Below are 89,480 nucleotides of genomic sequence, written 5' to 3' on the forward strand. Positions count from 1 at the left end.
AGTCGTTTGACTGATCAGCTGCGCTAGGTTCTTCGGTTTGTGCCGTTTGGCCGCACGCTGCGCGAGCGGCCACACGTCCAAGCCCCGTTGATCGGCTGCGCCGATCAGGCCGCTGCGCGGCCCAACCTGGCGCAGCCGGTCGCCGTCATTCGACGGTGACCGACTTCGCCAAGTTGCGGGGCTTGTCCACATCCGTCCCTCTGGCGCAGGCGGTGTGATACGCCAGCAGCTGCAGCGGCACCACGTGCAGGATGGGCGAGAGCGCGCCGTAGTGCTCGGGCATGCGGATCACGTGCAGGCCTTCGCCGCTTTCGATGTGCGAGTCGGCATCCGCAAACACGAAGAGTTCGCCGCCGCGCGCGCGCACTTCCTGCAGATTGCTCTTGAGCTTTTCCAGCAAGGCGTCGTTGGGCGCCACAGTGACCACCGGCATCTCGGCCGTCACCAGGGCCAGCGGGCCGTGCTTCAGTTCACCGGCCGGGTAGGCCTCGGCGTGGATGTAGCTGATTTCCTTGAGCTTGAGCGCGCCTTCGAGCGCGATCGGGTAGTGCAGGCCACGGCCGAGGAAGAGCGCGTTCTCCTTGCGGGCGAAGGCCTCGCTCCAGGCCACCACTTGGGGTTCGAGCGCCAGCACGGCCTGCACGGCCACGGGCAGGTGGCGCAGGGCTTTCAGGTGCTCCGCCTCCTGCGTCTCGCTCAGATGGCCGCGCACCTTGGCAAGCGTCAGCGTCAGCAGGAACAGGCCGACCAGCTGGGTGGTGAAGGCCTTGGTGGAGGCCACGCCGATCTCGGCGCCGGCGCGGGTGATGTAGTTCAGCGCGCACTCGCGCACCATCGCGCTGGTGCCAACGTTGCAGATCGTCAGCGTGTGCTGCATGCCCAGGGAACGCGCATGCTTCAGCGCAGCCAGGGTGTCGGCGGTTTCGCCGCTCTGGCTGATGGTGACGACGAGCTGGCGCGGGTTGGGCACCGAGTCGCGATAGCGGTACTCGCTGGCGATCTCGACGCTGGTGGGGATCTTGGCGATCGATTCGAGCCAGTACTTGGCGGTACTGCCGCTGTAGTAGCTGGTGCCGCAGGCCAAGATGAGCACCGAATCGATGTCCTTGAAGCGCGCCGCGGCGCCGGCACCGAAGAGCTCGGGGCCGATGGTCTCGACGGCGTCCAGCGTGTCGGCGATCGCCTTGGGTTGCTCGAAGATTTCCTTCTGCATGTAGTGGCGGTAGGGGCCGAGCTCGGCCGCGCCGCTGTGCGCGTGCACGGTCTTGACCTCGCGCTCGACCGCCGCGAAGCGGCCGGCCTGGGCGTGGCTGATCCAGTGCTTGCCCAGCTGCAGGTCCACCACATCGCCCTCTTCCAGGTAGACGATCTGGTCCGTCACGCCGGCCAGGGCCATGGCGTCGGAAGCCAGGAAGCGTTCGCCCTCCCCCACGCCCAGCACCAGCGGCGAGCCCTCGCGGGCACCGACGACGCGCTGCGGCTCGTCGCGGTGGAATACGGCGATGGCGTAGGCGCCCTTGAGGCGCTGCACGGCCTGTTGCACGGCTTCCAGCAGGTCGCCGTTGTAGAGCTGATCGACGAGGTGGCAGATCACCTCGGTGTCGGTCTGGCTGTGGAACACATAGCCGCGCGCCTGCAGCTCGGCGCGCAGCTCATCGTGGTTTTCGATGATGCCGTTGTGCACCAGGGCCACGCGACCCGCCGCGCCTTCAGTGGCGTTCGGCCCGGGGCTGAAATGCGGGTGGGCGTTGCGCACCGCCGGCACGCCATGCGTGGCCCAACGCGTGTGGGCGATGCCGGTGCCGGAAGCGATGCCGTCCTCGGCCGCCTGGGTCTGCAGCTCGGCCACGCGGCTGGTGGAGCGGGCGCGGCGCAGGGCGCCGTCCTGGTGCACGGCCACGCCGCAGCTGTCATAGCCGCGATATTCCAGGCGCTTCAGGCCTTCGATCAGGATCGGGGTGATGTTTCTGCTGCTTACCGCGCCAACGATGCCGCACATGGTGTTGTCTGCCCAGGTTTGAGAAGGTGGCGGATGCTAGGCAGTCGGCAACGGCATGTGCTTTCAAAATTCACAGTTATTTGAAATACTCATGCACAACGCCAGTTGGCCACACTTTTATTTCAAATGACAGAACTATTTGCAGTTTTCATCCACTCAGATGGATGCCATTGACCTGCGCCTGCTGGAACTGCTGCAGCGCGACGCCAGCCTGACCAACCAGACCCTGGCCGAGCGCGCCGGCGTCTCGCCCGCCACCGCGCTGCGGCGCGTCAAGGCCTTGCAGGAGCGAGGCGTCATCGAAGCCCAGGTGGCGCTGCTGAACCCGGCCGCCTTCGCCTCCCTGCTCACGGCCCTGGTGGAGATCACGCTGGACCGCCAGGGCGCCGAGCACCTGGAAGCCTTCGAGCGCCGCGCCGTGGCCTTCGACGCCGTGCAGCAGTGCTATCGCACCTCGCCGGGGCCAGACTTCCTGCTCGTCATCCAGGTACCCGACATGGACGCCTACGCCGCCCTGGCCCAGCAGCTCTTCACGCAAGACGCCAATGTGCGCAATGTGAAGGCCTTCTTCGCGGTCAAGCGGGCCAAGTTCCGACCCAGCCTGCCGCTACCACCAGCGCGCTGAGCAGAAAGAAAAACGGGCCCGAAGGCCCGTTTTGCTGCTTGGCACCACCAGCCCCGAGAGGCTGGCAAGTCGTCAAGCCTGCTGGCGGCGGCGGCGCAGTGCACCCATCGCGAGCAGCGCCATCGGCACCATGGCCAGCGTGGCAGGTTCAGGAACGGCGGTGGCCTGAATCCAGGCAGCATGGCTGAACACGGCGGTGGACCCGCTCAGATCGCCCCAGCTCGAGCTGTTGGCCTTGCTGACGTCGCAACCCCAGGAGGTCGGGCAGATCTGCCAGCCCCAGCTGTGCACGCCGCTGAGCAGCCATTCAGAGCCGTTCCAAACGAAGTCGCCGCCGCCGGAGTCGCCGCCAGCGATCAGGGCTTCATTCATGCCCAAGCCTTCGCCGCTGGACCAGCTGCCACCCGCGTAGTCAGACAGGATCTGCAGGGTGTTGTGCTTGGTGCCGTTGGCGTACGAGTCGTAATCGGCGATGTATTCCATGCCGTACTTGTCGTCACCCTCGTACTCGCCGAACAGCGCGGTATTGAAGGTCTTGCCATCCACATCAGCGGTGTTGTAGCCGTAGTGGCCCCAGCCCCATTCATTCCAGTTCGTACCGGCGTTGGCATTGCCCACTTGCGTGGTGCCGTAGCCCATGATCAGGAAGTCCTTGCCCAGATCATTGGTGGTGCTGATGTTGAAGCCCTGGATGCTGGTGACTTGCTTGTCCAGACGCAGGATGGCAATGTCAGAGCCCGTGCCCAGAGCACCGGTCCAGCCCGAGTGCACGATGGCCTGGGTGACCTTGCGGGTCTCCTTGGCGACATCACCGTAGAGACCGAACTCGGCGGTCATGCTGGTGAAGTCGTCCGCGCAGTGGGCAGCCGTCACCGCAAAGTAGCCACCAGGCAACAGGGTGGTGGAGCACACATAGCCGCCCTGGCTGGTGTTGAACAGCAGGCGTCCCACGCCATCAAACGAGCGGCCATTGAAAGTCATGCCGTCTTGCAGGCGCCAGTCGGCAGGGCTGGTGTTGTTGCCCGTCAGTGCAACGCGGTCGTCACGCGACAGGTTCACGCTGGCAGCCAGCGCCACCTGAGACGCCGCCAGTGCCACAACCACGGCGGCAATTTTGGTCAGATTCTTCATGGGGATTCAGTCCGAAAGGAGATGCGAAGAGGTGCCAGGCATGAGATCGATGCCTCGGCGCAGCGGCACTGCAAGAAGCCGGAGCACCGGACTCTGCCAAATCCACACGCTGGCACACCCCACACATCCAGGGGGTTTCCATGGAAAACCCGACCCCCCTTGGAAGGCCTGTGCGGCGCGCCCACAACAGCCCTCCAGAACCCCTAAGGGTCAGCACCCATGCTCAACGCCGCATCACCAGCAGTCCCTTCAGGTATTCCCCTTCCGGGAACACCAGGGTCTGCGGGTGGTCGGGCGCGGCACCGACGCGGTCGACGATGTAGGCGTCGATGCCCGCATCCATGCCTGCGCCGGCAATGATCTTGTGGAACAGCTCCGGCCCCACGCCGCCCGAGCAGCTGTAGGTGCACAGCAGACCGCCCGGCGCGAGCAGGCGCAGGCCCAGGCGGTTGATGTCCTTGTAGGCGCGGCTGGCACGTTCGGCATGCGCGGCCGAGGGCGCGAACTTGGGTGGATCGAGCACGATGGCGTCGAACTGCCGGCCTTCCTTGATGAAGCCGCGCAGGGTGGCGTTCACATCGGCATCCAGCGCCTGGTGGTGGGCGGGGTTGAAGCCGTTGAGCGTGACGTGCTCGGTGGCGCGCGCCAGCGCGGGGCCGGAGGAATCGACGCTGGTCACGTCCGTCGCACCACCGGCCAGCGCCGCCACCGAAAAGCCGCCGGTGTAGGAATAGCAGTTCAGCACCCGCTGCGCACCCAGCTGGCGCACCCAGCGCGCGAACTCGCGGCGGTTGTCGCGCTGGTCCAGGTAGTAGCCGGTCTTGTGGCCCTCGGCCACGTCGAGCTTGAGCTTCCAGCTCGATTCATGCAGCTCCACCTCGGTGGCCCCCTCACCGCGCACCCAACCCTTCACGGGCGTCAGGCCTTCGAGTTGGCGCACGCCCGAGTCGCTGCGCTCGAAGAGCCGGGTCAGGCCCGTGGCGGCCAGCAGGGCGTCGGCGATCGCCCCCTTCCAGGCTTCAGTGCCGGCGGCCAGAAACTGCGCCACCAGGGTGTCGGCGTAGCGGTCGACGATCAGGCCGGGCAGGCCATCGGCCTCGCCGTGGATCAGGCGCTGGCCATTGCTGTCGATCGCCAGCCGCGCGCGGTAGGCCAGCGCGGCGGCGATACGCCGTTCGAAGAAGGCGGCGTCGATGCGCTCAGCCTCATCGAAGCTCCAGGCGCGCAGCTTGATGGAGGAGCTGGGGCTGTAGGCGGCCCAGCAAAGGAAATCGCCGCCGGCCGACTCGACCCGCACGGTCTCGCCGAAATCGGCCTTGCCTTTGGCGATCGAGCCCTCGAAGACCCAGGGGTGGCGGCGCAGCAGCGAGCGCTCTTTGCCCTCGCGGAGTTTGATGACTTTCATGGCGCCATTGTCCCGCCCGGGCCAGGCGCTCAGGGCAGACGCGGCAGCTTCAGCAGCTTGGCGTCCCATTCGGCCTTCGCGCTCTGACGCTGCGCCAGGTCCTTGTAGAAGGTGCCAGAGAGCCGCAGGCCGATCAGGTAGCCCCCACGGTCGTAGGACACATCGGGGAAGGTCGGCACATCGGGCGCGTGCTGCACGATGACGGCGCGATCGGGGTCGCCGGCCACGGACTGGAAGCGCGTCTTCCCCGGGTTCATCATCTTGCGCATCATGTCCGGCGGGCCACCGGCGGACGTGATGTGCAGGAACAGCGAAACCTCGGTACCCGCCTTCATCGAACCGCCGCTGGCCTTGTAGGTGCAGCCCGTGCCCATGCCGCCCGCGTCCTCTGGCTTGCCCTCGGCAAAGCTCACGCCCAGCACACGGGCCAGGTCTGCAGGCTTCAGGGCGCAGGCCGGTGGCGCGGCCTGCGCCTGCAAGGCACCAGCCGCCAAGGTGGCCGCGAACAGCAGCGAGCGGCCACGCAGGGCCTTCGATCCAATCCTCATGCTCAAGCTCCAGGCAAAGCGCAGGGGGCGTCGAGCCTTGCGCATCAAGGCCGCCCCGGGCGGGTTGAAAGCGCCGCATTTTGCGGGCCCGGGCGGGCCGGAGCACGGCCCGGGATCAGGGCTTGGCCTTGGGCTTTGCGCGTGGGTGTGCGGCGTCGTAGGTCTTGGCCAGGTGCTGCCAGTCCAGGCGCGTGTAGACCTGCGTGGTGCGGATGTTGGCGTGGCCCAGCAGCTCCTGCACGGCGCGCAGGTCGCCGCTGGATTGCAGCAGGTGCGAGGCATAGCTGTGGCGCAGCATGTGCGGGTGCACATGGGTGGGCAGCCCCGCCTGCTGCGCGGCCTGGGCCAGGCGCACGCGCGCATGGCTGGCGCTCAGGCGGCGGCCGCGCTCGCCCACCAGCAGGGCGGGCTCATCCGGCTTGGCCAGCTGCGCGCGCACGGCCAGCCAGGCTTGCACGGCAGCAATCGCCGCCTGGCCCAGCGGCACACTGCGAACCTTGCCGCCCTTGCCCAACACCAGGGCCTCGGCGGCTTGCAGATCCAGGTAACCGGCGCCGCCGGGCGCCACATCCAGGCCCAGCACTTCGCTGATGCGCAGGCCGGCGCCGTAGAGCAGCTCGATCAGGCAGTGGTCGCGCAGCGCCAGCGGCTCGTCACCGGCCTGGTGCGCGGCCAGGGCCACGGCATCGTCCACGCCCAAGGCCTTGGGCAGCGGCCGGCCGGCCTTGGGGGCGCGCAAGCCCACCAAGGGGTCGTGATCCAACAAGCGCTGAGCGGCCAGCCAGCGGTAGTAGCCGCGCCAGGCCGAGAGCGTCAGCGCCAGGCTGCGCGGCGCCAGGCCGCCGGCATGCAGGCGCGCGAGCAATTCGCGCGCCGCGGCGGGGCGCAGACCCAGGGGCGCGGTGCCCAGGGCCGCGCAGCCGGCTTGCAGGCGCTGCAGCGCCGCCTCGTAGAGCAGCAGCGAGCGCTCGGCCAGGCGCCGCTCCACCCGCAGATGCTGCAGATAGGGCTGGCTGTGTTCAGGCAGCAGGCTCATCCGCCGGCAGCAAGCGCGCCAGTGCGGCGCTGCTGACCTCGCCCACGCTGACCAGGAACTCCACGCCCATGTCGGCCTGGTAGCGCGTGGCATCGGGCGAGCCCAGCAGCAGCAGGCCGAAGGCCTGCTGCTGGCCCGGGCGGCGCAGCGGAATGAGCGCCAGCGAGGCCACGGGGCCGGCCTCGGCCGCCACCCATTGCGCGGCCTCGAAGCCGTTGTTCATGCCGCAATAGGGCTCGCTCAGGCTGCCGGCGAAGCGCTGCAGGTCTTCGCTGACGGGCGCGGCCCATGGGGCCTCAGCAAAGGCCGGTGCCGCTTGGAAAAGCCGCAGCGCGGTCTGCGGGATCAGGAAGCGCTCTTGCAGCTCGCGCAGCAGCAGCTCGGGCAGGGCGGCGGGGTCGTGCTCGCGCATCAGCGCGAGGGTCCAGCGCTGCAGCTTCTCGAAGTGACCGAGGTTCTCGGTGCCGGCGCGGATCATGTCGATGATCTTGCGCTCCAGGCCCTTGATGCGCTCGCGCAGCATCTCGGCCTGGCGCTCCTGCAGGCTCACCGTGCGGTGGCCCAGCGGGTGGCTGAGCTGCACATGCAGCAGCAGCTCGGCGTGGCGCTCGAAGAAGGCCGGGTTGGCGGCCAGGTAGTTGGCGATGTCGGCCTCGGTGATGCCTTCGATGCGCGGGTCGTGGTTCATGCTCACAGTTCGATCGATCCTTCAAACACGGTGCTCGCCGGCCCGGTCATGAAGACCGAGCCCTGGCCGTCCCATTCAATGCGCAGCTGGCCGCCGCGCGCCTGCACTTCCACGGCCGCATCCAGCAGCCCGGCGCGAATGCCGGCCACCACGGCCGCGCAGGTGCCGGTGCCGCAGGCCAGGGTTTCGCCGGCCCCGCGCTCGTAGACGCGGATGCGCGCACGGTCGCGTGCCTGGATCTGCAGGAAGCCCACGTTCACCCCTTGGGGGAAGCGAGACAGCGCCTGCACCTGCGGGCCGAGCAGAGCGACGGGCGCGGCGTCCACGTCGTCCACCAGCAACACCGCATGCGGGTTGCCCATCGACACCAGCGCCGCCTGCACGGCCACGCCGTCGGCCAGGCTCAGGGGCCAGAAGCCGCGCGCATCGGGCTGCAGCCCTTGGGCATCGAAGGGCAGGCTGACCGGGTCCATGCGCGGCGAGCCCATGTCCACGCGCACGCGGCCGTCGTCGGCCTGCACCAATTCCAGCAAAGCGTTGACGGTGCGCACGCGCACGCGCGATTGCTTGGTGAGGCCCTTGTCGAGCGCATAGCGCAGGAAGCAGCGCGAGCCATTGCCACACTGTTCGACCTCACTGCCGTCGGCGCCATTGAAGATGCGGTAGCGGAAGTCCGCCCCGTCGCCCGGCAAGGCCGGCTCGACCACCAGGATCTGATCGCAGCCCACGCCGAAGCGGCGGTCGCCCAGGGCGCGCAGCTGGGCCGGCGTCAGATCGAAGGGGCGGCGCGTGGCGTCGATGACGACGAAGTCATTGCCCGCGCCGTGCATCTTGGTGAAGTCGAGTCGCATGGGGTCGATTGTCGGCTTCAGTAGAAGGAGGCCTCGCCCGCCGGCCGCGTCTTGAACCGCTTGTGCACCCACAGGTACTGCGCCGGCTGCTCGCGGATGCGCGCCTCCAGCCAGGCGTTGAAGGTGTGGGCGTCGGCCAGGGCATCGCCGCTCGGGTAGTTCGGCAGCGGCGGCGGCGCGTGCACGCGGTAGCCCTGGCCACCCGGCAGCATCGTCGTCACCAGCGGCAGCACCACCATGTCCAGGCTGGCTGCCATCTTGGCCGGGGCCAGCAGGGTAGCGGCGGGCACGCCGAAGAAGGGCACGAACTCCGAGTCCTTGGGGCCGAAGTCCATGTCCGGCGCATTGACGAAGCCAAAACCCTGGCGGATGTACTTGATGACGGGGCGGATGCCGTCGTGGCGGTCCACGAAGGCATTGCGGCCGAAGCGGCCGCGGCCTTTCATCAGCTGGGCGTCGAACACGGCATTGCTCTGGCGCTGGTAGACATCCACGCCGGGCCGGCTCTGGCCCAGCATCAGCGCCGGTGCCGCCCATTCCAGGCCGGCGAAGTGCGGCAGCAGCCACATCACCGGCTTGTCGCTGCGTTCGGCCTGCAGGATGTCACCCTCGATATGCAGGTACTTGAGCAGCCGCTCACGCGGCGCGAACCACAGCAGGCCGCGCTCCAGGATCGACCGGCCCATCCAGCCGAAATGCTCGCGCGCCAGCTGTTCGCGCTCGATCGCGCTCTTCTCGGGGAAGCAGAGTTCCAGGTTGCGCAGCGCAATGCGGCGGCGCGAGCGCGCCAGCTTCCACAGCAGCGCGCCCAGACCCTGGCCCATTGCGGCCAGCACCGGCAGAGGCAGCCAGTGCAGCAGCCAGAGCAGACCGATGGCCAGCCGGGCGCCCATGCGTCCCGCCCAAGGCTTCATGGCGCGGCCCCCAGATCCAGCGGGCGCGGGTTTTTGTAACGGTTGTAGCCCCACAGGTACTGCTGCGGGGCCTCCAGGATCAGGGCTTCCATCGCACGGTTCACATGGGCCGTCAGGCCCTCCAGGTCGGTGTTGGGCGGGGGCAGCGGGAAGTCGCGCACATGCACGACGAAGCCGCGCCCCCAGCTCAGGCGCTCGCACCAGAGCAGCACCACGGCGGCGCCGGTCTGCCGCATCAGGCGCGCGGCCAGGGTCATGGTGTAGGCCGGGCGGGCGAAGAACGGCACCCAGACGCCCAGGCCCTCGGGCGGCACTTGATCGGGCAGCAGGCCCACGGTTTCGCCCTGGCGCAGGGCGCGCAGCATTTGGCGCACCCCGGCCAGGGTGGCGGGGGCGGCCTTCAGGCCGGGGCGATCCCGCCCGGCGGCTACCAGTTCGCGCAGCCAGGGCTTGCGGGCCGGGCGGTACAGCGCCGTCATGGGCGCCGCGGCGCCGAAGCGTTCGGCATAGGCTTGAGCCGCCACCTCAAAGCAACCCAGGTGCGGCGTCATCATCAGCAGGCCACGGCGCTGCTCCAAGAGAGCCTGCAGCCGCTCGGCACCGTCCCATTCGACCCAGCCGCCCAGCAGCCGCTGCTGCGGGCGCAACCACAGCCAGGGGATCTCAAACAGCATGCGCCCGGCTGCGGCCACCGCGCCACGGGCTTGCGCTGCGCTGGCCCCGGCGGCCCGCGCCTGCGCCCAGAGCCGGCGCCGGTAGGCGCTGGACAGGGCGAACGCCAGCCACCCCGCCCAGGCGCCTAAAGCGTGCAACAGCCACAAAGGCCAGCGGGACATCCAGCGAAGCAAAAACATGAACAGGTGCAGAATCTCGGGGTCGCCGAGTTAACAGGACAACTTGCGGGGCGGCAGTTCCGGGCCACCGGAGCGAAAAAATGCCGCTAAAGCGTTCGCCGCGACTCCCTCGAAGAATCCGGCAACGCCCGTTGCAACATCTCGAAGGAGTTTAAGAAGTGGCCCAAAGCGATTTCCTCTTTACCTCGGAATCGGTTTCCGAGGGGCATCCGGACAAGGTCGCCGACCAGATCTCGGACGCCATTCTCGACGCGATCTTCAAGCAGGATCCGCTCAGCCGCGTGGCCGCCGAAACCCTGTGCAACACCGGCTTGGTGGTGCTGGCGGGTGAGATCACGACCAACGCGCATGTCGACTACATCCAGGTGGCGCGCGACACCATCAAGCGCATCGGCTACGACAACACCGAGTACGGCATCGACTACAAGGGTTGCGCGGTGCTGGTGGCCTACGACAAGCAGAGCAACGACATCGCCCAAGGCGTGAACCACGCCAGCGACGACTACCTGAACACCGGCGCTGGTGACCAGGGCCTGATGTTCGGCTACGCCTGCGACGAGACGCCCGAGCTGATGCCGGCGCCGATCTATTACTCGCACCGCCTGGTGGAGCGCCAGGCGCAGCTGCGCAAGGACGGCCGCCTGCCCTTCCTGCGCCCGGACGCCAAGAGCCAGGTGACGATGCGCTACGTGGACGGCAAGCCGCACTCGATCGACACCGTGGTGCTCAGCACCCAGCACGACCCCGAGATGAGCCTGGGCGACAAGATGAAGCCCGAGTTCTACGAGGCCGTCATCGAGGAAATCATCAAGCCCGTGCTGCCCAAGGAGTGGCTGCAGGACACCAAGTACCTGATCAACCCGACCGGCCGCTTCGTCATCGGCGGCCCGCAGGGGGATTGCGGCCTCACGGGGCGCAAGATCATCGTCGACACCTATGGCGGCGCCTGCCCGCACGGTGGCGGCGCCTTCTCGGGCAAGGATCCGACCAAGGTGGACCGCTCGGCCGCCTATGCGGCGCGCTACGTGGCCAAGAACATCGTCGCTGCCGGCCTGGCGCGCCAGTGCCAGATTCAGGTGGCCTATGCCATCGGCGTGGCGCACCCGATGAACATCACGGTCTACACCGAGGGCACGGGCAAGATCCCGGACGACAAGATCGCCGAACTGGTGAAGGCCCATTTCGACCTGCGCCCGCGCGGCATCATCGAGATGCTGGACCTGCGCCGCCCGATCTACGAGAAGACCGCCGCCTACGGCCACTTCGGCCGCGAGGAGCCGGAGTTCACGTGGGAGCGCACTGATAAGGCAGCGGCACTGCGCGCCGCAGCCGGGCTGTAAGCCCCGGAGGCGAGCCGCTTTGGACAGCGAGGCACTCGCTGGCACAAGGTCTCGAACTGCAGACAGGGCGCCTACGGGCGCCCTGTCTCATTCAGGCCGTATCCAGCACCTCGTCGCCCACGCGCCGGGCCAGGCCGCGACCCAGCAGCTCGCCCAGCACCTGCTCGCACCAACTGGCCGGGCTGGCCACGCCGACCGGGGCAAAGCGCTCCCACATGCGGCGCAGCAGCGGCACCCCGGCGGCCCAGATCAAGGTGGCCGCCAGCGGTTCGCGCCCCACCTCCATCAGGTGGTACTTGACGAGCACGCGCAGCGCGTGGCGGGCATGCATGAAGGGGTCGCGCTGCCAGCGGATCAGGCATTCACGCGCATGACGCAGCGAAGTGGCCACATCCGCGAAGGCCCGACCATGACCGGGCACGACGCAGCGCACCGGCAGGTGCTCGATGGTCTCCAGCGTCCACAGGGCTTCTTCGAAGCCGGACTCGCCGACCAGTTCGGGGAAGACCACCGCGTGGCCACGCTCCCACAGCGCGTCGCCGCTGATCAGAAGACCCCGCTCGCGCTCGAAGAGCATCAGCGCGTGCGGGTCGTGCCCTGGGGCGGCCAGAAGTTCCCACACCAGGCCGCCGGCCTCGACGATCTCGCCCGCCGCGACGCTGCGCTGCACCTTGAAGCGCGGCAGGTACTGGCCGCTCAGCGCGTGGCTGAGTGCCGCCTCTTCCCAGTGGCGCGCCAAGGCGGCCTCGCCCTCGGGCACCCAGACCTCGGCACCGAAGGCGCGCTGCAGGCGCGCGTTGCCGCCGCAGTGGTCGGAATGCAGATGGGTGTTGAGGACCGCGCGCAGGCCCTGGCCCTGCAGTTCCGCGCGCAACAAAGAGACGGTCTGCTCGGAGTGCAAACCATGTCCACTATCAATCAGCAAGGCCCCACTCTCACCTGCTGCGGCGGGGATCAGGACCTGGTTGGATGACAGCCAACCCCTCTCGAAAACCCTGATCCCTTCCAGCGAAGGAAATTCCATCCACCCATTGTGAGGGTGGACCGCGGGAACCGCTGCTCTATTCTGTGCCGCCCCGCAGAATGATCGCGATGTTGAGCATCCAGGAATCCTTGACCGTGCTGGTGGTTGACGACCAGGCCGTGCCGCGTCTGCTGGCGCGTGCGGCGCTGGAGTCGCTCGGTCACCGCGTGCTGGAAAGCGCCGACCCCGAGGGCGCCGTGCGCCTGTTCATGCAGTCGCGCCCGGACTTGATCCTGCTCGACGTCGAAATGCCCGGCCACGACGGCTACTGGGTGGCGCGCCAGATCCGCGCCGCCGAGCAGGGCGGCTGGACGCCCATCCTGTTCCTCTCGGGCCGCAATGGCGACGAAGAAGTCTGGCGCGGCATCGAGGCCGGGGGCGACGACTTCCTCAGCAAGCCCATCACCACCACCCTGCTCAGCGCCAAGCTGCGCGCCATGCAGCGCCTGCTGGTGATGCGCGCCAAGCTGCTGGAGCGCTCGGAAGAACTGCGCGCCGCCAACGCCCAGTTGCGCGAACTCAGCACCCATGACGCCCTGACCGGCCTGTGCAACCGCCGCGCCATCGACGAGCGACTGCACCAGGAGATCGCCGCCTGCCGGCGCGAGGGCCAGCCGCTCAGCCTGGCCCTGCTGGACATCGACCACTTCAAGCGCTTCAACGACAGCGCCGGCCACGTGGCCGGCGATGCCTGCCTAAAGCAGGTCTCACAGTTGCTGACCGACGCCTGCCTGCGCCCGCGCGACCTGGCCGGCCGCTACGGCGGCGAGGAGTTCGCGCTGATCCTGCCGCTCACGCCGCGCTCCGGCGCCATGACCTACGCGCGCGCCCTGCTGCGCACGCTGGCGCGCGCCGCCATCCCGCACCCCGACTCCCCGGTGGCGCCCAACGTCACGCTCTCCGGCGGGCTGACCACCTGCGTGCCCGACGAAACCACCACCGCCGAGGGCCTGCTGCTGCGCGCCGATGACGCGCTCTACCAGGCCAAGGCCAAGGGCCGCAACCGCTTCTTCAGCTACGAGATGCAGCTGGACACCGAGGAACAGCTGCATCAGAACAGCCGCTTTTGAGCGCCGGCTGGCGCAGCGGCCAGGCCTGCGCCACGCCAAACAAGGCCTCGAAGAAGGCAAAGCCCAAGAGCAGCGGGCTCAGGCCCTGGGCCGCCGCCCACAGCTCCCAACTCAGGAAGGCCACGCGCGTCAGCAGGTCCAGTCGCCCCAGCAGCACCGAGGGCCGCCAGACCCGCAGGCCCGCCCACACTAGCACCAGGCTGCCCAGCAGCGAACCCAACAACAGGTGCAGCGCATCGGGCACGGGTAGCTGACCGGGCAGGCCCAACTGCTGGTGCAGCGCGGCCATCTGCGCCAGCAGCAGGCTCAGCGTCCAGGGCGTGGCCAGCGGCCAGGTCACGATCAGGTCGTACAGCGCACTGGCACGCACCCAGCGCAGGTAATGAACTTCGGTCAAAACGGATCCTCGAAACCACAATGGCCGCCCAGTCTCAGCTTCAAGCCAAGTTGAATGTCAAGCCCGACCCTGTCCGATCTGCGCCGCTACGCCGTGGCGCGCAGCCTGTTCGCACCCACCACGCTGATGGAGGCCGTGCGACGCCTGGGCGGCTTCGTGCAGGCCGACCCGCTGCGCGCCCCGGCGCGTGCGCAGGACCTGACGCTGCGCCATCGCGTCAAAGCCTACCGGGCCGGTGATCTGGAGCGCCGCTACCCCCGGCTGCCGCTGCAGGAAGACTTCTTCATCAACTACGGCTTCCTCACCCCCGAGCTGCGCGCGCACATGCATCCGCGCACGGCCCGGCGCGTGTGGGACAAGGCGCGCTGGAAGCTGGCCGACTCCGTGCTCGCCGAAGTGGCGCGCCTGGGCGAGGCCCACCCCGCCGACGTGGACGCCGCCCTGAACCATGGCAGCGTGAAGAACTGGTTCGGCGGCAACAGCCGGCTCAGCACCGAGCTGCTCGACGGCCTGCACTACCGCAGCCGGCTCGACGTGGTGCGGCGCGACAACGGCACCCGCTGCTACGCGCTGGCGGCTCCTTGGCCCGAAACGCCCGACCCGCAGGCCGCCATGGACGCCATGGCCGACGCCCTGGTGCAGAAGTACGCCCCGTTGCCGGCCGGCAGCCTCTCCACGTTGATCAGCATGCTGACGGCCGCCGCCCCGCAGTGGCAGGCGCTGCGCGCCACCACGCTGGCACGCGCCAAGGCGCGCCTTGCGCGGGCCAAGGTCGAAGGCACGGACTGGTACTGGCCGGCCGACGAAGACCCGGCACGCGGCTGGCGCATCCCGGCCAAGGTGCGCCTGCTTGCGCCCTTCGACCCGGTCGTCTGGGACCGCCGCCGCTTCGAGCGCCTGTGGGGCTGGGCCTACCGCTTCGAGGCCTACACCCCGGCGGCGAAGCGGGTGCGCGGCCACTTCGCCCTGCCCCTGCTGTGGCGCGACGCGGTGATCGGCTGGGCCAATCTGAAGGTCGTCAAGGGGCGGCTGCAGCACGAACTCGGCTTTGTGGAGCGGCGCCCGAAGGAAGCGGCCTTCGGGCCTGCGCTCGAAGCCGAACTGGCGGCGATGCGCGAATTCCTCGACCTTCCCCAGTGAGCCGCCATGCTGCTTGACATCGGCCCGCTGCGCCGCGACCGCGCCTTCGCCCTGCTCTTCTTCAGCCAGCTGGTGTCCGGCCTGGGCACCATGGTCAGCTATGTGGCCGTGCCCTGGCAGCTCTACGAGCTGACGCATTCGAACGCCCAGGTCGGCCTGCTCGGCCTGGTGCAGCTGATTCCGGTGCTGGGCTGTGGCCTGCTGGGCGGCGCGGTGGCCGACCGCGTCGATCGCAAGCGCCTGCTGATGGTCTGCGAGGCCCTGATGGGCCTGTGCCTGGCCGGCCTGCTGGCCAACACCCTGGCGGCCGAACCGAGCGTGTGGATGATCTACGCCCTGGTGGCCGTGTTGCAGGGGGCCAGCGGCTTCCACCGCCCGGCGCTGGAAGCCCTGACGCAGAAGCTGGCGCAGCGCGAGGACTACGCCGCCGTGGCCACGCTCAGCTCGGTGCGCGGCACCCTCACGATGGTGGCGGGGCCGGCGCTGGCGGGCCTGATGCTGGCCGGCTGGGGCGCGCAGGGCGCCTATCTGTTCGATCTGCTGAGTTTCGTGCTGGCGCTGGCCTTCATCGCCTTCATCCCCCGCGCCCGCATTGCCATGCCCGAGCCGGATGGCGAGCGCCCGCATCTGCTCGCCGATCTGGCCGCCGGCCTGCGCTTCGCCTGGGCCCGGCCCGAGCTGATGGGCACCTACATCGTCGACATCGTCGCCATGGCCTTCGCGTTTCCGGTCGCGCTGTTCCCGGCCATGGCGACGGCCAGCGGCCGGCCCGATGCAGTCGGCTGGCTGCTGTCCGCCATGGCGGTGGGTGCCTTGCTGATCGGTCTGTTCAGCGCCTGGACCGGCCGGGTGCGCCGCCATGGCCGCGCCGTCGTGCTGGCCGCCGGGGTCTGGGCGCTCGGCATCGTCGCCCTGGGCTTCGCCCCGGGCCTGCTGGCCGCCCTGCTCTGCCTGGCCCTGGCCGGCGCCGCCGACATGGTCAGCGGCGTGTTCCGCAACACGATCTGGAACGAGACCATTCCGAACGAGATGCGCGGGCGCCTGGCCGGCATCGAGATGATCAGCTACCTCACCGGCCCGCTGATCGGCAATGCCCGCGCCGGCTTCATGGCCGACGCCTGGGACGTGCCGATCGCGATCTGGAGCGGCGGCTTGGTGTGCCTGGTGGCCGTCATCGTCACCGGCCTGTGCCTGCCGCGCTTCTGGGTCTACCGCAGCGTGGCCAAGCCCTTGTAAGCCGCCGGCACGATCAGGTCCGCGCGTAAGCGGTTGAGAGGCCTCAACCCAACCGGGCGAGGAACTCATCGCGCTCGCGCGATAGCGCCACCCCTTCGCCGCCGCTGGTGGCGCTGGCCGCATAGGCGTGCGCCCAGCGCACCGCCGCTTCACGGGCGCTGGCGGCGGCTGCGGCTTCGCCGCGGGCCAGGCAGCGCCCCATCTCGCGCCGGTACATCTCGGCCACCGAGATCAGCACCCCCAGGTAGGGGCAGCTGTCCAGCATCAGGCGCTCGGCCTCGGCCAGGCGGCCCTGGGCTTCCAGGGCTTCGGCCTGGCGGGCCCATTCGGGGCGCTCGTCGTGCACCGGGGTTTCGGGTTCGGCCAGCTCGCTGACGAACTGCAGGCTGTGCAGCAGGGCCTCGGCCAAGTCGCCGGCCTGGGATGCCGCCGCGGGCGTGGCGGTGACGCGGGCGCGCACGGCGAAACCTTCCTCCGCAGGCAGCAGCAGATGCATCTGTTCCAGGGCCTGGTCACCATCGGCAATGCCGCGCACGGCCAGGCCCTGCACGGGGCCGCATTGCAGGCGCAGGAACTGCGGGGCGGGGTAGTCGGCGCGGGTCTGGGCCTCGATCTGATCCAGCAGGGCGGCCAGGCCCTCGGGCGCGGCCAGGCGCTGCAGGCTGATCTGCACCGAGTTGTCGGGGTGCAGCAGCAGCAGGCGGCGGCTGTCGTCCAGCGCATGCCAGCCGGTGGGCAGGGCCAGCACGGCCTGCAAGGCCATGCTGGCCACCCAGGCACGGCCGCCCGCTTCGTCGGCCGCGCGGATGGGCGGGGCAAAGCCCTGGCCCTGGCTGAGCCAAGCCTGCTGCAGGGGGTGATCCTGCTGCAGCGTGGCCAGGCCGCCGGGCAGGGCGAACTGGCCGACATCGGCCACCGGTGCGTCGGCCGGGGCCTGGTGCACCGCGGGTGCCGGGGCCAGCGGCACGCTCGGGCCTTGCGGGGCGGCGAGGCGGAAGCTGCGCAGCACCTGCTGCCAGGCCTGCCAGGTCTGGGCCTGCAGTTCCTCGGGGCCGGTGAGGCTGAGGTGGATCAGCCGGCCGCCGTCTTCGGCGAAGGCGAAATGCGTCTGCATGGGGCCCATGTCGGATTCGGGCGCGCACTGGCCCAGGATGGCAGGCAGGCTGCCGAGCTGGCCGGGCCCGAGCGTGCGCAGGTCCACGCCATGCTGCTCGATCAGCCAGCGCGCCCAGTCCTGCACCGTGCCGTCGTCGAAGGCCGGGCGGGCGGCGGCGGTGAACACCAATGCGGCATAGGGGGCGTGGGCGGCGGCCAGGCCGAAGAGCTTGCGGGCATCGGAAAAGTCCGGCTCCTCGTCAGGGAGCTCCAGCGGCTGCCAGTTCTGCGGCAGCGCCACGAAGAAGCCCAGGTTGGCGATGCGGGACGGGAACTCGCGCTCAACGAACAGGGGGGTGGTCATGGCGGGGCAGGGGGAGTGATTGGCGCCATGATGCGCGGCCCGGGTTTCAGCCGCACTTCGCGCGCCAGGCCCGGCCGCAACGATTGAAACCTGCCTGCCCGCCCGCCATGCCCGCTGTTGACCCCCTGGACTGGGCCCGCCCCGCCCCCGACGCCTTTGCCAGCGGCCAGGCCGCCGCACCGGGGCGGCGCAGCGACGGCCAGCTCGCGGCGGAACAGCTGGTGGAAGAAGCGCCCGTCACCCTGGTCTTCAACGACGAGGTGGCGCTGACCCTGATGGCCACGCCGCTCGATGCCGAGGCCCTGGCGCTGGGCTTTTGCCTGAGCGAGGGCCTGGTGGAGCACGCCGCTGAGATCCTTGACCTGCAGGCCTTGCCGGCTGGCGCCGGGCTGTCGGTGTTGATCCAACTGCCCGAGCCGCGCCTGCAGACCCTGCGCGCCCGCCGCCGCTTGGGCGCGGTGCCGGGCGGCTGCGGGCTGTGCGGCATCGAAGACCAGCGCACGCTGCTCGCCCTGCCCGCGCGGGCGCTGGCGCCGCTGCAGCTGGCCGAGGGCGCCATCGAAAGCGCGCTGGTTGCCCTGCCCGGCCGGCAGGCGCTGAACAGTGCCACCGGCGGCGCGCACGCCGCCGCCTTTGCCGACCCGCAGGGCGAGCTGCTGGAGCTGGCCGAGGACGTGAGCCGCCATTGCGCGCTGGACAAACTGATCGGCCGGCTGGCGCAGCGCCCGCTCGACCCGGCCGGCGGCTTTGCCCTGCTCACCAGCCGCGCCAGCTTCGAGCTGGTGCACAAGGCCGCGCGCGTGGGCCTGCCCTGCCTGGTGACGATGAGCGCCCCCACGGCGCTGGCGCTGCGCGCCGCCCAAGCGACCGGCCTGCAGCTCTTCGCCTTTGCCCGCCCGGGGCGCTGGACGCGCTACCACCCCTGATCCGCAGCTCGGCTCAGGGCCTTGCCGGCGCCCGCAGGCAGCTCGGGGTGGAGCCGATCAGGCGGTTCAGCTCCCGCATGCCGGCCCAGTCCTCGCGGTAACGCGCCGGGCGCAGGCTGTCGCCCTCCTGCAGACCCTTGGGCCCGCCCGGAAAGCTGAGCAGGGCGGCGCGCAAGGCCTGCACGCGCTGCGGATGCAGGCGGTGGCTGACGCCCCAGGGCGGCTTGGGCAGGACCTGCGAGGCGTAGATGACGCGCAGGCTGTCGCGCGTCACCAGGCCCTCGCGTTCCAGGCGCCGGCGGATGCTGCCGGCCACCGCCGCGGCCTGCGCCAGGCCGCCGGACACGGCGAGGATCGAGCCGTCGTGCCGGCCGGAGAACTCGGCACGGTAGTCGCGCCCCAGCTCCAGCCCGGCTTCGCGGCGCAGCAGGGCCACGGGCAGCTTGTAGCCGCTGGCGGAGCTCTCGTCGACGAAAGTCAGCGTCAGCCCGCGCAGCTGTGCCAGTTCGCGCACCGGCGAGGCCGCGGGCACGACGATCTCCATGCGGTAGCCCGAGAGCTCGCCGTCCGCCCCCACCGGTTGCGCCAGCGGCAGCAAGCCGCCACAGGCCACCTCTTCCTCCACCGCCCCGGTGTGCATCAGCACCAGATGGGCCTGCTGGGCGCGGAAGGCCCGGCTGAGGTCGCGCGTGTCGCGGGCGAGCAGGAACACCGTCTTGCGCCCGAGCTGGCGCTCGATGTGCGCGCGCAGCGGCTCCAGGTTCGCGCGCACCGCCACCAGGCCCGGGCCGGAGCCGCTCAGGGCCACCACGCCGATCACCAGCGTGGGCGGGTCCAGCCACTCGCGCGCCTGGCGGGGCGGGTCGGCCACGCCATCGACGTCGGCGTCACACAGGCCCGGGCCCAGGCTGGGCGCTTGGCAGCCCCCTGCCAGCGCCGTGCCGGCCGCCAGCGCGAGCAGCAGGCCCAGGGCCAGGCCGTGCCACCGCCCCTTCGCCGTCGCTTCCGCAAACTCCGCCATCCCTGTGCTCCTTGTGCGGCTGGCCATGATGGCAGGACTTGATCTAAGCGGTGGTGGCCGCGGCGCGCGCCCCGGACAATCCCGCCCATGAATGAAGCCCTGACCTGGACCGACGCCCTGGCCCTGCAACAGCCGCAGATCGACCGCACCCACCAGGAGTTCGTCGAACTGCTGAACACCCTGGCCGCGGCCGTGCTGCCGCAGGCCGGTGCCGGCGCCCTGCCCGCCTTCGACGCCCTGCTGGCCCATACCGAGCAGCACTTCGCGATGGAAGAGGGCTGGATGGCCGCCACCGGCTTCACGCCCGAGAACTGCCACAGCCGCCAGCACCAGATGGTGCTGGAGCTGATGCGCGAGGTGCGCAGCTGCGCGCTCGACAAGGGCGAGTGGGAGCCGCTGGCCCGCCTGGTGCCGGCACTGGCCGAATGGTTCCCCCAGCATGCTGAGATGATGGACGCGGCCCTCGTGTTCACCATGCAGCAGCTGGGCTTCGACCCCGCCCAGCCGCACGCCGTGGCTGCGCCCAGCGGCGCTGCGGCTGGCTGCGGCAGCTGCGCAACTTAGGGTTTTCCCGTTTTTTGGATCGGCGCCAGGGTTGGCCCTGGGGCCGGTTCGAGCGTCCTACCTTCGGGGGGCCTGTTGCGGGCGGCGCGCATGGGCTAGCGTGCGCCCCCATGTCCCTGTACCCCGCAACGCACGGCCCGGCCGCCGGCAGTGGCCTCAGCCCCAGTCCCGCCACGCGCCTGGCCCACAAGGCCTGGCGCCTGCTGCACACCGATGCCGGCGCGGCCTACGAGCTGATCGAAGAGGCCCACGTGCGCGCCGAGGACAGCCAGGACGCGCTCGGCCAGGCCTGGGCGCAGCTGGTGCGTGGCTTTCACCGCCTCTCCTTCGCCAGTCCGTCCGCCGCCGCAACCGAGCTGAGCGCCGCACGCACCCGCTTCGCGCAGCTGCAGGAACGTGGTGCCGAGCTGCTGGCCGTGGCCGGCCTGGCCCGCGCGCTGTGGCGCCAGGGCCAGGTGCAGCGCGCCGCCGACCTCCTGCACCCGCTGCGCGATGAAGCCCTGCGCACCCTGCGCCGCGAGCAGCTCGCCATTTACCTGAATGCGCTGGCGGGCTGCCATTCGGCGCGCGGCGAATCAGAACAGGCCATGGCCTGCATGGCCCAAGCCCTGCGCGAGGCCGGCCCCAAGCGCGGCCTGGGCTACGACGTGGCCCTGCACGCCAATCTTTCGCACGAGCTGCTGGAGCTGGGTGACCTGCACGAGGCCCTGCGCCAGATCGAGCGCGGGCTGGAGCGCATCCATCAATGCAGCCATGGCCGCGCCCACACCGTGTTGCTGGTAAACCGCGTGGTGGCGCTGACCGGCCTGGGCCGTGCCCGCGAAGCCCTGCCCAATGTGCACGCCATTGCCAACGCCCAGCCCGATGGCAGCGGCCGTGGCCTGCTGCCCATGCACTTCGAGGCCCTGGCCCTGTGCGCACTGCGCGCCGGCACGCCGGAGCTGGCGCAGGACTTGATGGCGCGGGTGAACCCCACCACCCAGCTGCCGGACGACCGCCTGGAGCTGGGCATGGCGCAGGCGCTGGCCACCCATCTGCGCGGCGACACCGCCGGCGCCCTGGTGCGCCTGCAGGTGCTGCAGGACGCCTGCGAGCGCGCGCTGGGCGATGCACGCCCTGGCATGCGCCTGCGCTGTGACCTGGCCGAGCTGCGCGCCGAGCTGCTGGAAGCCAGCGGCGACGCCCCCGCCGCACTGGCCGCGCTGCACAGCGCGCGCGCGCTGCAGGCCGAGCGTGCGGCGCGGGCCTCGGCCGCGCGTCAGCAGGCCGCGCTGCTGCAGACCGAGCTGATGCAGCTGCGCCTGCGCCTGGAAGAACAGGAGCGCCGCCACGCCGAGGCCGAGCGCGCCCGCGCCGTGCTGGCCGAGGTGAACCAGCACCTGCAGCGCAAGATTTCCGAGGTCGAGGCCCTGCAGGTGCAGCTGCGCCAGCAGGCCACGCAGGATGCGCTCACGGGCCTGGCCAACCGCCGCCAGCTCAACGAGACCCTGCCTGCGCAGCTGGCCCTGGCCCTGCGCGAGCAGCGCCCGCTGGCCGTGGCCATCCTGGACCTGGACCATTTCAAGCAGGTCAACGACACCCACGGCCACCCGGTGGGCGACCAGCTGCTCGCCGCGCTGGGCGCCCTGCTGCGCCAGCGCCTGCGCCGCAGCGACCTGGCCTTCCGCTACGGCGGCGAGGAGTTCTGCCTGCTGCTGCCCAACACCCCCGCGCTGGACGCCCAGCGCATGGTGGCCGAGCTGCTGGAGGCCTGGCGCACCCAGGTGTTCGAGCTGGAAGGGGGCGGGCAGCTCGGCAGCCTGAGCTTCTCGGCCGGGGTGACGGACAGCCTGCAGGCGCCGCCCTCCCCCGCCGGCCTGCTGCGCGCGGCCGACCAGCTGCTGCTGCTGGCCAAGCGCTCGCGCCGCGGCAGCGTGCTGCTGCCGGGCGCAGCGGAGGCCTTGAACGCCGTGTAGCGCCCGGGAAGCCCCGCCCCTCAGGGCGCGGGCAGGATCACCGTGTCCAGGGTGTGGATCACGCCGTTCAGCACCAAGGTGTCGGTGGCGGTGATGCCGGCCTGGCGGTTGCGCGCGTCGGTGATGCGCAGATTCGCATCCACCACGAAGCGCTGGCCCTGCAGGGTGGTGATGGGGCTGCCCACCGGCACGCCCGCCTTGAACACCCGGCCCGGCACCACGTGGTAGGTCAGCACCTGGGTCAGCAGCGGCTTGTTGGCCAGCAGCTGCGCCTTGCTGACCCCCAGCTCGGCCAGCAGCTTGGCAAAGGCGTCATTGGTGGGTGCGAACACGGTGAAGGGGCCCGCGCCGCTGAGGGCGCCTGTCAGGTCGGCCGCCACCACGGCTTCGGCCAGGATGCTGAACTGCGGCGTGGCCAGCGCGGCCTCCACCACGGTCGGGATCTTGGGCAGGATCACGCGGTCCAGCACATGGATGACGCCGTTGCTGGCCAGCACGTCGGTGCCGGTGATGCGCGCTTTGCGACCGTTGCGGTCCGTCACCTCCAGATTGGCGGCAATGCTCAGGCTCTCGCCTTGGGCGGTGGCAATGGCCGCGCCGATGGGCACCTCGGCCTTGAGCACGCGCCCGGGCACCACGTGGTAGCGCAGCACCTGGCTGAGCAGAGCCTTGTTGGCGAACAACTGCTCCTTCGTCATGCCCAGCTCGGTGAGCAGGGCCGCGAACGCCGCATTGGTGGGCGCGAACACGGTGAAGGGGCCTGTGCCGCTGAGGGTGTTGCCCAGGTCGGCGGCCACCACGGCTTCCACCAGCAGGCTGAAGTCGGCGCGGGACTGGGCGGTCTGCACCAGGTTGCGGTTGGCCGGCAGCATCACGCGCTCGATTTTGTGGACCACGCCGTTCGGCGCCAGCAGGTCGGTGCTCTGGATGAAGCCCGTGCGGTTGCGGCCATCGGTGAACTGCAGGAAGTTGCCGCTGGTCTCGATCTTGAACACGCCGCCCGCCAGCGGGCTGATGGCCTTGCCGAGCGGCACCTCGGCGCGCAGCACGCGACCGCTGAGCACGTGGTAGCGCAGCACGGCTTCCAGCAAGGGTTTGTCGGCCAGCAGCTGGGCCTTGCTGACGCCCAGTTCCGCCAGCAGCGCGGTGAAGGCTGCGTCATTGGGGGCGAACACGGTGAAGGGACCGGTGCCGCTGAGCGCGCCGTCCAGGCCGGCGGCGGCCACGGCTTCGGCCAGCACCTGGGTCTCGGGGTCCTTCTTCAAGCGCTCCACCAGGGTCTGGGGTTCATCACTGCCGCCGCCGCAAGCGGCCAGCAAACCCAACGCCGTTCCAGCGGCCCACAGCCGCAGCCATCGCAACATGGTCTTGCTCCTTGAGGTTGAAATCGCATCGGATTGGTCCGATTGGTCGCAATCTATACCGCCAAGTATTTTTAGTGAACTGTGTGGTCTTTTTCTCGCCCGGATAGTTGCACTTCGAACGGGCCGTTCTGAGGCCTTCCTAAAATGACGGGATGAACAAGCCCTCTTTCCGGGAACAGGTGCTGCTGGCGCGTGAAGACGCCATCGTGGTGGCCGTCAACCGCCTGCTGGCCGAAAAGGGCTTTGAGGCGATGACCGTGGACGCGGTGGCGGCGGAGGTCGGCATCGCCAAGGCCAGCCTGTACAAGCACTTCGAATCGAAGGAGGCCCTGGCCGCCGCCGCCATGGTGCGGGTGCTGGACGACGCGCTCGCCTTCGTGGCGCTACGCCAGGCCGTACCGGAAGCCCGTCCGCTGGACCAGCTGCGCGCCGTGGTGCGCTGGGCCATGGAACGCCAGCTGGCCGGCGCCATGCCGAGCCTGCCCGCGCAGAACTCGGCGCTGCGCCAGGCCCTGATGAACCACCGGCCCTACCTGGACCGGCTGATGACCCTGAGTGAACACCTGGGCGAGTGGATCGAGGCCGCGCAGGCCGCGGGCCAGTTGCATCCGGGCCTGCCGGGCACGGTGATCCTCTACACGGTGTTCGCGCGCGCCTGCGACCCAGTGCTGGGCGTGCTCAAGGCCGGCGGCGAATACCGCGACGAAGAGATCCTGGACTGGCTGCTGACGAGCTGCTTCGAGGGCCTGGCGGCACGCGCCTAGGAACCGAGACCTCAGGCCTGCGGCGCACCCGGCGCCGGGCCGGCCGCGCCCGCCGGGCCGCGCAAGACCTGCAGCCCCTCGGGCAGCCGGCCGCGCTCGGGCAGGCCGGCGTGCAGGCGCACCAGGGTGGCGGGGTCGGCATCCAGCACCCCCACCCAGCGGTTGCGGCCCTCGCGCTTGGCGCAGTACAGCGCCGCGTCGGCCAGGTCCACCACCAGGGCCCAGCCGGTGGCCCGCGGCTCGGAAGGCAGCAGCGGGAAGCAGGCGAAGCCGATCGAGCAGCTGCGCACCAGGGTGCGGCCCTGCGGCAGCATGAAGGGGCGCTCCACCACGGCGCGGCGCGCGCGCTCGGCCAGATCGGGCGCGCTGGCGCGTGAGCTGCCACGCGCTACCACCAGGAACTCCTCGCCGCCCCAACGCACCAGATAGTCGCTCTCGCGGAAGACTTCGTGCAGGCGCTCGCGCATCTGCATCAGCAGCGCATCGCCTGCGGCATGGCCGTGCTGGTCGTTGACCTGCTTGAAGTGGTCCAGGTCCAGCAGGAAGAAGCACAGATCGGAATCCGAAGGCGGCGGCTGGCCCTGGCGCAGGGCCTCTTCGTGCTGCCGCAGCACGAGGTGCAGGTCATCGTCCAGGCGCTCGGTGACAAAGCGGCGGTTGCGCAGCCCGGTCAGCGGGTCGGTCAGGGCCGACTGCTCCAGCGCCTCGGTCTTTTCCTTCAGGGCTTCGGAGAGCGTCTCCAGCGCCAGCGTGCGCTCGGCCACGCGAGCCTCCAGCTCGCCCTGACGGCGGCGCAGCAGCCCGGTGCGCAGTTGCACGGCGGCATACAGCACCGTCAGCACGCCCACCACGCCCAGCACGCGCGCCCACCAGGTCTGCCACCAGGCCGGCACCACCTCGATCTCCAGCTCCAGCAGCTTGGGGCTCCAGTGGCCGTTTCGGTTGCTGCCCTGCACCAGCAGGCGGTAGTGGCCCGGTGCCAGGCCGCCGTAGTTGAGCTGGCGCTCGTTGGCGTCGGAAACGATCCAGTCAGCATCGAAGCCTTCGAGCCGGTGGCGGTAACGGTTGCGGCCGGGCAGGCTGAGGTCCAGCGCCGCCACTTCGAGGTTGAAGTTGCGCTCCCCCGGCATCAGGCGCAGTTGCGGCTGCAGCCGGCTGAGCGGCTCGGCCTGGCCATTGATGCGCAGCTCGGTGGCCACCACCGGCGGCTGGTAGCGCCAGGGCACGAAACGGTGCGGGTCCAGCACCAGCAGGCCGCGGCTGCCGCCGAACAGCATGCGGCCGTCGCGCAGCGGCGCGTAGGAGCGAAACCAGGCGGTACCCACGTCCACGCCATCGGCGCTGGTGAGTTCGTCGAACTGGCCGGTCTCCGGGTCAAAGACGCCGCGGTGCGTCCAGATGCGGCCGCGGTTGTCCTGCATCAGATTGGCCCCGAAGGACTTGCCGCCCTGGCCGATGCGCTCGCTCACCAGCTCGATGCGCAGGCCCTGCGGGCTGCGTACCAGGCGGCGCAGCCCGGCGGAGCTGTCCAGCCAGAGCTGCTGGCGGGCATCAACCAGCAGGCCCAGCACGGCGTCGTCGCCCAGGCTCTCGCCCGGTGCCAGCGGCGCGGGCTCCAGCACGCTGGCGCCCGGCGCCAGGCTGAACAGCCCGCGCTCCCCGCCCACCCAGACCCGCCCCTCGCCGTCCTCGATCAGGGCATTGATGTCGGCCTTCAGCGCCTGCCCGTCGGCCAGCGCGAGGCGTTCGAAGCGCGCGGCGCCGGCGGCCTTGCGGAACAGGCCGTCCGACGTGCCTGCCAGCACGCTGCCATCGCGCGGCCCCAGCATCACGCGCACGGTGCCGCGGCCCAGGGCATGGGTGCCCAGGAAGCGGCGCGCCTGCGGGTCGAACTGGCTGACCTTGTCGCCCGCCCCGGCCCAGACCTGGCCGTCCTGCGAGCGCGCGATGCCGCCCACGCGGCCGCTGGGGTAGCCCTGCTGACCGGGGCGGAAGCTGGCCTGGAGGCGCAGCTCGGGGTCGAGTACGGCCACCCCACGGTCATTGGTGCCGGCCCAGATCTCGCCGTTGGGCAACTCGATCAGGCTGCGCACGTCCACCACGCCGAGCACGCTGTCCTCGTCCAATTCGCCGCGCCGCACCCACAGCGCCGGCGTCTCGGCGGCGTGGCGCTGCAGGCCACCGCCATAGCTGCCCATCCAAAGGACGCCGCTGGCGTCGCGCGTCATCGCGCGGATGTCCGAACCGGCCGGGCCCCAGGGCCGGCTGGCGCGGTGGCGCATCAGGCGCAGCAGTTGTCCGTCGCTGCGGCGGCGGATCTCCAGCGCATGGCCGCGACCGACCCAGAGCTCGTCGCGGTCCATCTCCACCAGGGCTTGCACGGCGCCGCCCCCACTGTCCCCGCGGTCCACCCAGGTGGCGGCGCCACTGCGCAGATTGACACGCAGCAGCTCACCGCGCTGGGTGCCGACCCAGAGCACGCCGGCGCTGTCAAAGCGCAGCACCGAGATGATGCGGCCGCCCAGCGCGCCATCCTCGCCCGCCAGCGGCAGGGCGGCGGGCTCGAAACGCGCCTGGCCGCGCGCGCGCAGCGCCAGGCCGTTCCAGGTGCCTACCCAGAGCGTGCCTTGGTTGTCCAGGGCCAGCGATTGCACCCGATCGTCCGGCAGGCCCTGGGCCGGGCCGAAGTGCGTGACCTTGCCCGTGGCGGGGTCGACCTGCTGCAGCCCGCCGCCCACGGTGCCGGCCCAGATGCGCCCCTCCGGGTCCTCGATCAGGGCGCGCACGGTGCCGCGCGCGAAACCTTCGGGGTTCGTCGCGTCGGGGCGGAAGAAGCGCCACTCGCCACTGTCGGGGTTGAGCTGGCCGAGGCCGTCGCTGTCGGTGCCGACCCAGAGCGTGCCGTCGCGCGCCGGCAGCAGGGTGCGCACGAAGCTGGTGGCGTTCGGCCGCTTGCTGTCCGAGGGCAGGCGCAGCTGCAGGAACTCGTAGCCATCGAAACGCACCAGGCCGATGGCCGTGCCGACCCACAGGAAGCCGCGCGGATCGACGGCGAGCGTGGAGACCACGCCGTCCGACACCGCCGCGGCATCGCCGATGCTCTCGAAGCGCGGTTCGGCCAGCTCGGGCCGCGGCGCAGCCCCAGCGGCCAGCAGCCACGCTGCCAGCAGTCCGGCCACGCCTTGTCGGAGCCGGCCCCAGGGCCGGCTGGTGAGCGCTTGCAACATTGGGCAACTAGCCTATCGCAAGCGCCCTGCAGCCGCTGTGCGCTAGGGCACAGCTTTGTCGCGCTTGAGCCTCAGCGCAAGGCCTGGTTGATGCGCTCCAGCTGCGCCGCGCCTGGGCAGAGCTCGGTCTCGCCCAGGCGGTTCAGCGCGCCGGCCGGCAGCTTCATCTGCTGGTGGAGATTTCGCGCCGCCGGGTCCACGAACAGCAGGCCGGTGGGCAGCTCGCCCTCCTGCTGCAGGGTCTGGATGGTGGTCATAGCGGCCAGGCGGCTGGTCGGGTCGTGCTCCTCGCGCAGCTTGCGCAAGCGCAGCAGCGAGCCGTCGGCCTGCGTCAGCTCCATCACCTCGCCCGGCGCCGGCTCGGCCTTCTGCTCGGCGGCCAGGTCGATGAAGTCGATGCGGTTCAGCGCGGCGTTGTGCTCGCGCACATGGTCGTAGCTGCGCGTGCTGCCGGTGTGGTTGTTGAAGGCCACGCAGGGGCTGATCACATCAATGAAGGCCGCGCCGCCATGGCGCAGCGCGCCCTCGATCAGCGGCACCAGCTGCGCCTTGTCGCCGCTGAAGCCGCGCGCCACGTAGGTGGCGCCGAGCTGCAGTGCCAGGCTGACCAGATCGACCGCGGAGTCGATATTGGTCGCGCCCTTCTTGCTCTGGCTGCCCTTGTCGGCCGTGGGCGAGAACTGGCCCTTGGTGAGGCCGTAGACGCCGTTGTTTTCGACGATGTAGACCATCGGCACGCCACGGCGCATGGCGTGGGCGAACTGACCGAGGCCGATGGAGGCCGAGTCGCCATCGCCGCTGACGCCCAGGTACAGCAGCTCGCGGTTGGCCAGCGAGGCGCCGGTGAGACATGAAGGCATGCGCCCGTGCACGCTGTTCAGGCCATGGCTGGCGGAGAGGAAGTAGTCGGGCGTCTTGGATGAACAGCCGATGCCCGACAGCTTGGCGACGCGGTGCGGGGCAATATCCAGCTCCCAGCAGGCCTGGATGATGGCGGCGCTGATGCTGTCGTGCCCGCAGCCGGCGCAGAGCGTGGAGATGCGGCCCTCGTAATCGCGCCGCGTGTAGCCGACCTTGTTCTTGGTCAGCGTGGGGTGGTGCAGCGTGGGTTTGGCGATGTAGGTCATGCCTTCACCTCTTTCGGCGACACGGCCAGTTCATGGACTTGCTTGGTGATGGCCGCGGCGATGAAGCGCGCGGTGATCGGGGTGCCATCGAAGTGCAGCAGCTTGCGCAGGCGCGCCGGGTCGATCTCCAGCTCATTCACCAGCAGGGTGCGCAGCTGGCCGTCGCGGTTTTGCTCGACGACGAAGACCGCGTCATGCGCCAGGATGAAGTCCTTCACCGCCTGCGGGAAGGGGAAGGCGCGGATGCGCATGGCGTCCAGGTGGATGTCATTGGCGCTCAAGTGCGCCAGGGCCTCGTCCATCGCACCGCTGGTGCTGCCGAAGTAGATGACGCCCAGACGGGTTGGTTTTTCTGCGGCGCGCACCGCCGGCTGCGGGGCGATCATGGCGGCGGTCTGGAACTTGCGCTGCAGGCGGTCGGCGATGTACATGTAATCGCTGCCGGCCTCGCTGTACACGGCCTGGGCGTTATGCGTGCTGCCGCGCGTGAAGTAGCTGCCCAACTTGGGGTGCGTACCCGGCAGCGTGCGGTAGGGGATCGAGTCGCCGTCCAGGTCCTTGTAGCGGGCGAATTCCTTGCCGGCTTCGAGGTCGGCGGCACTGAGCACCTTGCCGCGGTCGTAGCGGCGGGCGTCATCCCAGTGGAAGGGTTCGGACAGGCGCTGGTTCATGCCGATGTCCAGGTCGCTCATCACGAACACCGGGGTCTGCAGGCGATCGGCCAGGTCCAGCGCGGTGGCGCTGAACTCAAAGCACTCGTGCGGGTCCTCGGGGAAGAGCATCACGTGCTTGGTATCGCCATGGCTGGCGTAGGCGCAGGCCAGCAGGTCGGCCTGCTGGGTGCGCGTGGGCATGCCGGTGCTGGGGCCGCCGCGCTGCACGTTGACGATGGTGAAGGGCACCTCGGCGAAGTAGCCGAAGCCGAGAAACTCGGTCATCAGGCTCACGCCCGGGCCCGAGGTCGCCGTAAAGGCGCGCGCGCCGTTCCAGCCCGCGCCCAGGATCATGCCGACCGAGGCGATCTCGTCCTCGGCCTGCACGATGGCGTAGTTGGATTCGCCCTCGGCCGTGGTGCGGAACTTCTTGCAGTAGCTCTGGAAGCTTTCGGCCACCGAGCTGCTGGGCGTGATGGGGTACCAGGCGCAGACGGTGGCGCCGCCGTACACCATGCCCAGCGCGCTGGCGCTGTTGCCGTCCACGAAGATGCGCTGGCCGACCTTGTCGGCACGCTTCACCTTCAGCCCGACCTGGTGCTGGCCCAGGTGCTCGCGCGCGAAGCTCGCGCCAGCATGCAGGGCGCGCACATTGCCTTCGAGCAGCTTTTCCTTGCCCTTGTACTGCTCGGCAAACAGCTGCTCGATGACCGAGAGCTGCACGCTCATCAGTTCGGCCAGCGCCCCAAGCACCAGGATGTTCTTGAACAGGGTGCGCTGGCGCGCATCCTCGTAGGTGCCATTGCAGATCGCGGTGGCGGGCATGCCGATCACCGTGATGTCCTTGCGGCCGCAATCGACTTCCTTGGTGCTGTCGTAGAACAGATAGCCGCCGGGCTCGATCTCTTTGACGTCCTGCGCCCAGGTCTGCGGGTTCATCGCCACCATCAGGTCGATGCCCCCTCGCCTTCCCAGCCAACCGTCTTCGCTGACGCGTAGCTCGTACCAGGTGGGCAGGCCCTGGATGTTGCTGGGGAAGATGTTGCGCGGCGCCACCGGCACGCCCATGCGCAGGATGGCGCGGGCGAACAATTCGTTGGCCGAGGCCGAGCCGGAGCCGTTGACGTTGGCGAACTTGATGACGAAGTCGTTGGTGGATTCGATGCGGTTCATGCGTGTCTCGATGCTTTTGTGTCTTGCGCGAGAGCCCTCAGGGGCTTCACCCCCGAACCCCAACCCGCATTTCTTTGCTGCGCCAAAGAAGCGCGGGGCAAAGAAAGGCGCTTGAATGCACGCACGCCGCCTAGGGCGGCGCGCGATTGCACGGCTAGCTCACATGGCTCCCACAGCCCTCCTGGGACTGCGAAAACCTGCCCGCTAAGCTGGCCGGAGTACCGGCCGACTAGACCACCGCAAACCATCACGGGCTTTCTGCGATGAAGGAAGCCCCAAAGAGGGCTCGCGGCGGTATTGCCCCTGGGATTCACGATGCACACACCTTCCCCCGCGCCGGCGCATCCCGACAAGCCGCCCCCGCCTTGGTCGTCATCAGCAGGAACTTCTGCATGTCCCAGGCGCCGGTGGGACAGCGTTCGGCGCACAGGCCGCAGTGCAGGCACACGTCCTCGTCCTTGACCATCACGCGGCCAGTCTTCAAGGACTCGCTCACCATCAGCGGCTGCTCCACATGCAGGCGCGGCACGCGCAGCTCCAGCTGGTCCACCGAATCGGCGTTGGCCGTGAAGCTGATGCAGTCGGTCGGGCAGATGTCCACGCAGGCGTCGCACTCGATGCACTGCTTGGCCGTGAACACGGTCTGCACGTCGCAATTCAGGCAGCGCTGCGCTTCCTTGAACGCTGTCTTGACGTCGAAGCCCAGCTCCACCTCGACCTTGATCGATTTCAGCGCGGCTTCGGCCGCCGCCCAAGGCACCTTGTGGCGGGAATCGTTGGTGGGGGCGTTGTCGTAGCTCCACTGGTGGATGCCCATCTTCTGGGACATCAGGTTCACATGCGGGGGCGGGCGGCGGGTCACGTCCTCGCCGTGCAGCAGGCGGTCGATGCTGACCGCCGCCTCATGCCCATGGGCCACGGCGGTGATGATGTTCTTGGGGCCGAAGGCGGCGTCGCCACCGAAGAAGACCTGGGGCAGCGAGCTCTGGTGCGTCACCGCATCCAGCACCGGCAGGCCCCACTTATCAAACTCGATGCCGGCATCGCGCTCGATCCAGGGGAAGGCGTTCTCCTGGCCCACCGCAATCAGCACTTCGTCGCAGGGCAGGTCCACATCGGGCTGGCCGCTGGGCACGAGCCGGCGACCACCGTTCTCGTACACCGATTGCACGATCTCGAAGCGCATGCCCACCAGCCGGCCGTTCTCGATCAGGAAGGCTTTGGGCGAATGACAGGGCAGGATGGGAATGCCCTCGTGCTCGGCGTCTTCCTTTTCCCACGGGCTGGCCTTCATGTCCTCGTAGGTGGAACGCACCAGCACCTGCACGCTGTCGGCGCCCAGACGGCGCGCCGAGCGGCAGCAGTCCATGGCGGTGTTGCCACCGCCCAGCACCAGCACCTTCTTGCCGACTTTCTCGATGTGGCCAAAGCTCACCGAGGCCAGCCAGTCGATGCCGATATGAATCTGGCCGGCCGCGGCCTCCCAGCGCCCGGGCAGGTTCAGGTCGCGCCCTCGCGGTGCGCCGCAGCCCACGAACACGGCGTCATAGCCCTGTGTCAGCAGCTGCTTCATCGAATCGATGCGCTGGCCGGCCTTCAGCTCCACGCCCAGGTTCAGGATGTGGCCGACTTCCTCGTCGATGACTTCTTCCGGCAGGCGGAAGCGCGGCACCTGGCTGCGCATGAAGCCGCCGCCCTTGGCCTCGCCGTCGAACACGGTGACGGCATAGCCCTGGGTAGCGAGGTCGCGCGCCACCGTCAGCGAAGCCGGACCGGCGCCCACGCACGCCACGCGCTTACCGTTGCGGGCGGTTTTGGGCAGGGGCGCGGGCATCAGCGCGCGCACCTCGTCGCCCTTCAGGTCGGCGGCCACGCGCTTGAGGCGGCAGATGGCCACTGGCTCGGGCTTGGCGAGGTTTTCCTCCTCCACGCGGCCGCGCCGGCAGGCGGGTTCGCAGGGGCGGTCGCAGGTGCGACCGAGGATGCCCGGGAACACATTGCTCACCCAGTTCACCATGTAGGCCTCGTCGAAACGGCCCTGGGCGATCAGGCGGATGTACTCGGGTACGGGGGTGTGGGCCGGGCAGGCCCATTGGCAATCGACGACTTGGTGAAAGTAGTTCGGATCGCTGACGTTGGTGGGCAGCACGCGGTCGTCTCCTGGCGGCTGGGTCGCAAAAGAGGGGGATTGCAACGGGAAACCCAGCCTTCGTCTTTGACCCCAGTCTAGGTCTGGCGATTTCGCCGCCCGCCCTTGCGTTTACCCGGAGGCTGAAACAAAGGAAACCAAGACGGCGGCCCAGGAAGCGGCCCTGCAACCGCCGCCCCAGAGACTGGCGGCATTGCTCAGGAGCCCCGTCATGAACCCATCCACCCCCGCCCTCGTTCAAGCCAGCTTTGCCCAGGTCCAGACCCTGGGCCCGCAAGTGGCCACGCTGTTCTACGCCCGCCTGTTCGAGATCGATCCCGACCTGCGCCGCCTCTTCAAGTCGGACCTGGGCGACCAGGGCCAGCGCCTGCTGGCCATGCTGGGCCAGGCCGTGGCCCTGCTGGACCGGCCCGAACGCCTGCTGCCCGTGCTGCGACAGCTGGGCGCGCGCCACCAGGGCTATGGCGTGCAGGCCAGCCACTACGCCACCGTGGGCCAGGCCCTGCTGAACACGCTGGCGGCCGGGCTGGGCCCCGCCTTCACCCCGGCGCTGCGCGCGGCCTGGACGGAGGTGTACGGCGTGGTGGCGCAGACCATGCAGGCCGGTGCATTGGAAGCCTTGCCCGCCTAACATCCCGGCGCTGTGAGCCCACCCATCCACCCCGATCCGCCGCTGCCGCTTGGCCAGGGCAACCTGTCCGCCCTGCTGGCCGTGGCACCGGCGCTGCTGCCGGCCCTGCTGGACGCCATCCCCGCCCGCGTGGTGGTGCTGGACCCGCAGGAATGCCTGACCTACGGCAACCCGGCCTTCTATGCCTTCACCGGCCTGCAGCCCGAGGTGATCCTGGGCTGCCCGATCCGGCACGTCATCGGCGAGCAGGCCTATGCGAACTACGCCCCGGTGCGCGAGCGCCTGGCGCGCGGCGAGACGGTGTGCTGGGAAGACTGGATCGAGCTCAATGCCGTGGGCCCGCGCTACATGCGTGAGCACCTGGTGCCGGCCTTTGACGCCCAGGGGCAGCGCCTGGGCACCATCGTCATCAGCCTGGATTGGACCGAGCTGCGCCAGAACCAGCAGCAGCTGGAGGCGCGGCTGGACGAGCTGCACGCCACACAGGCGCTGAAATCGTCCATCGTCGACCAGGCCCTGGCCGCCATCATCTCCACCGACGCACAGGGTCGCATCGTCGAGTTCAACCCCGCGGCCGAGGCCCTGTTCGGGCGCCAGCGCACCGAGGTGCTGGGCCAACTGGTGGAAGACGTCGTGATCCCGCCGCGCCACCGCGCCGGCCACCGCGCCGGCATGGCGCGCGTGGCCAAGGGCGGCCCGGCGCGCATGCTGGGCCAGCGCCTGGAGATGGACGCGCTGCGCGCCGATGGCACGGAATTCCCGGTGGAGATGGTGCTCTCGCGCAATGCCGTGGGCGACACCAGCTTCTACACGGCCTCGATGTTCGACCTGACCGAGCGCCGCAACGCGCAGGCCCAGATCGAACGCCAGCGCGACGCCCTGCGCCAGAGCGAAAAGCTCACCGCCATGGGCAGCCTGCTGGCTGGCGTGGCGCACGAGCTGAACAACCCGCTGGCCATCGTGATGGGCCGCGCCAGCTTGCTGGAAGAGAAGATGGCCGAGCACCCGCTGGCCAGCGACGCCCACCGCATCCGCGAGGCCGCCGAGCGCTGCGGCCGCATCGTGCGCACCTTCCTGAACATGGCCCGCAGCCGCGCCCCGCAGCGCGCGCCGGTGCAGATCAACGACCTGGTCACCGCCGCCGCCGAGATGCTGCAGTACAACCTGCGCAGCCACGGCATCGAGCTGGACCTGCTGCTGGGCAGTGACCTGCCCACCGTGCTGGCCGATGGCGACCAGATCGGCCAGGTGATCCTGAACCTGCTCGTCAACGCCCAGCAGGCCCTGGCGGCCAACGACCCGCCGCGCCGCCTGCAGATCGCCACCGGCGTGGAGCCGCGCCGCGATGGCCGCGAGCCCTGGGTCTGGCTGCGCGTGGTGGATAACGGCCGCGGCATCCCCGAGGCCCTGCACGAGCGCATCTTCGAACCCTTCTTCACCACCAAGCCCGAGGGCCTGGGCACCGGCCTGGGCCTGGCGGTGTCGCGCAGCATCGTGCGCGACCATGGCGGCGACCTGCGCGTCGAACCGCGCGGCCCCGGCGCCTGCTTCCGCATGGGCCTGCCGGTCAGCGGCCAGGCGCAGCCCGAGGCCAGCGCAGCCCCGGCGCCCATCGAGGCCCCCGAGGCCCTGGCGCGCGTGCTGGTGGTGGACGACGAACCCGAGATCGCCGCCCTGATCCGCGCCTTCCTGGAGAGCGCCGGCTACGAAGTGGCCAGCGCCGAATCGGGTGCGCTGGCGCTGGAGCTGCTGGGTGCCGGCCGCTTCGACGCCATCGTCTCCGACCTGCGCATGCCCGATATGGACGGCGCCGCCCTCTGGCGCGCGGTGGGCGAGCGCCACCCGCTGCTGGCGCGCCGCATGCTGTTCGTCACCGGCGACACGCTCAGCCCCGGCGCGCGCGGCTTCCTCTCGCAGACCGGCTGCCCGGCGCTGGAGAAGCCGTTTGCGAAAGCGGATCTGCTGGGGTGTTTGAAGCAGTTGCTGGGGTGATGAGCCCAGGTGGAACCTGGCAGCTGCAACTTCGGCAATCCATTGCTCCGCGGGCACCCCTCGGCGCACAGAACCTAGCGAGCGCAACGCTCAAGATGATGAGCCGACGCGCTCCACGCTCCGGGCAAAGAAGGTGATTGCGCCTGGGCTGGCCTCGATGTCGGCAACCTCCACTTGGATGTCTTCCCAGCCCTGGGCGCTGCGGTCGTAGAACACCATGCCTCGGGTGGGGCGCGGGAAGCCCGCTTCGATCTTCAGTTCCACTGGCCGCCAGAAGCGCAGAGTGACAGCATCAGAGCCCTTCACCAAAGTCATGTCTATGAAGGACAGGCTCGGATCGTCGCGATCCAAGTGGAATCTGAAGTCGCTGACGGCGTACTCGTGCGGCCCAGGAAGGATGGGGTGAGGCTTCGGCTCGTCCATAAGAGTCTGAAAGTTGCGCGCCTTCCGCGCAATTTGCTCAGCCATTCCGAACACGATGCGAGCGTAACTTGCGGTTCGCGGCACTTGGATTTGAGAGCCGAGGAGCCAAGTTCAGGCTTTTCGTCGGCGCTGCAGTCTGCCTGGTCGGCCGCCCGCTCGGCAGCTCCACTGTGCGGCACCCTACGAGCGCCCGCCCTCACTCCTCTTCGATCAGGGCCGCATGCGCTGCATGCCACACTGACCCATGGCCAGCGCCCTGCCGCTCACCCGCCGCCACAGCCTGGCGTTGACCGTTGGCGCGGCCGTGCCTGCCTGGGGGCAGGATACGGCGCTGCCCCCGGTGCTGCGCTGCTACCCGGCCGGCCCGATCTACGACTACCGCTGGCGGCTGCTGAACCTGGCGCTGGCGCGCGGCTTCGAAGGGCTGCCCCCGGGGCTGGAGATGGTGGACGGCGGGGCCTACAGCCAGGCCCGCGCGCTGCGCGAGCTGGAACAGGGCCAGCTGGATGTCGTGGCCTTCGGCACCAATGCCGAACGCGAGCAGCACCTGCGGCCGGTGCGCATCGACCTCCTGCGCGGCCTGGTGGGCATGCGCCTGCTGCTGATCCGGCGCCAGAACCAGGCGCGCCTGGCCCGCATGGACCCCAGCGCCATGCGGCGGGAGCTGCGCCTGGGGCTGAACACGGATTGGGCCGACCTGCCCATCATGCGGGCCAACGGCTTCCAGGTCGTCACGGCCAAGGGCTATGACAACCTGTTTGCGATGCTGGCCGCGGGCCGCTTCGATGCCTTTCCGCGCGGCCTGAATGAGGCGGAGATGGAACTGGAGCGCTTCGGCGCGCGCTTCCCCGATCTGGTGATCGAGCCCACCAAGGCGCTGTACTTCTCCTTCCCCATCTTCTTCTGGGTGCACCCGCGGCGGGTGGAGCTGGCCGAACGCATCGAGGCCGGTTTGAAGGCGGCGCTGGCCGACGGCAGCTTCAAAGCCCTGTTCGACAGCCACCATGAACGCGAGATCCGCTTCATGGCCCAGCATCCGCGCGAAGTGGTGCTGCTGCGCAGCGATGCCCTGCCGCCCGGCTACGTCGAGCCCGACACCAGCTGGTGGTGGCCACGCCGCCTGCCGACATCGCGCTGAGCCGTGCCCTCGCGGTCGGGTTCGGGCGGCCGGCCGGCCGACATCCTGGGTCACCCGCCCTGGGGCTGGCACCGCGGCCACCCAATCCGGGGAGCACCCCGTCTGTCTGAGCCAGGCCGGCATCGATGATGTCCCCCGACCGCCCAGGACCCGATGAGCCGTGCCGTAGCCGTTTGAGGGAGAGGACTTGCCGCCCGCGCGCAGGCCCCAACAAGAGAAGACTCACCATGTTCAAGAAGCTGCTTTCGAAACTCAGCGGGGCACCCGCTGCCGCGCCCACGTCCACACGCCGTCAAGCCTCGCGGGACCCGGCTTCCGAGGCGCTGCTGCGCGCCGTTGAGGCCCAGCGCAAGACCGACCCCTACATCGGCGCCAAGCTCGGCGGCAAGGAGGTGCTGCACCGCCTGATGTCAGCCTTCAAGAACGAGCGTGGCGTGCATGTCGAGTCCGTGCTCAGCGCGCTGGGCGCGCTGGCAGGCTATGCCTGCCAGGCCGATCTGCGCGCCCGCGCTCTCGCTGCCGGCCAGCCCGAAAAGGCGGTGTTCATGGTGGTCGAGACCGCCAAGGGGCAGCGGTACTTCTTTGGCGATGCGCTGAATCGCCTGCTGGTGGAGGAGCCGGTCTCGGTGTGGGGCCTGGCGGCCGGGGCGGCCCAGCACCTGGGCTGCTCGCCGCTGCCCGATGTGCAGGAGATGTTCGCGCATGTGGCCAAGACGGTCGGAGAGACCGATTTCGGCGTGCCACGCATCCCTGAAGAACATCGCCCGAGCGAGCTGCCGGCGGGCTATCTGAAGACCCTGTGGCCCGTGCTACTGCCGGTACTGAAGGACTTCTGCCACAGCACCGCGGAGTGGCCGCTGCTGTACGCCAGCGCCATCCAGAACCTGATGGAGATGGCCAAGGACGTGCTGGGGCCGGAGCTGGCGCTACGCATCGTGATGGAGAGTGCGATTCCGATGTCGAAGGTCGACCTGCAGGCACTCTGAGAGCGCTCGACCTGCAGCAATCATTCCCGCGGAACGGTGAGTGGCGGCCTGCACACGCATGGAGGCGACCCGGCATCAATGGCCCCAGGGCCGCTGCAACAGCGCCGACTTCGGGGCTTGCCTCTTGCTCTGCCGTCGGACCGCTGCCCCACCCTGAATGGCCACCACCCACACCCAGCCGCCCATGAAGCTCCTCGCCCTCGCCGGCAGCCTGCGCACCCACTCGATCAATGCCGCCTTCTGCCGCGCCGCAGCGCAGCTGGCCCCGGCCGGACTTACGGTGGCCGTGTACCCGGGGCTGGGGCGATTGCCACTGTTCAATCCGGATCTGGAGACCGAACCGCCGGCTGCGGTGATCGAGCTTCGCGTGGCGGTAGGGGCGGCGGATGCCCTGCTGATTGCCAGCCCCGAGTACGCCCATGGGGTCTCCGGCGTGATGAAGAACGCCCTGGACTGGTTGGTGAGCTTCGAGGGCTTTGTCGGCAAGCCGGTGGCCGTGGTCAACACCTCACCGCGCGCGCATCACGCCCACGACGCACTGCTGGAAACACTGCGCACGATGTCCGCCCGGCCCATTCCCGAGGCCTGCAGCGCGCTGCAGCTGCCCGGCGCATGCCGCACGGAAGCGCAGATGCTGGAGTCCGCCAAGGTCTCAGCCTGCATTCGCGCGGTACTCGAGGGCATTGCCAGCTTTGGGGCCGAGGGGGCTTCGGGCGCGCCGCGCTTCACGGTCTAGCGGGTGGCGCGACCGCGAAGCCTCACACCCGCCAAAAGCCTTCGCCCAGGCGCGAGCGCAGCATCAGCAGGCGCTCACGCTCGGTGGTCATCAGCTGCGCTTCGTAGATGAGCTGTAGCTGCTCGCGGATGTCGGTCCGTGCCAGCAGGGCGTTGAGCTGCGCCAGCGCGCGCCGCCCGCCGTCGTTGCGCGAGCAGGCGATATGGCGGGCCACCAGCTCCGGCTGGCCCTGCACCGGCAACCAGCGCAGGCTGCCGGCCAGATCGGGCTGGCTGCGCTCGAACTGGCGCAGCTCGGCGGGGTCGGCAAAGGCGGCCGCTACGCCCTGCTGGCGGGCCAGCATGGACAGGGCGATGCGGCTGGCGCCATCGACCGGCAGGCGCCGCAGGCGCTCCGCAGGCTGCTGCTGCAGCACCGGGTCGATGCCGGGGCCATGCGGCCGGTCGGCCTTGAAAGCCGCCAGGCCTTCGGCGCTGCGCAGCAGGGCGTCGAGCGCCAGTTCGCCACGCCAGTTCAGGTGCGGGCGCCACCAGGCGGCATCGGCGGCACGCACCACGGCGCCCACCGGCAATGCGCGCAGCACCGGGCCGGCGTGCAGCTCCGGCGCCCGACCGGGGGCCGGCGCATCCATGCCCACCACGCAGCTGGCCCCGGCCGCCTGCAGTTCGCGCGGCAACTGCGCGGCCGCGCGCACCCGCAGCTGGTGCCGCCAGCCTGGCAGGCCGGGCCAGAGCACTTCGCGCAACAGGCGGTTGGCCAGGGTGTCGTCCGCCAGCGGGCCTTCGCCGCCCCCCTGGGGCGCGGGCTCGACGAGCAGCCAGCGCAGTTCCGCGTCCTCGGCCCGGGCCGGGCCCAGCAAGGGGGTCAGCCCCAGCGGCAAGAGGTGGCGGCGGGCGATCAAGACGTGCATGGGCGGGAACTGGCGGACGACGACGGGGGGCTGATTGTCTGCAAGGGCCGGGGGCGCTGGAGCGCAGCGCCTTCATGGCGGAGTTCGGGCTGCCACCCACGGCCCTCGGCCGCCCGGGCTGCGGCGATCATTCGCGCAGGACTGGGTTTGGCGGAGTGCACGCGCATGTATGAGTCGCAGTATCAACGGCCCCTGGGCCGGGCGCATTTCTATGGGCGCATGGTCAGGCATGTGGCCGCGGCAGGGGGCCTGGTGGCAGCCTCACTGCTGGGCGGCATGGCGGGCTATGTGGGCTTCGAGGGCCTGAGCTGGGCCGACGCCTTCCTGAACGCCGCCATGCTGCTGGGCGGCATGGGGCCGGTGAACGCGCCCCAGACACTGGGCGGCAAACTGTTCGCAGGCTGCTTTGCGCTGTACGCCGGCCTGGTGTTCCTGCTGGCCGCGGCGATGGTCTTCACGCCCGTGCTGCACCGTCTGCTGCATCGGTTTCACTGGGCGGATAAAGCCTAGGCCCCATCCAGACTCCGCTGCGCCCCGGCCCCTACCGGCTCGGCCACCAGCACGCCGGCCTCGGCCAGGCGCACCAGGCCGCGCGCCTCGGCCAGCGGGGCGTGCAGCCAGCGGTCCACGTCGGCTGCTTCCAGCACCACCACGCCGCGCTTGTCCTGGGCGTCGGGCGGCTGCTTGGGGTCGGGCTTGTGCATGCGGCGCATCAGCGGGTCGGCGTCGGCGTTCTGCGTCAGCATGGCGTAGACGGGCAGGTGCACGCCGCTGGCGGGGTCCACGGCCTCGCTCCACAGGCCGGCCAGGCTGAGCGGTTCGCCATCGGCGCGGCGAAAGCGCCACCACACGCAGCGGCCGCTCTCCCAGCAGGGTTCGTCGAAGCTCAGCGCCGGGATGACGCAGCGCTGGCCGCGCGCCCAGGGGCGGCGCGAGGTGGCGCGGGTCTCGATGCCCTCGATGCGCGCGTTGCAGGTGGCGTAGCGCTTGTCAAAGGGCAAGAGCGACCAGGGGCCGACCAGCAGCTCGCGCTCCAGCTCGGCCTTGGGCGCGGCACGCACAAAGGGCCCGGGCTGGCGCGGAAAGATCTCCGCCGGCCAGAGGGTGGGCGGGTTGTGGCGGCCGAGGTGCCAGAAGCGCTCGACCGTGGCCATCTCTGGAGGGATGTAGCGGGTGCACATGGACGCACTGTGCCGGCTCCCGGTGCCTCGCTCAAGCCGGGTTCGGGTGCACAGGGCAGGCTGCGCCTAGAATAGATTCACATTACGTGCATCTTTATTTCAGGCCGCCCCGCATGAAGCCGTCCGCCCGCGTCATCCCCATCCAGCCCGCCGCGGCGGAAAGCGACCCCGGTCTGACGGTTTCGCTGTACCAAAAGGCCGAGAAGATCTACCCGCGTGCCGTCAGCGGCCGCTTTGCCGCCTGGCGCTGGGCGCTGGTGTGGGCCACGCAGCTGCTGTTCTACGGCCTGCCCTGGTTGAACTGGAACGGCCGCCAGGCCCTGCTGTTCGACCTGAACACACAGCGCTTCTTCCTGTTCGGCTGGGTGTTCCAGCCGCAAGACTTGATCTACCTGGCCGCGCTGCTGGTGCTTTCAGCGCTGCTGCTGTTCTTCGTCACTGCGGTAGCCGGGCGCATCTGGTGCGGCTACAGCTGCCCGCAGACGGTCTACACCGAGATCTTTCTGTGGGTGGAGCGGCAGATTGAAGGCGACCGCCAGGCGCGCATGAAGCTGGACACCGCGCCCTGGGGCGCGAACAAGCTGCTGCGCAAGGGCGGCAAGCAGGGTGCGTGGCTGCTGATCAGCCTGGCCACGGGCTTCAGCTTCGTCGGCTACTTCACGCCCATCCGCGAACTGGCGGCCGAGGCGCAGGCGCTGGCCTTCTCGCCCTGGGAATGGTTCTGGGTGCTGTTCTACGGCTTCGCCACCTACGGCAATGCCGGCTACCTGCGCGAGCAGGTCTGCAAATACATGTGCCCCTATGCGCGCTTCCAGAGCGCGCTGATCGACAAGGACTCACTGATCATTGCCTATGACAGCCGGCGCGGCGAGGCACGCGGCTCGCGCCCGCGCAAGGCCGACCCCAAGGCCCTGGGACTGGGCGACTGCATTGATTGCACGCTGTGCGTGCAGGTCTGCCCCACCGGCATCGACATCCGCAAGGGCCTGCAGAACGAGTGCATCGGCTGCGCGGCCTGCATCGATGTGTGCGACGACGTGATGGGCAAGATGGGCTATGCCAAGGGCCTGATCCGCTACTCCACCGAACAGGGCGTGAGCCAGGGCCTGACGCTGGCCCAGATGCTGCGCCGGGTCTGGCGGCCGCGCGTGGTCCTTTACGGCCTGGCCCTGCTGCTGCTGGGCGGGGCCTTTGTGTTCAGCCTGACGCAGCGCCCGGGCTTTGCGGTGGACCTGATGCGCGACCGCGGCGCGCTGGCCCGCGTGGTGGATGAGGGCGTGGTGGAGAACAGCTACCGCCTGCAGCTGGCCAGCGGCCGCGAGCAGGTGCTGCGCGTGCAGGTCACGGTGACCGGCCTGGAGGGCCTGCGCATCCGCAGCGGCGCCGCGCTGGAGGTGGCCCCCATCGCCACGCACAGCCAGGCCCTGACCTTGGCCCTGCCGCCCGAGGCCGCCGCGCCGCACGCCGGCAAGGCCGTGCCGGTGGTGTTCGAGGTGCGCGCGGCCGATGGCGCGCTGCGCCGGGTCAGCTCGACTTTCTTCGTGCCGCGCTAGGTACTGCACCCGCCACGGTGATGGGCAGGACCTTGCGGCCGCGCGCCGCCGGCGGGGGCGGCGCGGGCTGGGCGATGTCGGCCAGCGTGGCGCCGTCCAGCACCTCGAAGTAGGACTGCAGCGCCTTGCCCAGCAGGCCCTTGAGCCGGCAGCCGGGCGTGAGCTGGCAGGTGTTGACGGCGGGGTCGAAGCACTCCACCAGGCGGAAGTCGGTCTCGCAGGCGCGCACCACGTCGCCGATGCGGATCTGCTCGGCGGGCTTGAGCAGGCGCAGGCCGCCGCCGCGCCCGCGCGTGGTTTCCAGCACGCCCTGGCGGGCCAGGTCGTTGACGATCTTCATCAGGTGGTTCTTCGACACGCCATGCCACTCGGCCAGCTCGGCGATGGTCACCAGCCGGTCCGGGTTCGTCGCGCAGAACATCAGCACACGCAGGGTGTAGTCGGTGTATTCGGCCAATCGCATGGTGGGCAGGATCGCACGAAAGATGCACGCATCGTATTGCTTTACAGGGTTCTCCCCAATAAGATGCAAAACAAACGCATCTTCTAAGACATGAGCCTGCCGATCCTGCCCCTGCAAGCCAGCACGGCGCCGGCCACGCCCCTGCAGGGCTGGCCGCTGCTGCGCCTGGGCTTCCGGCCCTTCTACCTGGGGGCTGCTGCCTTTGCGGCGCTGGCCTTGCCGCTGTGGCTGGCGCTGCTGTGGGGCCAATCTCCCGTGCAGCCGGTGCTACCCGGGCTGCTGTGGCACGCGCACGAAATGCTGTTCGGCTTTGCCGCCGCGGTGATCGTGGGCTTCCTGATGACGGCCGGCAAGGCCTGGACCGGCCTGCCCACCCCGCGCGGGCCCTGGCTGGGCGCGCTGGCGCTGCTGTGGCTGGCGGCGCGCATTGCTGCATTCAGCGGCCCTTACTGGCTGTTCGCGCTGCTGGACCTGGCCCTGCTGCCGCTGGTGTGCGCCGTGCTGCTGGAACGCCTGCTGCGCGCGCGCAACCGCCGCAACCTGCCGCTGGCCGGCATCCTCGCCCTGCTGGCACTCAGCAATCTGGGCTTCCATCTGGCCCAGGCCGGGGTGTGGGCAATCGACCCGCGCCAGGCCCTGTACGCGGCGCTGGCACTGATCGTGATGATCGAGTGCGTGATGGGCGGCCGCGTGATTCCGGCCTTCACCGCCAGCGCCACGCCCGGCCTGCGCCCGGTGCCGGCCCCGCGGCTGGAGCTGGCCACGCTGGCCAGCACCGCACTGGCCCTGCTGGCCTGGGTGCTGCACGCGCACGCCAACGCGCAGGCCGTGCTGCTGCTGGCCGCCGCGGCCCTGAACGCGCAGCGGCTCTTCCGCTGGCAAGGCGCCTGCACGCGCGGCCGGCCCATCCTGTGGATCTTGCATGCCGCCTACGCCTGGCTGCCCCTGGGCCTGGCCCTGCTGGCCGCCGCCGCCCTGGGCGGGCTGCCCACCAGCCTGGGCCTGCACGCCCTGGCCGTGGGCCTGACGGGCGGACTGATCATCGGCATGGTGACGCGCACCGCACGCGGCCACACCGGCCGAGCGCTGCAGGTGGGCCGCGCCGAGGTGATGGCCTATGCCCTGGTGCTGGGCGCGGCCACCGTACGCGTGGCCCTGCCGGCCCTGATCCCCGCCTGGACGAACGCCGCCCTGCTGCTGGCCGGCCTGGGCTGGAGCCTGGCCTTTGCGATCTACCTCTGGATCTACACCCCCTGGCTGTGCCGCACCCGCCTGGATGGCAAAGACGGCTGATTCATCAAAGGAAACCCCATGCACACCATCGACACCCTGGACCTGCGCAGCCAGCCGCTGCAAGCTGCCGTGGCGCAAGCGCTGGCGCACCTGAACACCCTGCCGGCCGACCAGCCCCTGGAGCTGCTGCTGGACCAGGACCCCGGCACGCTACGCGCCGCCCTGCAAGCCCAAACCGGCCTGCTGGCCTGGGCCGACATGCCCGCCGGGCGCGTGCGCCTGGCCAAGCCCTCGCAATCGCTGGCCTCCGACAGTTGCTGCTCGGGCGGCGCCTGCTGCGGTTGAGGAACGGCGATGACTTTTGTCGTCACCGAAGCTTGCATCCGCTGCAAGTACACCGACTGCGTCGACGTCTGCCCGGTCGATGCCTTCCGCGAGGGCCCGAACTTCCTGGTCATCGACCCCGATGAATGCATCGACTGCGCCGTCTGCGTGCCCGAGTGCCCGGTCAACGCCATCTACGCCGAAGAGGACGTGCCGGCCGATCAGCAGGACTTCACGCCGCTGAACGCCGAGCTGGCCAAGACCTGGAAGCCGATCACGCGCAAGAAGCCGGCGCTGCCGGATGCGCAGGAGTGGTCGGTGGTCGAGTTCAAACGGGACCAGCTGAAGCGCTGAATCCGCGCGCCGTGCAGCCCATGCCGGCGCGCTGACGGCCTGTCGCATGCCGGCTGCGCGGCCGCGCAGCCGCGCCTACCGTGCGCCCCTTCGCCAACGCAGGGGCCCGCATGCTGCAACTCCAAGACCTGAGCAAGAGCTTCGACGGCAAGACCGCCGTCGTCGACGCCGTGAACCTCGACTTGCAGGCCGGTGTGCTCGGCCTGATCGGCCACAACGGTGCGGGCAAGACCACGCTGATGCAGATGATCGCCACGCTGTGCAAACCCAGCCGCGGGCGCATCCTGCTCGAAGGCCAGGACATCGTGGCCAGGCCCGAACGGATGCGCCGCCGCCTCGGTTATCTGCCGCAGGATTTCGGCGTCTACGCCAACCTCACCGCGCTGGAATTTCTGCAGTACTTCGCCGCGCTCAAGGGCGTTCGCGATGCCGCGCGCATCCGCCGCCTGCTGGAGCAGGTGAACCTGCACGAGCACGCGCACCGTCAGGCGGCCAGCTTCTCGGGCGGCATGCGCCAGCGCCTGGGCATTGCCCAGGCCCTGCTGAACGAGCCCGATGTGCTGGTGGTGGATGAACCCACCGCCGGCCTGGACCCCGAGGAGCGCCTACGCTTTCGCCAGCTGCTGAGCGAGATCGGCTTCAGCAAGCTGGTGATCGTCTCGACGCACATCGTGTCGGACGTCGAGAACATGGCCACCCAGTTGGCCATCCTGAACCGCGGCCGGCTGACGGCCTGCACCAGCCCGGCCGCCCTGCTGCAGCAGGCCCAGGGCCTGGTGTGGATGGGCGAGCTGGACGAGCGTGAGTACGAGAGCCAGCGAGCGCAATGGCAGGTGCTGCAGGCCCAGCGCCAGGCCGGTGGCAGCGTGCGCCTGCGCGTAGCCCAGGCCGAGGCCCCCTTCCGAGGCGCCCAGCCCGGCCTGCCCAGCCTGGAAGAGGCCTTGATGGCGCTGCGCTACGCACTGCCGCAGGGGGCGCCGGCATGAACGGCAGCTTGAGTGCCCTGCTGCGCGTCGAGTTCCTGCTGCGCAGCCGCCGTCCCGCCACCCTGTTGGTGATGCTGGCCGTGCTGGCCGTCAGCTGGCTGGTGGTGGGCAACCCGGCCGAGGGCACCGCCCTGGTGGTGGTGGGAGAGCAGCGCCTGCGCTACGACAGCCAGACCCTGGCATTTGGCAGCGCGCACTTCGGCGGCCTGCTGCTCGGCCTGGCCGGCTTCTACCTGGCGCGCGGCCGCATGCAGGAAGACCTGCGCTGTGGTGTGGCCGGCGTACTGGCCGCCACGCCGGTGGCCAACAGCCGCCTGCTGCTGGCGCGCTTTCTGGGTGCGCTGCTGTTCCTGTTCGCCCTGATGGGTGTGCAGCTGCTGGGCACCTGGGCCCTGCACGGCCTGCGCGGCGAAGGGCCCTGGCAGCCGCTGGTCTACCTGCAGCACTACCTGCTGCTGATGACGCCCGGCCTGATCTTGGCCGCCAGCTGCGCCACCCTGTGCGACGCCTGGGCGCCCTTGATGGGCCGACGCGGCGATGTCGCCTACTTCCTGCTCTGGGTGCTGCTGCTGAGCCTGCTGCCGCTGAACGAGCACGCACAGGGCCTGAACCCCAGCCTGCTGCTGGATGTACAGGGCCTGGCCACCACCGTGAACCGCATGACGGAAGTGCTGGGCACTCGCGAGATCGGCATCGGCGGCGGTGACTTCAAGCCCGAGCTGCCGCTGCTGGAGTTCCCGGCCGGCGCGATCTGGACCGCCGAAGTGCTGCTGCTACGACTGGGCTCCGCCCTGCTGGCCCTGCTGCCCCTGCTGCCGGCGCTGGCCCTGTTCCACCGCTACCAGCCCGACCGCGTGCGCGCCCGCAGCGCCGCAGCCGCCCCGCGGCGCCTGCAGCGGGTGCTGGCGCGGGCCCTGGCGCCGGCCAGCCGCGCGCTGGCGCGCCTGCTGCCCCTGCTCGCCCATGCACCCGCCCCGCTGGCCGCGCTGGGGGCCGAGCTGCTGCTCAGCCTCATCACCCAACCCCTGGCCCTGCTGTGGCTGCTGCTGGCCTGGCTGGCGCCACTGGCGGCCCCGGCGGGCGAGCAATGGGGCTGGCAGGCCGGCCTCCTCGCGGCCTGGGGCCTGTGGGCGGCCGAGCTGGGCGCGCGCGACAGCCAGCAACGCGGCACCCAGGCCCTGGCCGCCGCGCTGCCCGGCGGCGCGAGCCGGCGCCTGCTGAGCCGCTTTGGCGCCGCCTGGCTGCTCGGCCTGCTGGGCTGCGCCAGCCTGTTGGCCCAACGCCCGGAGCTGCTGCCCGCGCTGGCCGCCGGCCTGGCCGCCGCCAGCGCCGCCGCCTTGCTGCTGGGAGCGCTGAGCGGCGGCAGCCGCGCCTTTCTGGCGCTGTTCCTGTTCTGGCTCTTCGTCGTCGTACAGGTGCGCGACCAGGCCTGGCTGGACTGGCTGGCCTTCCACGGCCCGGGCAGTGCCGCGCGTAGCGCCGGCCTACTGCTGGCGGCCGCGCTGGGCCTGGCGCTGGCCGGCCTGCTACAGCGGCGCCGCTGAAGGCCCGGCAGCATGGCCCAGGTGGCTTGACCCACTTCAAGGACGCGACCGGGCCGGCGCCAGAACATGCGCCGGCCCCGCGCACCGCGCGGCCCTGCCCCGTCCGCCATGCGCAACAACCAACCCGTGACCCAGCGTGAGGTCGAAGTTCCCGAAGGCGTCAAGCTGGTCTCGACCACCGACCCTCAGGGCCGCATCACGCACTGCAATGCCGCCTTCGTCGCGATCTGCGGTTATGACTATTCCGAGCTGCTCGGCCAGCCGCACAACATCGTGCGCCACCCCGATGTGCCGGAGCAGGCCTTCAAGGACCTGTGGGCCACGGTGGGGCGCGGCCGGCCTTGGTCCGGCGTGGTCAAGAACCGCTGCAAGAACGGCGACCACTACTGGGTGCTGGCCCATGTGACGCCGGTGCGGCGCGAGGGCCGCAACATCGGCTACATCTCGGTGCGTGAACGGCCCTCGCGGGCGCAGATCACCGCCGCCGAGGCGCTGTACGCACAACTCGGCAAGGACGACTGCCCCTGGCGCCTGCACGCCGGCGGCCTGCGCCGCAAGGGCTGGCGCGACTGGCCGCAGACCGTGTTCCGCCTCTCGCTCAGCCAGCGCCTGGGCATTGCGCTGGCCGGCTGGCTGGGCCTGCTGGCGGCCGGCCACTGGGCGTTGCTCGCTCCTGCCCTGGATGCCGCGCTGCTGGCGGGCGGCGCGCTCGCCGTGTGGGCCTGGTTCCGCCACTCGATCGAACGCAAGCTGGCGCATTGCATCGACATGACGGCGCAAATCGCCGCCTGCAATCTGCAGGGCGACATCGACTACGACATGCGCCACCCCGTGGGCCAGCTGATGCGCAATGTGCGCCTGTTGAACCTGAACATGCAGGCCATCGTGGCCGATGTGCGCGCCGAGGTGGGCGCGATCGCCGACTCGGCACAGGAGATCGCGCGCGGCAGCCAGGATCTGGCCATGCGCACCGAGCAGCAGTCGGCCGGGGTGGAGCGCACCGCCTCGTCGATGGAGCAGATCACCTCCGTGGTGGCGCAAACCGCCGCCACCGCCAACCAGGTGGGTCTGAACGGCGAAGCCGCGCGCGGCACCGCCGTGCAGGGCGGCCAAAGCGTGCAGGCCCTGGTGGGCACGATGCGCTCGATCGACGAGGCTTCCGGCCGCGTGGCCGAGGTGATTCGCGTCATCGAGGGCATCGCCTTCCAGACCAATCTGCTGGCCCTGAACGCCGCGGTGGAAGCGGCGCGCGCGGGTGAGCAGGGCAAGGGCTTTGCGGTGGTGGCCGGCGAGGTGCGCGCGCTGGCGCAGCGCTGCACCACGGCCGCGCAGGAGATCCGCAGCCTGATCGGCCACTCGACCGCGCGGGTGGCCGATGGCGCGCGTCATGTCGAATCGGCGCACAGCATCATGGCCGAGGTGGTGGCCGCAGTGGCCGAGGTCAGCTCGCGCATGCGCGACATCTCGCAGGCTGCCGACGAGCAGGCCGCCGGCGTGCACGAGCTGAACCGCGCCATCAGCGAGATCGAGCAGGGCACGCAGCAGAACGCCGCCCTGGCCGAGCAGACCGCCGCCGCCTGCGACTGGCTGCAGAGCCGCGCCGGCACGTTGCAGCGGGCGGTGGCGATCTTTCGGTAAACCCTCGCCCCGGCGGGGCGGACCGCAAGGCTGGAATACTGGAGGCCCACCGCAGGCCCCACGCCCCACGCCATGCCCGCAGCGCGCGCGCCATCTGCCCCCGAGCCGGACGCCCCAGCGACACCGCCCTGGCGCGACCGCCTGCTCGTGCTGGCCCTGCTGCTGCTGGGCAGCACGGCCAGCTGGCTGGGCCAGCACGCGCTGCGCCAGGCCGATGCGCGCCACGCCCAGGAACGCAGCCAGGCCGCCGCACAGGCCGTGCACATCCAGGTGCAGCAGGCGCTCACGCGCACGCTGGAGGCCGCCCGCAGCGCCGGCCTGATGGTCGAGACCCACCCGCAGCTGCAGCAGCGCGACTTCATGCACTACGCGCAGCAGCTCACCACCCAGCTGCCGCCCATCACCCTGTTCGAGTGGCAACCCTGGGTGCTGCACAGCGAGCGTGCGGCCTTTGAGCAGAGCGCGCGTGCCCAGGGGCTGCAGGGCTTCGAGATCCGCGAGCCCGACGCAGGCGGCACGGGCTGGCGCACGGCCCCCGTGCGCGAGCGCTACCTGCCCGTGCTGTTCGGCTGGCCGGCGGGCATTGCGCCGCTGGGCTTCGACCTCGCCCCCGACACGCTGCGCATGGGATCCAAGCTGGCCGCCGCCGCGCAGCGCCGGCCGGTAGCCTCCACCAGCTTTCCGGTTCTGCGCCAGCGCAACGAGCAGCCCCCCGTCACCGGCTTCGCCATCAGCACCCCGGTGTTCGAGCAAGGTAGCGGCGAGACGCGCCTGCGCGGCTTCATGGCCGCCGTGGTGGAGCTACCCAATCTCTTCGAGGCAGTGACGCAGCAGGCCCAGCGCAGCCAGTTCGCCTACTGGGTGTTCGAGGGGCCGAGCGCCCAGGGCCCGCTGCGCCACCAGGGCGGCGCACCCGCCGGCACCCTGCCCGCGCGCAGCGGGCCGGTGCAAGCCCTGCAGCAAACGCTCACGGTGGACGTAGCCGGTCAGCCCTGGACCCTGGTGCTGCAGCCCAGCTCCGCCTTTCTACAGCGCGACGCCAGCCTGCGCCCCTTGCTGGCCCTGGCCAGCGGCCTGCTGGCCACCGCCCTGCTGGCCCTGGCGGTGGCGCGGGGCTTTGCCGCCCGCCGTGCCGCCGAGCAGGCGCGCCGCCGCCTGGCGGAGGAAGAGCGGCGGCTCAGCAATGTCATTGAGGGCACACGTGCCGCCACCTGGGAGCACGACTTCCAAACCGGCGTCACCCATGTGAACGAGCACTGGGAGGCCATCTGCGGCTACGCCCCGGGCGCGTACCGGCCCGGCGCGAACTACCTGTGGCAGCGCGACTGCCACCCCGACGACCTCGAGCGCGTGAAGGCTGAGCTGCGCCGCCATCTGCAGGGGGAAAGCACCCTGTTCGACGTGGAGTACCGCCACCGCCAGCAGGATGGCGGCTGGCGCTGGGTGCAATCGCGCGGCAAGGCGCTGCGGCGCGACGCCCAGGGCCGCGCCACGCTGATGGCCGGCACGCTGATGGACATCGACGCGCGCAAGCAGGCCGAGTTCCGCCTGCAGGAGCTCAACAGCACGCTGGAGGCGCGTGTGGCGCAGCGCAGCAGCGAGCTGGCGCAGGCCATGGAGTCGTTGCGCAACTCACGCGAGGCGCTTGCCGAGGCGCAGGCGCGCGCGGCGCTGAATGCGATGGTGGCCGGCGTCACGCACGAGCTCAGCTCGCCCATGAGCAACAGCCTGGTGTGCGCGCAGAACCTGGTGGAGCGCGCCGCCAGCTTCGACAAACGCTTGCAGCAGGCCCAGCCCCTGCGCCGCAGCGAGCTGCAGGATTTCTTGCAGCAGGTGCGCGAGAACGCCGATCTGGCCCAGCGCAATCTGATGCGCGCCGGCGAGCTGATGCGCAAGTTCCGCCAGGTGGCGGCCGACCAGGCCAGCGAGCAGCGCCGCCCCTTCGACCTGGCCGAGGTGGTGCAGGAGCTGCTGGCCACGCTCTCACCCACGCTGCAGCGCCAGCCGCACCGCGTGCAGGTCGAGATCCCACCCGGCCTGCGCCTGGAAAGCTACCCCGGGCCGCTGGGCCAGGTGCTGATCAACCTGATCAACAACGCCCTGCTGCACGCCTTCCCGCCCGGGCAGAACGGCGAGATCCGCCTCAGCGCCGAGGCGCAGGGCGAGCAGATCCTGCTGCGCGTGGCCGACAACGGCCGTGGCATGGACGCCGCCACGCTGGAGCAGCTGTTCAAGCCCTTCTTCAGCACCCGCATCGGCCAGGGCGGCATGGGCCTGGGCATGCCCATCGTGGACCGCCTGGTGCACAAGACCCTGGGCGGCCAGATCAGCGTGCGCAGCCAGCCCGGCCAGGGCACGGTGTTCGAGATCAGCCTGCCGCGCGTGGCACCCGTCGCCGCGGCGGAGTGACGGCCGGCCCAGCCGCTCAGTAGCTGGCGCCGCGCACGAAGCGCGCCACACCGGCCGCGACCTCGGCTTCCTGCTCGACAAAGCCGTGCGGTGAGCGCCCCTCGCATGCGCTCGGGTCCGCGCGCAAGCCGCCGGGCCCGCCCTGCACCAGCACCTGCTGCGCCCGCACCGAGGCCACGCGTGCCAACAGCTCGGGCATGCGCTCGGGTGGGGAGCGCGGGCAGCGGTCCTCGGCATGGCCTAGCAGCAGCAGCGGTTGACGGATGGCCCCCAGCGGGGCGTCGAATACGGTCTGGCCCACCCAGGGCTTGCGGGCCCCGGCCTGGCCAGCGCTGAGCAGCGAGCTCAGCACCAGGCCATCTGGCGCGGCCGGCCCCTGCAAGCGGGCCGCCGCATGCACCGCGGAAATCGTGCCGCGGCTGGTGCCCACCAGCCACACCGGCACGCCGGGCAAACGCACGCGCAGCCAGCGCACAAATTGGCCGATGTCCTCGGCATGGGCCGGATCGGCGCGAAAGCCCGCCAGGCCATCCTCACCCTGCCAGTCCGAGGGCGCATCCACCATCAGCGTGGCGAAGCCCTCGGCCACCCAGAGTGGACGCATGCGCAGCAGGGCATTGCCCTTCAGCTGGCGCGGGCAGCCGACTTCGTCCAGTTGCAGATGCCCGCTGCCCCCGGCCAGCAGCACCAGCACCGCCGCAGGGGCCGCGGCCGGCTGGCTGAGGGAGACGACGCTGCGGCTGCCACCGTGGGTCGGCAGTTCATGGCGTTCGCCGCAAGGCGCTGCCGCGCGCACGGCGCCGGCCAGAGCCAGCACGCCGCCCAGCAGACCGCACAGCAGACCGCACAGCAGGCAGGCCACGCGCCTCAAGCCGGCGCTCACAGCGGCACCGGCACGCGCAGGCGGATGCGCTTGGACAGGCCCACCTCGGCCTCGATGAAGGCGATTTCGGCGGCGTTCGGCAGCAGTGCCTGCGGCTGCGCCAGCGGCAGTGGTACGCGCTCGGGCGCCGGTGCGCCGCGGCGCTGCACCAGCAGCTGGATCTGGTCGATCAGCACCGCATGCGCGGGCGGGAAGTCCAGGCGCACCGCCAGGCCGTCCGCCTGGGTCTGGCTGCGGCCCACGAAGTCGCGCGCCTCCACGCGCACGCGCAGCCAGGGCGCCTGCGCCGGCAATGCGACTTCGCGGCGCAGCAGCGCCTGCTCGCCGTCGGCGAAGCCCAGCTCGGCCTCGGCCTGGGCCGTGCCGAAGGCCGGCGTGGCCGGTGCGTCCAGCACATGGTGCAGGGGCTCCAGCGGGTCGCGCGGCGCTTCCCATGCGCCGCCCTGGAAGCGCAGGCGCAGCGTGCGCACCTGCGTGCAGCCCGGGCCGGCCAGGCGCAGGTCCAGCTCCCGCGCCAGGTTGAAGCTGGACAGCTCGGTCAGCAGCGCGCAGCCGCGCGCGGCTGCCGCGCTGCCGGCCAGCAGCTGCGCTTCGAGCGCGCGGTCCTGCTCGATCAGGCGCGCGAAGGCGGCGCGGTGCCGGCCGCTGCCTTCCAGTGGCCGCAGGCGCAGGTGCACATGGTGGTGGTGCGAGTAGGCCCAGCCCTCGTAGGGGCTGGAGGCAAAGAGCGCATCCAGCGTCTGCACCAGGGCCGGCGTCACGCCATGCTGGCGCTGCGCCGCCCATTGCCGCGCCTGCGCCAGCACGGCCTGGCGCACCTGGGCGTCGATGCCAATCGCCTCCACCCACTCGCCGCCGAAGCGCTCGCGGTCAAGGCGCAGCAGCTCCAGCAGGAAGAAGGCTTGGCGCGGCGTGTCCAGCCGGTCCGCCGGACCTTTGCAGATGTTGGCGTCCACAAGCTGGCCATCAGCGCCGGGCTTGTGGTGCTCGTTGCAGGCGGCGTAGTCCGGCGTCTCGTGGCGGCCCTGCTCGCTCGTCAGGTAGTAGCCCAGGTCGAGGTTCAGGCCGCCATCATGCGAGCCACCGGGGTGGCGCCCGCGCGGGCCCTCGGGGCCGATCTGCAGCGGCGTGTCGCCGTTCTCGCTGGCCAGGTCAAACACCGGGAACGGCAAGGGCGCGGCACCCAGCCTCGCGTGCGTGCGGTGGCTGGCCAGGCGTACCAGCGCCAACGCCGGCCGGGTCACCCAGCGGAAGGCGGGGTCTCCATCGGCACCACCATCCATGTCCTCGGCCAGCACGCGAAAGCCGGCCTGCGGCGAGACCGGGGCATGCAGGTGGAAGAGCTGGGTGGGAATGCCTTGTTCGTAGCGGTTGCGGCCGTCGTTGGCCTGCACGAGTGACGCGCACAGCAGGCTGGCGCAGGCCAGCGCAGCGAGGCGGCGGCCGGACGAAATCAGAGTACGGGGGAGCAGCATGGGCGCGCATTGTGGGCGGCCCGAACCGCGGCTACTGCGGCGCGACGTCTTCCAGCGGCCGCACCCCCAAGCCCTGCAGATGCTGGTGCAGCAGGCGCTCCAGGCTGCCGTCCGCCTGCAGGCTGCGCAGGGCCTGCAGCAGGCGCTGCTGATCGGCCGCCGAGACGCTGCGGCGCGACAGCGCCAGGCCCGAGGACAGCCCCTGCGCCTGCGGATGCCAGTCGGCCACCTGCACCTGGCCGGGCCGCTCCCGCAGCGGCGCGGCCACCGACCAGGCATAACCCAGCAGCAGGTCCACGCGCTGGCCGAAGAACACCCGCACGGCAGCGTCGAAGTCCCCCACCTCGCTCACGCGGCCCTGCGCGCGCAACTGCGCCAGCAGGCGGTCGTACTCCGGCCCGTAGCTGGCACCGCGCACCACCACCGCGCGCAGCGCAGTCCGGGCCAGGAAGTCGGCCTCGTCTCGGACGCGCTGGGCGGTCCAGGTCAGCGCCACCAGGTTCGCGCGGGCCAGCGGGATCACCGTCACCCAGGCCTGGCGCTCCGGGGTGGGCACCACCCAGCTGGTGGCATCCAGACTGCCCCCCCGCAGGCGCGACCAGATGCGCGGCAGCGACTCCACCTCCAGCGTGAAGCGGCAGCCGCTGCGTTCGCCCAGCAGCGCAAAGAAGTCAGGGTCCAGGCCCCGGTAGCCCGGGCCACCGCTTTGCCGCTCGTACACCAGCGGGTAGAGCTTGAGCCCCACCCGAAAGGGCCCGCATTCGGCCGCCGCGGCCCCGCCCGCCACCAGCAGCGCCAGCCCGGCCAGCAGCCCGGCCCGCCTCACAGAAGCCCACTTCATTGCCGCACCCCAGCCGCCCATGCATCCCCCGCCCGTACCGCTTCGCCCACGGCGCCGTCGGCCATGATGCCTTGCGCAGGCAGCCCCTGGGCCCGCAAACCTAAACTGCGGGCCTTCGCCCGCATGCCCCGGTGCTCACAAGGCGCCGCGCGGCCCTGGGTTTTTTGCCTGAACTGCCATGACCGACCTCTCTGCAGAACACAAGGCGCTGGCCAATTACCGTCCCACCCACAAGGTGCGTTTCGTGACGGCAGCCAGCCTGTTCGACGGCCACGACGCCGCCATCAACATCATGCGGCGCATCCTGCAAGGCATGGGGGCGGAGGTGATCCACCTCGGCCACAACCGCTCGGTGGACGAGGTCGTCACCGCCGCCTTGCAGGAGGACGCGCAGGGCATCGCCGTGTCGTCCTACCAGGGCGGGCATGTCGAGTACTTCAAGTACATGGTGCAGCTGCTGAAGGAACGCGGCGGCGCGCACATCCAGGTCTTCGGCGGTGGCGGCGGCGTGATCGTGCCGGCCGAGATCAAGGACCTGCACGAGCACGGCGTGCGCATCTTCAGCCCCGAGGACGGTCAGCGCATGGGCCTGCAAGGGATGATCGGCGAGATGGTGATGCGCTGCGACAAGGACCTGTCGCCGCTCGCCCCCAAGGACGTGAAGGCCCTGCAAGGCCACACCGAGGCCAGCTGGCGCGCGCTGGCGCAGGCGCTCACGGCGCTGGAGAACCAGGCGGCCGACGAAGGCTTCAAGAAGGCGATTCACGATGCCGCCAAGAAGAGCCATGCGCCCGTGCTCGGCATCACCGGCACCGGCGGCGCCGGCAAGAGCTCGCTCACCGACGAGCTGATCCGGCGCCTGCGACTGGATCAGGACGACGCCCTGCGCATCGCGCTGATCTCGATCGACCCCTCGCGCCGCAAGAGCGGCGGCGCGCTGCTCGGCGACCGCATCCGCATGAACGCCATCGCGCCCTGGCAGCATGGCGCCCGCGTCTTCATGCGCTCGCTGGCCACGCGCGATTTCGGCTCCGAGATCAGCCAGGCCCTGCCGGACTGCATTGCCGCGGCCAAGGCGGCCGGCTTTGACCTGGTGATCGTCGAGACCTCGGGCATCGGCCAGGGCGACGCGGCCATCGTGCCCCTGGTGGACATCCCGATGTACGTGATGACGCCCGAGTTCGGCGCCGCCAGCCAGCTCGAAAAGATCGACATGCTGGACTTCGCCCAGTTCGTCGCCATCAACAAGTTCGACCGCAAGGGCGCGCTGGACGCACTGCGCGACGTGGCCAAGCAGGTGCAGCGCAACCGCGAGGCCTTCAACCAGGCGCCCGACCAGATGCCGGTGTTCGGCACCATGGCCAGCCGCTTCAACGACGACGGCGTCACGGCGCTCTACCAGGCCATGAAGCCGGTGCTGACGGCCAAGGGCCTGAAGCTCAAGGACGGACGCCTGCCCGAAGTCAACACCCGCCACAGCACGCACCAGGTGCCCATCGTGCCGCCGGCGCGCACGCGCTACCTGGCCGAGATTGCCGACACCGTGCGCGGCTACAAGGCGCGCGCCCGCACCCAGGCCCGCATCGCACGCGAGATCCAGCAGCTGCGCGGCTCGCAGCTCATGCTCAAGGCCTGCAAGCACGAGGTGCCCGCCACGCTGGAGCAGCTGGCGCAGGAACGCGAGGGCCAGCTGCTGCCCGAGGCCAAGAAGCTGCTGCAGCAATGGCCCGACATGGTCAAGGCCTACGCCGGCGACGAGTATGTGGTGAAGATCCGCGACAAGGAGATCCGCACCGGCCTCGTGCACACCACGCTCAGCGGCAACAAGATCCGCAAGGTCGTGCTGCCCACCTACGAGTGCCAGGGCGAGCTCTTGAAGTGGCTGATGCTGGAGAACGTGCCGGGCAGCTTCCCCTACACCGCCGGCGTGTTCGCCTTCAAGCGCGAAGGCGAGGACCCGACCCGCATGTTCGCCGGCGAAGGCGACGCCTTCCGCACCAACCGCCGCTTCAAGCTGGTGAGCGAGGGCATGCCGGCCAAGCGCCTGTCCACCGCCTTCGACTCGGTCACGCTCTACGGCGCCGACCCCGCGCCGCGGCCCGACATCTACGGCAAGGTCGGCAACTCGGGCGTGAGCATCGCCACGCTGGACGACATGAAGGTGCTGTACAGCGGCTTCAACCTCTGCGACCCGGCCACCTCGGTCAGCATGACCATCAATGGGCCCGCGCCCACCATCCTGGCGATGTTCATGAACACCGCCATCGACCAGCAGCTGGAGAAGTTCAAGGCCGACAACGGCCGCGAGCCCACCGACACCGAAGCCGCCAAGGTGCGCGAATGGGTGCTGGCCAATGTGCGCGGCACCGTGCAGGCCGACATCCTCAAAGAGGACCAGGGCCAGAACACCTGCATCTTCAGCACCGAGTTCAGCTTGAAGGTGATGGGCGACATCGCCAGCTACTTCGTGCACCACAACGTGCGGAATTTCTACTCGGTGTCCATCAGCGGCTATCACATCGCCGAGGCGGGCGCGAACCCCATCAGCCAGCTCGCCTTCACGCTCAGCAACGGCTTCACCTTCGTGGAGGCCTACCTGGCGCGCGGCATGCACATCGACGACTTCGCGCCCAATCTGAGCTTCTTCTTCAGCAACGGCATGGACCCCGAGTACACCGTGCTGGGCCGCGTGGCGCGCCGCATCTGGGCCACCGCGATGCGCGACAAGTACGGCGCCAACGAGCGCAGCCAGAAGCTCAAGTACCACGTCCAGACCAGCGGCCGCAGCCTGCACGCGCAGGAGATCGCCTTCAACGACATCCGCACCACCCTGCAGGCGCTGATCGCGATCTACGACAACTGCAACAGCCTGCACACCAACGCCTACGACGAGGCCATCACCACGCCCACCGAGGAATCCGTGCGCCGCGCCATGGCGATCCAGCTGATCATCAACCGCGAATGGGGCCTGGCGAAGAACGAGAACCCCAACCAGGGCGCCTTCGTCATCGACGAGCTGACCGAGTTGGTCGAGGAAGCCGTGCTGGCCGAGTTCGAGAAGATCGCCGAACGCGGCGGCGTGCTGGGCGCGATGGAGACCGGCTACCAGCGCAGCAAGATCCAGGAAGAGAGCATGCATTACGAGATGCTCAAACACACCGGCGAGTACCCCATCATTGGTGTGAACACCTTCCGCAATCCGCATGGCGACCCGGTGCCCGAGCACATCGAGCTGGCGCGCTCCACCGAAGAAGAGAAGCAGTCGCAGCTCACGCGCCTGGCCGAGTTCCAGCAGCGCCACGCGGCGCAGAGCGGCCCGATGCTGCAGCGCCTGCAGCAGGCCGTGATCGACAACGGCAATGTGTTCGAGGTGCTGATGGATGCCGTGCGGGTGTGCTCGCTCGGCCAGATCACTTCGGCCCTGTTCGAGGTGGGTGGGCAGTACCGGCGCAGCATGTAAGCCGGCACGCTCGGAAACCCAGGGCCTTCTTCGGAAGGCCCTCTTTTTTGGCGCCGGCAACGTATAAAGCCCGGCCATCGGGACGACCGAAAGGGAAAGGAATGAAGCGCTGCGGCTCCACGCTGCTCTGGCTGCTGGCCCTTTGCCTGGGCCCACCCGCGTGGGCGCAGTGCAGCCGCCCGCTCAAGGTCGGTGTCTCGGCCCTGGGCTGGTCGGTCTTCGAAGAGAAGGGCCAATTGCGCGGCATGGTGCCGGACCTGATGCGCGAGCTGGAGGCGCGCAGCGGCTGCACGCTGAGCCTGCAGTTCCGGCCGCGCGCGCGCGTGCAGCTGGAGTTCATGAGCGGCCAGCTGGACCTGATGCCGGCCTCGGTGGCCAGCGCCGAGCGCGAGGCCGCTGGCCACTATGTGCCGTATGCGGCCACGGCGCACGACCTGCTGCTGAGGGCCGAAGCCCCCAAGGGCATCGACAGCATGGCCAAGCTGCTGGCGGCTGAATCCGTCACCGTGGGGCTGGTGCGCGGCGTGGCCCTGGGGCCGCGGCTGGCGCCGGGCATCGCACGATTGAGCGAGCTGGGCCGAGTGGAGATGGCGAGCGACTACGAGAACCTGGCCGAGCGCATGAAGGCAGGCCGCTTCCAGGCAGCCTTCTTCCCTTCGGCCATCCACGCCAAGCAGCGGCACGATGGCCTGCTGCCGCCGCAGGTGCGGGTGGTCATGCTGGCCGAATCGCGGCCGGAGGCCGTGGGCCTGTACATCCAGCGCCAGAGCGTGCCCGAGGCCGACCGCCGGCGCCTGGAGACCGCCTTGCGCCAGATGGTGCAGGACGGCGCGGTGGAGGCGATCTACCGCAAGTACCTGAGCGCCGAAGAAGTGCGACGCCTGTTCAGGTCGGCGCGCTGAAGCACAGCGTGGCGCGCAGGCCGCCCTCGGGGCGGTTGTGCAGGCTCAGGCTCACGGCCATGCCCTCGCACAGGCTGCGCGCGATGTGCAGGCCCAGGCCGGTGCCGCCGGTGCTGCGCTGGCGCGAGCCCTCCACCCGCACAAAGGGCTCAAACACCGCCTCCAGCAGCCCGGGCGGGATGCCGGGGCCGTGGTCATCAATGTGCAGCAGGCAGCTGCCGTCGGACTGCGGTGCCAGGCTCAGCTCGGCCTGCTGGCCGTAGCGCAGGGCGTTGCCCACCAGGTTGTCCAGCACGCGGCGCAGCGCCAGCGGGCGCGCCGCCACGGTGGCCTGGCCGCCGGCAAAGCGCACGGCCTCGCCCTGCTCGGCGCGGTCGTCGGCCAGGGCCTGCAGCAGGGCGCCCAGCTCCAGGCGCTGCAGCGGCTCGCCCTCGCCCTGCTGGGGGCGGAAGACCTGCAGCACGGAGTCGATCAGGGCGTTCATCTCGCGCAGATCGGCCACCGCGCGCTCGCGCAGCAAGGCGCTGTCCTCGATGGTTTCCAGGCGCATGCGCAGGCGGGTCAGGGGGGTGCGCAGGTCGTGGCTGATGGCGGCCACCATCAGCGCGCGTGCCTCGTATTGGCGCTGCAGCTGCGCGCTCATGCGGTTGAACTCCTGCGCCAGCGCACGCACCTCGCGGGTGCCGTCGTGCTCGTCCAGGCGTTCGGGGTGGCGGCCGCGGCGCAGCGCCTCGGCCAGGCCGGCGCTGGCCTGTACCAGGCGACGCAGCGGCCGCGTCAGCCAGCGCGCACCGGCCCAGGCGGCCAGGGCGATGACGAGCAGGCGGATGGCGTAGTCCAGCACCAGGGCCTGGGTGCTGAGCTGGGGGCCTCCCGTCAGACCCGGCGTGGGCGGCAGCGAGGGGAAGGTGGGCAGGGGTGGCACGCCCTGCGCGTGCTCGCGGAGCGGTGGCGGATGGGGGCCGCCGGACGGCGGTTCATGGGTCAGCAGGAAGAATCCGAAGGCGAGCAGATGGCTGGCCACCAGGGCGATCCACATCAGCCACAGCAGACGGGCGGCCAGGGTGTCCGTGAGCAGGCCTTTCAGTCGATCACGCATGGCTGCACCTCGACCTCGAAGCTGTAGCCCTCGCCGCGCACGGTGCGCAGCAGCTGGGCGGCGCGGGCGTCGTCGCCCAGCTTGGCGCGCAGGCGCGAGACGGCCAAGTCAATGCTGCGGTCATTGACCTCGACGCCGGCCGCGCGGGTGTGCTGGATCAGCTGCTCGCGGCTGAGCACACGGCGCGGCTGGGCCAGGAAGGCGGCCAGCAGCCGGTACTCGGCGCTGGAGAGCGCCAGCACCAGGCCCTGCGGGTCGATCAGCACATGGCGCTCGCGGTCGAAGCGCCAGCCGGCGAAGGCCAGGCCGTTGGCGGCCGGTGCCGCGCCCAGGGCCGGGCGGCGCAGCACGGCGCGCAGGCGCGCCACCAGCTCGCGCGGCTCGAAGGGCTTGGGCAGGTAGTCGTCGGCGCCAGATTCCAGGCCGAGCACGCGGCTGGCGGGGTCGCCGATGGCGGTGAGCATCAGCACCGGCAGGCCACGCTGGCGCGCCCAGCGGCACAGGCTCAGGCCGTCCTCGTCGGGCAGCATCAGGTCCAGCACCAGGATGTCGTAGCGCTGGGCCAGCACCATCCGGCGCATCTGCGCGCCGTCGGCGGCGCAGTCCACCGCGAAGCCGAACCGGCCCAGATAGTCCTGCAGACCGAGCCGGATCTCGGCATCGTCATCGACGACCAGGCAGGGCAGCGGCTCGGCCATGCCATCCCCTTCAAGCGTTCACACCGACCGTGAGTGTCGCGGTGTAGCCGTTCGTCAGATCGCCGCTGAGCGTGGCCAGCTGCAGGCTCACGCCATCGCTGAAGACGTTGTCGCTGGCGAAGCTGATGCGGGCGAAGTTGGTGCGGCTGGTCTCGTAGCCGGCCACACCGTTGTAGACGGCCTGGCAGATGTCGGTCGGGAAGGCGAGTTGCGAGGTGCGGATCTTGTTGCTGAACTGGCTGGCCTGGCTGGTGCTGCGGAAGACCTCGAAGTGCATGTGCGGCATGCGGCCGTCGTAGCAGCCGGGGAAGATGGTCTGGAAGCTGAGCCTGCCGTCGCTGCCGCTGGCTTGCACGGCGCGCAGGTAGTTCTCGGCGGTGACGCCGGCGCTGTACATCGAGTAGCGGCCCTCGCGGTCGCAATGCCAGAGGTAGATGGCGTAATCGGCCAGGCTGGCACAGCTGCCGTTCACATTCACCAACTGCAGGTTCACCGTGAGGGGCAGGCCGGCCGCCACCCCGCTGGCGCCGGCGATGGAGCTGCGCATGTCGCGGCGCACGATGCCGGCCAGCGCCAGCGCGTTGGCGATCTGGCCGCCGGAGCTGTTCGAGCCATCGCCCGGGTAGGGGCCGGCAGTTTCCTCGGGGACCAGGCTGCAGCTGCCGGTGCCCGGGGTGCTGGGCGGGGTCGGGGTGGTGGTGGACGAAGTGGTCCCGGTGCCCCCGCCGCCGCAGGCCGGCAGCAGCGCGGCGCCGCCCATCCAGGCCAGCAGCTGGCGGCGGCGCAGGATCTGGCGCTGCAGCTGCAGCAGGTGTTCGTGGAGATGGGGCGTCTGCATGGTGGGGCTCCGTTGGGGGGGGTTGGCATTCATTGCAGCGCCGGCGTTTGTCGGGCGTATCGCCGCTTTGTGTCCGGGCTGACATCTGGGTGCCTGAGCGCCTTCCATCCACGCCCGCCTTGCCGGCCCCAGCACCGCGCCCTACAGTGAGCCGGTCGCCCTGGAGAACGTCATGCCCTGCCCGCGCCGACTGTTCCTGAGCACCATGGCCCTGCCCCTGCTGGCGCAGGCCTCAGAGGAAGTGACGCTGTACGCCTACCACCTCAAGGTGCCCTACATGCACCATCTGGGGCATCAGGAGGGCCTGTACTTCGATCTGGCCGAGTTGCTGACCCTGCGCATTCCGGGTCTGCGCTTTCGCACCCAGTACCTGCCGCGCCGCCGGCTGGAGGGCGAGCTGGTGGCGGGGCGCCTGAATGGCCTGGTCGTCGGCGTGAACCCGAGCTGGTTCAAGGACAAGGAGCGCACGCGCTACCTCTGGTCGCCGCCGCTGATGCGCGATGCCGACGTGGTGGTCTCGCGGCACGACAAGCCGGTCAGCTACAGCGGGCCTGAATCCCTGGTGGGGGTGCGCATGGCCCTGCCGCGCGGCTACTACTACTTCGGCGTGGACGAGTTGGTGCGCGAAGGCCGCATCCACCGCGAGGACAGCGAGAGCGAGGAAACCGCGCTGATGATGCTTTCGCTCGGCCGCGCGGACGCCACCATCATCACCCGCCGCACCCTCTACGCGCTATTGGCCCTGCGACCCGGCCTGCGCGGCAAGTTCCACGTGGCCGCGCAGCCGCATGACGAGTACGAACGCCACATCCTCATCCCGCAGGACAAGGCGCACCTGCTCAAGCCCATCAGCGAGGCCGTGCTGCTGCTGGCGCGCGACCCCGCCTGGCAGAACCGCCTGCTGGAACGCTGAGCGTGAAAAGGCCGGATCGCCTCACCCCGGACTGAGGGGCCGGACAAACCCGTACCGACGCTGGCTGCGACTTAGAGTGCGCCCCCATGCATCTCGCCGCTCCGGAGCCCCATTCGCTGGCCTTGGCCTGCGGGCTCTCCAGCCTGTTCATTGGCCTCGTCATGGCCTCGATCCGCAACCCCTGGGTCGAGGCGCGTGGCGCGTTGCTGTTCGCCGGCGCTGCACTGGCCACCACCCTCAGCTTCATGATGGTGGCCCTGGCTCAGCGCGTGGACGACAGCGTGCTCGTCACCCTGCGCGGCGCCAACACGGTGCTCATCTTCGGCCTGTTGGTGGCCGGCATTGCCCGCTTTGTGGGCCGCAGCGCGCCCTGGCTGCCGCTGGCGCTCAGCATGGTGGCCATGGCCCTGCTGATCCAGTTCTACCCGGAGTCGCGCAGCGACGTCTCGCCGCGCGTGCTCGGCTTCAGCCTGCTGGTGGTGGGCTGGAGTCTGACCGGCGTGTGGATCCTGCTGCGCCATCCCATCACCGGCCTGCCGCCGCTGGGCCCGGCCTTCACCGTGGGCGGGTTGGCGGCGCTGGCCAGCATTGCCGCCACACGCGCCCTGGTGCTGCTGCGCGACGGCGCGGTCAGCGGCGAGCTGGCTTTTCACGACCCGCTCAACGGCTGGCTGCTGCTGGCCGGCTTTGCCGCCCTGCTCTGCACCCTCACCGGCATGGCGCTGATGCTGAACGGCCGCATGGTGCTGGAACTGCAGCGCCTGGCCTCGCACGACCCGCTGACCGGCGCCTTCAACCGCAAGGGCTTCAACACCGCCTGGCCCACTTGGCTGCAGACCCACGGGCCCGGCCGCGTGGTGCTGATGGACCTGGAAACCGACACCGGCGAGACCCCTGACGAAGAGGCGCTGATGCTGCTCGTCAACCGCCTGCGCGAGCTGATGCCGCCGCACGCCCTGCTGGGTCGGCAAAGCGGCGGCGGCTTCCTGGTGGCGCTGCCGCAGGCCGTGCTGGAATCGGAGGTGCAGGCCTGCTGCGAGCGCCTGCAGGTGGACGTGCACCAGAGCCTGGCCCTGCTCGGCGCCGGCCGCGAATCGCCCCCCACGCTCTCAATCGGCCACGCCCCGGTGCGGCAGGACCTGGCCGAAGCCTGCCGGCGCGCCAATCTGGCGATGGACGACGGCCGGCGGCGCCGCCGGCCGCGCGCGGCCTCTTAGGGCCTGTTCACACGCGGGCAACCAGGCGCTGGCTTCCCGTAGTCTGAACAGGCCCTAGACCAGCAACCCCGGCAGCCAGGTCGAAAGCCCCGGCACCAAGGCCACCATCAGCGTGCCCAGGAAGATCGCCCCCATGGCCGGCGCCACCGCCTTGGCCACCTGGGCCAGCGGCTTGTTGAACATGGCCGAGGCGAAATAGATGTTCATGCCGGCGGGCGGGCACAAAAAGCCCAGCTCCATGGCGGCCAGGAACAGGATGCCGAAGTGCAGGGGCTCCAGCCCGTAATGCCGCGCCAGCGGTAGCAGCAGCGGCACCAGCACCACGATGGCGGCGTAGATCTCCATCAGCGCCGCGGCCAGCCACAGGAAGGCGCTCAGCGCGAGCAGAAACAGCCAGCGGTTCGGGATGACGCCGGGCACCCACTCCACCGCGCGGTCGGGGATGCCGGCGTCGATGAGGTAGTTCGTCAGCGCCAGCGCCATGCCCAGGATCAGCATCACGCCGCCGATGATCTGCGCGCAGTCCATCAGCGCGCGGCCGAGCTTGGTGAAGCCGAGCTCGCGGTGCGCAAAGGCCGTGGTGGCCATTGCGTAGGCCGCGGTGAGGGCCGCCGCCTCAGTGGGCGTGGCCAGGCCACTGAGCATCGAGCCCACGGCCACCGCCGGCGCGGCCAGTTCCCACTTGGCCGCCCAGAGTGCCGCGCCCACGGGCGGGCGCGTGCCACCACCGCCGGCGGTGCCGCGCAGATAGCCGCCGAACAGCAGCAGGCTGGCCACCATCACCAGCGCGGGCAGCAGGCCGGCCAGAAACATCTGCTGGATCGGCACCTTGACGAGGATGGCCACCAGGATCATCGGCACCGAGGGCGCCAGCAGCACGCCCAGCGCGCTGGCGCTGGTGACGAGGCCGATGCCGCGCTGCTCCTCGTAGCCGCTCTGGCGCAGCAGCGGCAGCAGCAGCCCGCCCAGCGCCAGGATGGTGACGCCGCTGCCCCCGGTGAAGGCGGTGAACACCGAGCACAGCACCGCCGCGGCCAGCACCGCGCCGCGCGGCCCGCTGCCAAAGAGGGCCAGGCACACCTGCCCCAGCCGCCCGGCCGCACCGGTGCGCGCCAGCAGCAGGCCGGCCAGCGTGAACAGGGGCAGCGCCGGCAGCGAGGGGTTGACGGTGATCTGGTAGTGCGAGATGGGCACCGAGGCCAGCGGCAGTCCATCGGTCCAGAACAGCGCCAGCGCCAGCGCGCCCAGCACGGCAAAGATCGGCGTGCCCAGCAGCAGCAGCACGATCAACCCGAGCACGCCCGGAAAGAGCGGCAGGGCACGGCCGTCGAAGGCCCAGCTCAGGCCTGCGCCCAAGAGCGGCAGGCCGATGGCCGCGAGCTCGCGCAGGCCCAGCCGCGTGCTGCAGCGCGAACCGAGCTTGATGCCCAGCAGCGCAAAGCCGAGCGGCATGCTGGCCTGAACCACCCAGATCGGCAGGCCGTAGGCCAGCACGCTGGGCGCTTCCATCTCGCTGGCCACGAAGCGCGCCGCCGCATAGGCCAGCTGGCCGCAGATCAGCGCCGCGCCCCCACGCGTGATGGCCTGCAGCAGCTTCGGGCCGGCGAAGTTGGAGCCGAAGTCGCTGCCCAGCGTGGCCAGGTGGCCGTGGCGCTCGGCCGCCACGGCGCCGAACATCGCCAGCACCAGGCCGAGGTGTTGCACCAGCAGGGCCGCGTTGTCGATGCCAGGGCCGTGGAAGGGCCGCATCGCCATCTCGGCCAGCGGCACGGCCACCATCAGCGCCAGGGCGGCGGCCGAGATCCAGGCTTCGATCTCGCTCAGAAAGCCGGGCAGGCGGCGGTCAGCCGGGGCCATCAGCGCGCGCCGCGGAAGGCCTTGAGCTGCGCCATCACCTCGTCAAAGGTTTCGGCCGGCACCATCTGGCCGCGGATGCGCGGGTACAGGCGCTCGGCCAGCTCGTTCCATTCCTTCATCTGCTCCGGCGTGGGCTTCGTCACCTTCAGGCCGCGCTTGACCATCGCCGCCACGGCCTCATCCACTTCCTTGCGGGCCTGCGCGCGCGTGGCCAGGCCGGCCTTCTCGCCGCCCGTCTTCAGCGCCGCCTGCGCGGCCGGGTTCATGGACTCCCAGGCCTTCTGCGTCACCACCACCGCGCCCACCACGGGGGCCCAGTTCAGATCCAGCATGTGCGGGGCGCTGCTGTAGATCTGCGTGGCCAGCGCGAAGTAGGGCGTGGTGGGCACGACCTGGATCATCCCGGTCTGGATGGCCGGCAGCACGTCGTTGGCCTCCAGCGGCACCGGCGTGTAGCCCAGGCTCTTCATGATGGCCTGCTGCTCGGGCTCGGCGCCCCAGCTGAAGAACTTCTGCTGCTTGAAGTCGTCGGGCCGCGCCGCCGGGTTCTTGGAAAAGAAGCGCACCCAGCCGGCATCGCCCCAGCTGATGACGATGAAGCCCTTGTCGGCCAGGCGCTTTTCCAGCTGCGGGCGCAGCTTCTCGCGCACATGGTCCAGCTCCTCCCAGCTGCGGAACAGCAGGGGCAGGGTCTGCAGCGCGGCCACGCCGGGGTCGATCTCGCGCAAGCCCGCCGCCGAGAGCATCGCCCCCTGCAGCTGACCCACGCGCAGGCGGCGCAGCAGCTCATGCTCGCCGCCCTGGCTGCCGTCGGTGAAGACCACGGCCTTGGCGCCCGCACCCTGCGCGGCGCGCCAGCCCTCCACCAGTTCCAGCAGGCTCTGGTGGTGCACGCTGCCCTTGGGCACCACGGTGCCGATGCGTAGCTGCACCACCTGGGCGGCGGCGGGCAGAGCCAGGCCTGCAAGGCCCAGGGTGGCAAGGCGTCGGTTCAGCATGGCGGTCCTTTCAGAAGCGCTCGTCGAGCGTGTCCAACAGCCACTGCGCGCGCTCGCGCATCACGGCATTGGCCAGGTTGGGGTGCTGCGCGGCCACGGCCAGGGCCTGGCGCAGCAGGGATTCAAAGGCGTCGCGGTCCTGCGTGGCCAGGGCCTCGGCCTGGGCCACGAAGACGCCGGCCTTACGGCCGCCGGCAAGCTGCCGCGCACGCTCGAAGTACTGCGCCGCCTGAGCCGCGCTGCCGCCCGGGCGCGCGGCCTCCAGCGTGCCCATCAGGCTGGCCAGGTCGCCCGCGCCCCAGCTGGGGTCGCGCTGCCAGGCGGCCTGGGCCAGGTGCAGGGCCAGGGGCAGGTCGGCCACGATCTCGGGCCTGTCCTTGGCCAGGCTGATGCGCGCCGCCCAGGCCGCTGCGCCCCAGTACGCCAGGCCCAGCTGATCGGCCTGCAGGGTCGGCACGCCCGTGGCCAGAGCTTGGGCGAAGCCAGACTGCCGGGCCTCGAGCGCACGCAGCGCATGGGCCTGGGCGCGCGCATAAAGGGCTTCAGCGCGCTGGCGCTGGGCCAGCGCGGCCTTGAGGTTCTGGCTCTCCAGGCGCTCGGCCTCGAAGGCCACGAAGGCGTAGGCGTATTGCGTGAAGCCACCGGCCACGGCACCGGCCAATGCGCTGTGGCCGGGCTGCTCACGCAGCACCGATTCGCTCAGCTTCAGGTAGAAGGCGCTGGCCTCGCGCGCGAGCTGGAGGTCTTGCTCCTCGTCCTGACCCTGGGCGGCCAGGGCATCGGCCAGCAGGGCCTGAGTAGAACAGCCGGCCAGGAGGGCCGACAAGGCGAGGGCTAGCAGTGCACGCATGGGGCCCACTGTGCCAGCCCGCTGCAGCAGCGTGTGATCCTTCAGCGCAACAGCTGCAGCCGCCCCTGGCGCAGCAGGTCTTCGACGCCGGCGCGGTCCACGTCCTCGGGCGGCGGCTCCAGGCCGGCGGGCAGCAGCAGGCCCAGGCAGTGCTCGCGCGACTCCTCGCGGGCCAGCGCCAGCGCCACGTCGGCCATGCGCAGCGAGAGCGCCCAGGGCTGTGGGCGCTGCGGGTCCAGCGGCCAGCAGGCGAAGCCAACCGAGACGCCGATCTGCAGCACCTCGCCCCAGGGCAGCGCCACGGGGTGATTGGCCATCGCCGCCCGCAGGCGATGCGCGCAGGCCTGGGCGGCCTGCGCTTCCTCGGCCGGGATCAGCACGGCAAAGTCATCGTCACCCCAGCGCGCCAAGCAGTCGCCCTCGCGCTGGGCCAGCGTCAGGCGCGTGGCCACGGCGCCCAGCACCAGGCTGCCCACATGCTGGCCGTAGCGCTGGTTGAGGGCTTCGAAATCGTCGATGGCCAGGCGCACGAAGGCATGGCGCGGCGGGTGGCCGCGGCGCTCGCCCCAGGCCTTGACCATGCGGTTCAGGCGCTCTTCGAGCGAGCGGCGGTTGCTCAGGCCGGTGAGCTTGTCGGTCTCGCTCAGGCGCTCCAGCTCGGCGTAGGCGTCCACCACCGCGTGGTGCTGGATCTGCAGGGCCTTTTGCAGGTCTTCCAGCTGGGTGCGGGTGCTGCGCAGCTCGGTCTGTGCGTCGCCCAGGGTCTCATTGCGCTCGGCCAAGCGCTGCTCCAGGTCCAGACGCTCGTCGTGCTGGCGCTGGGCGGCGCGGCGCAGGCTGCGAGCCAGCTGGCCGAGCTCGTCGCGCCGGCCCTCGGGCAGCGCGGGTTCGCCTTCGGCCAGGGCAGTGAGTTCGCTTCTCTCGCGGCTGGCCAGGGCCTGGCTGGCGCGCAGCAGCTGCTGCAGGGGCTGCAGCACCTGGCCTTGCAGCAGGCGGTGCAGCATCCACAGCTCCAGGCCCAGGGCCAGCAGGGCCAGGGGCAGCAACACGGCCAGCAGCTGGCGCAGCGGCGCAGGCAGCGCCGGCTCGGGCTCCAGGCTGACGAGCCACCAGCCCGGCCCTTCGATGCGGACGGCGGCCAGGCGCTGGCCGGCCAGGGTGTCGTCGCCCTGCACGAGCAGTTGGTGGGTGCCCCCGCGCGAGGCCGTGGCCAGCAGCCCGGCCAGGCCGGGGCGGGCGGCAGCGCCCAGCAGCGGCGTGCCGTCCGGGCCGTACAGGGCCAGCGTGGCACCGGGGCGCAGCTCGGCCTGCAGGGGGGCGAGCAGCGGCGCCAGGCGCAGATCGCTGCCCAAGCGGGCCAGCAGGCGGCCTTCGGATTCGATCGGCGTGGTGCGCGTGAGCAGCCAGCCACCGGTCAGCGGGTCCAGAAAGGGCGCGGACCAGCCCTCACCCGGCAGCTCGGGCGCACGCGGAATCGGTCGTCCGGGCAGATCGCCGACGCGGTAGTCCTCGGGGCCAAACAGGTAGAGCGTGGCCTGCACCGGCCAGGCCGGGCCGAAGCGGCGCACGAGGTCGATGGCCAGGGTCTGGCGGGCGTACAGATCGGGCTCGGCGGCGGGCGACCAGCGCCGCAGGTACTCGGAGCGCAGCGCCTGCTGGGCGTGGTCGAGCACCAGGAACTGGCTGCTGGCACTGGCGGCGCGCTCGCGCACCAGGGCCTGCAGCGCCTCGCCCTGCTCCTGGCGCAGGCTGCTGCGCAGCAGGGCGCCGGCGGCCAGCAGCATCAGCAGCAGCAGGGCGGCCAGGCGCAGGCCCAGCGGCAGCAGGCTGCGCCGGGCCAGACCTTCGCCCGCGGCGACGGGGGCTTCGGGCAAGCCGCTCAGCTCCCGCGCGCCAGCATGGCGGAGGGAGCGGTGATCTTGGCGTCGTAGGGCAGGCGCAGCGTCCAGTTCAGGCGCGCCAGGATGCGCCGCACATAGCTCTGCGTCTCGGCATAGGGCGGTACGCCGCGGTAGCGCTCCACGGCGCGCTCACCCGCGTTGTAGGCCGCCAGCACCAGCTGCACATCGCCCTGGAAGTAGGCCATCAGCCAGCGCAGATAGGCCATGCCGCCATGGATGTTCTGCGCCGGGTCGCGCAGGTTCTTGACCTTGAAGCGCGTGGCGGTGTCGGGAATCAGCTGCATCAGACCCTGGGCGTTTTTGGGCGATTCGGCCAGGGGGTTGAAGTTGCTTTCGGTGGCCATCACCGCCAGCACCAGCTCGGGGGCGAGCTGGTAATCGGGCGCCACCAGCTTGACGAAGCGCACGATGGGCTCGGGCGCATTGGGCGGAATAGGCAAGGGCACGGCACGTGCCGGCTGGGCCGCCTTGGCCTGCGGCGGGGCGGGCAGCTCGGGCGGCGGCGCGCGCAGGCAGGCCGGGGGCTCGCCCAGCGGCGTGCCCAGGGTCTTGGCCATGTTCTGCGCCTGCTCCAGGCCCTGTTCGGCGGCGGCGGCAAAGAGGTGGGCGGCCTGGGCGTCGTCGCGCTCGATGCCGCGGCCATTGGTCAGCATCCAGGCCAGGTTGTACTGGGCCAGGGCATCACCATGGCGGGCGGCGCGGCAGTAGAGCTGGGCGGCGCGCACCGGGTCGCGCAGGCCGCTGTCGCCATGCTCCAGGGCCTCGGCCTCCTGGCGCCAGCGCTCCACCTGGGCGGGCACCACCGGACCGGCCTCGGCCGGCGGGGTGGCCGGGCGCGGCGGCTGGTCCAGGCTGAGGCTGGGAATGGCGGTGGTGGCGGCCAGCAACCCGCCCGAGGCGAGCAGCGTCAGCAACGATGTGACGAGACGTTTCACGATGCCGGCGAGTGTAGAAATCGGCCCCAGGGCCCTGCCCCCCGCGAGTGGGCGAGCCGCCCACCCGGGCGCCGTGAATCCGTCACGGGGCAGGCAGGCTTGCGCGCAATCCATGCCCGATCACTCCCGCCACACCGCCAGCAGGCTGCCCAGCTTGGCGCGCAGCGGCAGGCGCTCGTCCGAGAGCGCGTCGAGAAAGTCCGACAGGCGCTTGCTCTTGACGATGGTGTAGGCCGTCAGCCAGAGCGTGGCGCCGAGCGTGAGCCCGAACACGGCCAGGCGCTGCCACAGCGGCGAGTCGGCCTCGGCCAGCAGGTTCATGCCCAGGAAGCCGGTGGTGATGGTGCCCACCAGGCCGAAGATGGTGACGACCGTGAGCCGCACCACGGTGTTGGCCTGGCGGCGCACGTTGTCGGTTTCCAGGTACTGCGCCATGTCCTCGATGCGCTGCTTGACCTCGGCGTACAGCGGCTGCACCTCCAGGTGCTGCAGCAGCAGGCGGTGCAGCGCACGCGCCTGCACCTGCTCGCTCACGTCCAGAAACCAGTAGCGGTGCGTGAAGCGCAGAAAGCCCTCGAAGCAGGCGCGGATCTCGCGCTTGAAGATGCGCACGTTCTCGACGTCGCCGATGTTGAGCCGGCGCAGCGCATCCACCAGGCGGTCCGAGAACATCAGCAGCGCGGCCTTCTGGAAGTGCACGAGCAGGAAGAGCATGAAGTGCTGGTGGCGGAACTGCGCCAGCACGCCGCGCTCACGGTGCGTGAAGAAGCTGGCGCGCGCGCTGCCCAGCACGACCAGCGCATGGCCGCAGCTCAGGTAGCGGGTGTAGGGCGCGGCGCCCTGGCTGCACCAGAAGCGATCCCAGCAATGGCGCGCCTCGAACTCGGCCAGGTGCTGCTCGCCGTAGGGCAGCTGGCCATCACCGGCGCCGCACACCAGCCCCAGGCGTACGAAGTCGGCACGGCTCAGGCGCTGCGGGTCGTCCAGCGCCAGATAGGCCATCACCGGCATGCGGTAGTACTCCACCTGGCGGTAGCGCAGCGGGCCGCTCTTCTCGCCGTGGTCGGGCACCAGGGGTTCCAGCAGCCAGGCCCAATGGCGCGCAATACGCGGCGCGCGGCGTTGCTGCACATGCGCAATGAAGGGCTCGCGCTCGCGCGTGTCCGATTCAGCCAGCACGCGGCCCTCGGCATCCAGGAAGCGGCTCTCGGCCAGGCAGTGCAGGGGCAGGCCGCGTTCGTCCCAGCCGGCCGGGTAGGCGCGGCCCAGGCGGTACAGCAGCTCCTGCGCCTCGGGCAGCGGCAGCTGCTCGCCGCGCAGCTCCACATTCAGCAGCACGGCATCGATGTCGTAGAAAAAGATCAGGTCGATGTGCACGACCTGCAGGCGCAGCGGGGCGCGGCCCGGTTGCGTCACCACCTCGAAGGCCGCCACGTCGTACCGGCGGAAGGTCTTCATGCCGGATTCGCCCAGGCAATCGTCGGCCTGCTGGGGCGAGCGGCCCTCGCCGAACAGCACCCGCTGCACATAGGGCAGAAAGGTCAGGAACTCCTGGTAGTGGCGCTCGTGGAACTTGTCGGGCTCGCCGGTGTATTCGTCCTGCAGCTCGCGCCAAGGGGAATCGGTCTGCGCCTGCAGCCACTCCCAGGGCCGACGCGAACGCGCCGCCGCGCCACTGCGCAGCAGGCGCAGCGGCCACAGCAAGGTCTGGTGCAGGGTTTCGACCTGGACGGGCGGCGTGGACATGCCCCCGATGCTGCCGAGGCGGCGCCGCCACAGGCAGCGCGCAAACCCGCCCTTGCGCGCCGCAGCCCGTGGCTATGCTCAAGAGGCCATGGCGCTTGACCTCCCCACCCTGACGCTGTTGCTGCCGCTGCAGCTGCTGGCCCTGGCCGCGGTGCTGCCGGTGCTGACCGGCTGGCGCGGCAGCCCGGCGCTGCGCTGGGCCCAGGCCAGTCTGTGGGCGCATGTGGGGGGCTGGGTCTTCCTGCTGCTGGGCGAGCGCGTGGCGCCGGTATTCGGGCTCACGCTGTCCTACTTCCTCGTCGGTCTGAGCCTGGTGCTGTGCCTGCGCGCGCTGCAAGGCTGGCTGGGCGGGCGGCCCGGCATGCGCTGGGCCTGGGCGCTGCTGGCGCTGGAGCCGCCGCTGCTGCTGCTGGGTGCCGAGCAGCCGCTGATCCGCCAGGGCGCGGCCAATGCCTGGCTGGCGCTGCTGCAGGCCCTGCTGCTGCTGGGCCTGGCCTGGCGCACGCCGCGCGCCCCCGAAACCAGCCCGCGCTGGCGCGCCGTGATGGCCGCACCGCTGGCCCTGCTGTTCGTGCTGACGCTCTGGCGCGCCGGCACCGGCCTGCTGGAGCCGGCGCTCTACCCCTCGCTGCGCAGCGATTCGCTGTTCGCCCGCAGCTACCTGCTGGTGGCCCTGCTGGGCGCCAGCCTGGGCGCGATGGCCTACCTGGCCGCCTGGCGCGGCGAGGCCGAGGGCCGGCTGCGCCACCAGGCCAAGACGGACAGCCTGACCCAGCTGGCCAACCGCCGCGCCTTCGACCAGCGCGGCAACGAAATGATCTCGGTGGCACGCCGCCACCGCGAACCCCTGGCGGTGATGCTGCTGGACGTGGACCACTTCAGCCAGGTCAACAACCTGCACGGCCATGCCCGGGGCGACGAAGCCCTGGGCCTGCTGGCGCGCCTGCTGCGTGCTGCCGTGCGCCCGGGCGACTGCGCCGCGCGCCTGGCCGGCGAGGAGTTCGCCGTGCTGCTCAACCGCAGCGAGGGCGAGGGCGTGACGGCCTTGGACCGCCGCCTGCGCAGCAGCCTGGCCGAGCACGCCGAGAAGGAGCTCGGCTTCCCGATCGACTACAGCGCCGGCTGGGCCCTGCTGCGCCCGGGTGACCGCCATGTCGAGGACATGCTGCGCCGCGCCGATGCCGGCCTGTACACCGCCAAGCATGGCGGGCGCGGGCGCCTGTGCGCCGAACCGGGGCTGCTGCCCGAAGATTCATGAACGACAACCTGGTGGATGAATGCCGCGGCCTGGACCTCTGGACCGCCGACCCCGCGCTGCGCGAGCGCCTGGGCGCCGATGCCGAACTGGCACGCTACGGCGCGCTGATCGGCAGCCCCACCGCCTTCGACTGGGCCGAGCAGGCCAACCGCCGCCCGCCCGAGCTGCACACCCACGACGCGCGCGGCCGCCGCGTCGACCGCGTGGACTTCCACCCGCATTGGCAGCGCCTGCTGGCGGCCATCCGCGCGGGCGGCTTCATCGCCGCGCCCTTTGAAGGCGGCAGCTGGGCGCACGCGGCCGCAGGCTTTTATCTGCACGGCCAGGTGGAGGCTGGCAGCCTGTGCCCAGCCACGATGACGCAGGCCGGCATTGCCGTGCTGACCCGCCACGCGCCCACGCTCTACGCCGCGCTGCGCGACGGCCTGCACAGCCGCGCACATGACGCCACCGACCGACCGCTGGCCGAGAAGGCCGCGTTGTGGATCGGCATGGGCATGACGGAGAAGCAGGGCGGCTCGGACCTGCGCAGCTGCGCCAGCACCGCCACGCCGCTGGGCTGGCGCTGGCAGGGCGCGCCGGCCTATGCAATCGACGGTCACAAATGGTTTTTCTCGGCGCCGATGTGCGACGCCCATCTGGTGCTGGCGCGCACGGACGAGGGCCCGAGCTGCTTCCTCGTGCCGCGCTGGCAGCTCGACGGCAGCGCGCTCAACGGCGTGCGCATCCAGCGCTTGAAGGACAAGCTGGGCAACCGCAGCAACAGCAGCTCCGAGGTCGAGTTCCACGCCAGCCAGGGCCTGCTGGTCGGCCCGCCGGGCCGAGGCATCGCCATCCTGGCCGAGATGGCCGGCTTCACGCGCCTGCAATGCGTGGTGGGCAGCGCCGCGCTGATGCGCGCCGGCCTGGTGCAAGCCCTGCACTGGGCGCGCGGCCGCTCGGCCTTCGGCAAGTTGCTGATCGACCAGCCGCTGATGCAGCAGGTGCTGGGCGACCTGGCCATCGAGAGCGAGGCCGCGCTGCAGCTGATGCTGCGCCTGGCCGAGAGCTTCGACGCCCGCGATGACGACCCCGTCGAGCGCGCCTGGGCACGCGTGCTCACCCCCGCCGCCAAGCTCTGGGTCTGCAAGCGCGCCCTCGCCGCCACGGGTGAGGCGATGGAGGTGCTGGGCGGCAACGCCTATGTCGAGACCGGCCTGCTGGCGCGCCTGTACCGCGAGGCGCCCGTGAACAGCATCTGGGAAGGCAGCGGCAATGTGATGGCGCTGGATGTGCTGCGCGCCGCCCAGCGCGAGGCGCCAGCCCTGCAGGCCTGGTTCGACCAGCTGGAGCCCGCACTGGACGCTCCCGAGCGCGCCCGCGCTGTCACCCTGCGCAAGGCCCTGTTCGCAGCCGATGCCGAACCCCAGGCCCGCATGCAGGCCCAGGAGCTGGTGCTGCTGGCGCAAGCCTCGCTCTTGCGCGAACGCAGCCCGGCCACAATGGCGGCGGACTTTCTGTCCAGCCGCCTGCACCGGCCAGGCGGGATGTTTGGCGCCAGCCCCTTGGCGCATGCGCGTGCGCACCTGGAGCGCGCAGTTCAACTTCCATGACCCAACGACTTGCTGTCTTCGGTGACCTGCTGGATGTCACCGCGCCCTGTCCTGCCGACGCCGATCTCGACACCCCGCCGCCCACGGTGCGCTGGCGCCCGAAACACTGGCTGCTGATCGAGAACGGCCGCATCCAGGCCATCCAGCCCGAAGCCCCCGACGCCAGCTGGCCGCGCGACGAGCGGCCCGGTCGGCTGATCCTGCCCGGCTTCATCGACACCCATGTGCACGCGCCGCAGCTGGACGTCATCGCCAGCTACGGCACCGAGCTGCTGGACTGGCTGAACCGCTACACCTTCCCCGCCGAGCGCGCTTGGGCCGACCCGGCTGTGGCGGCCGCGGGCAGCGCCCGCTTCCTGGACCAGCTGCTGGCCCATGGCACCACCGCCGCCCTGGTCTTCCCCACCGTGCACAAGTGCAGCGTCGACGCCCTCTTCGGCGCGGCCGAGGCCCGCGGCATGCGCCTGATCACCGGCAAATGCCTGATGGACCGGCACGCCCCCGACGGCCTGCGCGACACCGTGCAGGAGGCCGAACGCGACAGCATCGACCTGATCCAGCGCTGGCACGGCCAGGGGCGCAATGCCTACGCCCACACCGTGCGCTTCGCCCCCACCAGCAGCGAGGCCCAGCTGGATCTGGCCGGTGATCTGCTCGCGGCGCATGCGGGCAGCTATCTGCAGACCCATGTGGCCGAGAACCGGGCCGAAGTGGAGTGGGTGCGCCAGCTCTTCCCCACGGCGCGCAGCTACCTCGGCGTGTACGAGCAGCACCGCCTGCTGGGCCCGAACAGCACCCTGGCCCATGGCATCTGGCTGGACGAGAACGACCGTGCCGCCCTGCGCGCCACGGGTTCCGTCATCGCCCACAGCCCGACCAGCAATCTGTTCCTGGGCAGCGGCCTGTTCGACTGGCGCGGCCGTGCCGCAGAAGGGCTGCGCCTGTCCATCGCCAGCGATGTGGGCGGTGGCGTGAGCCTGTCCATGCAGCGCACCCTGGCCGCCGCCTACCAAGTGGCCGCCCTTCAGGGTCAGCGCCTGGACGCCTTCACGCTGCTGCACGCGGCCACGGCCGGCAATGCGGAGTCGCTAAACCTTGGCGCCGAGATCGGCCGGCTGGAGCCCGGGCTGATGGCGGACATCTGCTGCTGGCGCTGGGCCGATGAGGGTTCGGTGCTGGCGCATCGGCTGTCGATTGCCGGCTCGCTGCATGAGCGGCTGTTTGCGTGGCTCATGTTGGGGGATGAGCGCTTGCTGGAAGAAGTGTGGGTGGGCGGGAGCGCTTCAACGGGGCAAATTTGAAGAACATGAACGGGGAGTAGTGATGCAGTTCGAAGGGACGGTGAGCAGTTGGAATGACGAGCGTGGATTCGGCTTCATTACCGCCCGCCAGGGTGGACAGGAGATCTTCTTTCACATCAAAGCGTTCCAAGGACGCGGAGCTCGCCCGCTCGCAGGACAGCCTGTGCTGTTCGACATCGAGCTCGGGCCGCAAGGTAAGAAGCGTGCGTCGCGGGTTGAGCCCGTGCGTCAGCGTTCAGTGCGGCCTACAAGTGCAAGGGCATCAGCAGCGCAGTGGGGAACAGCAACGCTCTTTGCACTGCCAGCCTTCCTGGTGCTCACAACCGCAATTGCAGTCTTGTGGGGTCTTCCACGCTGGGTCCTGATCGGTTACGCATCACTCATCCCGATCACGTTCTTTGCTTACTCCCATGACAAGGCGCAAGCGCAGTCAGGTGGACGACGTGTATCTGAGAGCACTCTGCATGCTCTGGCAGTTCTGGGAGGCTGGCCCGGCGGGCTGCTTGCACAGCAGCTGCTTCGCCACAAATCAGTGAAGCGCGAATTCAGGCAAGTGTTTTGGACCGTTACTGTGATCAACGTTCTGACACTGATTGCCCTGTGCTCACCTTGGGGCCAGCAGCTGCTGCAGCTCTGATATGCAGGCCCGAACTCTCGCCCTCGCCCTGATCCGCGCCTACCAGCGCTGGATCAGCCCCCACAAGGGCTTCGTCTGCGCCCATCGCGCCCAGCTCGGCGGGCCGAGTTGCTCGCAGGCCGGCGCACGGCTGATCCAACGCCGGGGCCTGCGCCGCGGCCTGCCCCTGCTGCGCGAGCGGCTGCTGCGCTGCGGCGCGGTGCATCGGGCAGCCCAGGCGGCGCCGCGCTACCGGCCCCTCCATGCCCGGGGCGATTGCGATTGCGGCGTCCCCGATCTGGACTGCGGCCCCTGCGATGGCTGTGACGCCTGCGATGCCTGCGACGCCTGCGATCTGTTCGACCGCAAGAAGAAGGATCGGCGCCGGGAGGACCGCGCCAAGAGCCGCCTGGCGTCACGCCGCTGACACATTCGCGACACGGCGCTGTCATGCGCCGCACCCAGCATCCCGGTCACACACAAAGACCGAAAGACGACGATGCTGGCCATCCAGACCCAACCCGAACTCCGCCCCGCCGCCCCGGCGGGCAAGCTGCAAGTCCACTGGGCGCAGCACCAGGACGAGCTGCGCGAGGCGCAGCGCCTGCGCTACGAGGTGTTTGCCCAAGAGCTGGGCGCGCGCCTGCGCCCCCCGCCCGGCACCCCGGCCGGCCACGATGCCGACCTCTTTGACGCGCACTGCGAACACCTGCTGCTGCGCGCCGAAAACCCCGACGGCAGCGCCGGCCCGGTGGTGGCCTGCTACCGCCTGCTCAGCGCCGCAGCGGCGCGCCGGCTGGGCGGCATGTATGCCGACAGCGAGTTCGACCTGACCCGGCTGCGCCATGAGCGCCATCGCATGGCCGAGATGGGCCGCGCCTGTGTGCACCCCGACTACCGCCGCGGCCCGGCCCTGCTGCTGATGTGGGGCGCGATTGCCGACTATTTGCAGCGCCAGAAGCTGGACCTGCTGATTGGCTGCGCCAGCGTGGACGCACGCGATGGCGGGAGCCGCGCCTGGACGCTGTGGAACCAGCTCGCCGCCCAGCACCTGGCGCCGATCGAATGGCAGGTGCGCCCGCGCGACCCCCTGCACCCGGCCCCGGCCCATGCCGGCGCGGTGGAGACGCCGCCGCTGCTGCGCGGCTACCTCAAGGCCAACGCCAAACTGCTGGGTGCGCCGGCCTGGGACGGTGAGTTCCGCTGCGCCGACTTCCCGCTGCTGCTGCGTCTGGCCGATCTGCCGAGCAGCTACCGCCGCCGTTTTCTGGCGAACTGAATCAGCCGGGCCAATGCGCCTGGTTCACCGGCGCCACCGCCGGGTGCTGCTCCAGGCGCAGCAGGAAGGCGAAGAACTCTGGCCGCGCCTGGCGCAAATGGGCGCGGCTGCCGCTCCATTTGGAGACCACCACGGCCAGGAAGTCGAGCGCGCCGGGCTGCGCGCCGCTGAGGAAGGGGCTCGCGGGGAACTGGTCGGCGAAGAGCTCCCAGGCGCGGTGCAGCTGGGCGCGTGCGGCCTGGCGCACCGCCTCGCAGGCGGACTTGCTGGTGGCGCTCGTCCAGCGCTCGGGGTAGTCGCCCACCGAGATGGCCGCGTAGCAATTGGCGGCGATGAACACCAGGCCGCGCATGGCCTGGGCGCGCGCGGAAGCGTCCGCCGGCAGCAGGCCGCTGGCCGGGTGCTGCAGGCCCAGGTGCATGAGGATGGCGGCGCTCTCGGTCAGCACCGAGCCGTCCTCCAGCACCAGGGTGGGAATCTGGCCGAGCGGGTTGATGGCGCGCAGCGCGTCCAGGCCCGGGCCGGGTTCCCAGCTGGCGGCGCGCACGAGCTCGAACGCCAGGCTGGCCTGGTGCAGGGCCATCTCCACGGCAGCGGAGCCGGAGCCGGGGCAGCCGTAGAGCGTGAGCGGTGTCATCGCACCAGTTGCAGCAGGCGGCCGGAGTCGGTGAGGAACCAGATCGAGCCATCGGGCGCCAAGTCGACATCGCGCACCCGCTCGCCCTCAAAGATGCGCTCGCGCAGCAACTCGCGCTCGCCCTGGTAGCGCAGGCGCCAGATGGCCTGGCCGGCCAGCGCGCCCATCAGCAGGTCGCCGCGCCACTCCGGGAACATCGGGCCGTCGACGAAGACGATGTTCGAAGGCGCCACGGAGATCGGCACCCAGAAGCTCAGCGGCTCGACGAACTGCGGGGCATGGGCGCCGCCGCCCAGCTGGCAGGCCGGCCCGGGCGGATCGCCGTAGTTGCAGCCGTAGCTGCGCAGCGGCCAGCCGTAATTGGCACCGGCGCGGGCGATGTTGATTTCGTCGCCGCCCTGGGGGCCGTGCTCGCTGACCCAGAGCGCGCCCGTCTGCGGATGCAGGGCCGCCCCCTGCGGGTTGCGGTGGCCCAGGCTCCAGATGCCCGGCAGGGCGGCGCCGGGCCAGACCGGGTTGTCGGGCGGCAGGCTGCCGTCGCGGCGGATGCGCACCACCTTGCCCAGGGTCTGGCGCAGGTCCTGCGCGGGGCTGCCCAGCTGGCGCTCGCCCAGGGTGATGAAGAGGGTCTTGTCGCGCCCGAACACCAGGCGCGAGCCGTAATGCCCGCTGCCGCCCACCTTGGGTTGCTGGCGAAAGATCACCGCCAGTTCGCTCAGGCCCGTCGCGCCCAGCCGGGCCCGCGCCACCGCCGTCCCGGCGCCGCCCGCGCCGGGACGGCGTAGCTGAAATAGATCCAGTTCTCGCCAGCGGCGAAGTCCGGGTCGACCGCCACATCCAGCAGGCCGCCCTGGCCGCTGGCATCCACGGCGGGCAGCCCGCTCAGCGCCGCCTTGCTGCGGGCATCGGCGCTCAGGCGCCAGAGCCGCCCCGCCTTCTCGGTCAGCAGCCAGTCTCCCCCGGGCAGACGCGCCAGCGCCCAGGGGGACTGCAGGTCGCTGCGCAGGGTGCGGACGGTGGGGGTAGCAGCTGGGGCGGGAGCAGGTCCCGGAGTCGGAGCGGGTGCGGGCGCAGGAGTCGGGGCCGCTGCAGTGGAACCACCGCCCCCGCATGCCAACAGGCTGGTAAGCAGCAGCGAAGTCCCGACCCAGGCGACAACGTGCGGATCGGACACGGCCGAGCTCACACGGAGAAGGAAAGCCCGATCAGCACCAGCAACGCCGCACCGGCCAATCCGACCCCCAGCACGGCCACCACCAGATGACGGCGCAAGCGACGCCTACGGCGTTTGCGATAGGTCGGGCTGGCGGCCACGGGGTTGGGAGTCGGGCTGGGGCTGGTCATGGCGTCTGAATTTAGCCACTCGGATGATGGCAGATTGCGAGCGTTCGCCAGCAGGCTGGGTGCAATGCACGGGTTGCCCCTTGCTTGTGCCGGCCCAGCCCCCTGGCTACCCTGGGTTACCCCCAAGGAGGATGACCGCCATGGCAGCAGACGCCCGCATCGCTTCGATCCGCACCCTGGCCCTGCTGGGGCCCTCCGGGGCCGGCAAGACCACCCTGGCCGAGGCCTTGCTGCATGCCGCCGGCGCCCTGCCCGCTGCCGGCGCGGTGGAGAAAGGCAATACCGTTTCCGACCACGACGCGCTGGAGCGGCGCATGCAGCACTCGCTGCAAAGCAGCCTGCTGCACTTCGAGCACGCCGGCCTGCGCGTGCACCTGATCGACACCCCGGGCGCGCCGGACTTCACCGGCCAGGCCCTGCCGGCGCTGGAGGCGGTGGAGACCGCCGTGGTCGTCATCGACGCGCAGCGCGGCATCGAGCTGATGGCCCAGCGCATGCTGGATGCCGCCAAGGAGCGCGGCCGCGACCGCGTCATCGTCATCAACAAGATCGACGCCCCGGGCGTGAACCTGCCGGCGCTGCTGGAGCAGATCCAGTCCGCCTTCGGCAAGGAATGCCTGCCGCTGAACCTGCCGTACCAGGGTGGCGTGGCCGACTGCTTCTTCCAGAGCAGCGGCGCGAGCGACTTCGGTTCGGTGGAGGCCGCGCACCGCGCCCTGGTGGAGCAGGTGGTGGAGGTGGACGCCGCCTTCGTGGACCGCTACCTGAACGACGGCGACGTGCCGGCCACGGAGTTGCATGCGCCGCTGGAGCAGGCGCTGCGCGAGGGGCATCTGATTCCGGTGCTGTTCTGCGCCGCCAAGAACGGCGTGGGCGTGGCCGAGCTGCTGACCGTCATCGACAAGCTGCTGCCCAACCCCGAGGAAGCCAACCCGCCCGAGTTCCTGAGCGGTGAAGGGGCCGAGGCCAAACCCGTGAAGGTGAGCCTGGACCCTTCCGCCCATGTGCTGGCCCATGTGTTCCAGGTGCGCGCCGACCCCTTTCTGGGCAAGCTCGGCTTCCTGCGCGTGCACCAGGGCACGCTGCAGAAGAACATGCAGCTCTACGTCGGCCACGGGCGCAAGCCGGTGCGCGTGGGCCATTTGTTCGCACTGCAGGGCAAGACCCAGGTGCCGCTCGACAAGGCCGGCCCGGGTGAGCTGTGCGCCGTGGCCAAGCTGGACGAGCTGCACCCCGACGCCGTGCTGCACGACGCCGCCGAGGACGAGCACATCCACCTCGCCCCGCTGGCCGTGCCCACGCCGGTGCATGGGCTGGCCATCGCCCCGGCCCGCCATGGCGACGAGCAGCGCCTGTGGGACGTGATGCACCGCCTGGTGGAGGAAGACCCCTGCCTGAAACTGGAACAGGCCGCGCAAACCAACGAGACCCTGGTCTACGGCCTGGGCGAGCTGCACCTGCGCGTGCTGCTGGAGCGGCTGAAGGAGACCTTCAAGTTCGAGGTCAAGACGCAGCCGCCGCGCATCGCCTACCGCGAGACCATCAGCGCCTACGCGGAAGGGCATTACCGCCACAAGAAGCAGAGCGGCGGCGCCGGCCAGTTTGGCGAGGTCTGGCTCAAGGTCGAGCCGCTGCCGCGTGGCGCGGGCTTCGAGTTTGTCGATCAGGTCAAGGGTGGCGTCATACCCACCGCCTTCATCCCGGCGGTGGAAAAGGGCGTGCGCGAGGCCTGTGCGCTGGGCGTGGTGGCCGGCTACCCGCTGGTGGATGTGAAGGTCATCGTGTTCGACGGCAAGCACCACAGCGTGGACAGCAAGGAGATCGCCTTCGTCACCGCCGCCAAGAAGGCGCTGCAGGTGGCGGTGAAGGAAGCGCGCCCGGTGGTGCTGGAGCCCATCGTGCAGGTGGAGGTGCTCACGCCCGAGGCCGCGGTGGGCGATGTTTCGGGGGACCTGGCAAGCCACCGCGGCCAGGTGACCGGCACGCGCGCCGCCGTGGCCGGCCAGCTGGTGGTGCAGGGCCTGGCCCCGCTGGCCGAGCTGGCAGCCTTCCAGACCCGGCTGAACGCCATGACCAGCGGCCAGGCCCGCTACACCCTGGCACTCAGCCATTACGACCCGGTGCCGCCCAACACGCAGGCGGCGCTGGCGGCGGCCTACAAGGTGCAGGACGAGGCGGAGTAGACCTAGCCCAGCACGGCCCAGTGGTTGCCGGCTGAAAGGCCCGCGGGCCAGCGCAGCATGCGGCCGGGCTCGGCCGCATGCCAGCGCGCCAGCCCCAGGCCGCCGCCAATGGCCACGCCCAGGCCATCGGCCAGCGGCCACAGCCCGCAGGGGTTCTGCACCTCGCCCACGGCCAGGAACTCGGCCGGCTTGTGCGGCTGCCAGAGCAGGATGCGGTTGGCCTTCTGCGCCGTCAGCACGAAGCCGCCATTGGGGCCGGCGGCCACGTCGCCGGCATAGCCTTCGGCGGGCTGCCGGGTGGGGATTTGCAGGGACTGGCCATCCCAGACGGCTAGCAAGGGCGCCTCGCGGCGCTGCCCCGGGTCGTCGTGCTCGGCCTGCAGGCCGATGCCCAGCAGGCGCGACCCACCGGCCAGGGGCTCGTTCCAGGCGATGTGGTGCGGGCTCAGGCGGGCATCGGGCAGGCGCCACTCGCCCAGCTTGTCGCCGTTGCGCGGATCGAGGTGCACCAGCACCGGGTCCATGGCGTCCAGGTCGCGCTTCTTGCCGCTCGCCGTGCGGGGGATGCCGCCATTGGCCACCAGCAGCAGGCCGTCTTCGTCCACCAGGATCTGGTGCGGGTCGATGCCATGCGTGCGCTGCTGCGCGGCGATGCGCAGGTCTCGGGCATCGCGCACGCTGACCCAGCCGGCCCCGGTCGCGCGCTCGGTCTCGCCGGTGTAAAGCCACTGGCCGTCCGCGCTGGCGATGACATGTCCGTCATGCGTGCGCTGGCGGCCGTCCGCCTCGGTGCTCAGCACCTGGGCCAGCTGGCCCTCGCCGTCCACCCGCGCCAGCCAGGTACCCGGCCGGGTGGCCACGGCCAGGAAGCCGCCGCCCGGCTCCGGCACGATGGCGTGTGGCAGCGAGGGCACGGTATGGGCTGCCTCGATGGCCACCCGGCCCTGCGCCCAGTCCACCCGCAGCACGCCCACCTGATGCTCGCCACCCTGCAGCAGCCAGCCCCCGGCCACCCGCAGGCTCTCCCCGGTCGCGACCGCGCGGGCCAGCGCGCCGCAGGCGGCCGCACTCAGGCCGGCACTCAGACCGACGCCCAGTTGCAGCAGAAATTTCCGTCGTTCCATAAAGGTCCTCAACACCTCGGTAATTCAGGTGATGGACCCTAAATTAAACGCGAATCATTCGCATTGACCTGTAACAAGGATGCGAATGCCAGTCGTGGCTGCGGTTCAGACAGGCGGGTCAGACAGGCATTCAGTCAGGGGCACCAGCCCCTGAGCTGTTCAGAGCTTGAACACCCGCACCGTCTCGGCCAGCTGCGCGGCCTGCTGGCGCAGGCTGTCCGCCGCGGCGGCGCTTTGCTCCACCAGGGCGGCGTTCTGCTGGGTGCTGTGGTCGATCTGGTCGACCGAGCGGCCGACCTCGCCGATGTCCTGCGCCTGGGCACGCGAGGCGCTGCTGATCTCGCCGATCAGCGAGCCCACCTGCTGGATCTGCTGCACCAGGGCTTCCATGGTGCGGCCGGCCTCATCTACCAGGCGGCTGCCGTGTTCCACGCGGTCCACGCTGGCGCCGATCAGACCCTTGATCTCGCGCGCGGCACCGGCCGCGCGCTGCGCCAGGCTGCGGACCTCGCTGGCCACCACGGCGAAGCCCCGGCCGGCCTCGCCGGCACGTGCGGCTTCCACGGCGGCGTTCAGGGCCAGGATGTTGGTCTGGAAGGCGATGCCGTCGATCACGCCAATGATGTCGCCGATGCGCTTGGAGCTGGTGCTGATCTCGGCCATCGTGGTGACCACCTGCCCCACCAGCTGACCGCTGGCCTCGGCCACGGTGGAGACGGCTTCGGCCTGGCGGTTGGCTTCGGCCGCCGTGTCGGCATTGGTCTGCACGGTCTGCGCCAGGCGGCCCATCAGCTGGGTGGTGGACTGCACATGGCTGGCCTGCTGCTCGGTGCGCTGGCTCAGGTCCGAGTTGCCGTTGGCAATCTCCGCCGAGCCGGTGGCGATGGAATCGGACGCCTGGCGCACCGTGCCCACCACCTGCGCCAGGCCCTGCTGCATGGTGCCCAGCGAGGCCAGCACGCTGCCTTCACGCGCCTGCTCGGCGCCGGGCACGGGGCTGAGGTCGCCCGCCGCCACGCGCTGCGCGGCCAGGCCGAGCCACGGAAGTTGATGGCGTGGCGCTGGATCTGCGCATGCAGCTCGGCGTTGGCGCGCAGGGCGTTGTCAATCACCCGCACCTTCCACATCGCCACCATGGTGACGGCGGCCAGGATCAGCAGGATCAGTCCGAGCCCCAGGTAGAGCCGGGTGGAAACCTTGAAGCGCAGCATCGACATCTCTTCCCCTTCAGGGCTTGGCTAGACGGGGATGGAACGCATCGATTTCTATTGAGCTTCGAAGTTCAATAGTTCACAACAAGATTCAAAAAGGAAGAACCCCGACGGCATCCTTTCGTGGTGCGGACGGGGTTCTGCATGCGCCGGGCACTGCGGCACCCACCGTCCGGGCGGGTGCGCTGATGGCAATCCGGGGGTTCTGGAGGCCCGCGCTCAGGCCACCTGCACCTCGATGCGCCGCGGCTGAGCGTGGGCGGCCTTGGGAATGCGCACACGCAGCACGCCGTGGGCCAGTTCGGCGCTGACCTGGTTGGCGTCCAACTCCTTGCTGAGCGTGAAGCGGCGGCGGTAGCGCTGCAGGTTCACTTCGACATGCGAGGGCTGCAGCTGGGCCGGGGCGGGCAGCACCAGCTCGCCCTCGATGCTCAGCTGGTCGCCGTCGACGCGCAGCTGCAGGTGCTCCTTGGGCACGCCGGGCATGTCGGCATACAGGGTGATACCGGTGGAGTCCTCCACCACATCCACCGGCGGCAGCAGGGCGGCCTCGGCTTCGGCGCTGCGGGCTTGCAGCTCGCTGGGGTTCTGGGTTTGGGTCAGTTCACTCATGTTCAGCTCCCGGTTCACTGGATTTCGATGCGGCGCGCCGGTGTGGCGCTGCGGCGCTTCACACTGATGTGCAGCAGGCCGTCGCGGTAGCTGGCGCTCACGGCGTTGGGGTCGATGTCGTCGGGCAGGCTCACCACGCGGCGGAAGCGGCCGGCGAAGCGCTCGCCTTGGTGCAGGGTGGTCTTCTCGTCGCTCTTCTCGGGCAGGGTGGGGGCGCGTTCGCCGGCAATGCTCAGCACGCCGCGGTCCAGGTCCACCTTGATGCTGGCCGGCTCCAGGCCGGGGGCAAAGGCGTAGACCTCAACGGCCTCGGGGCTGCTGCCCACGTTCAGCGCCGGATAGCCGCCGCGGCTGATGCCGCGGATGCTCGGCGAAGGTTCAAACACGGAGCTCAGATCGCGCTGCAGGCGCTCCAGCTCCGACAACAGATCGCGTGCAAACAGGCTGCGGTACATGCTCGGTCCTCCTCAGAAATCGGTGCCTGGTCGGCCCCGGATGTCTGCGCAGATGGGTTGACCCGGCGCAAGTTCAAGAGCCCCGCGCCGCGCGAGCATGGGGCTTGAAGACGCGCCGCCCCACCCCCAGTTCCTGCGCGCAGGAAGGAGCTTCTGCATGGAGTTCAAGGACTACTACGCCGCCCTCGGGGTGGCCCGCGACGCGCCGCAGGAGGCCATCAAGAAGGCCTACCGGCAGCTGGCGCGCAAGTACCACCCGGACGTCAGCCAGGAACCGGACGCCGAGGCGCGCATGCGCGAGGTCAACGAGGCCTACGCCGTGCTCTCCGACCCCGAGCGCCGGGCTGCCTACGACCAGCTCGGCAGCGGCGCGCCGCGCCAGGGCGAGCCCTTTCGCCCGCCGCCGGGCTGGGACGCCGGATTCGAGTTTGGCGACGGCGCGGGCTTCGACCCCGGCGCGGGCGACTACAGCGAGTTTTTTTCCGAGCTGTTCGGCCGCATGGGAAGAACAGGCCGCACCGCCCGCCCGGGGACGCAGCGGCCGCAAGGCAGCGCCCGCGGCGAAGACCACCATGCCAAGGTGCTGCTGGAACTGGACGACGCCTGGCTGGGCGCCACCCGGCGCATCACCCTGAAGGCGCCGGAGCTCGACGCGCAAGGTCGGCTGCACCTGCGCGAACGCACGCTGGAGCTGAAGATTCCGCTGGGCGTGAAGCCCGGCCAGCTGATCCGCCTGGCCGGCCAGGGCGGGCCAGGCCTGGGCGGCGCCCCGGCGGGGGATCTGCTGCTGGAGGTGCAGTTCGCGCCGCACCCCCGCTTCCGCCTGGACGGCGGCACCCTGGTGGCGGAACTGCCCCTGGCGCCCTGGGAGGCCGCGCTGGGCGCGGTGGTGCCGGTGGACCTGCCGGCCGGGCGCAGCGTGAAGGTGCGCGTGCCCGCCGGAGCCCAGAGCGGCCAGCGTCTCAGGGTGCGCGGCCAGGGCCTGCCCGGCAGCCCGCCGGGCGACCTGGAGCTCAAGCTGCGCGTGCTGCTGCCCAGCGGCCTGGAGCCGCGCGCCCGCCAGCTGTACGAGGAAATGGCCCGCGTGCTGCCCGACTTCGATGCCCGCAAGCAGGCCGCCGCCCTGGCTCCGGAGGCCGACGCATGAACACCCTGCTGCACGCCCTGTTCGCCGAGCGCGAGCTCGACCTCGACACCCTGTGCCGCCTGGCCGATGTGGATCTGGCCTGGATGGACACGCACGCCAGCCTGCTGCACCCGGCCGCCAGCGACGCCTGGCTGCTGGCGCGAGTGCGCCGCCTGGTCTGGCTGGAGCGCGAGTTCGATGCCGTGCCGGAGCTGGCGGCGCTGGTGGTGGACTTGGAGGAGGAGTTGCGGCGGCTGCGTGGCGGCTGAATCAACCCTGCGGGGCCGGCCGCCATTCCGGTGCCACCCCGGCCTGCCAGAGCGCCAGGCCCGCGGCATCGGCCGGCAATTGCAGCTGCACCCGTCCGTCGGCTCCGATCAAGGCGCTGCCGCCGAAGCCATCGCGCTCGGGGTGGTTGATGGAGTTGGCCCAGTTGCACTGCAGCAGCGGCGCCGCGCTGGCGCGCGCGCGCGCGCGCGCGGCGGGCAGGTAGTCCACTTCGTCGGCCGCACGGCGGATGAAGCTGGGCCAGAGCAGCAGATCGGGCCGCAGTCCGGGCAGACCGGCGGGGTAGTCCAGCACCTCGCGGCAGAACACGGCGCTGAGCGCAAGGCCCGCCAATGGCCAGCTGGCGCGCGCCGGGCCGGGTACGAACAGCGTGGCCTCGCTGGGCGTCAGGCCCTGCTTGGTGATCAGGCCCCGGTACCGCCCCTGTTCGTCCAGCAGCAGCAGGGCGTTCTGCCACTGCGACTCGGCGGCCCAGGGCAGGCCCACAGCGCACGCAATGCGAAGGCGCGCGGCGGCCTGCGCCACCTGGGCGACGGCGTCGTCCAGGCGCGCCGGGTTCAGCTCAGCCCGGATGCCGCGGTGGAAGCCGGGCAGCGCCAGTTCCGGAAAGACGCAGAGCTGGGCACCGGCTTGCGCGGCGCGCGCCAGCTCGGCCAGGATGCCCTGCACTTGCCCGGCCCCATCGGGGCGCATCCGCATCTGCACCAGGGCGATGCGTGCTGCCGCTGGCATGGGATTCAGCGCCCCGGTGCCGAGGCCGGTCGGGCCTTCTGCGCCAGGCGCTGTGCGCGCAGCGTAGCCAGCAGCCACTCCTTGCTTGTCTGGGCGGCTGCGGCCCCGCACTGCACCTGATAGGCCTTGCCGCTGCTGCTGCTCTGCGTGGCCGCCTGTTCGATGAACTGCTCGGCGCTGGCCACCGTGCCGCGGTCTTCGAGATAGGCCAGCTTGCGCAGCATGTGCTGGCGTGCCTCGTCGGCGCTGTGCCAGCTGCCGTTGCGCTGCAGCCGGCATTGCTGGCGCTGCAGTTCGCCCAGCAGGCCGTCGATCTCGGCGCGCACGGGCGGGGCGGTGGGCGCGGCGCTGGCGGGCAGGGCCAGCAGCAGCGCCAGTGTGGCGATCAGTCTTTGCATCGTTCGGTATAGAAGGAGTGCGGGCAGGCGGCGTGGTACTGGGCATCACCCCCGATGGACACCTGCTCGCCCTCGCGCACGCGGCGGCCCTCGGCGTCCAGGCGCACATTGAAGCTGGCCTTGCGGCCGCAGCCGCAGACGGTCTTCAGTTCCTCGATCTGGTCGGCCAGCAGGCCCAGCGCGGCCGCCCCTTCGAAGCCGTTGCCCTGGAAATCGGTGCGCAGGCCGTAGCAGATCACCGGCACGCCCTGCAGCACGGCCATCTGGTGCAGCTCGCGGACCTGGGCGGTGGTCAGGAACTGGGCCTCGTCGATCAGTACGCAGGCGGTGTCGGGGGGCAGATCGGCGGCGCTGAAGCGCAGGCCGGGGTGGAAGGTGCGCGCCGGGCGCTGAAGGCCCAGGCGGGTGCCCACCACGCCTTCACCGTAACGGTCGTCCAGCTGGGCGGTGTAGATGGTGACGCTGCGCCCCAGGCGCTCGTAGTTGTGGGCCACGCCCAGCAAGGCCAGGGTCTTGCCGGCGGCCATGGCGCCGTAGCGCCAGAAGAGCTTTGCCATCGCTTGTGCTGCGGGAGGGGTTCGGAAGGGCGCGGATTGTCGCGGCCACTCCACGCCGGCTCCGGCCTCGCGCTTGGTCAACGAAATGCAAATGCGATTTGTTCGCATTTGCGTTAGAGTTCGGGCATCGGTTGTTTCCCGGTTGTGTATTCGCCGTCGCTGCCATGTCCACGCTGGCCCTGCCTTCGCTCTCCTCGCCCCAGCCCTCCCGTGCGCCCGCTGCACCCGCTGCGCCCACGCCCGTGGTTGCCGCCCCCATGGCGCGGCCGATGCCTGATCTGGCCTGGCAGCCGGCCCGCCGCAGCCGCGCCGCGGCCCTGGTGACGCTGGGCCTGCACCTGCTGCTCGGGCTGGCCTTGCTGCAGGCCGGGCGGACGGTGGTGGCGCAGATGGCTCCGGCGCCGCTGCAGGTCAGCCTGCTGCAGGAGCGCCAGCGCCCACCCGAACCACCACCAGCCCGGCAAGCCCAGCCCCAAGCCCTGCCGGTGCAGCCGGTGCTGGCGGTACCACTGCCCGAGTTTGAAACCGCCGCACCCAGCCCGCGCGCCGTGCAGGTGGTGGTGCAGGCCGCCGCCCCCGCCCCGGCCGCCGCGCCCAGTCTGGAGGCTCCCAGCAGCACGCCGCAGATCGCCCCGCAGCCGCCGCAGCCCAAGACCGTGGCCGCCAGCGCGCTGCGTTACCGGGTGGAGCCGGCCGTAGAGGTGCCGCTGCTCTCGCGCCGCGCCGGCGAGCATGGCCGCGTGGCCCTGCGCGTGGTGTTTGACCCCCAGGGCCGCCCGCGCGACATCCAGCTGCAGCGCAGTTCCGGCTTCGCGCGCCTGGACGCGCAGGCACTGGAGGCCATGAAGGTTGCGCGCATCACGCCCATCGTCGAAAACGGCCGCGCCATCGAAGTGATGGCCGTGGCCTGGCTGGAGTACGAGCTCGACTGAGCGAGCTCGGCCCGCCCCCTCCCCTTTCCCCCATCCAAACCGCCACCTCGGCGGTCTGGGCCTCGCTTTGCTTCCTTCCTT

The 89,480-nt window shown here is 70.6% G+C and carries 80 protein-coding genes and 1 pseudogene; 37 read left to right on the plus strand and 44 right to left on the minus strand.

The features are described from left to right. Window positions 1-145: 145 nt before the first annotated feature. The gene (glmS, locus tag ACE3QP_RS13220; RefSeq protein WP_374436731.1) at window positions 146-1,999 is read right to left on the minus strand and encodes a glutamine--fructose-6-phosphate transaminase (isomerizing); all 1,854 of its coding nucleotides are present in this window, start codon (window positions 1,997-1,999) and stop codon (window positions 146-148) included. A gap of 160 nt (window positions 2,000-2,159) precedes the next feature. Here glmS and ACE3QP_RS13225 point away from each other — a divergent pair, with 160 nt between their 5' ends. Next, the gene (locus ACE3QP_RS13225; RefSeq protein ID WP_374436733.1) at window positions 2,160-2,624 is read left to right on the plus strand and encodes an Lrp/AsnC family transcriptional regulator; all 465 of its coding nucleotides are present in this window, start codon (window positions 2,160-2,162) and stop codon (window positions 2,622-2,624) included. Window positions 2,625-2,696: 72 nt separating this feature from the next. On the opposite strand, the gene ACE3QP_RS13230 is transcribed toward ACE3QP_RS13225, so the two are convergent. From ACE3QP_RS13230 to ACE3QP_RS13265, 8 genes are all read right to left on the minus strand, one after another. Next, the gene (locus ACE3QP_RS13230) at window positions 2,697-3,755 is read right to left on the minus strand and encodes a trypsin-like serine protease (protein ID WP_374436735.1); all 1,059 of its coding nucleotides are present in this window, start codon (window positions 3,753-3,755) and stop codon (window positions 2,697-2,699) included. Between the two features lie 223 nt (window positions 3,756-3,978). Further along, a complete protein-coding gene (locus tag ACE3QP_RS13235) occupies window positions 3,979-5,160 on the minus strand; it encodes a class I SAM-dependent rRNA methyltransferase (protein ID WP_374436737.1) in 1,182 nt (393 codons plus the stop codon). Window positions 5,161-5,189: 29 nt separating this feature from the next. Further along, window positions 5,190-5,708: a hypothetical protein gene (locus ACE3QP_RS13240; protein ID WP_374436739.1), complete on the minus strand. Its 519-nt coding sequence runs from the start codon at window positions 5,706-5,708 to the stop codon at window positions 5,190-5,192. 115 nt (window positions 5,709-5,823) lie between these two features. Continuing rightward, window positions 5,824-6,744, minus strand: a complete 921-nt coding sequence (locus ACE3QP_RS13245) for a tyrosine recombinase XerC (RefSeq protein WP_374436741.1) — start codon at window positions 6,742-6,744, stop codon at window positions 5,824-5,826. Beyond that, window positions 6,728-7,432 carry a DUF484 family protein gene (locus ACE3QP_RS13250; RefSeq protein ID WP_374436743.1) on the minus strand — a complete coding sequence of 235 codons (705 nt, stop codon included), beginning with the start codon at window positions 7,430-7,432 and terminating at the stop codon, window positions 6,728-6,730. The genes ACE3QP_RS13245 and ACE3QP_RS13250 overlap by 17 nt, the downstream gene beginning before the upstream one ends. A 2-nt stretch (window positions 7,433-7,434) precedes the next feature. Beyond that, window positions 7,435-8,283: a diaminopimelate epimerase gene (gene dapF / locus ACE3QP_RS13255; RefSeq protein WP_374436745.1), complete on the minus strand. Its 849-nt coding sequence runs from the start codon at window positions 8,281-8,283 to the stop codon at window positions 7,435-7,437. 17 nt (window positions 8,284-8,300) lie between these two features. Next, window positions 8,301-9,197 (minus strand): lysophospholipid acyltransferase family protein, encoded by an 897-nt coding sequence (locus tag ACE3QP_RS13260; protein ID WP_374436746.1) that lies wholly within the window; start codon window positions 9,195-9,197, stop codon window positions 8,301-8,303. Then, window positions 9,194-10,051 (minus strand): lysophospholipid acyltransferase family protein, encoded by an 858-nt coding sequence (locus tag ACE3QP_RS13265; RefSeq protein ID WP_374436748.1) that lies wholly within the window; start codon window positions 10,049-10,051, stop codon window positions 9,194-9,196. The genes ACE3QP_RS13260 and ACE3QP_RS13265 overlap by 4 nt, the downstream gene beginning before the upstream one ends. Window positions 10,052-10,209: 158 nt before the next feature. Here ACE3QP_RS13265 and metK point away from each other — a divergent pair, with 158 nt between their 5' ends. Beyond that, window positions 10,210-11,391: a methionine adenosyltransferase gene (gene metK / locus ACE3QP_RS13270; RefSeq protein WP_374436749.1), complete on the plus strand. Its 1,182-nt coding sequence runs from the start codon at window positions 10,210-10,212 to the stop codon at window positions 11,389-11,391. A 91-nt stretch (window positions 11,392-11,482) separates the two neighbouring features. On the opposite strand, the gene ACE3QP_RS13275 is transcribed toward metK, so the two are convergent. Beyond that, window positions 11,483-12,415: an MBL fold metallo-hydrolase gene (locus ACE3QP_RS13275; protein WP_374436750.1), complete on the minus strand. Its 933-nt coding sequence runs from the start codon at window positions 12,413-12,415 to the stop codon at window positions 11,483-11,485. Between the two features lie 68 nt (window positions 12,416-12,483). Here ACE3QP_RS13275 and ACE3QP_RS13280 point away from each other — a divergent pair, with 68 nt between their 5' ends. Further along, on the plus strand, window positions 12,484-13,485 hold the full coding sequence (locus tag ACE3QP_RS13280; RefSeq protein ID WP_374436752.1) for a diguanylate cyclase domain-containing protein: 1,002 nt from the start codon (window positions 12,484-12,486) through the stop codon (window positions 13,483-13,485). On the opposite strand, the gene ACE3QP_RS13285 is transcribed toward ACE3QP_RS13280, so the two are convergent. Then, complete coding sequence (locus ACE3QP_RS13285; RefSeq protein ID WP_374436754.1) at window positions 13,427-13,882, minus strand: hypothetical protein; 456 nt, start codon at window positions 13,880-13,882, stop codon at window positions 13,427-13,429. The two genes, ACE3QP_RS13280 and ACE3QP_RS13285, sit on opposite strands and share 59 nt — an antisense overlap. A gap of 54 nt (window positions 13,883-13,936) precedes the next feature. Here ACE3QP_RS13285 and ACE3QP_RS13290 point away from each other — a divergent pair, with 54 nt between their 5' ends. Then, window positions 13,937-15,022 (plus strand): DNA glycosylase AlkZ-like family protein, encoded by a 1,086-nt coding sequence (locus ACE3QP_RS13290; RefSeq protein WP_374436756.1) that lies wholly within the window; start codon window positions 13,937-13,939, stop codon window positions 15,020-15,022. A gap of 6 nt (window positions 15,023-15,028) precedes the next feature. Further along, window positions 15,029-16,258, plus strand: coding sequence for an MFS transporter (locus ACE3QP_RS13295; RefSeq protein WP_374436758.1), 1,230 nt, complete (start codon window positions 15,029-15,031; stop codon window positions 16,256-16,258). Between the two features lie 43 nt (window positions 16,259-16,301). Here the strand turns inward: ACE3QP_RS13295 and ACE3QP_RS13300 are convergent, their stop codons facing one another. Continuing rightward, entirely contained in the window at window positions 16,302-17,717 is a 1,416-nt protein-coding gene (locus ACE3QP_RS13300) for a hypothetical protein (RefSeq protein WP_374436760.1), read from the minus strand. A 107-nt stretch (window positions 17,718-17,824) separates the two neighbouring features. Between ACE3QP_RS13300 and fdhD the strand changes: the two genes are divergently transcribed. Next, a complete protein-coding gene (gene fdhD / locus ACE3QP_RS13305) occupies window positions 17,825-18,643 on the plus strand; it encodes a formate dehydrogenase accessory sulfurtransferase FdhD (RefSeq protein WP_374436761.1) in 819 nt (272 codons plus the stop codon). A gap of 13 nt (window positions 18,644-18,656) precedes the next feature. Here the strand turns inward: fdhD and ACE3QP_RS13310 are convergent, their stop codons facing one another. Further along, window positions 18,657-19,664 carry a phosphate/phosphite/phosphonate ABC transporter substrate-binding protein gene (locus tag ACE3QP_RS13310; RefSeq protein ID WP_374436763.1) on the minus strand — a complete coding sequence of 336 codons (1,008 nt, stop codon included), beginning with the start codon at window positions 19,662-19,664 and terminating at the stop codon, window positions 18,657-18,659. An 87-nt stretch (window positions 19,665-19,751) separates the two neighbouring features. Here ACE3QP_RS13310 and ACE3QP_RS13315 point away from each other — a divergent pair, with 87 nt between their 5' ends. Both ACE3QP_RS13315 and ACE3QP_RS13320 read left to right on the plus strand, forming a co-directional pair. Further along, window positions 19,752-20,228 carry a hemerythrin domain-containing protein gene (locus tag ACE3QP_RS13315; RefSeq protein WP_374436765.1) on the plus strand — a complete coding sequence of 159 codons (477 nt, stop codon included), beginning with the start codon at window positions 19,752-19,754 and terminating at the stop codon, window positions 20,226-20,228. Between the two features lie 110 nt (window positions 20,229-20,338). Continuing rightward, window positions 20,339-22,183, plus strand: a complete 1,845-nt coding sequence (locus ACE3QP_RS13320) for a diguanylate cyclase (RefSeq protein ID WP_374436767.1) — start codon at window positions 20,339-20,341, stop codon at window positions 22,181-22,183. 20 nt (window positions 22,184-22,203) lie between these two features. Here ACE3QP_RS13320 and ACE3QP_RS13325 read toward each other — a convergent pair whose 3' ends face one another. After that, a complete protein-coding gene (locus ACE3QP_RS13325; RefSeq protein WP_374436769.1) occupies window positions 22,204-23,547 on the minus strand; it encodes a fasciclin domain-containing protein in 1,344 nt (447 codons plus the stop codon). A 152-nt stretch (window positions 23,548-23,699) separates the two neighbouring features. Between ACE3QP_RS13325 and ACE3QP_RS13330 the strand changes: the two genes are divergently transcribed. After that, window positions 23,700-24,311 carry a TetR/AcrR family transcriptional regulator gene (locus ACE3QP_RS13330; RefSeq protein ID WP_374436771.1) on the plus strand — a complete coding sequence of 204 codons (612 nt, stop codon included), beginning with the start codon at window positions 23,700-23,702 and terminating at the stop codon, window positions 24,309-24,311. Between the two features lie 11 nt (window positions 24,312-24,322). On the opposite strand, the gene ACE3QP_RS13335 is transcribed toward ACE3QP_RS13330, so the two are convergent. The 4 genes from ACE3QP_RS13335 to ACE3QP_RS13350 form a co-directional block, all read right to left on the minus strand. Further along, window positions 24,323-27,538: a two-component regulator propeller domain-containing protein gene (locus tag ACE3QP_RS13335; RefSeq protein WP_374436773.1), complete on the minus strand. Its 3,216-nt coding sequence runs from the start codon at window positions 27,536-27,538 to the stop codon at window positions 24,323-24,325. A 71-nt stretch (window positions 27,539-27,609) separates the two neighbouring features. Beyond that, window positions 27,610-28,665: a 2-oxoacid:ferredoxin oxidoreductase subunit beta gene (locus ACE3QP_RS13340; RefSeq protein WP_374436775.1), complete on the minus strand. Its 1,056-nt coding sequence runs from the start codon at window positions 28,663-28,665 to the stop codon at window positions 27,610-27,612. After that, a complete protein-coding gene (locus ACE3QP_RS13345) occupies window positions 28,662-30,491 on the minus strand; it encodes a 2-oxoacid:acceptor oxidoreductase subunit alpha (RefSeq protein ID WP_374436776.1) in 1,830 nt (609 codons plus the stop codon). Before ACE3QP_RS13345 ends, ACE3QP_RS13340 begins: the two co-directional genes overlap by 4 nt. Before the next feature lie 310 nt (window positions 30,492-30,801). Further along, complete coding sequence (locus tag ACE3QP_RS13350; protein WP_374436778.1) at window positions 30,802-32,640, minus strand: FAD-dependent oxidoreductase; 1,839 nt, start codon at window positions 32,638-32,640, stop codon at window positions 30,802-30,804. Window positions 32,641-32,851: 211 nt separating this feature from the next. On the opposite strand from ACE3QP_RS13350, the gene ACE3QP_RS13355 reads away from it, so the two are divergent. Together ACE3QP_RS13355 and ACE3QP_RS13360 are read left to right on the plus strand one after the other, a co-directional pair. Beyond that, entirely contained in the window at window positions 32,852-33,271 is a 420-nt protein-coding gene (locus ACE3QP_RS13355; protein WP_374436780.1) for a globin family protein, read from the plus strand. A 12-nt stretch (window positions 33,272-33,283) separates the two neighbouring features. Next, window positions 33,284-35,263, plus strand: a complete 1,980-nt coding sequence (locus tag ACE3QP_RS13360; RefSeq protein WP_374436782.1) for a PAS domain S-box protein — start codon at window positions 33,284-33,286, stop codon at window positions 35,261-35,263. Between the two features lie 90 nt (window positions 35,264-35,353). Here the strand turns inward: ACE3QP_RS13360 and ACE3QP_RS13365 are convergent, their stop codons facing one another. Further along, a complete protein-coding gene (locus ACE3QP_RS13365; RefSeq protein WP_374436784.1) occupies window positions 35,354-35,686 on the minus strand; it encodes a hypothetical protein in 333 nt (110 codons plus the stop codon). 244 nt (window positions 35,687-35,930) lie between these two features. Between ACE3QP_RS13365 and ACE3QP_RS13370 the strand changes: the two genes are divergently transcribed. From ACE3QP_RS13370 to ACE3QP_RS13380, 3 genes are all read left to right on the plus strand, one after another. Then, complete coding sequence (locus ACE3QP_RS13370) at window positions 35,931-36,824, plus strand: substrate-binding periplasmic protein (protein WP_374436785.1); 894 nt, start codon at window positions 35,931-35,933, stop codon at window positions 36,822-36,824. A 227-nt stretch (window positions 36,825-37,051) separates the two neighbouring features. Next, window positions 37,052-37,810 (plus strand): hypothetical protein, encoded by a 759-nt coding sequence (locus tag ACE3QP_RS13375; protein WP_374436787.1) that lies wholly within the window; start codon window positions 37,052-37,054, stop codon window positions 37,808-37,810. Between the two features lie 184 nt (window positions 37,811-37,994). Then, entirely contained in the window at window positions 37,995-38,546 is a 552-nt protein-coding gene (locus ACE3QP_RS13380; RefSeq protein ID WP_374436788.1) for an NADPH-dependent FMN reductase, read from the plus strand. A gap of 22 nt (window positions 38,547-38,568) precedes the next feature. Here ACE3QP_RS13380 and ACE3QP_RS13385 read toward each other — a convergent pair whose 3' ends face one another. Then, window positions 38,569-39,456 carry a hypothetical protein gene (locus tag ACE3QP_RS13385; RefSeq protein ID WP_374436789.1) on the minus strand — a complete coding sequence of 296 codons (888 nt, stop codon included), beginning with the start codon at window positions 39,454-39,456 and terminating at the stop codon, window positions 38,569-38,571. Window positions 39,457-39,708: 252 nt separating this feature from the next. Here ACE3QP_RS13385 and ACE3QP_RS13390 point away from each other — a divergent pair, with 252 nt between their 5' ends. Continuing rightward, window positions 39,709-39,966 carry a hypothetical protein gene (locus ACE3QP_RS13390; protein ID WP_374436791.1) on the plus strand — a complete coding sequence of 86 codons (258 nt, stop codon included), beginning with the start codon at window positions 39,709-39,711 and terminating at the stop codon, window positions 39,964-39,966. Here ACE3QP_RS13390 and ACE3QP_RS13395 read toward each other — a convergent pair. Further along, window positions 39,963-40,637, minus strand: a complete 675-nt coding sequence (locus ACE3QP_RS13395) for an SOS response-associated peptidase (protein ID WP_374436793.1) — start codon at window positions 40,635-40,637, stop codon at window positions 39,963-39,965. The genes ACE3QP_RS13390 and ACE3QP_RS13395 overlap by 4 nt on opposite strands. A 113-nt stretch (window positions 40,638-40,750) precedes the next feature. Here ACE3QP_RS13395 and ccoG point away from each other — a divergent pair, with 113 nt between their 5' ends. Beyond that, window positions 40,751-42,190: a cytochrome c oxidase accessory protein CcoG gene (gene ccoG, locus ACE3QP_RS13400; protein WP_374436795.1), complete on the plus strand. Its 1,440-nt coding sequence runs from the start codon at window positions 40,751-40,753 to the stop codon at window positions 42,188-42,190. Here ccoG and ACE3QP_RS13405 read toward each other — a convergent pair. Beyond that, window positions 42,162-42,653 (minus strand): Rrf2 family transcriptional regulator, encoded by a 492-nt coding sequence (locus ACE3QP_RS13405; RefSeq protein ID WP_374436796.1) that lies wholly within the window; start codon window positions 42,651-42,653, stop codon window positions 42,162-42,164. The genes ccoG and ACE3QP_RS13405 overlap by 29 nt on opposite strands. Before the next feature lie 90 nt (window positions 42,654-42,743). Here ACE3QP_RS13405 and ACE3QP_RS13410 point away from each other — a divergent pair, with 90 nt between their 5' ends. The 7 genes from ACE3QP_RS13410 (at window position 42,744) to ACE3QP_RS13440 (ending at window position 51,141) form a co-directional block, all read left to right on the plus strand. Next, window positions 42,744-43,946: an NnrS family protein gene (locus ACE3QP_RS13410; protein ID WP_374436798.1), complete on the plus strand. Its 1,203-nt coding sequence runs from the start codon at window positions 42,744-42,746 to the stop codon at window positions 43,944-43,946. Window positions 43,947-43,964: 18 nt separating this feature from the next. Then, window positions 43,965-44,231, plus strand: a complete 267-nt coding sequence (locus ACE3QP_RS13415; RefSeq protein ID WP_374436800.1) for a hypothetical protein — start codon at window positions 43,965-43,967, stop codon at window positions 44,229-44,231. Window positions 44,232-44,240: 9 nt separating this feature from the next. After that, window positions 44,241-44,564: a ferredoxin FdxA gene (gene fdxA / locus ACE3QP_RS13420; protein ID WP_198113600.1), complete on the plus strand. Its 324-nt coding sequence runs from the start codon at window positions 44,241-44,243 to the stop codon at window positions 44,562-44,564. Window positions 44,565-44,674: 110 nt separating this feature from the next. Continuing rightward, window positions 44,675-45,550 carry an ABC transporter ATP-binding protein gene (locus tag ACE3QP_RS13425; RefSeq protein ID WP_374436801.1) on the plus strand — a complete coding sequence of 292 codons (876 nt, stop codon included), beginning with the start codon at window positions 44,675-44,677 and terminating at the stop codon, window positions 45,548-45,550. Beyond that, window positions 45,547-47,094: a hypothetical protein gene (locus ACE3QP_RS13430; RefSeq protein WP_374436802.1), complete on the plus strand. Its 1,548-nt coding sequence runs from the start codon at window positions 45,547-45,549 to the stop codon at window positions 47,092-47,094. The genes ACE3QP_RS13425 and ACE3QP_RS13430 overlap by 4 nt, the downstream gene beginning before the upstream one ends. Before the next feature lie 108 nt (window positions 47,095-47,202). Next, window positions 47,203-48,732: a methyl-accepting chemotaxis protein gene (locus tag ACE3QP_RS13435; protein WP_374436803.1), complete on the plus strand. Its 1,530-nt coding sequence runs from the start codon at window positions 47,203-47,205 to the stop codon at window positions 48,730-48,732. 72 nt (window positions 48,733-48,804) lie between these two features. Continuing rightward, window positions 48,805-51,141: an ATP-binding protein gene (locus ACE3QP_RS13440; RefSeq protein WP_374436804.1), complete on the plus strand. Its 2,337-nt coding sequence runs from the start codon at window positions 48,805-48,807 to the stop codon at window positions 51,139-51,141. 16 nt (window positions 51,142-51,157) lie between these two features. On the opposite strand, the gene ACE3QP_RS13445 is transcribed toward ACE3QP_RS13440, so the two are convergent. The 3 genes from ACE3QP_RS13445 to ACE3QP_RS13455 are packed head-to-tail and all read right to left on the minus strand — an operon-like array spanning window position 51,158 to window position 54,340. Continuing rightward, the gene (locus tag ACE3QP_RS13445) at window positions 51,158-52,024 is read right to left on the minus strand and encodes an alpha/beta hydrolase (protein ID WP_374436805.1); all 867 of its coding nucleotides are present in this window, start codon (window positions 52,022-52,024) and stop codon (window positions 51,158-51,160) included. After that, window positions 52,021-53,499 (minus strand): hypothetical protein, encoded by a 1,479-nt coding sequence (locus ACE3QP_RS13450; protein ID WP_374436806.1) that lies wholly within the window; start codon window positions 53,497-53,499, stop codon window positions 52,021-52,023. The genes ACE3QP_RS13445 and ACE3QP_RS13450 overlap by 4 nt, the downstream gene beginning before the upstream one ends. Before the next feature lie 31 nt (window positions 53,500-53,530). Next, complete coding sequence (locus tag ACE3QP_RS13455) at window positions 53,531-54,340, minus strand: substrate-binding periplasmic protein (RefSeq protein WP_374436808.1); 810 nt, start codon at window positions 54,338-54,340, stop codon at window positions 53,531-53,533. A 178-nt stretch (window positions 54,341-54,518) separates the two neighbouring features. Between ACE3QP_RS13455 and icmF the strand changes: the two genes are divergently transcribed. Next, window positions 54,519-57,800, plus strand: a complete 3,282-nt coding sequence (gene icmF / locus ACE3QP_RS13460) for a fused isobutyryl-CoA mutase/GTPase IcmF (RefSeq protein ID WP_374436810.1) — start codon at window positions 54,519-54,521, stop codon at window positions 57,798-57,800. 101 nt (window positions 57,801-57,901) lie between these two features. Continuing rightward, window positions 57,902-58,702, plus strand: a complete 801-nt coding sequence (locus ACE3QP_RS13465) for a substrate-binding periplasmic protein (RefSeq protein WP_374436812.1) — start codon at window positions 57,902-57,904, stop codon at window positions 58,700-58,702. On the opposite strand, the gene ACE3QP_RS13470 is transcribed toward ACE3QP_RS13465, so the two are convergent. Genes ACE3QP_RS13470 through ACE3QP_RS13480 form a run of 3 tightly spaced genes read right to left on the minus strand, consistent with a single transcriptional unit; the run spans window position 58,686 to window position 61,337 of the window. After that, window positions 58,686-59,801: an ATP-binding protein gene (locus tag ACE3QP_RS13470; RefSeq protein ID WP_374436814.1), complete on the minus strand. Its 1,116-nt coding sequence runs from the start codon at window positions 59,799-59,801 to the stop codon at window positions 58,686-58,688. The genes ACE3QP_RS13465 and ACE3QP_RS13470 overlap by 17 nt on opposite strands. Beyond that, entirely contained in the window at window positions 59,786-60,499 is a 714-nt protein-coding gene (locus ACE3QP_RS13475) for a response regulator (RefSeq protein WP_374436816.1), read from the minus strand. The genes ACE3QP_RS13470 and ACE3QP_RS13475 overlap by 16 nt, the downstream gene beginning before the upstream one ends. Window positions 60,500-60,509: 10 nt before the next feature. After that, window positions 60,510-61,337 (minus strand): intradiol ring-cleavage dioxygenase, encoded by an 828-nt coding sequence (locus tag ACE3QP_RS13480; protein ID WP_374436818.1) that lies wholly within the window; start codon window positions 61,335-61,337, stop codon window positions 60,510-60,512. A 172-nt stretch (window positions 61,338-61,509) separates the two neighbouring features. Here ACE3QP_RS13480 and ACE3QP_RS13485 point away from each other — a divergent pair, with 172 nt between their 5' ends. Next, the gene (locus ACE3QP_RS13485) at window positions 61,510-62,250 is read left to right on the plus strand and encodes a substrate-binding periplasmic protein (protein ID WP_374436820.1); all 741 of its coding nucleotides are present in this window, start codon (window positions 61,510-61,512) and stop codon (window positions 62,248-62,250) included. An 86-nt stretch (window positions 62,251-62,336) separates the two neighbouring features. Then, window positions 62,337-63,467, plus strand: coding sequence for a GGDEF domain-containing protein (locus ACE3QP_RS13490; RefSeq protein ID WP_374436822.1), 1,131 nt, complete (start codon window positions 62,337-62,339; stop codon window positions 63,465-63,467). Window positions 63,468-63,521: 54 nt separating this feature from the next. On the opposite strand, the gene ACE3QP_RS13495 is transcribed toward ACE3QP_RS13490, so the two are convergent. The 6 genes from ACE3QP_RS13495 to ACE3QP_RS13520 all read right to left on the minus strand — a co-directional run bounded on the left by ACE3QP_RS13495 (window position 63,522) and on the right by ACE3QP_RS13520 (window position 71,754). Then, window positions 63,522-65,324, minus strand: coding sequence for a TRAP transporter large permease subunit (locus ACE3QP_RS13495; RefSeq protein ID WP_374436824.1), 1,803 nt, complete (start codon window positions 65,322-65,324; stop codon window positions 63,522-63,524). Beyond that, a complete protein-coding gene (gene dctP / locus ACE3QP_RS13500; RefSeq protein ID WP_374436826.1) occupies window positions 65,324-66,322 on the minus strand; it encodes a TRAP transporter substrate-binding protein DctP in 999 nt (332 codons plus the stop codon). Before dctP ends, ACE3QP_RS13495 begins: the two co-directional genes overlap by 1 nt. 10 nt (window positions 66,323-66,332) lie before the next feature. Continuing rightward, a complete protein-coding gene (locus ACE3QP_RS13505) occupies window positions 66,333-67,172 on the minus strand; it encodes a TRAP transporter TatT component family protein (protein ID WP_374436828.1) in 840 nt (279 codons plus the stop codon). Window positions 67,173-67,213: 41 nt separating this feature from the next. Beyond that, complete coding sequence (locus ACE3QP_RS13510; RefSeq protein ID WP_374436829.1) at window positions 67,214-69,046, minus strand: GGDEF domain-containing protein; 1,833 nt, start codon at window positions 69,044-69,046, stop codon at window positions 67,214-67,216. A gap of 5 nt (window positions 69,047-69,051) precedes the next feature. Beyond that, window positions 69,052-70,008 (minus strand): lytic transglycosylase domain-containing protein, encoded by a 957-nt coding sequence (locus ACE3QP_RS13515; RefSeq protein WP_374436831.1) that lies wholly within the window; start codon window positions 70,006-70,008, stop codon window positions 69,052-69,054. Window positions 70,009-70,128: 120 nt separating this feature from the next. After that, window positions 70,129-71,754 carry a hypothetical protein gene (locus tag ACE3QP_RS13520; protein ID WP_374436833.1) on the minus strand — a complete coding sequence of 542 codons (1,626 nt, stop codon included), beginning with the start codon at window positions 71,752-71,754 and terminating at the stop codon, window positions 70,129-70,131. 88 nt (window positions 71,755-71,842) lie between these two features. Here ACE3QP_RS13520 and ACE3QP_RS13525 point away from each other — a divergent pair, with 88 nt between their 5' ends. The 6 genes from ACE3QP_RS13525 (at window position 71,843) to ACE3QP_RS13550 (ending at window position 77,800) form a co-directional block, all read left to right on the plus strand. Next, the gene (locus ACE3QP_RS13525) at window positions 71,843-73,012 is read left to right on the plus strand and encodes a GGDEF domain-containing protein (protein ID WP_374436834.1); all 1,170 of its coding nucleotides are present in this window, start codon (window positions 71,843-71,845) and stop codon (window positions 73,010-73,012) included. After that, the gene (locus ACE3QP_RS13530; RefSeq protein WP_374436836.1) at window positions 73,009-74,604 is read left to right on the plus strand and encodes an acyl-CoA dehydrogenase family protein; all 1,596 of its coding nucleotides are present in this window, start codon (window positions 73,009-73,011) and stop codon (window positions 74,602-74,604) included. Before ACE3QP_RS13525 ends, ACE3QP_RS13530 begins: the two co-directional genes overlap by 4 nt. After that, a complete protein-coding gene (gene guaD, locus ACE3QP_RS13535) occupies window positions 74,601-75,905 on the plus strand; it encodes a guanine deaminase (protein ID WP_374436837.1) in 1,305 nt (434 codons plus the stop codon). The genes ACE3QP_RS13530 and guaD overlap by 4 nt, the downstream gene beginning before the upstream one ends. Window positions 75,906-75,927: 22 nt before the next feature. Beyond that, window positions 75,928-76,542 (plus strand): DUF1294 domain-containing protein, encoded by a 615-nt coding sequence (locus ACE3QP_RS13540; RefSeq protein ID WP_374436839.1) that lies wholly within the window; start codon window positions 75,928-75,930, stop codon window positions 76,540-76,542. A 1-nt stretch (window position 76,543) separates the two neighbouring features. Further along, window positions 76,544-76,948, plus strand: coding sequence for a membrane protein insertion efficiency factor YidD (gene yidD / locus ACE3QP_RS13545; RefSeq protein ID WP_374436841.1), 405 nt, complete (start codon window positions 76,544-76,546; stop codon window positions 76,946-76,948). A 72-nt stretch (window positions 76,949-77,020) separates the two neighbouring features. Continuing rightward, complete coding sequence (locus ACE3QP_RS13550) at window positions 77,021-77,800, plus strand: GNAT family N-acetyltransferase (RefSeq protein WP_374436843.1); 780 nt, start codon at window positions 77,021-77,023, stop codon at window positions 77,798-77,800. A 1-nt stretch (window position 77,801) separates the two neighbouring features. Here ACE3QP_RS13550 and ACE3QP_RS13555 read toward each other — a convergent pair whose 3' ends face one another. From ACE3QP_RS13555 to ACE3QP_RS13565, 3 genes and pseudogenes are all read right to left on the minus strand, one after another. Further along, the gene (locus tag ACE3QP_RS13555; protein WP_374436845.1) at window positions 77,802-78,437 is read right to left on the minus strand and encodes a glutathione S-transferase family protein; all 636 of its coding nucleotides are present in this window, start codon (window positions 78,435-78,437) and stop codon (window positions 77,802-77,804) included. Further along, window positions 78,434-79,623 (minus strand): annotated as a pseudogene (locus tag ACE3QP_RS13560) (PQQ-dependent sugar dehydrogenase). The gene ACE3QP_RS13555 and the pseudogene ACE3QP_RS13560 overlap by 4 nt, the downstream one beginning before the upstream one ends. Then, window positions 79,620-79,781: a hypothetical protein gene (locus tag ACE3QP_RS13565; protein ID WP_374436846.1), complete on the minus strand. Its 162-nt coding sequence runs from the start codon at window positions 79,779-79,781 to the stop codon at window positions 79,620-79,622. Before ACE3QP_RS13565 ends, ACE3QP_RS13560 begins: the two are co-directional and overlap by 4 nt. A 131-nt stretch (window positions 79,782-79,912) precedes the next feature. Here ACE3QP_RS13565 and fusA point away from each other — a divergent pair, with 131 nt between their 5' ends. Beyond that, a complete protein-coding gene (fusA, locus tag ACE3QP_RS13570; RefSeq protein WP_374436848.1) occupies window positions 79,913-81,964 on the plus strand; it encodes an elongation factor G in 2,052 nt (683 codons plus the stop codon). A 2-nt stretch (window positions 81,965-81,966) separates the two neighbouring features. Here fusA and ACE3QP_RS13575 read toward each other — a convergent pair whose 3' ends face one another. The 4 genes from ACE3QP_RS13575 to ACE3QP_RS13590 form a co-directional block, all read right to left on the minus strand. Then, complete coding sequence (locus ACE3QP_RS13575) at window positions 81,967-83,088, minus strand: DUF1513 domain-containing protein (RefSeq protein WP_374436849.1); 1,122 nt, start codon at window positions 83,086-83,088, stop codon at window positions 81,967-81,969. A 159-nt stretch (window positions 83,089-83,247) separates the two neighbouring features. Continuing rightward, the gene (locus tag ACE3QP_RS13580; protein ID WP_374436850.1) at window positions 83,248-84,105 is read right to left on the minus strand and encodes a methyl-accepting chemotaxis protein; all 858 of its coding nucleotides are present in this window, start codon (window positions 84,103-84,105) and stop codon (window positions 83,248-83,250) included. A gap of 413 nt (window positions 84,106-84,518) precedes the next feature. After that, the gene (locus tag ACE3QP_RS13585; RefSeq protein ID WP_374436851.1) at window positions 84,519-84,911 is read right to left on the minus strand and encodes an Hsp20/alpha crystallin family protein; all 393 of its coding nucleotides are present in this window, start codon (window positions 84,909-84,911) and stop codon (window positions 84,519-84,521) included. Window positions 84,912-84,925: 14 nt separating this feature from the next. Next, window positions 84,926-85,366 carry an Hsp20/alpha crystallin family protein gene (locus ACE3QP_RS13590; protein WP_374436852.1) on the minus strand — a complete coding sequence of 147 codons (441 nt, stop codon included), beginning with the start codon at window positions 85,364-85,366 and terminating at the stop codon, window positions 84,926-84,928. Between the two features lie 157 nt (window positions 85,367-85,523). Here ACE3QP_RS13590 and ACE3QP_RS13595 point away from each other — a divergent pair, with 157 nt between their 5' ends. Together ACE3QP_RS13595 and ACE3QP_RS13600 are read left to right on the plus strand one after the other, a co-directional pair. Further along, the gene (locus ACE3QP_RS13595; RefSeq protein WP_374436854.1) at window positions 85,524-86,513 is read left to right on the plus strand and encodes a DnaJ C-terminal domain-containing protein; all 990 of its coding nucleotides are present in this window, start codon (window positions 85,524-85,526) and stop codon (window positions 86,511-86,513) included. After that, window positions 86,510-86,761: a MerR family transcriptional regulator gene (locus tag ACE3QP_RS13600; RefSeq protein ID WP_374436856.1), complete on the plus strand. Its 252-nt coding sequence runs from the start codon at window positions 86,510-86,512 to the stop codon at window positions 86,759-86,761. The genes ACE3QP_RS13595 and ACE3QP_RS13600 overlap by 4 nt, the downstream gene beginning before the upstream one ends. Before the next feature lies 1 nt (window position 86,762). Here ACE3QP_RS13600 and ACE3QP_RS13605 read toward each other — a convergent pair whose 3' ends face one another. From ACE3QP_RS13605 to ACE3QP_RS13615, 3 genes are read right to left on the minus strand one after another with little or no spacing between them, the layout of a single operon-like run. Next, entirely contained in the window at window positions 86,763-87,512 is a 750-nt protein-coding gene (locus tag ACE3QP_RS13605; RefSeq protein ID WP_374436858.1) for a nitrilase-related carbon-nitrogen hydrolase, read from the minus strand. Between the two features lie 5 nt (window positions 87,513-87,517). After that, on the minus strand, window positions 87,518-87,910 hold the full coding sequence (locus ACE3QP_RS13610) for a DUF5329 family protein (RefSeq protein ID WP_374436860.1): 393 nt from the start codon (window positions 87,908-87,910) through the stop codon (window positions 87,518-87,520). Continuing rightward, the gene (locus tag ACE3QP_RS13615; RefSeq protein WP_374436862.1) at window positions 87,898-88,467 is read right to left on the minus strand and encodes a thymidine kinase; all 570 of its coding nucleotides are present in this window, start codon (window positions 88,465-88,467) and stop codon (window positions 87,898-87,900) included. The genes ACE3QP_RS13610 and ACE3QP_RS13615 overlap by 13 nt, the downstream gene beginning before the upstream one ends. Before the next feature lie 164 nt (window positions 88,468-88,631). Here ACE3QP_RS13615 and ACE3QP_RS13620 point away from each other — a divergent pair, with 164 nt between their 5' ends. Continuing rightward, entirely contained in the window at window positions 88,632-89,399 is a 768-nt protein-coding gene (locus ACE3QP_RS13620; RefSeq protein ID WP_374436864.1) for an energy transducer TonB, read from the plus strand. Window positions 89,400-89,480: the final 81 nt, after the last annotated feature.

Origin of the sequence: Inhella sp. (assembly GCF_041912635.1) — a bacterium.
Taxonomy (GTDB): Bacteria; Pseudomonadota; Gammaproteobacteria; order Burkholderiales; family Burkholderiaceae_C; genus Inhella.

What these genes read in the sequence shown, in the direction of transcription:
- dctP (WP_374436826.1), bottom strand. Translation starts at nt 66,322, where the DNA reads ATGCTGAACCGACGCCTTGCCACCCTGGGCCTTGCAGGCCTGGCTCTG.
- ACE3QP_RS13340 (WP_374436775.1), bottom strand. Translation starts at nt 28,665, where the DNA reads ATGACCTACATCGCCAAACCCACGCTGCACCACCCCACGCTGACCAAG.
- ACE3QP_RS13375 (WP_374436787.1), top strand. Translation starts at nt 37,052, where the DNA reads ATGTTCAAGAAGCTGCTTTCGAAACTCAGCGGGGCACCCGCTGCCGCG.
- ACE3QP_RS13455 (WP_374436808.1), bottom strand. Translation starts at nt 54,340, where the DNA reads ATGAAGTGGGCTTCTGTGAGGCGGGCCGGGCTGCTGGCCGGGCTGGCG.
- ACE3QP_RS13240 (WP_374436739.1), bottom strand. Translation starts at nt 5,708, where the DNA reads ATGAGGATTGGATCGAAGGCCCTGCGTGGCCGCTCGCTGCTGTTCGCG.
- ACE3QP_RS13555 (WP_374436845.1), bottom strand. Translation starts at nt 78,437, where the DNA reads ATGACACCGCTCACGCTCTACGGCTGCCCCGGCTCCGGCTCCGCTGCC.
- ACE3QP_RS13230 (WP_374436735.1), bottom strand. Translation starts at nt 3,755, where the DNA reads ATGAAGAATCTGACCAAAATTGCCGCCGTGGTTGTGGCACTGGCGGCG.
- ACE3QP_RS13320 (WP_374436767.1), top strand. Translation starts at nt 20,339, where the DNA reads ATGTCCCTGTACCCCGCAACGCACGGCCCGGCCGCCGGCAGTGGCCTC.
- ACE3QP_RS13325 (WP_374436769.1), bottom strand. Translation starts at nt 23,547, where the DNA reads ATGTTGCGATGGCTGCGGCTGTGGGCCGCTGGAACGGCGTTGGGTTTG.
- ACE3QP_RS13380 (WP_374436788.1), top strand. Translation starts at nt 37,995, where the DNA reads ATGAAGCTCCTCGCCCTCGCCGGCAGCCTGCGCACCCACTCGATCAAT.
- ACE3QP_RS13275 (WP_374436750.1), bottom strand. Translation starts at nt 12,415, where the DNA reads ATGGAATTTCCTTCGCTGGAAGGGATCAGGGTTTTCGAGAGGGGTTGG.
- ACE3QP_RS13250 (WP_374436743.1), bottom strand. Translation starts at nt 7,432, where the DNA reads ATGAACCACGACCCGCGCATCGAAGGCATCACCGAGGCCGACATCGCC.
- ACE3QP_RS13610 (WP_374436860.1), bottom strand. Translation starts at nt 87,910, where the DNA reads ATGCAAAGACTGATCGCCACACTGGCGCTGCTGCTGGCCCTGCCCGCC.
- ACE3QP_RS13600 (WP_374436856.1), top strand. Translation starts at nt 86,510, where the DNA reads ATGAACACCCTGCTGCACGCCCTGTTCGCCGAGCGCGAGCTCGACCTC.
- ACE3QP_RS13450 (WP_374436806.1), bottom strand. Translation starts at nt 53,499, where the DNA reads ATGCTGCTCCCCCGTACTCTGATTTCGTCCGGCCGCCGCCTCGCTGCG.
- yidD (WP_374436841.1), top strand. Translation starts at nt 76,544, where the DNA reads ATGCAGGCCCGAACTCTCGCCCTCGCCCTGATCCGCGCCTACCAGCGC.
- ACE3QP_RS13530 (WP_374436836.1), top strand. Translation starts at nt 73,009, where the DNA reads ATGAACGACAACCTGGTGGATGAATGCCGCGGCCTGGACCTCTGGACC.
- ACE3QP_RS13620 (WP_374436864.1), top strand. Translation starts at nt 88,632, where the DNA reads ATGTCCACGCTGGCCCTGCCTTCGCTCTCCTCGCCCCAGCCCTCCCGT.
- ACE3QP_RS13475 (WP_374436816.1), bottom strand. Translation starts at nt 60,499, where the DNA reads ATGGCCGAGCCGCTGCCCTGCCTGGTCGTCGATGACGATGCCGAGATC.
- ACE3QP_RS13370 (WP_374436785.1), top strand. Translation starts at nt 35,931, where the DNA reads ATGGCCAGCGCCCTGCCGCTCACCCGCCGCCACAGCCTGGCGTTGACC.
- ACE3QP_RS13345 (WP_374436776.1), bottom strand. Translation starts at nt 30,491, where the DNA reads ATGAACCGCATCGAATCCACCAACGACTTCGTCATCAAGTTCGCCAAC.
- icmF (WP_374436810.1), top strand. Translation starts at nt 54,519, where the DNA reads ATGACCGACCTCTCTGCAGAACACAAGGCGCTGGCCAATTACCGTCCC.
- ACE3QP_RS13440 (WP_374436804.1), top strand. Translation starts at nt 48,805, where the DNA reads ATGCCCGCAGCGCGCGCGCCATCTGCCCCCGAGCCGGACGCCCCAGCG.
- ACE3QP_RS13590 (WP_374436852.1), bottom strand. Translation starts at nt 85,366, where the DNA reads ATGTACCGCAGCCTGTTTGCACGCGATCTGTTGTCGGAGCTGGAGCGC.
- ACE3QP_RS13595 (WP_374436854.1), top strand. Translation starts at nt 85,524, where the DNA reads ATGGAGTTCAAGGACTACTACGCCGCCCTCGGGGTGGCCCGCGACGCG.
- ACE3QP_RS13405 (WP_374436796.1), bottom strand. Translation starts at nt 42,653, where the DNA reads ATGCGATTGGCCGAATACACCGACTACACCCTGCGTGTGCTGATGTTC.
- ACE3QP_RS13505 (WP_374436828.1), bottom strand. Translation starts at nt 67,172, where the DNA reads ATGCGTGCACTGCTAGCCCTCGCCTTGTCGGCCCTCCTGGCCGGCTGT.
- fdhD (WP_374436761.1), top strand. Translation starts at nt 17,825, where the DNA reads ATGCCCGCTGTTGACCCCCTGGACTGGGCCCGCCCCGCCCCCGACGCC.
- ACE3QP_RS13425 (WP_374436801.1), top strand. Translation starts at nt 44,675, where the DNA reads ATGCTGCAACTCCAAGACCTGAGCAAGAGCTTCGACGGCAAGACCGCC.
- ACE3QP_RS13265 (WP_374436748.1), bottom strand. Translation starts at nt 10,051, where the DNA reads ATGTTTTTGCTTCGCTGGATGTCCCGCTGGCCTTTGTGGCTGTTGCAC.
- dapF (WP_374436745.1), bottom strand. Translation starts at nt 8,283, where the DNA reads ATGCGACTCGACTTCACCAAGATGCACGGCGCGGGCAATGACTTCGTC.
- ACE3QP_RS13315 (WP_374436765.1), top strand. Translation starts at nt 19,752, where the DNA reads ATGAATGAAGCCCTGACCTGGACCGACGCCCTGGCCCTGCAACAGCCG.
- ACE3QP_RS13575 (WP_374436849.1), bottom strand. Translation starts at nt 83,088, where the DNA reads ATGGAACGACGGAAATTTCTGCTGCAACTGGGCGTCGGTCTGAGTGCC.
- ACE3QP_RS13470 (WP_374436814.1), bottom strand. Translation starts at nt 59,801, where the DNA reads ATGCGTGATCGACTGAAAGGCCTGCTCACGGACACCCTGGCCGCCCGT.
- ACE3QP_RS13550 (WP_374436843.1), top strand. Translation starts at nt 77,021, where the DNA reads ATGCTGGCCATCCAGACCCAACCCGAACTCCGCCCCGCCGCCCCGGCG.
- ACE3QP_RS13310 (WP_374436763.1), bottom strand. Translation starts at nt 19,664, where the DNA reads ATGGCGGAGTTTGCGGAAGCGACGGCGAAGGGGCGGTGGCACGGCCTG.
- ACE3QP_RS13525 (WP_374436834.1), top strand. Translation starts at nt 71,843, where the DNA reads ATGGCGCTTGACCTCCCCACCCTGACGCTGTTGCTGCCGCTGCAGCTG.
- ACE3QP_RS13385 (WP_374436789.1), bottom strand. Translation starts at nt 39,456, where the DNA reads ATGCACGTCTTGATCGCCCGCCGCCACCTCTTGCCGCTGGGGCTGACC.
- ACE3QP_RS13330 (WP_374436771.1), top strand. Translation starts at nt 23,700, where the DNA reads ATGAACAAGCCCTCTTTCCGGGAACAGGTGCTGCTGGCGCGTGAAGAC.
- ACE3QP_RS13225 (WP_374436733.1), top strand. Translation starts at nt 2,160, where the DNA reads ATGGATGCCATTGACCTGCGCCTGCTGGAACTGCTGCAGCGCGACGCC.
- ACE3QP_RS13245 (WP_374436741.1), bottom strand. Translation starts at nt 6,744, where the DNA reads ATGAGCCTGCTGCCTGAACACAGCCAGCCCTATCTGCAGCATCTGCGG.
- ACE3QP_RS13355 (WP_374436780.1), top strand. Translation starts at nt 32,852, where the DNA reads ATGAACCCATCCACCCCCGCCCTCGTTCAAGCCAGCTTTGCCCAGGTC.
- ACE3QP_RS13290 (WP_374436756.1), top strand. Translation starts at nt 13,937, where the DNA reads ATGTCAAGCCCGACCCTGTCCGATCTGCGCCGCTACGCCGTGGCGCGC.
- ACE3QP_RS13485 (WP_374436820.1), top strand. Translation starts at nt 61,510, where the DNA reads ATGCCCTGCCCGCGCCGACTGTTCCTGAGCACCATGGCCCTGCCCCTG.
- ACE3QP_RS13465 (WP_374436812.1), top strand. Translation starts at nt 57,902, where the DNA reads ATGAAGCGCTGCGGCTCCACGCTGCTCTGGCTGCTGGCCCTTTGCCTG.
- ACE3QP_RS13430 (WP_374436802.1), top strand. Translation starts at nt 45,547, where the DNA reads ATGAACGGCAGCTTGAGTGCCCTGCTGCGCGTCGAGTTCCTGCTGCGC.
- ACE3QP_RS13540 (WP_374436839.1), top strand. Translation starts at nt 75,928, where the DNA reads ATGCAGTTCGAAGGGACGGTGAGCAGTTGGAATGACGAGCGTGGATTC.
- ACE3QP_RS13260 (WP_374436746.1), bottom strand. Translation starts at nt 9,197, where the DNA reads ATGAAGCCTTGGGCGGGACGCATGGGCGCCCGGCTGGCCATCGGTCTG.
- ACE3QP_RS13335 (WP_374436773.1), bottom strand. Translation starts at nt 27,538, where the DNA reads ATGTTGCAAGCGCTCACCAGCCGGCCCTGGGGCCGGCTCCGACAAGGC.
- ACE3QP_RS13415 (WP_374436800.1), top strand. Translation starts at nt 43,965, where the DNA reads ATGCACACCATCGACACCCTGGACCTGCGCAGCCAGCCGCTGCAAGCT.
- ACE3QP_RS13495 (WP_374436824.1), bottom strand. Translation starts at nt 65,324, where the DNA reads ATGGCCCCGGCTGACCGCCGCCTGCCCGGCTTTCTGAGCGAGATCGAA.
- ACE3QP_RS13365 (WP_374436784.1), bottom strand. Translation starts at nt 35,686, where the DNA reads ATGGACGAGCCGAAGCCTCACCCCATCCTTCCTGGGCCGCACGAGTAC.
- ccoG (WP_374436795.1), top strand. Translation starts at nt 40,751, where the DNA reads ATGAAGCCGTCCGCCCGCGTCATCCCCATCCAGCCCGCCGCGGCGGAA.
- fusA (WP_374436848.1), top strand. Translation starts at nt 79,913, where the DNA reads ATGACCGCCATGGCAGCAGACGCCCGCATCGCTTCGATCCGCACCCTG.
- guaD (WP_374436837.1), top strand. Translation starts at nt 74,601, where the DNA reads ATGACCCAACGACTTGCTGTCTTCGGTGACCTGCTGGATGTCACCGCG.
- glmS (WP_374436731.1), bottom strand. Translation starts at nt 1,999, where the DNA reads ATGTGCGGCATCGTTGGCGCGGTAAGCAGCAGAAACATCACCCCGATC.
- ACE3QP_RS13435 (WP_374436803.1), top strand. Translation starts at nt 47,203, where the DNA reads ATGCGCAACAACCAACCCGTGACCCAGCGTGAGGTCGAAGTTCCCGAA.
- ACE3QP_RS13605 (WP_374436858.1), bottom strand. Translation starts at nt 87,512, where the DNA reads ATGCCAGCGGCAGCACGCATCGCCCTGGTGCAGATGCGGATGCGCCCC.
- ACE3QP_RS13565 (WP_374436846.1), bottom strand. Translation starts at nt 79,781, where the DNA reads ATGACCAGCCCCAGCCCGACTCCCAACCCCGTGGCCGCCAGCCCGACC.
- ACE3QP_RS13280 (WP_374436752.1), top strand. Translation starts at nt 12,484, where the DNA reads ATGTTGAGCATCCAGGAATCCTTGACCGTGCTGGTGGTTGACGACCAG.
- ACE3QP_RS13585 (WP_374436851.1), bottom strand. Translation starts at nt 84,911, where the DNA reads ATGAGTGAACTGACCCAAACCCAGAACCCCAGCGAGCTGCAAGCCCGC.
- ACE3QP_RS13520 (WP_374436833.1), bottom strand. Translation starts at nt 71,754, where the DNA reads ATGTCCACGCCGCCCGTCCAGGTCGAAACCCTGCACCAGACCTTGCTG.
- ACE3QP_RS13235 (WP_374436737.1), bottom strand. Translation starts at nt 5,160, where the DNA reads ATGAAAGTCATCAAACTCCGCGAGGGCAAAGAGCGCTCGCTGCTGCGC.
- ACE3QP_RS13410 (WP_374436798.1), top strand. Translation starts at nt 42,744, where the DNA reads ATGAGCCTGCCGATCCTGCCCCTGCAAGCCAGCACGGCGCCGGCCACG.
- ACE3QP_RS13490 (WP_374436822.1), top strand. Translation starts at nt 62,337, where the DNA reads ATGCATCTCGCCGCTCCGGAGCCCCATTCGCTGGCCTTGGCCTGCGGG.
- fdxA (WP_198113600.1), top strand. Translation starts at nt 44,241, where the DNA reads ATGACTTTTGTCGTCACCGAAGCTTGCATCCGCTGCAAGTACACCGAC.
- ACE3QP_RS13295 (WP_374436758.1), top strand. Translation starts at nt 15,029, where the DNA reads ATGCTGCTTGACATCGGCCCGCTGCGCCGCGACCGCGCCTTCGCCCTG.
- ACE3QP_RS13480 (WP_374436818.1), bottom strand. Translation starts at nt 61,337, where the DNA reads ATGCAGACGCCCCATCTCCACGAACACCTGCTGCAGCTGCAGCGCCAG.
- ACE3QP_RS13300 (WP_374436760.1), bottom strand. Translation starts at nt 17,717, where the DNA reads ATGACCACCCCCCTGTTCGTTGAGCGCGAGTTCCCGTCCCGCATCGCC.
- ACE3QP_RS13615 (WP_374436862.1), bottom strand. Translation starts at nt 88,467, where the DNA reads ATGGCAAAGCTCTTCTGGCGCTACGGCGCCATGGCCGCCGGCAAGACC.
- ACE3QP_RS13395 (WP_374436793.1), bottom strand. Translation starts at nt 40,637, where the DNA reads ATGTGCACCCGCTACATCCCTCCAGAGATGGCCACGGTCGAGCGCTTC.